The 115,343-nt window shown below is 48.8% G+C and carries 115 protein-coding genes, 3 pseudogenes and 1 riboswitch (2 of these 119 running past the window's edge); of the genes and pseudogenes, 27 read left to right on the forward strand and 91 right to left on the reverse strand.

Going from position 1 to position 115,343, the window contains the following annotated elements; genetic code table 11:
• A protein-coding gene (locus tag NST43_RS19500) for a collagen binding domain-containing protein (protein ID WP_339218816.1) crosses the window boundary here: on the reverse strand, positions 1 to 578 show its beginning. Its footprint begins 2,914 nt before the window's first position; only the first 578 of its 3,492 coding nucleotides appear in the window; its start codon is at positions 576 to 578; its stop codon lies beyond the left edge, outside the window.
• Positions 579 to 859: 281 nt separating this feature from the next.
• On the opposite strand from NST43_RS19500, the gene NST43_RS19505 reads away from it, so the two are divergent.
• Complete coding sequence (locus tag NST43_RS19505; RefSeq protein ID WP_339218818.1) at positions 860 to 1,621, forward strand: TIGR02206 family membrane protein; 762 nt, start codon at positions 860 to 862, stop codon at positions 1,619 to 1,621.
• Between the two features lie 254 nt (positions 1,622 to 1,875).
• Here NST43_RS19505 and NST43_RS19510 read toward each other — a convergent pair whose 3' ends face one another.
• The 5 genes and pseudogenes from NST43_RS19510 to NST43_RS19530 form a co-directional block, all read right to left on the reverse strand.
• Complete coding sequence (locus tag NST43_RS19510; protein ID WP_036698220.1) at positions 1,876 to 2,307, reverse strand: peptidylprolyl isomerase; 432 nt, start codon at positions 2,305 to 2,307, stop codon at positions 1,876 to 1,878.
• A gap of 127 nt (positions 2,308 to 2,434) precedes the next feature.
• Positions 2,435 to 3,769, reverse strand: coding sequence for a diaminopimelate decarboxylase (gene lysA, locus NST43_RS19515; protein ID WP_209984146.1), 1,335 nt, complete (start codon positions 3,767 to 3,769; stop codon positions 2,435 to 2,437).
• Positions 3,770 to 3,961: 192 nt separating this feature from the next.
• Positions 3,962 to 5,506: pseudogene (locus tag NST43_RS19520) on the reverse strand (spore germination protein); the annotation flags it as partial.
• A 1,063-nt stretch (positions 5,507 to 6,569) separates the two neighbouring features.
• The gene (locus NST43_RS19525) at positions 6,570 to 6,995 is read right to left on the reverse strand and encodes a stage V sporulation protein AB (RefSeq protein WP_209984149.1); all 426 of its coding nucleotides are present in this window, start codon (positions 6,993 to 6,995) and stop codon (positions 6,570 to 6,572) included.
• Positions 6,992 to 7,657 carry a stage V sporulation protein AA gene (locus tag NST43_RS19530; protein ID WP_339218819.1) on the reverse strand — a complete coding sequence of 222 codons (666 nt, stop codon included), beginning with the start codon at positions 7,655 to 7,657 and terminating at the stop codon, positions 6,992 to 6,994. Before NST43_RS19530 ends, NST43_RS19525 begins: the two co-directional genes overlap by 4 nt.
• 188 nt (positions 7,658 to 7,845) lie before the next feature.
• On the opposite strand from NST43_RS19530, the gene NST43_RS19535 reads away from it, so the two are divergent.
• On the forward strand, positions 7,846 to 9,018 hold the full coding sequence (locus NST43_RS19535; RefSeq protein WP_339218820.1) for a hypothetical protein: 1,173 nt from the start codon (positions 7,846 to 7,848) through the stop codon (positions 9,016 to 9,018).
• Between the two features lie 144 nt (positions 9,019 to 9,162).
• On the opposite strand, the gene NST43_RS19540 is transcribed toward NST43_RS19535, so the two are convergent.
• Positions 9,163 to 10,125, reverse strand: a complete 963-nt coding sequence (locus NST43_RS19540) for a DMT family transporter (RefSeq protein WP_339218822.1) — start codon at positions 10,123 to 10,125, stop codon at positions 9,163 to 9,165.
• Positions 10,126 to 10,254: 129 nt separating this feature from the next.
• Positions 10,255 to 10,402, reverse strand: a riboswitch (FMN riboswitch).
• Positions 10,403 to 10,634: 232 nt separating this feature from the next.
• Here NST43_RS19540 and NST43_RS19545 point away from each other — a divergent pair.
• The gene (locus tag NST43_RS19545; RefSeq protein ID WP_339218823.1) at positions 10,635 to 11,813 is read left to right on the forward strand and encodes a substrate-binding domain-containing protein; all 1,179 of its coding nucleotides are present in this window, start codon (positions 10,635 to 10,637) and stop codon (positions 11,811 to 11,813) included.
• A gap of 519 nt (positions 11,814 to 12,332) precedes the next feature.
• On the opposite strand, the gene NST43_RS19550 is transcribed toward NST43_RS19545, so the two are convergent.
• The 5 genes from NST43_RS19550 to NST43_RS19570 all read right to left on the reverse strand — a co-directional run bounded on the left by NST43_RS19550 (position 12,333) and on the right by NST43_RS19570 (position 17,151).
• Entirely contained in the window at positions 12,333 to 13,814 is a 1,482-nt protein-coding gene (locus tag NST43_RS19550; protein WP_339225474.1) for a carboxylesterase/lipase family protein, read from the reverse strand.
• 20 nt (positions 13,815 to 13,834) lie between these two features.
• Positions 13,835 to 14,992, reverse strand: coding sequence for an AI-2E family transporter (locus NST43_RS19555; protein ID WP_209984161.1), 1,158 nt, complete (start codon positions 14,990 to 14,992; stop codon positions 13,835 to 13,837).
• Between the two features lie 101 nt (positions 14,993 to 15,093).
• Positions 15,094 to 15,825, reverse strand: coding sequence for an SDR family oxidoreductase (locus tag NST43_RS19560; protein ID WP_339218826.1), 732 nt, complete (start codon positions 15,823 to 15,825; stop codon positions 15,094 to 15,096).
• Between the two features lie 44 nt (positions 15,826 to 15,869).
• The gene (locus NST43_RS19565; protein ID WP_339218828.1) at positions 15,870 to 16,679 is read right to left on the reverse strand and encodes a GNAT family N-acetyltransferase; all 810 of its coding nucleotides are present in this window, start codon (positions 16,677 to 16,679) and stop codon (positions 15,870 to 15,872) included.
• 112 nt (positions 16,680 to 16,791) lie between these two features.
• The gene (locus NST43_RS19570) at positions 16,792 to 17,151 is read right to left on the reverse strand and encodes a (2Fe-2S) ferredoxin domain-containing protein (RefSeq protein WP_036727434.1); all 360 of its coding nucleotides are present in this window, start codon (positions 17,149 to 17,151) and stop codon (positions 16,792 to 16,794) included.
• A gap of 126 nt (positions 17,152 to 17,277) precedes the next feature.
• Here NST43_RS19570 and NST43_RS19575 point away from each other — a divergent pair, with 126 nt between their 5' ends.
• The 3 genes from NST43_RS19575 to NST43_RS19585 all read left to right on the forward strand — a co-directional run bounded on the left by NST43_RS19575 (position 17,278) and on the right by NST43_RS19585 (position 20,390).
• The gene (locus tag NST43_RS19575; protein ID WP_339218829.1) at positions 17,278 to 18,888 is read left to right on the forward strand and encodes an AraC family transcriptional regulator; all 1,611 of its coding nucleotides are present in this window, start codon (positions 17,278 to 17,280) and stop codon (positions 18,886 to 18,888) included.
• A gap of 108 nt (positions 18,889 to 18,996) precedes the next feature.
• Positions 18,997 to 20,013, forward strand: a complete 1,017-nt coding sequence (locus NST43_RS19580; RefSeq protein WP_339225475.1) for an ABC transporter substrate-binding protein — start codon at positions 18,997 to 18,999, stop codon at positions 20,011 to 20,013.
• Positions 20,014 to 20,156: 143 nt separating this feature from the next.
• Positions 20,157 to 20,390 carry a hypothetical protein gene (locus tag NST43_RS19585; protein ID WP_339218830.1) on the forward strand — a complete coding sequence of 78 codons (234 nt, stop codon included), beginning with the start codon at positions 20,157 to 20,159 and terminating at the stop codon, positions 20,388 to 20,390.
• A 5-nt stretch (positions 20,391 to 20,395) separates the two neighbouring features.
• Here NST43_RS19585 and NST43_RS19590 read toward each other — a convergent pair whose 3' ends face one another.
• From NST43_RS19590 to NST43_RS19645, 12 genes are all read right to left on the reverse strand, one after another.
• On the reverse strand, positions 20,396 to 21,493 hold the full coding sequence (locus NST43_RS19590; protein ID WP_339218831.1) for a GerAB/ArcD/ProY family transporter: 1,098 nt from the start codon (positions 21,491 to 21,493) through the stop codon (positions 20,396 to 20,398).
• Positions 21,494 to 21,527: 34 nt separating this feature from the next.
• Positions 21,528 to 22,733 (reverse strand): Ger(x)C family spore germination protein, encoded by a 1,206-nt coding sequence (locus tag NST43_RS19595; protein WP_209985099.1) that lies wholly within the window; start codon positions 22,731 to 22,733, stop codon positions 21,528 to 21,530.
• Positions 22,723 to 24,255, reverse strand: a complete 1,533-nt coding sequence (locus NST43_RS19600) for a spore germination protein (RefSeq protein WP_209984178.1) — start codon at positions 24,253 to 24,255, stop codon at positions 22,723 to 22,725. The genes NST43_RS19595 and NST43_RS19600 overlap by 11 nt, the downstream gene beginning before the upstream one ends.
• A 177-nt stretch (positions 24,256 to 24,432) precedes the next feature.
• Positions 24,433 to 25,473: an NAD(P)/FAD-dependent oxidoreductase gene (locus NST43_RS19605; protein WP_339218832.1), complete on the reverse strand. Its 1,041-nt coding sequence runs from the start codon at positions 25,471 to 25,473 to the stop codon at positions 24,433 to 24,435.
• A gap of 27 nt (positions 25,474 to 25,500) precedes the next feature.
• Complete coding sequence (locus tag NST43_RS19610; protein WP_209984184.1) at positions 25,501 to 26,535, reverse strand: iron ABC transporter permease; 1,035 nt, start codon at positions 26,533 to 26,535, stop codon at positions 25,501 to 25,503.
• A 2-nt stretch (positions 26,536 to 26,537) separates the two neighbouring features.
• On the reverse strand, positions 26,538 to 27,596 hold the full coding sequence (locus tag NST43_RS19615) for an iron ABC transporter permease (RefSeq protein ID WP_209984187.1): 1,059 nt from the start codon (positions 27,594 to 27,596) through the stop codon (positions 26,538 to 26,540).
• A 172-nt stretch (positions 27,597 to 27,768) separates the two neighbouring features.
• Positions 27,769 to 28,080: a hypothetical protein gene (locus NST43_RS19620; protein ID WP_209984188.1), complete on the reverse strand. Its 312-nt coding sequence runs from the start codon at positions 28,078 to 28,080 to the stop codon at positions 27,769 to 27,771.
• A gap of 100 nt (positions 28,081 to 28,180) precedes the next feature.
• Complete coding sequence (locus NST43_RS19625) at positions 28,181 to 28,402, reverse strand: hypothetical protein (protein WP_209984191.1); 222 nt, start codon at positions 28,400 to 28,402, stop codon at positions 28,181 to 28,183.
• Positions 28,403 to 28,475: 73 nt separating this feature from the next.
• Positions 28,476 to 30,170: an oleate hydratase gene (locus NST43_RS19630; RefSeq protein WP_209984194.1), complete on the reverse strand. Its 1,695-nt coding sequence runs from the start codon at positions 30,168 to 30,170 to the stop codon at positions 28,476 to 28,478.
• A gap of 130 nt (positions 30,171 to 30,300) precedes the next feature.
• Entirely contained in the window at positions 30,301 to 30,909 is a 609-nt protein-coding gene (locus NST43_RS19635) for a TetR/AcrR family transcriptional regulator C-terminal domain-containing protein (protein ID WP_339218835.1), read from the reverse strand.
• Positions 30,910 to 30,994: 85 nt separating this feature from the next.
• On the reverse strand, positions 30,995 to 31,723 hold the full coding sequence (locus NST43_RS19640) for a metallophosphoesterase family protein (RefSeq protein ID WP_339218836.1): 729 nt from the start codon (positions 31,721 to 31,723) through the stop codon (positions 30,995 to 30,997).
• A gap of 165 nt (positions 31,724 to 31,888) precedes the next feature.
• Positions 31,889 to 33,484 (reverse strand): sigma-70 family RNA polymerase sigma factor, encoded by a 1,596-nt coding sequence (locus NST43_RS19645; RefSeq protein WP_339218837.1) that lies wholly within the window; start codon positions 33,482 to 33,484, stop codon positions 31,889 to 31,891.
• 255 nt (positions 33,485 to 33,739) lie between these two features.
• On the opposite strand from NST43_RS19645, the gene NST43_RS19650 reads away from it, so the two are divergent.
• Positions 33,740 to 35,911 carry a YDG domain-containing protein gene (locus NST43_RS19650; RefSeq protein WP_339218838.1) on the forward strand — a complete coding sequence of 724 codons (2,172 nt, stop codon included), beginning with the start codon at positions 33,740 to 33,742 and terminating at the stop codon, positions 35,909 to 35,911.
• 106 nt (positions 35,912 to 36,017) lie between these two features.
• Here the strand turns inward: NST43_RS19650 and NST43_RS19655 are convergent, their stop codons facing one another.
• From NST43_RS19655 to NST43_RS19685, 7 genes are all read right to left on the reverse strand, one after another.
• Positions 36,018 to 36,557: an RNA 2'-phosphotransferase gene (locus NST43_RS19655; protein ID WP_339218840.1), complete on the reverse strand. Its 540-nt coding sequence runs from the start codon at positions 36,555 to 36,557 to the stop codon at positions 36,018 to 36,020.
• A gap of 354 nt (positions 36,558 to 36,911) precedes the next feature.
• Positions 36,912 to 37,667, reverse strand: coding sequence for an RNA polymerase sporulation sigma factor SigF (sigF, locus tag NST43_RS19660; RefSeq protein WP_209984211.1), 756 nt, complete (start codon positions 37,665 to 37,667; stop codon positions 36,912 to 36,914).
• 11 nt (positions 37,668 to 37,678) lie between these two features.
• Positions 37,679 to 38,134 carry an anti-sigma F factor gene (gene spoIIAB, locus NST43_RS19665; RefSeq protein WP_339218841.1) on the reverse strand — a complete coding sequence of 152 codons (456 nt, stop codon included), beginning with the start codon at positions 38,132 to 38,134 and terminating at the stop codon, positions 37,679 to 37,681.
• Positions 38,131 to 38,484: an anti-sigma F factor antagonist gene (spoIIAA, locus tag NST43_RS19670; protein WP_036727462.1), complete on the reverse strand. Its 354-nt coding sequence runs from the start codon at positions 38,482 to 38,484 to the stop codon at positions 38,131 to 38,133. The genes spoIIAB and spoIIAA overlap by 4 nt, the downstream gene beginning before the upstream one ends.
• Before the next feature lie 171 nt (positions 38,485 to 38,655).
• Complete coding sequence (locus NST43_RS19675; RefSeq protein WP_339218844.1) at positions 38,656 to 39,864, reverse strand: D-alanyl-D-alanine carboxypeptidase family protein; 1,209 nt, start codon at positions 39,862 to 39,864, stop codon at positions 38,656 to 38,658.
• A 162-nt stretch (positions 39,865 to 40,026) separates the two neighbouring features.
• On the reverse strand, positions 40,027 to 40,452 hold the full coding sequence (locus NST43_RS19680; RefSeq protein ID WP_339218845.1) for a hypothetical protein: 426 nt from the start codon (positions 40,450 to 40,452) through the stop codon (positions 40,027 to 40,029).
• A gap of 89 nt (positions 40,453 to 40,541) precedes the next feature.
• The gene (locus NST43_RS19685; RefSeq protein WP_339218847.1) at positions 40,542 to 41,552 is read right to left on the reverse strand and encodes an acyltransferase family protein; all 1,011 of its coding nucleotides are present in this window, start codon (positions 41,550 to 41,552) and stop codon (positions 40,542 to 40,544) included.
• Between the two features lie 273 nt (positions 41,553 to 41,825).
• On the opposite strand from NST43_RS19685, the gene NST43_RS19690 reads away from it, so the two are divergent.
• Positions 41,826 to 42,059 carry a hypothetical protein gene (locus tag NST43_RS19690; protein ID WP_339218848.1) on the forward strand — a complete coding sequence of 78 codons (234 nt, stop codon included), beginning with the start codon at positions 41,826 to 41,828 and terminating at the stop codon, positions 42,057 to 42,059.
• Positions 42,060 to 42,224: 165 nt separating this feature from the next.
• Here NST43_RS19690 and NST43_RS19695 read toward each other — a convergent pair whose 3' ends face one another.
• The 11 genes from NST43_RS19695 to NST43_RS19745 all read right to left on the reverse strand — a co-directional run bounded on the left by NST43_RS19695 (position 42,225) and on the right by NST43_RS19745 (position 55,181).
• Positions 42,225 to 43,187 carry a dipeptide ABC transporter ATP-binding protein gene (locus tag NST43_RS19695; protein WP_339218850.1) on the reverse strand — a complete coding sequence of 321 codons (963 nt, stop codon included), beginning with the start codon at positions 43,185 to 43,187 and terminating at the stop codon, positions 42,225 to 42,227.
• A complete protein-coding gene (locus NST43_RS19700; protein WP_209984225.1) occupies positions 43,184 to 44,161 on the reverse strand; it encodes an ABC transporter ATP-binding protein in 978 nt (325 codons plus the stop codon). The genes NST43_RS19695 and NST43_RS19700 overlap by 4 nt, the downstream gene beginning before the upstream one ends.
• Before the next feature lie 88 nt (positions 44,162 to 44,249).
• A complete protein-coding gene (locus NST43_RS19705) occupies positions 44,250 to 45,533 on the reverse strand; it encodes an ArgE/DapE family deacylase (RefSeq protein WP_339218852.1) in 1,284 nt (427 codons plus the stop codon).
• A gap of 106 nt (positions 45,534 to 45,639) precedes the next feature.
• The gene (locus NST43_RS19710; RefSeq protein WP_339218854.1) at positions 45,640 to 47,241 is read right to left on the reverse strand and encodes an ABC transporter substrate-binding protein; all 1,602 of its coding nucleotides are present in this window, start codon (positions 47,239 to 47,241) and stop codon (positions 45,640 to 45,642) included.
• A 145-nt stretch (positions 47,242 to 47,386) separates the two neighbouring features.
• On the reverse strand, positions 47,387 to 48,208 hold the full coding sequence (locus tag NST43_RS19715; protein ID WP_339225476.1) for an ABC transporter permease: 822 nt from the start codon (positions 48,206 to 48,208) through the stop codon (positions 47,387 to 47,389).
• A gap of 105 nt (positions 48,209 to 48,313) precedes the next feature.
• The gene (locus tag NST43_RS19720) at positions 48,314 to 49,324 is read right to left on the reverse strand and encodes an ABC transporter permease (RefSeq protein ID WP_339218856.1); all 1,011 of its coding nucleotides are present in this window, start codon (positions 49,322 to 49,324) and stop codon (positions 48,314 to 48,316) included.
• Positions 49,325 to 49,565: 241 nt separating this feature from the next.
• Entirely contained in the window at positions 49,566 to 51,092 is a 1,527-nt protein-coding gene (locus NST43_RS19725) for a PucR family transcriptional regulator ligand-binding domain-containing protein (RefSeq protein ID WP_339218857.1), read from the reverse strand.
• Between the two features lie 693 nt (positions 51,093 to 51,785).
• On the reverse strand, positions 51,786 to 52,436 hold the full coding sequence (locus tag NST43_RS19730; protein ID WP_339218858.1) for an aspartate/glutamate racemase family protein: 651 nt from the start codon (positions 52,434 to 52,436) through the stop codon (positions 51,786 to 51,788).
• A 57-nt stretch (positions 52,437 to 52,493) separates the two neighbouring features.
• On the reverse strand, positions 52,494 to 53,438 hold the full coding sequence (locus NST43_RS19735; protein ID WP_339218859.1) for an aminopeptidase: 945 nt from the start codon (positions 53,436 to 53,438) through the stop codon (positions 52,494 to 52,496).
• 17 nt (positions 53,439 to 53,455) lie between these two features.
• Positions 53,456 to 54,124: an AroM family protein gene (locus tag NST43_RS19740; protein ID WP_209984249.1), complete on the reverse strand. Its 669-nt coding sequence runs from the start codon at positions 54,122 to 54,124 to the stop codon at positions 53,456 to 53,458.
• 106 nt (positions 54,125 to 54,230) lie between these two features.
• Complete coding sequence (locus NST43_RS19745; protein ID WP_339218861.1) at positions 54,231 to 55,181, reverse strand: DUF1177 domain-containing protein; 951 nt, start codon at positions 55,179 to 55,181, stop codon at positions 54,231 to 54,233.
• 264 nt (positions 55,182 to 55,445) lie between these two features.
• Between NST43_RS19745 and NST43_RS19750 the strand changes: the two genes are divergently transcribed.
• Positions 55,446 to 56,489, forward strand: coding sequence for a serine hydrolase domain-containing protein (locus NST43_RS19750; protein WP_339218862.1), 1,044 nt, complete (start codon positions 55,446 to 55,448; stop codon positions 56,487 to 56,489).
• A gap of 402 nt (positions 56,490 to 56,891) precedes the next feature.
• On the opposite strand, the gene NST43_RS19755 is transcribed toward NST43_RS19750, so the two are convergent.
• The 11 genes from NST43_RS19755 to NST43_RS19805 form a co-directional block, all read right to left on the reverse strand.
• Entirely contained in the window at positions 56,892 to 58,223 is a 1,332-nt protein-coding gene (locus NST43_RS19755) for a pyrimidine-nucleoside phosphorylase (RefSeq protein ID WP_339218863.1), read from the reverse strand.
• Positions 58,223 to 59,086, reverse strand: a complete 864-nt coding sequence (locus NST43_RS19760; RefSeq protein ID WP_339218864.1) for a purine-nucleoside phosphorylase — start codon at positions 59,084 to 59,086, stop codon at positions 58,223 to 58,225. Before NST43_RS19760 ends, NST43_RS19755 begins: the two co-directional genes overlap by 1 nt.
• 57 nt (positions 59,087 to 59,143) lie before the next feature.
• Positions 59,144 to 59,968 carry a purine-nucleoside phosphorylase gene (locus NST43_RS19765; protein WP_339218865.1) on the reverse strand — a complete coding sequence of 275 codons (825 nt, stop codon included), beginning with the start codon at positions 59,966 to 59,968 and terminating at the stop codon, positions 59,144 to 59,146.
• Between the two features lie 19 nt (positions 59,969 to 59,987).
• Positions 59,988 to 61,166 (reverse strand): phosphopentomutase, encoded by a 1,179-nt coding sequence (gene deoB, locus NST43_RS19770; RefSeq protein ID WP_339218866.1) that lies wholly within the window; start codon positions 61,164 to 61,166, stop codon positions 59,988 to 59,990.
• 198 nt (positions 61,167 to 61,364) lie between these two features.
• Positions 61,365 to 62,258: a site-specific tyrosine recombinase XerD gene (gene xerD, locus NST43_RS19775; protein ID WP_209984267.1), complete on the reverse strand. Its 894-nt coding sequence runs from the start codon at positions 62,256 to 62,258 to the stop codon at positions 61,365 to 61,367.
• A 139-nt stretch (positions 62,259 to 62,397) separates the two neighbouring features.
• Entirely contained in the window at positions 62,398 to 62,631 is a 234-nt protein-coding gene (locus tag NST43_RS19780) for a DUF4227 family protein (protein ID WP_209984270.1), read from the reverse strand.
• Between the two features lie 313 nt (positions 62,632 to 62,944).
• Positions 62,945 to 63,223, reverse strand: coding sequence for a hypothetical protein (locus NST43_RS19785; protein ID WP_339218870.1), 279 nt, complete (start codon positions 63,221 to 63,223; stop codon positions 62,945 to 62,947).
• A gap of 118 nt (positions 63,224 to 63,341) precedes the next feature.
• Positions 63,342 to 63,809, reverse strand: a complete 468-nt coding sequence (locus tag NST43_RS19790) for a Fur family transcriptional regulator (RefSeq protein WP_036732017.1) — start codon at positions 63,807 to 63,809, stop codon at positions 63,342 to 63,344.
• A gap of 150 nt (positions 63,810 to 63,959) precedes the next feature.
• Positions 63,960 to 64,595, reverse strand: coding sequence for a stage II sporulation protein M (gene spoIIM, locus NST43_RS19795; RefSeq protein ID WP_339218875.1), 636 nt, complete (start codon positions 64,593 to 64,595; stop codon positions 63,960 to 63,962).
• A gap of 67 nt (positions 64,596 to 64,662) precedes the next feature.
• A complete protein-coding gene (locus NST43_RS19800) occupies positions 64,663 to 65,856 on the reverse strand; it encodes an endonuclease Q family protein (RefSeq protein ID WP_339218877.1) in 1,194 nt (397 codons plus the stop codon).
• Positions 65,847 to 66,419, reverse strand: a complete 573-nt coding sequence (locus NST43_RS19805) for an NUDIX hydrolase (protein WP_339218879.1) — start codon at positions 66,417 to 66,419, stop codon at positions 65,847 to 65,849. The genes NST43_RS19800 and NST43_RS19805 overlap by 10 nt, the downstream gene beginning before the upstream one ends.
• 77 nt (positions 66,420 to 66,496) lie before the next feature.
• On the opposite strand from NST43_RS19805, the gene NST43_RS19810 reads away from it, so the two are divergent.
• Positions 66,497 to 66,670: a hypothetical protein gene (locus tag NST43_RS19810; RefSeq protein WP_209984276.1), complete on the forward strand. Its 174-nt coding sequence runs from the start codon at positions 66,497 to 66,499 to the stop codon at positions 66,668 to 66,670.
• A gap of 167 nt (positions 66,671 to 66,837) precedes the next feature.
• On the opposite strand, the gene NST43_RS19815 is transcribed toward NST43_RS19810, so the two are convergent.
• Positions 66,838 to 67,965, reverse strand: coding sequence for a M20/M25/M40 family metallo-hydrolase (locus NST43_RS19815; RefSeq protein ID WP_339218881.1), 1,128 nt, complete (start codon positions 67,963 to 67,965; stop codon positions 66,838 to 66,840).
• 99 nt (positions 67,966 to 68,064) lie between these two features.
• Here NST43_RS19815 and prli42 point away from each other — a divergent pair, with 99 nt between their 5' ends.
• Positions 68,065 to 68,166, forward strand: a complete 102-nt coding sequence (gene prli42 / locus NST43_RS19820; protein WP_143803916.1) for a stressosome-associated protein Prli42 — start codon at positions 68,065 to 68,067, stop codon at positions 68,164 to 68,166.
• On the opposite strand, the gene lipB is transcribed toward prli42, so the two are convergent.
• The 5 genes from lipB to lpdA all read right to left on the reverse strand — a co-directional run bounded on the left by lipB (position 68,163) and on the right by lpdA (position 74,535).
• Positions 68,163 to 68,894 (reverse strand): lipoyl(octanoyl) transferase LipB, encoded by a 732-nt coding sequence (lipB, locus tag NST43_RS19825; protein ID WP_209985111.1) that lies wholly within the window; start codon positions 68,892 to 68,894, stop codon positions 68,163 to 68,165. The two genes, prli42 and lipB, sit on opposite strands and share 4 nt — an antisense overlap.
• Before the next feature lie 60 nt (positions 68,895 to 68,954).
• The gene (locus NST43_RS19830; RefSeq protein ID WP_339218884.1) at positions 68,955 to 70,418 is read right to left on the reverse strand and encodes a dihydrolipoamide acetyltransferase family protein; all 1,464 of its coding nucleotides are present in this window, start codon (positions 70,416 to 70,418) and stop codon (positions 68,955 to 68,957) included.
• A gap of 352 nt (positions 70,419 to 70,770) precedes the next feature.
• Positions 70,771 to 71,757, reverse strand: coding sequence for an alpha-ketoacid dehydrogenase subunit beta (locus NST43_RS19835; protein WP_339218886.1), 987 nt, complete (start codon positions 71,755 to 71,757; stop codon positions 70,771 to 70,773).
• Between the two features lie 3 nt (positions 71,758 to 71,760).
• The gene (locus NST43_RS19840) at positions 71,761 to 72,792 is read right to left on the reverse strand and encodes a thiamine pyrophosphate-dependent dehydrogenase E1 component subunit alpha (protein WP_209984285.1); all 1,032 of its coding nucleotides are present in this window, start codon (positions 72,790 to 72,792) and stop codon (positions 71,761 to 71,763) included.
• A 321-nt stretch (positions 72,793 to 73,113) separates the two neighbouring features.
• On the reverse strand, positions 73,114 to 74,535 hold the full coding sequence (gene lpdA / locus NST43_RS19845) for a dihydrolipoyl dehydrogenase (RefSeq protein WP_339218887.1): 1,422 nt from the start codon (positions 74,533 to 74,535) through the stop codon (positions 73,114 to 73,116).
• 167 nt (positions 74,536 to 74,702) lie between these two features.
• On the opposite strand from lpdA, the gene NST43_RS19850 reads away from it, so the two are divergent.
• On the forward strand, positions 74,703 to 74,993 hold the full coding sequence (locus NST43_RS19850; RefSeq protein ID WP_209984302.1) for a DUF2627 domain-containing protein: 291 nt from the start codon (positions 74,703 to 74,705) through the stop codon (positions 74,991 to 74,993).
• 917 nt (positions 74,994 to 75,910) lie between these two features.
• Here the strand turns inward: NST43_RS19850 and NST43_RS19855 are convergent.
• From NST43_RS19855 to NST43_RS19865, 3 genes are read right to left on the reverse strand one after another with little or no spacing between them, the layout of a single operon-like run.
• A complete protein-coding gene (locus NST43_RS19855; RefSeq protein ID WP_339218889.1) occupies positions 75,911 to 77,758 on the reverse strand; it encodes an ABC transporter ATP-binding protein in 1,848 nt (615 codons plus the stop codon).
• Positions 77,739 to 79,481: an ABC transporter ATP-binding protein gene (locus NST43_RS19860; protein WP_339218890.1), complete on the reverse strand. Its 1,743-nt coding sequence runs from the start codon at positions 79,479 to 79,481 to the stop codon at positions 77,739 to 77,741. The genes NST43_RS19855 and NST43_RS19860 overlap by 20 nt, the downstream gene beginning before the upstream one ends.
• 18 nt (positions 79,482 to 79,499) lie before the next feature.
• Positions 79,500 to 79,709, reverse strand: coding sequence for a hypothetical protein (locus NST43_RS19865; RefSeq protein ID WP_339218891.1), 210 nt, complete (start codon positions 79,707 to 79,709; stop codon positions 79,500 to 79,502).
• A gap of 185 nt (positions 79,710 to 79,894) precedes the next feature.
• On the opposite strand from NST43_RS19865, the gene NST43_RS19870 reads away from it, so the two are divergent.
• Together NST43_RS19870 and NST43_RS19875 are read left to right on the forward strand one after the other, a co-directional pair.
• Complete coding sequence (locus tag NST43_RS19870; protein WP_209984314.1) at positions 79,895 to 80,464, forward strand: thymidine kinase; 570 nt, start codon at positions 79,895 to 79,897, stop codon at positions 80,462 to 80,464.
• 75 nt (positions 80,465 to 80,539) lie between these two features.
• Positions 80,540 to 80,689, forward strand: a complete 150-nt coding sequence (locus NST43_RS19875; RefSeq protein WP_339218892.1) for a hypothetical protein — start codon at positions 80,540 to 80,542, stop codon at positions 80,687 to 80,689.
• A gap of 11 nt (positions 80,690 to 80,700) precedes the next feature.
• Here the strand turns inward: NST43_RS19875 and NST43_RS19880 are convergent, their stop codons facing one another.
• Positions 80,701 to 81,219, reverse strand: coding sequence for a DinB family protein (locus NST43_RS19880; RefSeq protein ID WP_339218893.1), 519 nt, complete (start codon positions 81,217 to 81,219; stop codon positions 80,701 to 80,703).
• Between the two features lie 137 nt (positions 81,220 to 81,356).
• On the opposite strand from NST43_RS19880, the gene NST43_RS19885 reads away from it, so the two are divergent.
• Entirely contained in the window at positions 81,357 to 82,022 is a 666-nt protein-coding gene (locus tag NST43_RS19885; protein WP_339218894.1) for a hypothetical protein, read from the forward strand.
• Positions 82,023 to 82,223: 201 nt separating this feature from the next.
• Here the strand turns inward: NST43_RS19885 and NST43_RS19890 are convergent, their stop codons facing one another.
• Entirely contained in the window at positions 82,224 to 82,430 is a 207-nt protein-coding gene (locus tag NST43_RS19890; protein ID WP_339218896.1) for a hypothetical protein, read from the reverse strand.
• Positions 82,431 to 82,526: 96 nt separating this feature from the next.
• On the opposite strand from NST43_RS19890, the gene NST43_RS19895 reads away from it, so the two are divergent.
• The 3 genes from NST43_RS19895 (at position 82,527) to NST43_RS19905 (ending at position 83,406) form a co-directional block, all read left to right on the forward strand.
• Complete coding sequence (locus NST43_RS19895; protein ID WP_339218898.1) at positions 82,527 to 82,646, forward strand: cyclic lactone autoinducer peptide; 120 nt, start codon at positions 82,527 to 82,529, stop codon at positions 82,644 to 82,646.
• A gap of 21 nt (positions 82,647 to 82,667) precedes the next feature.
• Positions 82,668 to 83,003 carry a LytTR family DNA-binding domain-containing protein gene (locus NST43_RS19900; protein ID WP_339218899.1) on the forward strand — a complete coding sequence of 112 codons (336 nt, stop codon included), beginning with the start codon at positions 82,668 to 82,670 and terminating at the stop codon, positions 83,001 to 83,003.
• Between the two features lie 229 nt (positions 83,004 to 83,232).
• The gene (locus tag NST43_RS19905; protein WP_209984332.1) at positions 83,233 to 83,406 is read left to right on the forward strand and encodes a sporulation histidine kinase inhibitor Sda; all 174 of its coding nucleotides are present in this window, start codon (positions 83,233 to 83,235) and stop codon (positions 83,404 to 83,406) included.
• Between the two features lie 100 nt (positions 83,407 to 83,506).
• Here NST43_RS19905 and NST43_RS19910 read toward each other — a convergent pair whose 3' ends face one another.
• Both NST43_RS19910 and NST43_RS19915 read right to left on the reverse strand, forming a co-directional pair.
• The gene (locus tag NST43_RS19910) at positions 83,507 to 83,815 is read right to left on the reverse strand and encodes a hypothetical protein (RefSeq protein ID WP_036698353.1); all 309 of its coding nucleotides are present in this window, start codon (positions 83,813 to 83,815) and stop codon (positions 83,507 to 83,509) included.
• A gap of 119 nt (positions 83,816 to 83,934) precedes the next feature.
• The gene (locus tag NST43_RS19915; protein WP_036698355.1) at positions 83,935 to 84,594 is read right to left on the reverse strand and encodes a helix-turn-helix transcriptional regulator; all 660 of its coding nucleotides are present in this window, start codon (positions 84,592 to 84,594) and stop codon (positions 83,935 to 83,937) included.
• Positions 84,595 to 84,864: 270 nt separating this feature from the next.
• Here NST43_RS19915 and NST43_RS19920 point away from each other — a divergent pair, with 270 nt between their 5' ends.
• The gene (locus tag NST43_RS19920) at positions 84,865 to 85,236 is read left to right on the forward strand and encodes a hypothetical protein (protein WP_209984334.1); all 372 of its coding nucleotides are present in this window, start codon (positions 84,865 to 84,867) and stop codon (positions 85,234 to 85,236) included.
• A gap of 292 nt (positions 85,237 to 85,528) precedes the next feature.
• Here NST43_RS19920 and NST43_RS19925 read toward each other — a convergent pair whose 3' ends face one another.
• The 3 genes and pseudogenes from NST43_RS19925 to NST43_RS19935 all read right to left on the reverse strand — a co-directional run bounded on the left by NST43_RS19925 (position 85,529) and on the right by NST43_RS19935 (position 88,020).
• Positions 85,529 to 85,756, reverse strand: coding sequence for an NAD(P)-binding domain-containing protein (locus NST43_RS19925; protein ID WP_339218901.1), 228 nt, complete (start codon positions 85,754 to 85,756; stop codon positions 85,529 to 85,531).
• Between the two features lie 1,022 nt (positions 85,757 to 86,778).
• Positions 86,779 to 86,922: pseudogene (locus tag NST43_RS19930) on the reverse strand (sporulation initiation factor Spo0A C-terminal domain-containing protein); the annotation flags it as partial.
• 264 nt (positions 86,923 to 87,186) lie between these two features.
• Positions 87,187 to 88,020 carry an SHOCT domain-containing protein gene (locus tag NST43_RS19935; protein WP_339218903.1) on the reverse strand — a complete coding sequence of 278 codons (834 nt, stop codon included), beginning with the start codon at positions 88,018 to 88,020 and terminating at the stop codon, positions 87,187 to 87,189.
• Positions 88,021 to 88,352: 332 nt separating this feature from the next.
• Between NST43_RS19935 and NST43_RS19940 the strand changes: the two are divergent.
• Positions 88,353 to 88,508, forward strand: a pseudogene (locus NST43_RS19940) (recombinase family protein); the annotation flags it as partial.
• The gene (locus NST43_RS19945) at positions 88,485 to 89,474 is read left to right on the forward strand and encodes a zinc ribbon domain-containing protein (RefSeq protein WP_339225477.1); all 990 of its coding nucleotides are present in this window, start codon (positions 88,485 to 88,487) and stop codon (positions 89,472 to 89,474) included. The pseudogene NST43_RS19940 and the gene NST43_RS19945, both read left to right, overlap by 24 nt.
• Before the next feature lie 50 nt (positions 89,475 to 89,524).
• Here NST43_RS19945 and NST43_RS19950 read toward each other — a convergent pair whose 3' ends face one another.
• The 4 genes from NST43_RS19950 to NST43_RS19965 form a co-directional block, all read right to left on the reverse strand.
• Positions 89,525 to 89,905: a DUF3221 domain-containing protein gene (locus NST43_RS19950; RefSeq protein ID WP_339218905.1), complete on the reverse strand. Its 381-nt coding sequence runs from the start codon at positions 89,903 to 89,905 to the stop codon at positions 89,525 to 89,527.
• 82 nt (positions 89,906 to 89,987) lie between these two features.
• Positions 89,988 to 91,337, reverse strand: a complete 1,350-nt coding sequence (locus NST43_RS19955; protein WP_339218906.1) for a S1 family peptidase — start codon at positions 91,335 to 91,337, stop codon at positions 89,988 to 89,990.
• A 201-nt stretch (positions 91,338 to 91,538) separates the two neighbouring features.
• Positions 91,539 to 92,336 (reverse strand): stalk domain-containing protein, encoded by a 798-nt coding sequence (locus NST43_RS19960; RefSeq protein ID WP_339218907.1) that lies wholly within the window; start codon positions 92,334 to 92,336, stop codon positions 91,539 to 91,541.
• A gap of 60 nt (positions 92,337 to 92,396) precedes the next feature.
• Positions 92,397 to 93,230 (reverse strand): hypothetical protein, encoded by an 834-nt coding sequence (locus NST43_RS19965; RefSeq protein ID WP_339218909.1) that lies wholly within the window; start codon positions 93,228 to 93,230, stop codon positions 92,397 to 92,399.
• A gap of 153 nt (positions 93,231 to 93,383) precedes the next feature.
• Here NST43_RS19965 and NST43_RS19970 point away from each other — a divergent pair, with 153 nt between their 5' ends.
• A complete protein-coding gene (locus NST43_RS19970) occupies positions 93,384 to 93,626 on the forward strand; it encodes a helix-turn-helix transcriptional regulator (RefSeq protein ID WP_339218911.1) in 243 nt (80 codons plus the stop codon).
• Between the two features lie 64 nt (positions 93,627 to 93,690).
• Here NST43_RS19970 and NST43_RS19975 read toward each other — a convergent pair whose 3' ends face one another.
• The 3 genes from NST43_RS19975 to NST43_RS19985 form a co-directional block, all read right to left on the reverse strand.
• Positions 93,691 to 95,280, reverse strand: a complete 1,590-nt coding sequence (locus NST43_RS19975; RefSeq protein ID WP_339218912.1) for a hypothetical protein — start codon at positions 95,278 to 95,280, stop codon at positions 93,691 to 93,693.
• 87 nt (positions 95,281 to 95,367) lie between these two features.
• A complete protein-coding gene (locus NST43_RS19980; RefSeq protein WP_339218913.1) occupies positions 95,368 to 97,221 on the reverse strand; it encodes an AAA family ATPase in 1,854 nt (617 codons plus the stop codon).
• Between the two features lie 706 nt (positions 97,222 to 97,927).
• A complete protein-coding gene (locus NST43_RS19985) occupies positions 97,928 to 98,164 on the reverse strand; it encodes a helix-turn-helix transcriptional regulator (protein WP_339218914.1) in 237 nt (78 codons plus the stop codon).
• 154 nt (positions 98,165 to 98,318) lie between these two features.
• On the opposite strand from NST43_RS19985, the gene NST43_RS19990 reads away from it, so the two are divergent.
• Positions 98,319 to 98,630, forward strand: a complete 312-nt coding sequence (locus NST43_RS19990) for a hypothetical protein (protein WP_339218916.1) — start codon at positions 98,319 to 98,321, stop codon at positions 98,628 to 98,630.
• 42 nt (positions 98,631 to 98,672) lie between these two features.
• Here the strand turns inward: NST43_RS19990 and NST43_RS19995 are convergent, their stop codons facing one another.
• A complete protein-coding gene (locus NST43_RS19995; RefSeq protein WP_339218918.1) occupies positions 98,673 to 99,173 on the reverse strand; it encodes a Rha family transcriptional regulator in 501 nt (166 codons plus the stop codon).
• 13 nt (positions 99,174 to 99,186) lie between these two features.
• A complete protein-coding gene (locus NST43_RS20000) occupies positions 99,187 to 99,825 on the reverse strand; it encodes a DUF1643 domain-containing protein (protein ID WP_339218919.1) in 639 nt (212 codons plus the stop codon).
• A gap of 65 nt (positions 99,826 to 99,890) precedes the next feature.
• Between NST43_RS20000 and NST43_RS20005 the strand changes: the two genes are divergently transcribed.
• The gene (locus tag NST43_RS20005; RefSeq protein ID WP_339218920.1) at positions 99,891 to 100,157 is read left to right on the forward strand and encodes a Bro-N domain-containing protein; all 267 of its coding nucleotides are present in this window, start codon (positions 99,891 to 99,893) and stop codon (positions 100,155 to 100,157) included.
• Here the strand turns inward: NST43_RS20005 and NST43_RS20010 are convergent.
• From NST43_RS20010 to NST43_RS20025, 4 genes are all read right to left on the reverse strand, one after another.
• Entirely contained in the window at positions 100,154 to 100,876 is a 723-nt protein-coding gene (locus NST43_RS20010; RefSeq protein WP_339218922.1) for a hypothetical protein, read from the reverse strand. The two genes, NST43_RS20005 and NST43_RS20010, sit on opposite strands and share 4 nt — an antisense overlap.
• Before the next feature lie 61 nt (positions 100,877 to 100,937).
• On the reverse strand, positions 100,938 to 101,333 hold the full coding sequence (locus NST43_RS20015) for a hypothetical protein (protein WP_339218924.1): 396 nt from the start codon (positions 101,331 to 101,333) through the stop codon (positions 100,938 to 100,940).
• 35 nt (positions 101,334 to 101,368) lie between these two features.
• A complete protein-coding gene (locus NST43_RS20020) occupies positions 101,369 to 102,589 on the reverse strand; it encodes a restriction endonuclease (RefSeq protein ID WP_339218926.1) in 1,221 nt (406 codons plus the stop codon).
• Positions 102,590 to 102,967: 378 nt separating this feature from the next.
• Complete coding sequence (locus NST43_RS20025) at positions 102,968 to 104,314, reverse strand: serine/threonine-protein kinase (RefSeq protein WP_339218928.1); 1,347 nt, start codon at positions 104,312 to 104,314, stop codon at positions 102,968 to 102,970.
• 257 nt (positions 104,315 to 104,571) lie between these two features.
• Here NST43_RS20025 and NST43_RS20030 point away from each other — a divergent pair, with 257 nt between their 5' ends.
• The 3 genes from NST43_RS20030 to NST43_RS20040 all read left to right on the forward strand — a co-directional run bounded on the left by NST43_RS20030 (position 104,572) and on the right by NST43_RS20040 (position 107,851).
• Positions 104,572 to 105,471: a DUF4145 domain-containing protein gene (locus tag NST43_RS20030; RefSeq protein WP_339218930.1), complete on the forward strand. Its 900-nt coding sequence runs from the start codon at positions 104,572 to 104,574 to the stop codon at positions 105,469 to 105,471.
• A 637-nt stretch (positions 105,472 to 106,108) separates the two neighbouring features.
• Positions 106,109 to 107,035, forward strand: a complete 927-nt coding sequence (locus tag NST43_RS20035; RefSeq protein ID WP_339218932.1) for a hypothetical protein — start codon at positions 106,109 to 106,111, stop codon at positions 107,033 to 107,035.
• Between the two features lie 24 nt (positions 107,036 to 107,059).
• Entirely contained in the window at positions 107,060 to 107,851 is a 792-nt protein-coding gene (locus NST43_RS20040) for an abortive infection family protein (protein WP_339218933.1), read from the forward strand.
• Positions 107,852 to 108,236: 385 nt separating this feature from the next.
• Here NST43_RS20040 and NST43_RS20045 read toward each other — a convergent pair whose 3' ends face one another.
• The 9 genes from NST43_RS20045 to spo0A all read right to left on the reverse strand — a co-directional run.
• A complete protein-coding gene (locus NST43_RS20045) occupies positions 108,237 to 109,379 on the reverse strand; it encodes a hypothetical protein (protein ID WP_339218935.1) in 1,143 nt (380 codons plus the stop codon).
• 57 nt (positions 109,380 to 109,436) lie between these two features.
• The gene (locus tag NST43_RS20050) at positions 109,437 to 109,637 is read right to left on the reverse strand and encodes a hypothetical protein (RefSeq protein WP_339218937.1); all 201 of its coding nucleotides are present in this window, start codon (positions 109,635 to 109,637) and stop codon (positions 109,437 to 109,439) included.
• A gap of 95 nt (positions 109,638 to 109,732) precedes the next feature.
• Positions 109,733 to 110,044, reverse strand: a complete 312-nt coding sequence (locus NST43_RS20055) for a hypothetical protein (protein WP_339218938.1) — start codon at positions 110,042 to 110,044, stop codon at positions 109,733 to 109,735.
• 180 nt (positions 110,045 to 110,224) lie between these two features.
• Positions 110,225 to 110,839 carry a hypothetical protein gene (locus NST43_RS20060; RefSeq protein ID WP_339218939.1) on the reverse strand — a complete coding sequence of 205 codons (615 nt, stop codon included), beginning with the start codon at positions 110,837 to 110,839 and terminating at the stop codon, positions 110,225 to 110,227.
• A complete protein-coding gene (locus NST43_RS20065) occupies positions 110,836 to 111,036 on the reverse strand; it encodes a hypothetical protein (protein WP_339218941.1) in 201 nt (66 codons plus the stop codon). Before NST43_RS20065 ends, NST43_RS20060 begins: the two co-directional genes overlap by 4 nt.
• Before the next feature lie 775 nt (positions 111,037 to 111,811).
• Positions 111,812 to 112,234, reverse strand: a complete 423-nt coding sequence (locus tag NST43_RS20070) for a hypothetical protein (RefSeq protein ID WP_339218943.1) — start codon at positions 112,232 to 112,234, stop codon at positions 111,812 to 111,814.
• A gap of 247 nt (positions 112,235 to 112,481) precedes the next feature.
• The gene (locus NST43_RS20075; RefSeq protein WP_339218944.1) at positions 112,482 to 113,432 is read right to left on the reverse strand and encodes a hypothetical protein; all 951 of its coding nucleotides are present in this window, start codon (positions 113,430 to 113,432) and stop codon (positions 112,482 to 112,484) included.
• 448 nt (positions 113,433 to 113,880) lie between these two features.
• Complete coding sequence (locus NST43_RS20080) at positions 113,881 to 114,855, reverse strand: tyrosine-type recombinase/integrase (RefSeq protein WP_339218945.1); 975 nt, start codon at positions 114,853 to 114,855, stop codon at positions 113,881 to 113,883.
• Positions 114,856 to 115,036: 181 nt separating this feature from the next.
• Positions 115,037 to 115,343, reverse strand: the final stretch of a protein-coding gene (gene spo0A / locus NST43_RS20085) for a sporulation transcription factor Spo0A (RefSeq protein ID WP_209984338.1). Its footprint extends 512 nt past the window's final position; the window shows 307 of its 819 coding nt (coding positions 513-819); its start codon lies off the right edge, out of view; the stop codon is at positions 115,037 to 115,039.

Here is a 115,343-nt window from a genome sequence, read left to right on the forward strand (position 1 = left end):
AAGCCGCTGGAGATTCCCTTCTTGGTAATCGTCGAGCCTACAGTTGGCTTGAACGATACCGTAATCGTCTGGACCCCGCCGCCCACCGGGAACAAAATCTGCTGGACGGTGCTGCCGCTGATCACTTTTTTGTCAAATTGGGTATTAATACGTAAGGTCCCCTGCACATTGGCATGACTCTCGATGTAGTCGTTGAATGTCATTACTACCTGATGGGTAGCCTGGCTGACCGTGAATGTGCCTACCGTCCCTTCGTCCGATTCCAGTCCGCCCTGAATGTCATTGAAGAGCTGGAACTGCTCGGGAAGCTGGAAAGCAAAGGTGTCTCCCTGGCTATAGCCGTGGCCGTTAGGAAGCGACCAGGTATAGTCCAGCCTCACGGTGGAATCCACATCATACACACTTCCTGTCACCGTCTGTCCATCCGGACCATATACCGCCATGGATACGCTCGTAATAATGTCCCGGTCCTGTTCAATGGCCGCCGCTGTAGCCTGCTGGGTGAAGCCCAGCCCTGAGACCAATTGCACAAATAGCATGACTAGGACTACTGCCAGGCTTGTTCTTTTTTTCACCATTTCCCATAAGCCCCCGTTCTTTCGATTGAATGATTTGAAGCATCCCTGCTAAAAAGATGGCTGCTGAACGCACCGTTAAGGACACACTCCACCTGAAGTTTCGTTATGTATACGGGCTAAGAGTCCATCTTATGTAAATAAACCAGTAAACTTGACTTTTCTGTCCATTACATACGATATATACTTATATCACCTAAGAGTAGAACTTTAGAATCAGATATAATTAAATTTAAGCAAAAATATGTTTGGTAATTTATCTCAGGATTCAAGGAGAGATTCCAATGAACCGGAATTTATTTTGGGACCGTCCCCATGACAGCGATTTCGTCATGCTCTCAGCCTCACATCTCATTGCCCTGTCTGTCATCGCCCTATGCTGCCTGGCGCTCTTTGGGGCCCGCTTCGCCCTGCGCAGCCGGTCCGGTCTGCGATTAGGCACACGCCTGCTGCTGATTCTACTGTTGGCTGCTTCCGAGGGGGGCCTGCATGTCTGGTATCTCTCCCATGGCAGCTGGAGCCGCAGCTCCTCCCTGCCGCTGGAACTATGCGGAATTACCCTGCTTCTGTCGATCGTGATGCTGCTCACGCGCAGTAGGCTGCTGTACAGCTTTCTTTATTTTGCCGGGATCGGCGGTGCATTCATCGCTCTGCTTACGCCCAATCTGATCTACCCGTTCCCGCATTTCCGCTTCCTGCTGTTCTTCATCGCCCATGGTTCGATCATTCTCGCGTCCCTGTATATGACCTGGGTCGAAGGATATAAGCCGACCTGGCGCTCGCTGTTCTTCACCATGCTCTGCCTGAACCTTGTCGCTGCGTGCGTGTACGCCGCCAATATACTGCTGGACTCCAACTATATGTTCCTGATACGCAAGCCCAGCACGTTCTCGGTACTGGACTATTTCGGCCCTTATCCCTACTATCTGCTGGTTGAAGAAGCCTTCGCCTTCGTCATCTTCCTCCTGATGTTCCTGATCTTCTTCAAGCTGCCGGAGGTGTACACCGCCCGCCGCGCCGCCGCGCGCGTGAAACTCGGCAGGTAAACGGTGGGGGCTGAATTCAGGGGCACTTATGCCCCTCATTCCCGCCAAGCGCCGATGGCTACAAGTTCAGGAGCATCTTAGTTGGACAAACGTATCTTAATTCGGATGTTTTAGAGCTTTCGAGGAAATTAATTGGAGAATTTTGTACAATTCACCGAACGGCAAAAAGCACCCGGCTGGTTAACCCAGCCGGGTGCTTCGGCGATGCCTGAGGTGGAGAACAATCTCCCCCTCGGCTCCATGGAATACTTGTATTACGCTTCTACGATTTCAACGGTCGTCATCTTGTCGCGGCCTTTGAAAGCGTCAACCAGATCCATGCCTTCAACCACTTTACCGAATACAGTGTGTACTCCGTCCAGGTGCGGCTGTGGAGCGTAAGCGATATAGAACTGGCTTCCGCCTGTGTTCTTGCCGGCATGGGCCATAGCCAGGGAGCCGCGCTCGTGCTTATTCGGGTTGATCTCGCAGTTGATTGTGTAGCCAGGACCGCCAGTGCCTGTTCCGTTAGGGCAGCCGCCTTGTGCTACGAAGCCTGGAATCACGCGGTGGAACAACAATCCGTTGTAGAAGCCGTCTTTTGCCAGCTTCTCAAAGTTTGCTACTGTATTAGGCGCATCCTGATCGAACAAATCGATCAGCACAACGCCGCCGTTTTCGAGTGTAACTTTCGCTTGCTTAGTCATATGTAAATGACCCCTTTCGAAATGACAGATGTAGAACACTTTTATTAGTTTACTATGAAACGGAGCACAAAGCAAAGCAAGCGGGAAGTCTTCCCGCCTGCCGTTATAGCACAACCCTATAGTCTTCTTATTTTGTAACAGCCTGTTTGGCAATCCGTGCAGGCACGATATCATTGGCAACAATGTCCTGATGGGACTCACGGCGTACGACCAGATCGCTCTGCCCGTTCTGCACGAACACTACTGCCGGACGGCGGATACGGTTGTAGTTACTGGCCATGGAGTAATTGTAGGCGCCTGTGCAAGCCACAGCCAGCAAATCGCCGCTCTCCACCTTAGGCAGCTCAACATCCCAGATCAGCATATCGCCGCTCTCGCAGCATTTGCCGGCGATGGATACCTTCTCCACGTTAGGCTCAGTCGCACGGCTTGCCAGCAGCGCTTCGTACTTGGATTCATACAGGGCCGGACGCGGATTATCTGTCATGCCGCCGTCAACGGCTACATATTTGCGCACACCCGGAATTTCCTTGCTGGTTCCAACCGTGTACAGGGTCGTTCCGGCATCCCCTACGATACTGCGGCCCGGCTCCACCCAGATCTGCGGCAGCGAATCGTTAATGCCAGTGAAGTGGGTCTTCACTGCATCTGTGATGGCTGCGACATATTCGGATACCTGCAGCGGCGTGTCGCCGTCCACATAACGGATTCCAAAGCCTCCGCCCAGGTTGACTACAGGGAAGCTGATTCCCAGCTCTTCCTTGACGGTACGGGTGAATTCGGCGATACGTTCAACGGCAAGCTGGAAGCCTTCAGTCTCAAAAATCTGCGATCCGATATGCGAATGTACGCCAAGCAGGTTAAGATTGGCCAAGCTATCGGCCAGGCTGACCGCTTCACGGGCCGAGCCGTTGCCGATATCGAAGCCGAATTTGGAGTCAGTCTGTCCTGTGGAAGCATAGGCATGGTGGGCATGGGCTTCAACCCCAGGCGTAACGCGGAGCAGAATATTAACAGTCACTTCTCTGCGGGCCGCAATGGACTGAAGCAGCCGAAGCTCTACCAAATTATCGGCAACAAAGCAGCCAATGCCTGCATCGATCGCCATCTCAATCTCGTCCGGTGTCTTATTATTGCCGTGGAAATGAATACGTTCTGCCGGGAAACCGGCTTGCAGCGCAGTATACAGCTCTCCATCGGAGACAACATCCAGCGATAGCCCTTCCTCATCCGCAAGCCGGCACATCGCCATCGTCGAGAACGCCTTGCTGGCATAAGCCACCTGGAACCCGAGACCGGAAGCTCTAAAAGCGTCCATGTATTCGCGGCAGCGGCGGCGGACCAATTGCTCGTCCACTATATATAGCGGTGTCCCATACTCCGCTTTCAATTCGGTTACATCACATCCGCCGATCTCCAAATGCCCTGCATCATTGATTCGGCTCGTCCCGTGTAAAAACATTGCGCAGTCCTCCAATTTCTGTGGAATAATCCGTTCCACCCTGTCTAGTATATGATTTGTAGCCCCGATGCGTTCCTGAAACAGGTGCTCAGAATACAGATCCGGCTTATTGCGGGGCTGTTCAGTATATTCAGTATAACAGACAGAGGGAACACCATTGAATGGACTTTTTTGCAGTTGATTTGTATTTTCCTACGACTTGCGCGGGGCTTCCTTATTCTCAGGCATCCGGGTGTTATCTCTTGTTTTGTTGAAGGATGGCCTTGTTTTGGAGCTGAGCACCGGCTGGCGCAGGAGGATCTCCGCCATGGCTTTTGCATTAAATGGTATAAACGGCCACATGTATGGGGAGTTATACGAACGGTGTGTGGTCAGCAGCACCACCAGCAGTGTCGTCCCGATCATGAAGCCGGGGATGCCATAGGCAGCCACCGCCAGCAGCAGCGCAAGCCTGACAATCCGGTTGGCCAGCCCCAGCTCGTAGCTCGGCGTAGCAAACATCCCGATGGAGGCCACCGCCATATAGAGCACCACTTCATTGACAAACAGCCCAGTCTGTACGGCGATATCCCCGACCAGAATGGCAGCGATCAGCCCCATCGCGGAGCCGAGCGGCGTCGGTGTATGCACCGCAGCCATCCGCAGCAGGTCTACCCCGAGCTCAACGATCAGGAACTGGGCAATGAGCGGGAGATTGGCTGATTTTTGCGGACCGATGAAATCAAGCATGCCCGGCTTAAGCTCCGGATGAAGCACCATCAGCATCCACAGCGGAAGCAGGAACATCGATGCAAAGATCCCGATGAAGCGGACCCAGCGGAGATAAGTCCCCATAAAAGGCGTCTGGCGGTTCTCTTCCGCATGCTGGCAGAGATCAAAAAACGTCGTCGGCAGCACCATCACACTCGGGGAAGTATCGACAAACACAACCACCCGGCCCTCCAGCAGATGGGAAGCGACAATATCCGGCCGTTCCGAATAACGGACCAGCGGATAGGGGTTCCAGCCGCCGCCGACAATCGCTTCCTCCAGCTGCTTGTCCGCCAGGGGAATGCCGTCGAGATTGACGCTTTTCAGCTTATCGGTAACGGCCTGCACCTGGGTCTTGTCCACGATATCATCGATGTAGGCCAAACACACATCTGTCCGGGTCCGCCGTCCGATCTGGTGCATCTCCAGCTTCAGCCCCGGGTCGCGGATACGTCTTCTAACCAGAGCCACGTTGCTTAGCAGTGTCTCTGTGAAGCCGTCCCGCGATCCGCGGACCACCCGCTCAATCGACGGCTCATCCGGACTACGGGATGGGTACGAGCGGGTATCCATAATAATAACCTGGGATTCCCCTTCAATGAAGAACGCGCTCATGCCGGATAACACCTTGTTGATGCTCTCGCTGAACAGCTCACCTTTCTCTACCTGGACATGGGGAATATACTCGCTCATGAAGCTTGCGAACACATCACTTGATACATGATCAGGGGTCAGATACGTCAGGCGCTTCAGAATTTCATCGATAATCGTATCCTTCGCGAACCCGCTGATGCAGAGCAGAGCAGCGCGTTTTCCGCCAAAGGACATTTCCCTGAACACAATATCGAAGGATGAGCCCAGCCCAAGCACCTCGGTCAGTGTATTCTTAGCATCCGCAAGGGATTTCGGGATCTTGTCATTGCCTTGCCAATACGTAATCGACTGCTCCAGGGAATCAGAGCGTTCATTGTCCCGTTTCTGTTGCAGAGGGTCCTTGGGCTTGCTGGCAGAATCCGCTCCCTGCCCGGCTTTGGCCTTCTTAGGGGCGGACTGCTTGGGGGCAGACTGCTTCGGCTGCTGGGTTTGACCAGCTTCCTGATCGTCCTCCAGATCCTCAGACTCTTCATCATCTCCAAATAATCTGGCAAAAAAGCCTTTGTGACTCTTATCCTGCGTCTGCGCCCCCAGCTCGTCCGAGGTCTCCATCTCTTGTGACGAGCTTCCGCCGTTTTCATTGGTTCCCTGTCCCGCGCCGGACTCCGCAGCTGAATTATCCGTTCCCGAATTATCTGTCCCTGAATTATCTTCACCAGTCTGCGCTGCTCCGGTCTGCTCGGGTGTGCCGGCACCTTCGGAATCCGCTGATTCCGGGCCTGCAACACCGGCGGAGGCAGAATCTCCTGAAATATTCGCTTCTTGCTGCGAGTCGTCTGCTGCCTGGTCTCCGGTACCGGATTCCGCAGACTTCTCCTCCGGCTGGCCGGACTTGCCCAGTTCATCCGCAGCTTCCATCTCCTGATTCTTTGATCCGTCCATATTCGCGGAGCCATCCCCGGCTTGCTCCTCCGGCCCGGAATCATCGCCGAACAGACTGCTGAAGAACCCTTTGATGCCTCCGCCGGACGATTCCTGATCGTCTGTGCTATCGGCAGCGGCATCGTCCTCGGTGCTGGCCCCAGCATCTCCAGCCGCTGCGTTCTTACCGCCGCTATCCTCACTTTCTCCAGACGCAGCATCTTTCCCGCCACCAGCCCCGCCATCTCCAGATGCAGCGTTCTTACCGCTGCTATCCTCACCTTCTCCAGTTGCTGCGTTCTTACCGCCACTATCAGACGGAGCAACATCCAGGCCAGATGGGCTTTCCTGCCCCCCCTCAATCGGGCGCGTCACCGCACCCAGCTCCGCTGACGCCTCCAGTTCCTGACCCCGGCCACTCTGAGCCGCCGGTTGCTCTTCCTGCTCCGGCGACTTCTGCTGCGCAGAACGGTCTTGCTTGTTATCCGACTCTACCTGATCACCGCTATGAATATACCTCACTCTCTAGCCCCCTTTACTGTCGATATACAAACCAGTCGAACAACGAGCCTGCCACTTTGCCGCATACCATCGCCATTAAGAGACCAAGCAGCAGATGGGTCATATGCAGACGTTTGGCCAGGATCGGCAGGACATTGAGCACCTCCGTCAGAGCAGCAGCCAGCATGCCGATGAATATGCCGTTGAACAGGCCTACTCCCAGCTCAATCAGCGGGCCCGCCGCCATTTTCCAGTTCCAGAAGTCGCTAACTGTCCCCAGCAGGGAACCGCCGACCATCGCTCCCTCATACCAATGAACCTTGTCATAGGAGGAGGTGAGCTGTGCCAGCCGGGGGATGATATCCAGCACTACGAATAGCGCGATCACCCCGCCGCCCACCGCAATTCCCCCGGCAATCCCGAGCAGCAGATGAAGTCCGAGCGACAGCGGTGCCGTCATGCGCCCCCCTCCCGGCTGCCGGGTGCTTCGTCACTGCGGCGTTTCATTTTGCGGTACTCCTCGTTGATTACATATTGATCGATATTCTTCTGATACAGGAACATTTCCACCTCAAGGGGAGTCGGCTCCTCATTCCATTTCTTTTTGAACAAATGATTGAAAAAAATCACCATCCCAAACCCAATGCCCAGCGAATAGGCGATCTGAAACAGATAAGGATGCTCGTCCCTGCGGCCGGTCAGCATCTCTACAATCCGGATCTGTACCTCCAGCATGCTGACATCAGCATGGAAATTCATAATCGTCAGCGCCGAGCCGAAGAACAGCAGCAGCCAGACCAGAACGAACAGGGCAATAGAAGGTTTTGCAGCCGTTGCCGGACCTTCAATCTGTACAATGGTGCGGCCTTCGCCAATCGGCTGAATCTCCGCATCGGGGTACACCTCCTGAATCCGCGGAATGACGGTCAGCAGATCAATCAGGATCAGATTGCCGTCATTCTCCTGCGGCTGAAGCACAAGCAGTGAATACAGCGGCTCCCGCCAATGCGGCTCGGTGATCAGATAAGCAACATCGCGCAGCAACACCCCCTTGCCCTTGGGCACCGTCACCCGGTTCTTAAGCTGGATATACACGGCCGGAGCCGGGGGGTCAGTGTTCATCTGCGGGGCCTCCTTAAGCTCAGGTATGAAGCGGTAATGCAGCAAGAATAACGGTAGTATGGGAAAAAAGGCTTATTTTTACTCTTCCCCTGCGCAATTCATCGTGATTAAGCAGGATCACCGAAACTTTTCCTGCACCAGCGCCGTCTATAATTACAGTTATTTACACTGAGAGGATGGAAGTTCATATGAGAAAAGCACTGCATCAATCCTTACGGATGGTTCTATCTGCCTCTATGCTTCTGGCATTCGCCGCGCCGTTTACAGCACATGCTGCCGAGAAGATTGAAGTATACGATTCCTATGCCAATAAGAGCAGCAATGTTCAGCTGTATTCAGTGAGTCAAGTGGAAGGGAACCAGTTCATCAACGCCGTTATTGCGCAGCAGCCGGATGGGACATATAGTAAATGGCCGGAGGCTTTTCAACATTTCCGGAAGTATGACAGCGGGAACTTGCAGTTAACGGGGATGGATGATCCGGAGCAAGCCTATGTATACGATACGCAGAGCCAGTCCATTATGCGCAAAAGCGAATACGCCATCTCCCCTGACGGCCGCTGGGGTTATTTGGAGCGTTCCCGTTATGGTTGGCAGCCAGGGGATGTACCAGGCAGAGGGTATACCGCAAAATTCAATGATCAATATCTGAGAAATACGGCGACTGGAAAAGTATCCGTCTATTATTCTACTCAGCAGTACTACAATGCACGGTGGATGAACCAGCACATGCTGCTTGAGAACGGATATAATGAGGCCGCGAAGCAGAATGTGATTAGCACGTATGATCCGTCCACAGGAACGCGGCAGGAGCTGCTGAAGGGAACCTTGAACAACTTAAACTTGTCGAAGGGACTGCTGCAATATGTCAAAAACGAGCCCAAACGCCTCCCCTGGATCTACAATCTGAAGGACGGATCGTCACGGCTGGTCAAAGACACCCGCGAGCTTGAAGCCTTGTTCCCTGCCCCTCCATCTTCCAGACCAGAAGTCTCTTTCCCTAAGGATATGGCGCTGATGGACCTGCCGGTCACTGACATGCCCATCACCTTAACCTATGAACACAACCTGAACCTGGACGGGAAAAGTGTCGATGTATCCACCGTATTCACTAAGGGCGGACAAGAGTGGATACCAGTGAAGCCGCTTGCTGCGGCACTTGGCTGGAAGATCGAAGTGATGAACCTCAGCGCAACCGGCGATCCTTCTGCCGCTTATATCTATAAAATTACAAACGGCAGCAAGGATACTATCCTTACGCCTGTGAACAGCTTCAATTCAGCAAGCAGGCTGTATATCACACCGGCGCAGATCAAGGAGCTTGGGTATAAGAGCATCCAGGTCACTCCTTATCTGAAATAAAATCACTCCAGTGGCGGACCCTTGCCAGTCTGCTATACAACAAAGAGGATGTTCCCGGACGGCGCGGCCGTATAGGAACATCCTCTTTGATTGTGATGCGCTGGGTCCTGGGGCCTTAACCCCTCAGACTGTAGCGCTACGAAGTTAATTCTGTTTGGCCGGCTGGAGCTGATCCCTCTGTTGACTGGAGATAAAGAACAGGGCCATCCAGATCAAGGCGAAGCCGACAATCTGCGGCAGGGTCACAAGCTGCCGATATACCACCCAGTTAATCAGAATACCGGTCATCGGGAAGCTGAGTTCGGCCAGGGTTGCTACCGAAGCTTTGGTCGTGTTCAGTCCCTTGTAGTAGAGCAGCATGCTGAGCAGTCCGGGCAGCAGCGCCTGCAGCAGCAGGTTAATGGCAACTGCCGCCGAGCCGCTAACTCCGCCGCTCATCTGCCACGGGGCGCCTTCCATGCTTGTAATCACAAACAGTAACGGGAGCGCAAGAATGAAGCGCAAGGAGGTTACCGTCTCATATTTCATCGAGCCCAGCAGATAACGGCCCATGACTGTAGAGCCGCCCCACAAGGCGGCAGCGCCCAGCGCCATCAGGCTTCCTACGCCCATGAAGCTGTTCACATGACCGAAGGGAATCGTCCAGCCGAAGGTCAGCAGGTAGGTTCCGGCCAGTGCAACGATAAGCAGCGGTGCAAAATTGCGTGGCAGGCGTTCTTTTAGAATAACAGCGGCAAGACCAATGGCGAACAAGGGCTGAAGCTTTTGGAGCAGCAGCACAGCATTGAAGTCTCCGCTGGATAAGGCCTTGGTGAACAGAATGGTCGCTACGGCTGATCCGCCCCACGATACAACAAGCAGTGCTGCGGCCTGGCGCAAACGGATACCCTTCAGCTCCGCGCGGGTGCGCCACATTACCGGGGCAGCCACCAGGAAGAGCACAACATGCTCAAGCAGTACTATCTGGGACGAAGTCAGGGATTTCAGCAGGATAATGCGGAACAGCGGGTCAACTCCCCATAAGGCCGCCCCCAGAACCACCAGCCAGAATCCGCTGCGCACCGGTGCGGTACGCATGCCTTGGGATGAAGCAGATACATTACTCATCTTTCATTCTCCTTGTCGATACAAACCCTCGATAGAGACCAAAAACCCCCATGTCTCCTGTGAACAGGACAAACATCGGGGGTTGTTATCAATAAAGACATGCGGAATAGACCCCGCCCGCCTTTATCTTATGATCCTCTCCCATCCGGACTTTACCGTCGGCTCTGGATTGTCACCAGATCAGTCGCTTCCTCTTGTGATAGAGTAACGAGTCGCGGGCTTAGTTCTCACGAACATCACCGCCGGTCAGGAATTTCACCTTACCCCGAGAATCTTGTATTCTGTTATTATTTTCACAATCCCAGAATACCTCTGATTCTTGATTTCGTCCAGTATTTTATGAAAACATTCATTATATTTCATTGAGCAATCATTAAAAAAGTCATTCTGGCAACCAAATCCGTGTACTGCAGCCAGGTTCTGGATCGTTTGGCAGAAACGGCGGCGTGCGCTACACTATAGTATGAGCAATAATCATCCCTAATATAGAGAATTATTTGGAGGTTATCATGAAAAGAAGTTTTTCGACCAATCTGCTGTATTCCATCCTAGCTCTGGCCGGCATAGCCATCATCGGCTTTATTACTTACTTTTTTGTCTCTTTTACCGGAGGGATGCTGTTCTATGGCCCACTTGTCCTGGTCGTTGCTTCCGGGCTGGCTGTACTCTCCATATTCAGCATCTTCGGTTTGTTCAGCAGAAAGACACGCCGGATGATCCTGGCTGCTTTTGCCGGAATCTGTGTGCTGGCAGCCGCAGGCCATGAGATTAGACAAGCGTATGTGGACAGTTTGGCGGAAGTCAGGGAGCCGGAGGTGAACCTGTACCAATACGCACCCTTTGAGGCGAATACCAAAGCTGCTTCTCTGGAGCACAAGGCAGTCTATCAGCTTACGGAGCAATTGCCTCGTCTGGATGGTGCAACGGCGCTGTATCCGCTGTACTCCGCTTTTGTCCAGGCCGTGTATCCGCAAGATTCCTATAACTCCAGCATTGAGCTGACCGGAAATGATCTCGTCCTCTGCACCAGCACTTCTGAGGCTTACAAGCGTCTGATCGCCGGGAATGCTGATATTATCTTTGCCGCAGCCCCTTCGCTGGCCCAGTTGAAGCAGGCCAAGCTAGCGGGCCGGGAGCTGAAGCTCACTCCGATCGGGCGCGAAGCGTTCGTCTTCTTCGTCAACAAGCGCAATCCGGTGGACAGCTTAAGCATCGATCAGATTAAGGATATCTATTCCGGTACTATCACGAACTGGAAGGAGGTCGGCGGCAAAAAGGCGTCCATCCGTGCTTTTCAGCGGGAAGAGAACAGCGGCAGCCAGACGAAGCTGCAAAAAATCATGGAGGACCGCCAGCTGATGGCTCCCCCCAAGGAGAATGTGGCGGATGTGATGAGCGGGATTATCAGCCTCACCGCCAGCTACCGCAACTTCAATAACGCGCTCGGCTTCAGCTTCCTGTTCTACGCCTCACAGATGAATGCCAGCGATGAGATCAAGCTGCTGGCCATCGATCAGGTGCCGCCCTCCAAGGAGACTATCCGCAGCGGCGAATACCCGCTCGCCGTCGAATTCTACGCTGTAACGGCCGGCAGCACCAACCCGAACATCGAGCCGTTCCTGGACTGGATTCTGTCCGCCGAAGGCCAGGAGCTGGTTGAGAAGACAGGTTACACTCCGGTGAAATGACGGTTGCGAAAGGCAGAGATGGCAGGAAGGGCTCAGGAAGGGTGTGTGTGTAGACGGCACGGGACTGTGTGCAGACGGTGCGGATACAGTGCACTGGGAAATGAAATTCGTGCCTCATGCCACTTGATTGCCAACCGGAGGGAGAAGCAGCAGAGCCCCCCCACTTCAACAAACAAGTGGAAAAACGTATCTTAATTTCCCCATTTCTGACAATCGAACGGTAACAAGTGGAAAAACAGCATCAAATTGGGTGAGTTTCGATACTTTAGCTGAATTTTGTTTATTTAAGAGTAGTTTATCCAACTGTTACCCTCACAGCGTTCAACTACTCATTAGCAAGTGGAGGAATTCCAACTATTCCCGCCCCCGCTCTTCTCAACACTAAATACCAATCCAACAAAAATCATATTTTATTTTACATCAAAAAAGCAGCAGACCCTCCGGGAAATCTTCCCCGGCGATGGGTCTGCTGCTTTATTAGAAGTTGCTTCAATCGATATAGGTGTCAGGAATGATCAATCACCCCGCATAATGCTCAAAAATCCGTCTGCGCTTCTCCCCGTCCGGGTCATTCACCACACGCGAGGCTTGGTCAAAGATCATCGTTGCCCGCGTCTCTGGTGTGTACTGCGGCCAATCCAGTCCCGGCGCTGCCGGATCTCCCCCATGGGCGAAGGCGGTCCAGGCAGTCTGCATCGCCTCGGCCACTGCCTCCATCTCCGGTGTCACGCTCAGGCCATACTGCTTCAGCAGCGGGAGATTGTTGAAGACATATAGAATCTCCGCCCCGTGAATGGCTTTCTCCAGCAGCGGATGCCCAGACACCGTCCAGTCGAAGCGGTACATCCACACGGGGCCATGCGCCTGCTGCTTCTCCGCGAATGAAATGGAGCTGGCCCAGAAGAACAGGTCGGTCAGCACCTCTGCCTGTCCTTCCCAGGTATGGCTGTAATCCGAGGTCAGCTCGGAGAGGTCATCTACTCCCATCAGCTGCTCCAGCGCCTTGAGGGATTGCTCGAAGCTATCCGCCTTCTGCCCCTCGCGGAAGAACAGATTGCCTTCATGCAGATTCGTTCCAATCAGCACGGGAATGCCGCTGGCAGCTCCCGCCGCAATCGCCTGTACCGGTTCAACCGACAGGGTGCCCGGCTCAACAACCGGCTGGAAAAACATATTCATCGAGTCTCCGGACAGCTTGTACGCCATCCGGCCTGCGGCTTCCATGATCTCTCCGGCTGGGAGCGTATGCAGAAGCTGCGTATCCCCGCCAGACTGAAGGCCCAGCTCGGCTAGCAATGCGGCGGCAATCTGCCTGCCCTGCTCCCCATTCAGCGTCTGCGCCGCCCCGCTCTCCATAATGGCCCTGGCGAACAGTCCCTTCGCTGCTGGCATCGCCAACAGCGCGGCAATGCTCATGCTTCCTGCCGATTCACCGAAGACCGTGACTCGCGCCGGATCACCGCCGAATGCAGCGATATTCTGCTGCACCCATTCCAGGGCAGCAATCTGATCCAGGAGGCCCAAGTTGCTGCCCAGCCCTCCGCCCAGCGGAGACAGGTGCAGGAACCCGAGCGGACCCAGCCGGTAATTCACTGTAACCACCACGACATTCCCGGAGGCGGCCATATTGCTGCCCTCGAACATCGGCTGGCTGCCTGCGCCGGTAACGAAGGTGCCTCCGTGAATCCACACCATCACCGGCAGCGCCTCGGTCTCCGCCACTACCGCCGGGGACCAGACATTCAGATATAGACAGTCTTCATCGTAGACCGGGGTGGTACCACCGAAACGCGTCCCGCTGGTGCTTACCGGCTGCAGGCTGACCGGTCCGAACTTGATGGCCTCCCGTACGCCACTCCAGGACTCCGGCGGCTGCGGTGCCCGGAAGCGCAGCTCTCCGAGCGGCGGGGCAGCGAACGGGATACCGCGCCACACGTTCACGCCGTTTCCCGCTTCTCCCTTCAGTTGCCCATAAGCTGTATTCACCAGTTGTCCTGTCATTGCACTCATTCCTTTTCGCTTTATTCCTCAGTCTTTTCTTCAATGACTCTGTAGAGCCCGGAGCGGAAGCGGAACCACTGGAAGATATGGGTCATGACCACCTTAAGCACGGCGTAGCCCGGAACCGCAAGTATGATACCGAGTACACCGAACATTTTTCCGGCAAAAATAATCACAAAAATAATTGTAATCGGGTGAATCTTCAGCGATTTCCCCATGATCTGCGGCGAGATGAACTTTCCTTCGATCAATTGGACTGCGGTCCATACAATGACCATCTTCAGCAGCATAAACGGTGAGGTAACCATCGCCACAATCAGCGCAGGGGTAATCGCAATGACCGGCCCCAGATAAGGGACTACAGCCGTACAAGCGGCAACGATCGCCAGAACCAGCGAATACTCCAGCCCGATAATCAGATAGCCGATATAGAGCAGTGCTCCGATACAGCAGCTGACAATAATCTGGCCGCGGATATACGATGCGATCTGATTGTTCATTTCCTGCATCACCATCCGGGACTGCGGCCGCAGTGCGGTAGGGATGAGTCTCATGAGGTAGTCGGGCAATCTTTTGCCGTCGCGCAGGAGATAGAAAAGAATGAACGGTGTAGTCACTACAGCCAGCACAATTTCGGTAAGCGTTCCTACGAAGCTGCCTACGCCGCTGACGGCGTTATTCAGGAAGCTGGTGGCCCAAGTCGTCACCTTGCTCGTGATATCACTAAGGTCCGTGCCTACGCTCGACTGAATCTTGTTGAACAGTTCACTGCCGGTAAGCTGGACGAACTCCTCCTGAATCTGCTCACTGTAGACGGGGAAGTTGTCAATCAGGCCCATAAGCTGGGTGCGGATGATCGGGATGACCATAAGCAGAACCAGGGTAATGATCCCCATTATGATCAGATACAGAATGACAATGCCATACGCCCGCTTCACCCGGCTTCTCTTCTCCAGACGGTCCACCAGCGGATTCAGCAGATAATAGGCGATCCCTGAGAGCAGCAGCGGCGCTGCCACCGTATGCAGCAGCACAGACAGCGGCTTGAACACAAACGGAATCTTTGAGAATACGAGTATCGTTAAGCCTACCAGCAGCGCAATCAGCAGACCTACCACAAACTTGTTGTTCAGAAAAAACTTCTTGAATTTATCCGGCCATACCTGCCGTCTCTCCATATCCTGCCGCCCCCTAGCTGCAACTCTTACCTGTTAAGTGTGATTATTTGCACTATGTATAAGCATAGTAACCCCGTGGCTGCAAGTCAAATCAGGGACAATCAACGCAAATAGCAGCCATTGTTAATATCAAAGGTGGCTCCTGTATAAGCTCTGGCTCTGCTGCTCAGCATAAAAATCACCGTATCGGCAACATCCTCCGCCAGCAGCGGTTCAGGATTTAACTGGTGTTCCCGGTATTCCTGCTGCCTCCAGGCGGGGATATGTCCCATCATCGGGGTGTCCGCCATGGTCGGAGCCACTGTATTCACTCGGATCAAAGGGGAAAAATTCATTGCGCAGCTCTTGGTCAAGCCAAGAATAGCAGCCTTCGTTAGACCGTATACTGCATCGGAGCTGCCTTCCTGGCCGGAGACTGATGACATGTTGACGATGACGCCCTTTTGCTTCTGCCCCAGCAGCATGCGTCCGAAGGCCTGGGAGAAGTAGACATACCCTTTGATATTGATATCCATCACCCGGTTGATCTCCTCCGGCGTATACTCCAGCAGGCTGCGGCCCAGATAGATCCCTGCATTGTTAACCAGCCCGCTCACATCGGCATGCTCTTGCTGAAGAGCTGAGAAGAAATGCTCCACCTCGCTGTAATCGGCGACATCCATGCGGTAAGTATAGAGCTTATCCGAAGCAGCCTCTTGCTTCAGCTCCTCCAGACGGGGACCATCCAGGTCACAACCGATGACCTCAGCTCCCGTCTCCAGACTATGTCTGACAATGGCCTTACCAATACCTGAAGCAGCACCGGTCACTATTATTTTCATTCCTTGCAGCATCCTTTGACATTCCTCCCTTTGTAATAGACTTAATAATCACAGTCTTACTGAAAGCGCAAATCAACAATACTCCCGGTCCGCTTGAAGCCCACCGACTGATAGACCTTGTTCGAATCGGGGTTCGCCGCATCGGCATAGAGCATGGGCGTCACGCCCTTGCTGAGAAGTTCGGCACACAGGGCAGCTACAGCCGCACTCGCATACCCGTGCTTGCGGAACTCACGCGGAGTGTAGACCTCATTAATCCGTGCCTGTCTGGCAGACTGATGAGCTAGATTAACCATAGACACCGGCTGGTCCCGATCGATCCACAGACGGAGCTTGCCCGATGCCGTAACCGCTGCGGCATAGCCCAGATGATCCTCCGGCGCACTCTCCGTACCGAAGCAATCCTGCACGAATCCGGCTAAATACCCGGCGATGAGCGGAATATCGCCTGGCTCCGCCTGCTGCAGCTTCCCGCTGATACCATGCGGCATCTGTACCTGCGGGCAGTGATAGGCCTCCATCATCATCCGGACCTGATAAGACTTGCCGGTAAGCTTGCCGTACGCATCGGCGAACAGCTTCCCCGTCTCCGGCGTTCCGTTAACCCCCGGCAATCCGCGGTCCTCCAGCATTTCCGCCAGCTGCCGGACAAGGGAACGGCGTCTCTCTTCTGCCAGCTCCGGCGATAACCATAACCACGAGTTATGCCCGGCATTATGGGCGAAGATCAGATCATTCTCCTCTGTCCTGATCCGCAGCGCTTCCCCGTTCTGGGCAACCAAATGGATGAGATTATATTCCACCTCTTCCTGCATGAACAGCCTGCTGTGCAGCACAGCATCCCCCGGCCCAAAGCTTACGAACATCCCGCTTCCCCCTCCTTGAGACTTTTCTATCTATTGTAATGCTCCCCTTGGAAAAAATAAACAGCCCGGAGCCGGAGAATTCCAGCAGCGGGCTGCAATGATCACTATACTATCATTTCTTCTTCTTACCTTTGGCACCCTTGGGGGTAGCGGCCTTGAAGCCTTCTTCATACGTATAGAGCAGATTCTCTTCGAGCTGTTCTCCCTTCAGCACCTTGCGCACCAGGCTTTTGGCAGATTTAGGGGTGACATCCCTGTACCATACGCCTTCCGGGTAAGAGATCACGACACAGGCATCCGAGCATCTTCCGTTGCAGCGGGTTACTGTTGTATGTATCAGCGCATCTGCCCCTTGCTTCGTAATCTCATCCTCAATCGCTTCCGCTACCTCTTCACCCTTATGCTTCTTGCAGTCACTTCCGTTACAGATCAGCAAATGGCTGACCGTTCCTTGCAGATTCCAGGTTGTCATGGCCTTCTTCGCCCCCTCTAATACAACTATACCCTGCTTGTCTCTGACCCTAAACTTACCTTCCTTTTCGGGGATCGTCAATAGAAGGAAAGGCTGTTATACTAACAATGAGAATGATTATCATCTATGAAAAGAGTGACTCGAAACATGCAGACGCAAAATGCCGGCAGTTCACTGCCTAATTCTCACAGCTTTTATATCCCGGTACGTGTAATGGCACTGGATCAAGCCACCTTTAACCGGGAAAATGCCCTTCAGCCCTTCACTTCTCTCCTTGCAGTGGTCACCGGAGGCAGCGGAGCTATAACGTGGAATGGAGAACGTATCCGTCTATCCGGCGGCCATATCTTGTGCAGTGACAGCTCAGAGGATATCAGTCTGCCCCGCAGCCATAAGCTGGAGGGTGTGTGGATCGAATATGCCGTGATCTCCGGCAATAGCCGGCCGTTCAACCCACTGAACCATGGTCAGCCGGTCAGAAGCTGTCCTCCTCATATAAGTGCGCTTGCTATGCAGCTTCTAAGCGGCTGGAACCAGCCGGAGCAGCGCCCGCCGTTTGCCTTGCAAGCTCTGTTCACAGAGCTGCTCACGGAGCTGTATGACAGTGCTGCGGAGTACACAGAGCCGCCGGCTCAGTGGATTGACCGTGTATTTCGGCATATAGAGTCTCATTATAATGAAGATCTGACAAGAGGACAGGCTGCCGGACTTGCCGGAGTCACCCCGGAGCATTTCTCCCGCGCATTCCGCAAATCCACGGGCCAGACCTTTAATGAATATGTAACTCTGCTGCGCATCCGTAAGGCCCAGCAGCGTATCCTTACAGGAGCCCCTAATCTGAGTACGCTGGCGCTTGAGGTTGGTTATAGCGAAGGAACCTATTTGAGCCGCAAATTCAAGCAGGTTGTAGGAATTTCTCCTTCAGCCTATCACCGTAAGAGCAAATCCGTAGTCTCGCTGAACTTCAATCATACGGCCAGCCTCCAGGCGCTTGAAGTGGTCCCCCAGCTGGGAGTCTATTCGGCCTGGATGGAGAGAATGGAGCCCGTTCCCTCCAGGAAGAAGCTGCTGAATGAAGGGATCGGCTCCGCAGGTCTATACGAACGTCTCTCGTCGGCCCGGCCGGATGTCATTATCAGCTACTCGTTGCCTGACAAGAGCAAGCAGCTCCTGACCTTCGCCCCGGTGATTGAGATTCCCTTCATGCAAATGGACTGGCGGGAGCAATTCCGGCTGATTGCCGAGGTGACCGGGCGCAAGCCGCAGGCTGAGTCCTGGCTAAATATCTATGACTGGCATTGTCACCAGGCTAATCAGCTGCTAGACCAGCGGATCGGTGACCGGGGAACCGCCATGGTCCTGGAGCTTGGCGCAGAGACAGCCTACTGCTTCAGCAGCAGCTATGGCCGGGGGGCGCAGATTCTGTATCATGATCTTGGCTTTCGCCCGCCGCTTGGCCTCGTTGCCGAGGGACTGCTGGATAAGGGCTATCTGGAGATTGCCTTCCATAACATCGCCCGCTACCCCGCCGACCATCTCTTCATTACCTCAAGTATAGAGGCTGCTGAAGCGCTGGACCCGCCGCAGAGCTTTCTTCAATCCTTGAAGCAACATTATATTGATGACTCTTTAAGCGGAAGAATCTACTTCCTGAATCAGGCTGGCATGTTCTACGGCTTCGATCCGCTCTCCTCCGAGGCCCAATTGAAGGTCCTGGTGCAGGCGCTGACATCATAAATTTACATAGCCGAACATCACATTCAGCCATAGTCTAAATAGAGCAAACTCTGTAAAGTGTTATTGAGAATGATAATCGTTCTACATTAAGGAGGCTACATCTTGAAAATCACGTATTTACGCTCACGCCGCATTCACCGGAAAGCTTGGTTTGCCATTTCTCTGCTTCTGGCTTTGACGCTTATCGCCTCGGGTTGTGGAAACAACACTTCTACTAGCAGCAATGCTGCTTCAGCTAAGGCTACCGGAACACCCGCTTCCTCCCCTCAGCCCGAGAAGGCTGCTGCAACCACAGCTCCCGCCTTCCATACTGTGACGACTGTGAATGGAGATATTGAGGTGCCGGCAGCACCGCAGCGGATTGTTGCCGAGGAATATCTGGGCAGCTTAATTGCACTGGATACCATTCCGGTCGGTGCACCCGGGCTTACACTGGAGAATATGTACTTCAAAGAATTCCTTACAGGAGTCGCCGATACCGGCACATACGGTAAGATGTCACCGGAGAATATCATCGCGCTGAATCCCGACTTGATTATCTCCGGCAATGCAGACAGCTATACAGCGCTCAGCCAGATTGCTCCAACGGTCATTGTGCCATACGGCGATTTGAAGAATGCGCATGAAGAGCTGAACTATTTCGGCAAGCTGCTGGGCAAGGAGCAGGAAGCAGCTGCATGGCTGGCAGATTATGATAAGCGTATTGCTGACGCCAAGGCCCGCGTGGATGCAGCTATTCCAGCCGAGGCCACCTTCAGCATTCTCGAACATGCAGACAAGTCCACTTGGGTCTATGGGGACAACTTCGGACGCGGAGGACAGCCCATCTATCAGTCGCTGGGGCGCAAGCCGCCGGCAGGAGTGGCTGCTGAAATTATGGAGAAGCAGTGGGCAGAATTATCCGCTGAGACCCTGGGCAAGTATGCGGGCGATTATCTGGTCATCACTGACAACACCCGAACTGCCCAAGACTTCCAGGCAGACCCGATCTGGGGCAGCCTGCCGGCGGTCAAGAACGGGAAGATCTATGTATGGAAAGAAGAGCGCTCCTGGTATTATGATCCGATTGCCGTTCTGGCTCAAACGGAGGAGCTGGCCGATTGGTTGACCGGGGCACAACAATAATGGAGTAATAATAAAGCTGCCCGGAGCCTTCAATGGCTTACGGCAGCTTTTGGCGTTTACCCTATCGATTACTCGGAGATAATATCTGTAGCCCGCCGCGCCGGAACCGGCAAATTATTCTTGCGGCGCACAAGGAGACCTCCATGAAGATTATCAGTATCTATGCCCTGTTCGCTGTTCTGACGCTTACATTAATAGTCATCATTGATGTGATGGCCGGAATCAGCCTGCCTGCATCCCTTCATTCGCTCTCGACTATCTTTGCCACAACGACAATACAGGAAGCCATATGTATCACGATCTTCCTGCTTCTCCCATTCATCCAGGTAGCCGTTCATGCCTCTAAGAAGCGTCAATCCCGCCGGAAATCGTCTTAATTCTGCTAACGGTACAAGCCGAACTTGCGCCGGACACGATGAATCAGGAACAGCAGGATGGGAATCACCGCACAGAATACCGGCAGAATCGTCTCCAGAAAGGTCTTCCCGTCATTCATATGCTCCGGGTAATTCTGCGCGCTGACAAAAGAGCTGAACAGCATAATCACACCTGCCGGAATGACCAGCCTGCTTGTATCGTTAACCTTGAACAGATCGTTCGCTATCGCAACTGCAGCATAACAGTAGACAGTCAGCTTAAAGAACGCCCCGATAATCAGTGTGAGGACGACAAGGGCATCCATCCGCTGTACGAAATTGGCCATATTCACCAGGGTAATGGTCGTAAACATGGGAAAGGCGGTCCGGCTGTACAGGTCCTCTCCAAGCACAGACATTTCGATTGCATGCGTGAAGCTGAGCAGACAGGCGCTGACAATGATGGCTACGATTCCGGTTTTCTTAATTTTCCGGGATTTGTTGAAGTGGGGCAGAATGGTAGTGAAGCACATCAGTTCGCCGAACGGAAAGATCAGGATGTTGGGATAGGCTGATTTCAAGGCTTGGATGTAGTCATTCATATGTAGCGGGAATAGATTCTTATACTCCACCAGCCCGGCCGAAATTATAGCGATAATACAGATACACCCCATAAAGATCACGATCCACAGGACAATCTCGGCGGTCCTGGCGAACACTTCTATCCCCTTGCTCAGGATATACATCACGGCAATAATCATGATGGAATTAATGATCAGAATCGGGGTTTTGTCATAGAAGGCCGAGATCAGCAAATCGCCCGCTTCCCGCAAATTTCTCGAGCCGTTATAGAGAATCACCGGCAAAAACAGCAGACTTACGGGCCAGCCCAGCCACGGCCCGAGAATGGTGCGTGTATACCCGCTTATAATCTGGTCCGGGAACTGGAGATAGAGATGTGCGAACACCAGATACAGCAGGATGCCTCCGGGAAGGGCAAACAGAATAGCTAGCCAGACTGAATGGCCGCTCTCCAGACCGATGGGGACAAGCACGGCAGTCCCCAGCTCAAACAGAATGATCAACGCAAGCAGCTGGCTCGGGCCGACTATTTCTTTTTTCATAACACCAATCACCTGATTTCTGCCGTTAAGCCGATTATTTACCTTTGGGAATATAGGGTTTCAGACTCATGCCGGTACTGCGGATGTAAGCCTTGACTTTAAGGTCCAGCTTGCCCTGTGCGAAGATCCGGCCCCAGTCCCTGTCCATCGCCGCCCATTCCTGCGGATTCGTGCGCTTCAGCTCATTGCCGAAATTGAAGATATCACTCTCCAGCTGCTGTCCCTTCTGAAAAGCCTGCATGACTTCCAGCCTCGTCTGCTTCTCCAGCTCCTGTTCAAGCTTCATGATTTCTTCCCGCTTGCTGAGGTCCACGAAGCTCTCCGTTTCATTGATGCTCCCCTCCTCGGCAATCGTCACATGAAACACCGGAATTCCGTTCTCAATCGTGGTATTCAACTCCGTTCTCGAATAGATAATATTGACGGCTATAGCCTCTTTTTTATCATCCGAATCAATATTGAGCACGGTTTCTTCTATCTCGTTAAGCAGCCACTCGGTTCCCCGTGCTTCTGAGTCCTTCATCCAATAGAGCAGCTTCCCCTTTCTGAATACTCCAAGCCCGTTCATCATCGTTTCCGTCAGGGTCTCAGACCCCTCCAGATTGCTTTTCTTCTTCCCCTCCTCAGCATCTCCCTTGATCTTCACCGCATTGATCGTCAGATCACCTTCCCCAGTAATGCCTTGTATGACATTGAATACGCTGATGGGCCTGTTCTCTCCCCAGACGCTGGAGGTATTCTGCGCTTTTTTGACCAGCCCCAGAGCCGGGAGGCTCTCTACAGGGGTCAGGAGCTTCAGGACAGAGGCGGCATCGCTGCCACGGGCTACCAGTACTTCTGAATTGAGCCGAAGCTCATGGGACCGCTCGAAGATGTCGAAGATATCGTTAATACCGTCCCGCGCCAGGGGCTCCCCTAGTACAATTAGCTGGGTGTGGGCAAAAAAAAGCTGACGGGTCACATGCTTCGACGCCCGCCGCAACGCGCCGAACATCGTTTTGTCGGTGGCCGACACCACCACTATAGCAGGCTTACCGCTTCCGGGAGAGTTACTTGTCGATGTTGAAGACGGATTGACCAATTGAAAGGTGACCCGATATTCATCTGTCTCCGGAACGAGATCCATCCCTATACCGCTAACAATAGCCAGCTCATTCAATTCCCGGCTGTTCCAGCAGCCGCCAAGCGGCAGGACCAGCACCGCTATGGCGATCAGGCGCAGCAGGCCCTTACCGTTCATTGGATTCACCCGTGGAGGCCCCTTTGCCTGCGGAAGCGGATGCCGAGCTCCCACCGTTGTGGACCAGACGTTTTCTGAGCTTCATGAAGCTCTTAGGGGAACGGATGAAGGTATCCTTCAGATTCCCCGGAACAAAGGGACCGATGGGAGTCATGTAAGGAACACCGAGCGAGCGCAGGCTGCACAGATGGGCAATCAGCATAATGGTGAATATGGCGATGCCATACAGACCCATAAATGCAGCGATTGCCATCATGATAAACCGCAGCATGCGGATGGAGAGCGCCATGTTGAAGGCCGGTGTGGCAAAGCTTGATATCCCTGTGAGCGAGACCACGATAACCATGGCCGGAGAGACGATCCCCGCCTGAACAGCCGCCGTCCCCAGCACCAGACCGCCGATGATCGATACGGTCTGGCCGATGGGTGAAGGCATACGGACCCCAGCTTCGCGGATAATCTCGAAGGTAATCTCCATCATGACCGCTTCTACAAAGGCAGGGAACGGCACCCCCTCCCGCTGTGATGCCAGATTGATCAGCAGCGGAGTCGGAATCATCTCCTGATGGAAGTTCAGCGCAGCGACGAAGATCGCCGGACCATACATCGAAATGACCAGGCACACAAAGCGGAGCATCCGGATCAGCGAGGAGATATCATACCGCTGATAATAATCCTCTACGGTATGAAAGAACATGAAGAAGGTGGTTGGGGCAATCAGCACAAACGGGGTACCGTCCACGAAGATAGCAATCCGTCCATCCAGCAGATTGCCCGCCACACTATCCGGGCGCTCTGTATTGAATATCGTGGGGAACGGGGAATATTTATTGTCCTCCACAAGCTGTTCAATATATCCCGACTCCAGAATCATATCGACCTTAATCTCCTGAAGCTTATCCTTGAATGCCCGAATCGTCTCTTCGTCCGCAATGCCGCGGATATACATAATCGTAATATCAGTGTGGGTGACATCGCCCAGCTTCATCGTTTCGGTCCAGAGGTCCGGGTTCTTGATGATTTTGCGGACCAGGGCAATATTCGTGCTGATGGTCTCCGTGAAGCTTTCTTTGGAGCCGCGAATGGCGATCTGGGTACCCGCCTCAGTAACCGCCCGGGACTCCCCGCCGCAGGTGCTTCCACTGACGCCCCCCTTCACTCCGTTAACCAGAATAACCGTGTCTCCCGACAGCAGCGCTTCAAGCAGCCCGTTGATATCCTTAACCAGCTTCTCCTTGCCGATGCTAAGGGCATTCTCTTTAATATAGCTGTAGACTTCCTCCGGGGTTACCGCAAGCCGCGCACGGTCATTCAGAGCTTGAAAGGACATCACATGCGAGATGTAGTCATCGACCATCACTCTGTCGGTAATGCCGGCGATATAGATTGCAGCCACACGGGCTGTTCTATTAATTAATTCATAGGTGCGTATGACCAGATCGGGACTGTTCCCGAGTCTTGCTTGAATGGTACTGATGTTGTCTTCCAGCTTAGGGGAGACCGGTGAATTTATATTCTCCATATCCGCACCTCCTGGCTCTTACTATTCGCCCGCTATCCTTTTTTTATACAGCTTATGGAATGTATGAGAAAAGGAAAAAGCCGTCCCCTGTATGGTATCACCGTGTAAGGGACAGCTTGTGCAGATACAGCTTATGGTATAGCGCCGGTACACCGGGCGTTATCTCTTAGGGGGATGCTAGTGGTTATCTACTACGCCAAGCGCCTTGTTCTTCTCCTTGAACCGGTCATTATGCGAGGACACGTAGGCCACCTTCTCGGCCGTAGGGTCCATATACAGCTTCGCGCTGTTCAGGGCAAGCACCGCATCGGTGAACGTGCCGGCAATGAGTCTTACCTTACTCTCATAGTCCACGAAGTCTCCGGCCGCGAAGACGCCGGGCAGATTGGTCTCCAGCTTCCCGCTGACGTTCGCACACCATTCTCCCATGTCCAGCCCCCAGTCCTTGAGCGGACCGAAGTCGCTTCTCAGCCCGTGGTTGACAATGACGGCATCGACTGCAAGCTGCTCATGCTCCCCGGTCTGAATATGGCAGACGGTCACCTGATCGATCTGCTCGCCGTCACTGCTGTGCAGTTGGCTTACCGCACAAGGCACGCGCACATCCACGGAGGAAGCTTTCATCCGGGCAATATTCTTCTCATGCCCGCCGAACTGCTCCCGGCGGTGCACCACGGTTACACTCGCAGCAATTCCCTCCAGCTCATTCGCCCAGTCTACTGCGGAATCGCCGCCGCCCGAGATCAATACCCGCTTGCCGCGGAAGGGCTCCAGCTCCTGTACCGTGTAGTGCAGGTTCGTCACCTCGTAACGGTCCGCGCCTTCAATCTCCAGCTTCGCCATCTGCAGAATACCATATCCGATGGTGAGAATGACGGTACGGGTCCAGTGCTGCTCGCCTGTTGCCGAGGTCAGAATATACGTTCCGTCCTCCTGGCGGGCCTGATGAACAATCTGCTGTCCGAAAACGATGGTAGGATCGAAGGTACGCGCCTGCTCTGCCAGCTGATCAATTAACTGGCGGCAGAGAATAGGTGTTACTCCTCCGACATCCCAGATCATCTTCTCAGGATAGATTAGCATTCTGCCGCCCAGCTCATCCTTCGCTTCAATCAGCTTGGTCTTCAGATCCCTCATTCCGCTATAGAACGCTGTATACATGCCTGCGGGACCCCCGCCAATAATCGTCACATCGTATAATTCCATTGATTCGTTCATTGATATCCCTCCAAGGTCTGGTTGTATTTAAGATTTGGTACGGGCCAGAAGATACAGAAAGTATGGAGCGCCGATTACAGCTACCACAATGCCGGTAGGAATCTCGGACGGCTGCAGAATCCACCGCCCGATCGTATCTGCCGCAATGACAAGCAGCGCGCCGATCAGCGCCGAGGCGGGCAGCATCAGCTGATGCTTCGGTCCGACCAGCCGCCGTGCCAGATGCGGGCCGACCAGCCCGACGAAGCCGATGCCGCCGCTGACCGCTACGCTCGATGCCGCAAGGCCGACCGCCGCTGCCAGCAGGCGGAACTGCTCTTTGCTAACATGGGCGCCGAGTCCGGTCGCCGTCTGCTCGCCCAGATTAAGTACATTCATCACCCGTGCCTTGTAGAAGACATAAGGCAGGAGAATCACAATCCAGGGCAGCAGGGACAAGACAAACTTCCAGCTTGTGCCCCAGATGCTGCCGGCCAGCCACGTAGCGACGAATTGATACTTGTCCGGGTCAAGGCGAAGCGTCAGCACGATCATCGCCGCGCTCATGCCTGCCGCCACTGCGACCCCGGTAAGCAGCAGCCGGATCGGCGCAATGCCCTGATGCCGCTTGTAGGCGAGGCTATAGATCAGAGCGGCAGTGCAGGCCGCCCCGGCAAAAGCAACAACAGGCAGCAGATAGACCGGTGCCGCCGAGGTCGTCGGATAGAAAGAGATCAGCAGCATGACCATCAGCCCGGCCCCGGCATTAATGCCGAGAATGCCCGGATCGGCCAGATCATTGCGGAAGACCCCCTGCATCACCGCGCCGGATACGGCAAGTGCAGTCCCGATCAAGAGAGAGATGACAATTCGCGGCAGGCGGAACTGGAACAGAATCAGCTCCTGCTTCTCCGTCCCCTTGCCGACCAGCGTATTGAGCAGCTCAAGTGGAGTAAGCCTTATGTATCCTGTATTCACACTTATAATGAACATCATCACAATCAGAACGGCCAGCACGCCAATCACCTTCAGGCCGTGCTTACGCCTTGTATCTTCTGTAGAAATTATCTTATGGCTCTGCATCTTTACAGCTCCCTTCTTTCTTTTCGGGCCAGATACAGGAAGAACGGTACCCCAATCAACGCTATAATCGCACCCACCGGCGTTTCATGCGGCGGGTTGATCATCCGGGCCGTCAGATCGCCCCCGACTACCAGCAGCGCACCCAGCACCGCAGAACAGGGAATGATCCATCTGTAATCCACGCCGACCAGATAGCGCGTCAGATGGGGGATAATCAGGCCGACGAACCCTACGGCTCCCACTACAGCTACCGAGGCTCCGGCCAGAATCAGAACAACTAGAGTACCGGCCAATTTCACCAGCCCCGTACGTTGCCCAAGCCCCCGTGCAATATCCTCACCCAGGCTGAGCATCGTAATCGAACGGGACAGCACAATGGCTCCGAGGAGAGCCGCGATCACCCAAGGGGCCATAATCTGAAGCTGGAGCCACTTCGTTCCGGCCAAGCCGCCGGCATACCAGAAGGCAAGATCTTGTCCGATCCGGAAATACAGGGCGATGCCTTCACTTAAAGCCGATAGCAGCGCACTGAGGGCAGCACCTGCCAATACCAGCCTGGCCGGGGTTAGCCCGCCCTTCGCCAGCGAGCCTACACCGTAGACAATTCCCGCTCCGGCTCCGGCACCAACGAAGGAATAGAGAATGAGATACATGAACGGTAATCCCGGAAAAAAGGCAAAGCAGACGGCCAGCGCAAAGCCTGCTCCAGAGTTAATGCCCATCAGTCCCGAATCCGCGAGCGGATTACGGGTCATCCCCTGCATAACGGCTCCAGCCACAGCGAGGCTGGCCCCCACCATTACGCCGCCGAGCACACGCGGCAGCCTAAGCTCGCGGATGATCTGATGCTCGGTAATATCGGGATTGAAATGAAAGACTGCGGTCCAGACGACAGACAGCTTAATATCTGCTGCCCCAAACGATACGGATATAGCTATGCCAAGCGCCAGCGCAATCAGACCGCCGATAAGAATTAATGTTGCCGTCCAGGGACGGGACCGCAGCTTCAGTGGTTTTGCCTTTTGATCCAGCCCGCTCCCGGACACTGCCTGATGATTCATGAATGTCACCTGTTTCTTTGAAATTGATTCTCATTATCATTATCATATTGTAAAGGAACAGGCCAAGGTTTGGCAATGGACAAAAATAAATAACAACAGCCTATGCTCCCCATTCCATCCTGTTAGAGATGAATCTGGAGCATAGGCTGTTAAGTTGGCTGTTAGATGAGTGCTACACATTCTGAAGCGTACCGCCGAATATTTTGCGGATATACCCTTGCAGCTTGCCGATATGCGGCACGAAGAGGCTTTTGTCATACACATAATTGGATTGGGTTACCAGCTGTGAATAGAGCAGGAAGAGAATGGCTGCAAGCTCCCGGTCAATCTGCCGCTCATGCTCCAGCAGGGCATAGGTCTCATCCAGCGCCTCATACAGCTGAAGCAGAGCCGCTTCGTTAAGGGTCTTGCGGCGCAGCGGTACAAGGATATCTGTAGCAATAGCATCAATCCGCAGAGTAACAGCTGCCAGTCTCTCGTTCACACGATCGCCTCCTGCAGTGACTGAATGGTTAAGTGCTTGCTTACTACCATCCTATGTCTGCCGGACCCCTGGCATGCCTGGGCTGCGGGATCAGCTACCTCTACCTCGTGTAATCCTCGTATTCGTCTCTCCTGTTCAGCTTGGAGTACATATATTCATCATTCTTCAGCTTATAGAGCTGGCCCATGGCACCAAAGATCAACAGCAGTACTACAATTAGACCATAGGCATAGATAAACTGGTTGAAATAGAAGCACAATACAATGGCTGCAAAGGTCATAAGCAGCAGTGCAAGTGCGATCCGGCTCAAAATTCTCTTCATCAGGGTTCCTCCGCAGAAATTTTTAGTCTCAATCTATCATAATCTGCGGATGAATGTTGTCGAACGCTGTCATTTAGATTAATTTAGAGAGTACTGTTCCCGCCAGCAGCTCCCCGAGCGTCTTATCCAGCGGCAGCGGCTTGTTGCCCAGGCAGGTGCGGAGCGCGGTCAGCAGCACCCGTACATCATATTTGCTCGGATGGACGGGAATCACCTCTTTGTCCAGCGCCAGCAGATTGTAGACGGCCATCATTGCGGAGCGGACCGAATATTCCACGGTGAACACGCAGTCGTCCGGCACTTCGGCGAACTGGCCGAGGAAGGCCAGATTCACACTGCCCTGCGGCACGACCTGCGGACGGTCACCAAGAACGCGCGGCATGAACTGCGCAGTGATATAAGGCATCATACAAGGGATGACATTAGTGGTATGCTCCAGAATCTCGGGAATGCGGTCCGCAAGGCCCATATGGTAGCACAGTTCCTCCAGCAGCTCGCGTCCGGTGCAGTCGCTCATTTTTTTCTTGATATAGTCACCTTCGGCATCCGGGAACAGGCCATACGCCCACAGCACCTTCACGTTGTCCGGCTGGTTGATGAAATGAGGCTGCTTCGGTGCGGTCCAGGACATCATCCAGCTGGAGTCTTTGATCGTCACCACGCCGCCCATGCCGGGAGCATCTCCCGTCAGCTCCAGCAGATAAGGGAATACAATCTCATCATCGGTAAAAGTCATCGTGAACGACAACCATTTGGACTTGTCGATATCCCCGCAGAACACCTCGGGACGGCCGAAATCCGGGGATTTAGCAGCAAGCTTACCCCACAGGCTCCAGCAGCCGCGTTCTGTAACAGACCGGTTCAGCACAGCCGGATGGTTCAGATCGCCCACAGTAGAATTCTCTGTCATTGAGCCGTTCGTGACCATGATCAGATCCCCGCGTGTCACCGGAATTGTCTTCGGGGAGCCGTTCACCTGCACCTGAATCGCGGTTACAACTTTCTCCTCACCATTGATGCTAAGCTCCAGATCCGTGACCTGATGCCCTTTGTCAAAATGAACGCCCTCACGCTCCAGCCACTTCATCAGCGGCAGGATCAGCGAGTCGAACTGGTTGTATTCGGTGTGCAAAATTCCTTTCAGCTGGTTCATCCCGGAGATCAGGTGCATGAACCGCTCCATATAACGCTTCACCTCCACTACGCTATGCCAATTCTCGAAGGCGAACATGGAGCGCCAGAAATACCAGAAATTCGTCTCCAGGAAGCTCGGGTCAAAAAACTGCTCAATCGTCACCGCGCCCAGTCTCTCTTCGGTAGCCAGCGTCAGCTTGCCTAATTGCAGCGCATGTGCGGTTGAGAGTCCAAGCGAGGAGAAGTCGGCGGGGGTGCCTTGCTTTTCCACCAGACGGCAATGCGATTCAATCGGTTCAGCCAGATTCAGCTCCCGGAATTCATCCAGCACTGTCCGGTCCGGATTGGTCAGGGAAGGGATGAAGCCGAACAGCTCCATGAAGCACTCGAAGTGCTCTTCAATCTCGCGTCCGCCCCGGGCGCTGTAACCGTCCTTGGCATTGCCCGCCCCATCCATGGAACCGCCGTATACAGCCGATTGCTCCAGAATATGAATATTCCGGCCGGGCATATGCCCGTCGCGGATCAGGAATGCCGCCGCCGACAGGGAGCCGATTCCTCCTCCAACGAGATAAGCCTTGCGTGAAGCGATGCCTTCCTGTACCTGCGGATGAATTCTTTGATATATACCCATGTGTCCTCTTCCTTCCATGATCAGGGGATAAGTGCCTGCTAACTGCCTTCACTATACCCGCCGTGAATCAGGGATTCTATGGACAGCCGGGCGCTACTGTCTAGGGATTACACATCCGCCGGACATTGTGTCATGAATTCACCGGATGAACCGCAGTCTGATAATGCTCAAGCCCACGGGCAATGCATCCGTCCATAATCCGCGATACTTTGTCCACTACCCCGGCCGGATCTGTATTCGCCCCTGCTTTGAGCCAGTGGATCACCTGTTCAAGGATGCCCAGCGTGTAGAAATCGGCTATATCCAGTCTGGCCTGCATTCTCACAGGCTCTGGAATCTGCTCCTGTCCGGGCCACGCCTGCCCGTCCAGCTCCTCCACTACGCTGATCATGACGCGGTAAATCACCCCGTACAGGAACTCTTCCAGATGCTCGCGTCCCAGCGAATGGAAGGTATTCAGACAGATGGTTTTGTTATTTACGGTGTAGCGCAGGACGCTTAGGAACCCTTGCTTCCAGCCCGCCCAACAGCAGTATTGGTCCAGTCCTTCAATCACTTCTGACTTGTAGATCCAGCCGAGCAGCTCATAGATATCCTGAAAATGATTATAAAACGTATGGCGGGTCACCCCGCAATCCGCCGTGAGCTGTTGGATCGTTATTTTATTCAGCGGCCTTGTGAGCATAAGCTTCTTCAGGGACCGGGCTAACGCGTTCTTCGTTAAAAGGGAATTGGACATCTCTTCCTCCTGAACATTCGGATTTAATATTCCAATTATAACCAATTGCGAGTTTGTTTTCACCCTGCCTGCTCCGCAGCTCTCGTTACTCCCGCTCGCCGAGCCGGACCGCATAGGTCTTATATCCTGCTTCGCTAATCTCCAGGCAGTTCAGCTGCTCCCCGTACACGCAGCCGCCGTCGATGCCTATTTTATCGCCCAGCGGACTGAACCAGACTCCTGCGCCGTCCTGCATATCTACCGTAGAGGTATGGCCGAAGACGACCGTCTTCTCCGTAGAAGTAACAGGATGATTGTAGAAAGGCTCCCGAATCCAGATAAAATCATACTCCCGCTGGGTCCGCCAGTCGGCAAGGGAAGGATCAATGCCCGCATGAACGAACAGATGGGTCTCCGTCTCATAGTAGTAGGGCAGCGAACCCAGAAAATCCAGATGCTCCTTATACTCCGTACGCATGAACCGCTTCATCTCCGTATAATCCCTCCAGCCTGAATCCGGGTGCAGCAGCACCGAATCCCGGCCTCCGCAATAGCTCAGCAGGGTATGGAATCCCCCATTCGTAATCCAGTGGGTATCCCGCTTATCATCCTCTCCCGCCAGCGCATCGCAGGCCATCTGATCATGGTTCCCCCGCAGCACAATAACGCCATCTGATTCAGCAAGCCGCTTCACCTGTTCCACGACCGCCCTACTGTCCGGCCCTCTGTCCACATAATCGCCCAGCAGGATCAATTGATCCCCGGAGGGGTCATACTCCGCCCGGCGGAGCAGCAGGTTGAATTCCTCTATACAGCCGTGAATGTCACTGATCACTAATGTTCTGATGCCGCTCCCCTCCTTCTTCAGATGAAACTATTATACTATATAAGCATAAGGCGCACTTCATAAGGCATAAGACACACGATTTCCTAAAAACCAAAAAAGAGGTTCACCCGCTAAGCGTTCAGCTTAGCAGGGAACCTCCCTCCCGGTTACTTTCTATTCCTTCCGCGCGGATGACGGATGCTGTACTGGCTGTTCCGCAGCGCGGTCCCAGCGCCAGAGGGCATCATGCCCCACCAGATGCAGGCCGCCGTACCATTCATCGATACTTTGCAGCTGTAACCGGTCGGCTGCTCCGGCCAACACCTGCTCTCCCCATGCAGTCAGCGTAACGCTGCGGTGCAGGAATTCCGGTACTTCCCTGTAATCTGTTAGTTCTGACGCACCCTCAATCTCAAGCAGAGGCTGCTTCCCGGCCGTAATTGTGCGCAGGACCTTCCAGTATTCCGTATCGCCCATGCCAAGCCGGTGCAGCTCATCCGTAACCTGGCGGAACAGCTTAAGCGGCGTATCCATACCATTAGCCACAGCTTGGAGGGTGGTTTGTTCGACAATACCGAGTCCATTCTCTACGGAAGGCAGGCGGGAGAGATGGGCCTTGAAGGCATCATAGGCATAACTAAGCGCGCCCCCCGCAAGCTCCTCCCTCTTCGCCACAAGCAGATCCGCCAGCTCGCGGGGATCGGCAGCGGCGTAGGCCTCCCACAGCAGGCTCCCAAGCTGCAGCTCCTTGCGGCCAATATTCCGCCAGGTTCCCGCTAGGGTGCTAAGCTGAGCTTCCGTCAGCTGTCCCAGACCATGGAACAGCTCAATCCCGGGGAATTCTCCGATGCAGAGCAGGCTCAGCTTGGTGTTGCCCGGCTTTTGCCCATTGAACCAGTGTAATAGATAGGCCAGCATACTCTGGTCGAACAGATCATGCTCGAACCACAGCACCACCTCATCATACTGGCGGAATCCGCTAATCCTCCGCTCCTGCTCCGCACAGCCCGCCAGATATTCAGCTGCCGGAATGCCCATCGTGGCCTGTAGCACCTCAGCCCGCAGCAGCCGATTCTGCTGTGCCGCCGGATCTATGAATATCGGCCCCGCCGAATAGATTTCTCTCCACACCAGCACCTCCCCCTGGACAATTCCCTGCTTCAACTTATCTCCCACCGTGTCACCATTCACAATATGCAGCATACGTGCTCCCCCTTCATGTAATAGATGAAATGCAGCAGCCAGATCGGCAACAGGTAAAGCGCCCTTCAGCTTTCGTCTGCCGTCATACAGCCTTTTCTTCAGCGTAGCGACGGGAAGACCCAGATACACGGAAATCTCCTGAAGCGAATACCCGTAAAAGTAGAACAATTGCAGCGGTACCCGCAGCTTGGCGGACAATTCCGCCACTGACCTGTGCAGCACCTGTGTCCATTCCCGGTATTCAACAATCTCCGCTGCGCCGGGGGATGATCCGGCAACCTGCTCCGCTGCCTCCAGAGGCAGAATTGTCTCTGTCTTACGCCGCAGCAGCCGGTGGCATTGTCTGACCACGATCGTTTTGAACCATCCCGGGAACGCGGCCGGCTCCTGAAGGCTGCCAAGATTCATATACGCCTCCAGCAAGGCTTCCTGCACCGCGTCTTCCGCAAGCTGCACATCGCTGAGCATATCGTAGGCCACTACGTAAGCCATCCCCCGCACATGCCCGCTAAGCTCCCGGAAGGCTTCGGCGTCACCCTTCTGCGCTTGTTCAATCCACTGTTGCATCCGTCTACCGAACCTCATTTCTGTAAGTGTTTATCACGTTACATTACTAAGTGCCATGCAGGGCGAAAAAGGTTACAAATAAGGCTCCAGATCAGAACGAATCCACCCGTTTCACAGCCTAAATTAATTGACCAGTGTTAGGTTTATATTTTGAAAAATTAAATTTTCAAAAACTAAATTTATTTAAATTAATTTTTAATAATATGTGTTAATATTATTTCATTTAGCCAATACAAACTATCAGGAGGCGTTACATTGAACCATAGACCCGGCAAGCTTCTTCTTTCCACACTCATGATAGCAACCACACTATTCACTCCGCTGGGAACTGCTCTCGGTGCTTCGGCACCTTCGTTAACAGGCATCACAGGCCACTGGGCACAGGGCGAGGTTACAGATTGGGTTGAAAAAGGCTTCATTCAGGGATACGCCGACGGCAGCTTCAAACCGGACAACAGTCTGAAAAGATCAGAATTCATGGCGCTCATCAACCGTGCCTTCGGATTCACCGAGACGGCACCTGTGGCCTATAAGGATCTCTCTGCAAGCAACTGGGCGTACACCGAGGTTGCCAAAGCGGTAAAAGCCGGATATATCAGCGGATATTCAGATGGTACCATCGGTACCGGCAAGACGATCAGCAGACAGGAAGCCGCAGTAATCATCAACCGGTTGTTGAAGCTGGATGCCGCTAAGACCGGTGCTCTTTTCAGCGATTCCAAGGATATTGCCGCCTGGGCACTGGATTCTGTCAACGCCGTGGCTGCGGCAGGAGTCATGAAGGGTTACTCCGAAGATAACAGCTTCAGACCTGGCAGGGATATTACCCGCGCGGAAGCCGTAGTGTCCTTAACACGCACCAAAGTTATTGAGGAGGCTCCGGCTATTACTCCTGGGAATGGTGGAGGCACACCTTCAGCAACCACTTCACCGACAGTTAGACCAACCGTCACACCAACTGCTACACCTACCCCTGTTCGAAGCACCTTTGTCCCTGCCGATCCAACGTCTACGCCTACAGCTACACCAGTAACGACACCAACACCTGAAGTTACACCTACACCAGAACCTTCACCAGTTCCTACACCAGCACCTACTCCTGATCCGGGTGATACGTCAGCCCCTCTACTTACCAGTGTGACCCTTGGAGCGGTTACTGTAGGAGATAATGTATACGGAACAAGCAACGAAGCGGGTTATTTGTATCTGGTCCCTTCCACAGTTGTCGGAACTACAACGGATCTGGAAGCTTCCATTCATGCTGCTCTGGGTAAAAAGCTGGCGGTAACCGCCTCCGTCTATTCCCCGCTGAATACGCAGGGTCTGCCCGCCGGTCATTATGTTGTGTATGCTGTAGATGGCTCCGGCAATATCTCGGCCCCTTCCAGCACGATTGAGGTTAAAGCGATTGAGCTGACTATAGGGCTTCCCGCCTCCTTGACGGAGTCCAAAACCTATGACGGCACTGCCTCAGCAGCAGTAACCGCAAATTCGCTGACCGGTGTGCTTAGCGGTGACGATGTTGAAGTGCAGGCCTCTGCTTCCTACAGCAGCGCGGCGCTTGGGGTTAACAAGACGATAACCGTTACCTATTCAATAAGCGGAGCACAAGCAGCCAGCTATCTTGCACCCGCTCCCTATATCGTGAATACGGGCAGCATCGCACTCCATCCATTAACCATCGAAGCTCCGAATTTGACCTTGGCGAAGTTCAAGGACGGAACCACGGCAGCAGCGGTGACTCCAGGACAGCTTATTGGGGTAGTTCCCGGGGAAAATGTCACTGTGAGCGCCGTTGCCAACTATGACACATCATCCATTGGGACGAACAAGACCATAACTGTAGTCTATACACTTAGCGGAGCAGATGCAGGCAATTATATAGCACCTGCGAGCTACATTGTCACTAACGGGGAAATTGACCGGGATCAGATCACACGCTCCAGAGTCTATGACGGAACTACCGCAGCGGCAGTGATTGTCGGTGCTGTAACCGGTGATATCGACGGGGATGATGTAACCGTGCATGCCGCCGGGACCTACGACACTCCTAACGCGGGAGTGAACAAAATCATCACCATCTCCTACACCTTAACAGGAGCAGATGCAGGTAACTATTCTCCACCTGTCAGCTATACCATTAACACAGGTATTATTACTGCCTTGCAGCTCGACATTACAGCACCAGTAATCACAGAATCCAAGACCTACGATGGAAATACATCGGCCCAGATCACTCCAGGTACCCTGATCGGAGTCATTCCTGGCGATGATGTCACAGTCAGTGCAACAGCAGCTTACAACGATGCTGCTGTCGGCAGCGGCAAACTCATCACTGTGGTCTACACCTTATCCGGCGAAGATGCCGGCAACTACTTGGCACCCGGTAATTACATGATCTCAACAGGTGCGATTGTAGCGCCTTAGGCAGAGATCTGTGAACACATGGTAAAAGATAAAAGCGTCCCGCAAGCCGCGAACTGGCTGGTTGGGGCGCTTTTTGTTATGGTTGGCTGTCGCTGGTTAGCGTAGGCTACAAGTCAGTAATGAATTCGGGCGGAATATAGTCCGCGAGCCAAATATTATGATTTCCGTGGTAGAACATGATTCCTTCCTGTGCGGCCCGCCCGGCATCGATGGTTAAAATCACAGGGCTTGAGTCCTTGCGTCCTCCCACCAGCTTGGCTGTATCCGTATCCACCGAGAAATGAACATACTGCCTCTTCATCGGTTTCAGGCCTTCATGCAGAATCGTCTCCACCCATTGCCTGGCTGTACCGTGGTACAGAATGGGGGGCGGAGTTTCATTTTGCTTGATTATTTTTTGCGGGACAGAGTGACCATACAACGCCCTTATTCTGCCCTCCGCAAGCTCATGCCGCTCCTTATCCGATGCTGCGATCATCTTGTCCAGATCCTCTGCACCAACCGATTCCCACTTCTTGTCCTGATGCAGCGAGTGGAGCAGTTGTTCAATATCCACCCATCCTTGTTCATCCAACTCCAGTTCATATTCCCACGGTGCGTGACGCAGGGCGTAGGAGACCTCTTTGCTGAGCTTTGCATAATCCATTGGCTTTAGCCCTCCATATTCACTTGGCATTGTTGTTAGTTGTCCCAATCATCGATTGTTACGAGTTTAGCCTAGTTTAGCATATGGGGAGCTTCCGGCATAACCATGAGCAAGGGCAGCTTATAAGGCGGATATGGCGAAGCACGCTTACTCAGAAGCCGCTATGTAACCGGATTCCGCTTGATTAGGAGCCGAAAAGACGCAAAAAGCCGCCCCTCTAGGGGGCGGCCCGCCTTGCACCCGTCACTGTACATCACATACTTAACCTCGCTAAGCACTACAGTTAACCCGACTGCTGTATCGAACTTACTGAGCTGCGGCAGTATCAGCCGAGACGCGCTGTAACTTCCACCCTTACTGCGCAATCTGCTCGCGGATGTTCGCGAGGATCTTCTTCTCCAGCCGCGACACCTGCACCTGCGAGATGCCGAGGCGGCTGGCGACTTCGGACTGGGTCTGATCGCGGTAATAACGCAGATACACGATCAGACGCTCGCGCTCGGTTAGAGCACCGATGGCCTCGTTCAAGGCCAGCTTGTCGAACCAGCGCTCCTGCGACTCGTCGGCGATCTGGTCGATCAGCGTGATCGGATCGCCATCGTTCTCGAAGACGGTCTCGTGGATCGAAGTCGGCGGCTTGTTGGCCTCCTGGGCGAAGACGATTTCTTCGGGTGTGACGCCCAGCGCTTCGGCCACTTCACCGATGGTCGGGAGGCGGTCGAGCGTTTTGGACATCTCATCCTTCATCTTACGCACCTTGTTGGCCATTTCCTTCAGCGAGCGGCTGACCTTGAGCGTACCGTCATCGCGGAGGAACCGCTGAATCTCGCCGATAATCATCGGCACCGCATAGGTGGAGAACTTGACCTCATAGCTGAGGTCGAATTTATCAACGGACTTCAGCAGCCCGATACAGCCGATCTGGAACAAATCATCCGGTTCATACCCGCGGTTCATAAACCGCTGCACCACCGACCAGACGAGACGGATATTGCAGTTGACCAGCGTGTCGCGGGCCGTATGGTCCCCGGCTTGACTGAGCGCGATTAGACGTTTGACCTCCGCATCGTCCAAATAGGTCGGCGGAGCTTTTTTCGACTCTGCTTCCATGGCTCCAACCCCTAATTGTATAAAGCTTTTTTCGAGACGATGGTTTTCTTCATGGAGATTGAGGTTCCGCGTCCCGGTTCACTGGTTACCTCGAAATGATCCATGAAATTCTCCATAATGGTGAAGCCCATACCCGACCGCTCCAGCTCCGGCTTCGAGGTATATAGCGGCTGCTGGGCCAGCTCCAGATCCTCAATGCCCCGGCCCTTATCCTCAATCGTCAGATGCACGGTCTCATTGTCGAGCGAAGCGGATATGCTGACAATGCCTGTGGAATCGCTGTCGTACCCGTGGATAATACAGTTGGTGACGGCCTCCGAGACTACCGTCTTCAGGTCATTCAGCTCCTCCATCGTCGGGTCGAGCCGGGAGACAAAGGCGGCTACCACGACACGCGCAAACGATTCATTTTCCGACAGCGCGGCAAACTGGACACTCATGAAGTTACGAGCTTCGCTACTAGTCATAACGCAACCTCCAAATCCGAGAGTGCGGCGCTCTCGTCGTCATATAGGGGCATGATTTTGAACAGGCCTGACATTTCCAGCAGGCGCTTCACGGGCGCTGTGGCATCGCAGACTGCCATCTTGCCGCCTTTGCTGCGGATCAGCTTGTACCTTCCCAGAATGACTCCGAGGCCCGAGCTGTCCATGAACTGCAGCTCCTTCAGGCTGAGGATCAGATGCTCCACCTGACCCCGCATAATCGCTTCATCCATATCCATACGTACATAATCGGCTGCGTGATGATCCAGTTCCCCGGACAACCGGACAATCAGCACACCCCGGTGATGCTCCATCTCCACATGAGAATTCATACTTGCCACTCTCCTCTTCGTTGCTTGGACAACCGCCCTGTAACAATTTCTTTCCCCTACAAGGACAAGGTTTCTACACCGCAATTGAGGATTCCTGCCTCACGACAAAACTAGAAGAAAACCCCTAAGAACTTACACGAAGCACGCGATCAATCTACAAAATACAAGAAATTAATCATTCGTAAACATAGCACCCGTTGCCCGCTTGAACAGCTTCCACCAGCCTGCCTTGGCGATACTCTCTCCTGCCTTCAGCTCATATTCCTTCAGAATACCGGTTCCCTGGTAGACTACCAGCTTGCCGACCGTCTGGCCTTCGGCCACCGGAGCCTTCACCTGCTCATTCAGCACCACCTCATGGCGGATACCCTCCTGGGTCACGCCTTTGCGGAGCAGCACACTATAGTCTTCCTTCGCCACCAGCGGCAGCTGCGACTTCACGCCCTTCTCAATCCTTACCGTGCCGATGGTGTCGCCTTCCTTGTGAATCGTATGCAATTTATATTGGGAAAAGAGGTAATCGAACATCGCCGAGACCTCGCTGTTGCGGGTCTTGGTGTTCGGCTCGCCCAGCACCACCGCTACAGCGCGCAGGCCGTCTCTGGCCGCTGTCGCGGACAAGCAGAACTTCGCTTCGGACGTATATCCCGTCTTCAGCCCGTCAGCCCCCGTGTAGAACCGCACAAGCTTGTTGGTGTTGACCAGCCAGAACGGCTTGGTGGAATCCTTGCGCAGGTAATCCTGATAAGAGCCGGTGTATTTGATAATCTGCTCATGCTTCAGCAGCTCCCGGCTAATGACGGCAATGTCATGCGCAGAGGAATAATGATTCGCAGCCGGCAAGCCGTTACAGTTGGCGAAATGAGTATCCTTCAGGCCCAGGTCCTGCGCCTTCTGGTTCATCAGATCGACGAAGGCGCTCTCCGAGCCGGCGATTTTCTCCGCCATGGCTACGGAAGCATCATTGCCGGAGGCCATCGCGATGCCCTTCAGCATATCGTCCACCGTCATTTCCTCACCCGGCTCCAGAAAAATCTGCGAACCGCCCATCGATGCCGCATACTCGCTGGTCCGCACCTTGTCGGTCAGCTGCAGTTTGCCCTCGTCCAGCGCCTCCACCGTCAGCAGCATGGTCATAATCTTGGTAATACTGGCCGGCGGAAGTTTATCATGGCTGTTCTTCTCGTAGATGACCGTGCCCGTGCTGGCATCCATGAGAATGGCAGAACGCGCCCCCGGCGCCAGCTCCGCAGCCGCCCCTCCGGCATTGCCGGAATTTGCGGTACCTTTGGCTTTTTCCTCGGCCCAGGCTCCTGTAGCGCCTCCCAGAACCGATACAGCAATACACAGCATAAGCGTAACATAACGAATTTTCCTCACAATGGTTCCCCTCCTGAACTTAACCTTCATTTCACAGGTACTGTGTTCCAGTTTCGTCAGAATGGCAGGAAATTATTCCATTTCATGCACAAAAAAAAGGGCCTCCCCCGGTATCTTCACAGATACTTGAGAAAGCCCCTTTCCGGTACTGCTATGAAAAGCTTAGCCGCCGATAGCCAAAGCGCTGAAAATAACAGGTCCCACCACTGTGGCAACGGAGCCGACATCCTGGTTCTCTACAATCAGCTGATAGTTCTGGACACCGGACGGGACGTTGATATCTACCATATGCAGCGAAATAATACCATCGTCATTGAAATTCTCCTCCAGCTCTACCCGTGCATAGAAGATTTCGGTGCCTGCCCGCCAGATGCGGACCAGCACATTGGGCGTATCCAGAGTAACATCCACGCCGATCGTGGCTTTCAGTTCCACCTTATTGGGGAAATGTCCTGGAACTGCGGGATCAATATAAACCGATGTCCCTGCAATCTGTATACCTGCCGGAGAAATAGGGACGGGGATGGAGACCCCGTTAGTAATAGGTGTAACTACGGATGCGTTATAATCCAAAAGTGTTTTGGCCATGCGTTATCACTCCTTTTCATATTCTACTAAAGTATATGAAAGATATGAAAAAGAGCTTGTGCATTTCTATTACTAGTTTCACCTATTTATTAACGTGCGTTACTATAATTCACTGCGGGACGGCTCCCGCCCTTATGCCCGAGATAGAGTCTGGAGAGTACCGGAGAGCGTACAGCCCAAATGGCCACGAGCAGCGGCACGCCCACCCCGAGCAGCGTAAAAGGAATCAGCCCGTAATCCGCACCAAGCAGATATTTCAGGCTGTAATTCAGCGGCAGATGGAGGTACATGATCGCAATAGAGTTGCGCCCCAGGCTGCCCATCCAGTCCAGCGGAACAAGCTTCGAGAGACGGTAGACAGCGGCGCAGATAGTCAATGAGATGAGCAGCGGCACGGCCAGATCGAGCAGCAGCGAAGTATACTCCTTGTATTTCATATTCAGGCTGTATTGAATGATTCCCCTCCGCTCCAACAGCAGCACCAGTCCGCTTAACGGGAGCAGCACCGGGAGCGCCGAATAGCGGCGGATCAGCGCAGGGATCACCTGTTTGCCGTAGAATCCGATCGCATAATAAGTAATGGCGAGCAGGGACACATCTGCATTCCAGGGAAGATTGAAGTTCCTGAGCGCGGTCAGGGAGATGAGATGTGACAGGAGATAAGCAGAAGCGATCAGGAGAAATTGCGTGCGGCGGGAATAACGGACAATGTATCCGAAGAGCAGCTGGGTGAACAGCAGGCAGGTGATGAACCAGAACACCCCGTAAGGGCCCGTGAGCGACAATCCCCCGTAGAGCAATCTCGCTATATTCTCGGCGAACCCTCGCACACTGAAGTTGAACAGCAGCAGCACTGCCGCAATCAGGAGTCCGTAGGCAAAATAGGGAGTCATCAGCCCCTTGGTCCGTTTGGCCGCCCAGCCCAAATACCGCCCGGGTTCAACCGGCTTAAATACAAGTCCGCTAAGCATGAAGAACAAAGGCATCCGGAACCAGGACAGATAATGATTCGCTGCCGCATCGCCGGAGTGGCCCATTACTACAAATATAATACTGAATCCCTTGGCGGCATCAATCCATAATTGTCGTGGTTTGTTCACGTTCTCCTCCCATCTCCTCCCAAATCAGTTTTAATTTAAAGTAATTATAAAAGGAATTGCTTTTATTTTCAAATTTCGATGAAATATTTCAGCGTTATTTCTGAAAGGATATTCCCTTAACAACGGAGAAAACCCTGTAAAAATAAGTCATTCTGCCTAGACGGGGGACGCCGTCCCATCCGGGTAAAAAATAGGGCTAAAGTCCGGCGGTGTTGCCGGTGACGTAGCGGGCAGGAAAAGCATCTGGTATGGTGCGGGGAAGTAGGAGGCGGGATGCCGAATGTGGTCTGTTTTCCGATTACATTTGGACCACACGCCTCCGCAGCGCCGAATGTGATCGGTTTTTCGATTACATTGGACCCACGCTACCCCGCAGCTCCGAATGTGGTCGGTTTTCCGATTACATTTGGACCACGCGCTTTCACGCCGCCAATTGTTATCGGTTTTTCAATTTGGGCAGATTTAGTTGTACTGGAGGCGCTGATTAATGAGTACCAGGAGTGTTGATTGGAAGATGGGGAGCACTGAGTACTTAGTGCCGGAAGCGTTAGACTGGTGGAGTGTTGTTAGCACGGAATTGCGTGGTTAGTGCGTTAGAATGGCGTGGCATCAGTAGCCTGGCAGACAGCGCAAGGGCCACCCGCTGCCGGATGGCCCCTCCTCACTTATTACTTAATATAAATGACAGGCCGCCTGATGGCCTGAATCCAGCTCCCGCAGCACCGGCGCTTCCGACTTGCAGCGGTCCATCGCATGCGGACAACGGGGGTGAAAGGCACAACCCGTGGGCGGTGTCTCCGGGTTCGGAACATCCCCGGTCAGGACGATACGCTGCTTCTTCGCTCCCGGATTCGGCACTGGAACGGCAGACATCAGCGCCTGGGTATACGGATGCAGCGGCTTCGCGAAGAGCGCCTTCGTTGGCGCAAGCTCGACAATCCGCCCCAGGTACATGACGGCCACCCGGTCGCTGATGAACTTCACGACCGACAGGTCATGCGAAATGAACATATAAGTAAGGCCGTATTGCTCCTGCAGATCCTGCATCAGATTCAGCACCTGGGCCTGGATGGAGACATCCAGGGCTGATACCGGCTCATCGCAGACTATGAACTTCGGATTCAGCGCAAGCGCACGGGCAATCCCGATCCGCTGCCGCTGGCCGCCGGAGAATTCATGGGGAAAACGGTGGGCCTGATAGGGGGACAGACCCACCACCTCCATTAGCTGTTCGACCCTGCTTCGCAGCTCACCGGCGGGAGCCGATCCGTGGGTACGGAGCGGTTCCTCCAGGATGCGCTGGACGGTCCAGCGGGGGTCGAGCGAAGCGTAAGGGTCCTGGAACACCATTTGCATATCGGTACGGAACCTGCGGAGCTGCTCGGTATTCAGGCTGCGCACATCGGTGCCGCCGAATATAATCTCGCCTTCTGTCGGCTCAATCAGCCGCAGAATGGCCCGTCCGGTGGTCGATTTCCCGCAGCCGGATTCTCCGACCACAGCCAGCGTCTCTCCCTGCTCAACGGATAAGGTAATGCCGTCAACGGCTTTGACTGCGCCGACCTGCTTAGAGAAGAAACCTTTGCGGATCGGATAATGTTTCTTCAGATTACGGACTTCCAGTAATGTGGTCATAGAACCCCCTCCTGCTGCAGGATACAGCGGCATGTGTGGCCCGGCTGCACCTCAAGCAGCTCCGGGAGCTGCTCCCGGCAGCGGTCCACCGCTACCGGACAACGCGGCGCGAACCGGCAGCCGGGCGGCAGGTTCGCCGGATTCGGCACCTGGCCCGGGATCGAGCTGAGGCGGTCCTCATCCCCCGCCAGCTGGGGCAGCGAAGCCAGCAGCCCTTGAGTATACGGGTGCAGCGGCTGGTTATACAGGGTAGCCACATCCGTCTCCTCGACAATCTGACCCGCATACATGATGACGACCCGGTCGCACATCTCGGCAACGACGCCCAGATCATGCGTGATCATCAGAATCGACATGCCTTCATTCTTTTGCAGATCCCGCATCAGATCGAGGATCTGCGCCTGAATCGTCACATCCAGCGCTGTCGTCGGCTCATCGGCAATGAGCAATTGGGGACTACAGACCATCGCCATCGCAATCATCACCCGCTGCCGCATCCCGCCGGAGAGCTGATGGGCATACTGCTGGGCAATCTTTTCCGGGCGGGGAATCCCCACCTTGCGCAGCATTTCCACCGCCCGCTCAGCCGCTTCCTTCTTGCTCAGTTTCAGATGGTAACGGGCGGATTCAGAGATCTGGCGCCCGATCTTAAACACCGGATTTAGCGAGGTCATCGGCTCCTGAAAAATCATCGCAATCCGGTTCCCCCGGATGCTCCGTACCTCTTTTACCGACATCTCCAGCATATCCTTGCCCTCAAAGCGGATGTGGCCGGAAGCAATCCGGCTGATCCGTTTGGGCAGCAGCTGCATGATGGAGAGTGAGGTAATGCTTTTGCCGCAGCCGGATTCACCTACAATGCCCAGCGTCTCTCCCTTGCGCACTGACAGACTGATGCCGTCCACCGCACGGATCGTACCCGCCGCTGTCTGAAATTCGGTGCATAGCCCTGATACTTCCAGCAGTTCTGTCATGATTGCCCCTCCCCCAAAAAAACTCCCCACAAAGTGATGCTTAGCTCCGATGATTACTCAGATACTTTGCGGGGGCCCCAAACTAAAATCAACTCTCTCTATCTTCCACGCCCAGATATTTAAGTGCCGTCAAAGCATACACCTTCGCACATTGGATGATCTGCCAGACGGGCGCTTTCTCATTGAAATTATGAATGGTTGACAGCTCGGCCGGGCCGTATTGCAGCACCGGAATGTTATGCGTCCGGAAATGGCGCGCGTCGCTGGAGGCCCATTGCAGCACACCGTAGGCTTCTTCCCCGCTCACCTCACAGATACTCTCAACCAGGTCCTTGACCACCGGTTCCTCATTGGAGGTCCAGTTGGCATTCCCCTGGAAGCCGAAGCCCTTCACTTCCGATTCAATGCCTGCCTCAAGCAGCAGGGAGCGGGCACGGTCCAGCACATCGCGGTAATCTACCCCGAATGGTACGCGGGAATCGACCTGAATCGTGCAGCGATCAGCCACCACGTTCACCTTGGTTCCGCCCTGGATCGTTCCAATGTTGACCGTCACATGGTCGAATACCTGATAAGCGAGTGAATCTTCTTCTTCGCTTCCCTTCACATAATCCTGCGAGATGCGGATAATGTCCTGGACTTCCTCGGGAATATCCACTTTAATATCCCATAACCGCTGCAAGGCTTCAATGCCTTTGGCCGCCTTGACTATGGCGCTGTCTCCAACCACTGGAGACAGGCTGCCGTGCCCCGGCGTACCTTCCACGGTGAATTCAAACCAGCAGCTCCCCTTCTGCCCAATGGTCGGGTTCAGCGGGCCGGAAGGCTCGGCAATCACAGCGGCGGTTCCAGTGATGAGGCCGCGCTCCAGCACCCAGGGAACCCCGAGATGACCGCCGGTCTCTTCATCGGGCACGATCAGCAGGGAGAGATCCCCTTTTAGCGGAACGCCCAGCTTGGACAGCAGCGCAGTGACGTAGATTAATCCGGCCAGACCCGCTTTCATATCCGAAGCCCCTCTGCCCAGCAGATAGCCGTCCACGATATCGCCGCAGAACGGATCGAAATCCCAGCGCGAGCGGTCTCCCGCCGGAACGACATCGGTATGTCCGCAGTAAATCAGCTTTTTGCCGGTGCGCTCCTCCGCTCCTGCGCCCAGTGTGGACACCAGATTGAACATCGTTTCGGTGGCCGGATAGATCGCGGTATCGATACCGGCTTCCTTCAGATAACCAATAATATAAGCGCTGATCTCCCGTGAATCGCCCGGCGGATTCTCCGAAGGGTAACGGATCAGCTGAGAGCAGAGCGCAAGCAGTTCCTCCTGCCCGGCATCAATGGCCTCCAGCACCTTGCTTTTCCAGTCCGTCATGGTTACGAATTCTCCTTTGTGTTCCCCTCTCCGGGGACTGCTTGAATTTGTGACAAGAAGAGGGACAAAGCCTATGGCTTGTCCGCTCTCTTACCGCCAACCCTGCTTATTCTGTAATCGACAGCGGATAGAAACGGATCACTTCATCCGGGTAGAAGGCATAGCCGCTAATCTTGTTGCTCATCCCTACAATGCGGTTATATTCGTAGAGATACGCCCAAGGTGCTTCCGTCGTGATGATCTCCTGAGCCTGCTTGTAGAGCTCTGTGCGCTTCGCTGTATCTGTCTCCAGGTTCGCCTGCTCCCACAGCTTGTCTACTTCAGCATTCTGGTAGTTGATGTAGTTGGAAGATCCCTTGCCGTACAACAGGAAGCCGAGGTGGTAGCCGGGATCATTGACGAATGAAGTCCATTTGGAGATATAAGAGGTCAGATTATTGGTCTTCTGCTGCTCCAGGAACTGGGCGCGGGCCAGCTTGTTGATCTTCATGTTGACTCCGATTTTGGCCAGTTCGGCCTGGATCAGGACCGCATCATCCTCCCAGTCATCGAAGCCGGAGCCCAGTGTGAAGTCGAAGTTAAAGCCCTTCTCATAGCCTGCTTCCTTCAGCAGTGCCTTGGCCTTGTCCAGATTGTACTCATACACATAGCCTGCATCGGTGAAGCCCGGCGTGTTGCTGGCTACCGCACTCTTCATCTGCTTGGCCTGGCCGTACATCACCCCGCTCAGCAGCTGATCGTAAGGAATGGCATAGTTGATCGCCTGCCGGACTTTTACATTATCGAATGGCTTAACTTTGTTGTTCATGGCGAAGAACAGAATCCGGTTGCTCGCATTGGAAGCGACGGTCAGCGCAGAATTGCTCTCCAGCGTGGATACATCCTTCGGAGGAATCTCAATCGCCATGTCTACATCGCCCTTACCCAGCAGCAGCACGCGGTTCGAGGCTTCCTTCGTGAACTTCAGGGTTACCTTGCCGAGGCTTGGCGCACCCTGCCAGTAGCTGTCATTAGCTGTAAAAACAGCTTCGGTAGCCGGGTCCCACTTCTCTAGCTTGAACGGTCCGGAGCCGGCGGCATTCGTCTTGAGGTAGTCAGCACCCTGTGCTTCTACAGCCTTCTTGTCCACGATGGAGAAGGTGTACATTGCCAGAATCTGCAGGAAATTATGATTGGCACCCGTCAGAGTAACTTCAACCGTCGAGGCGTCTTTTACCGTAACAGTCTTGATCGAGGCCATTCCGTACAGGAAGCTGCCGGAGCTTGATTTCGCCACGCGGTCAAAAGAGTACGCCACCGCCTCGGCATCCACCGGATTGCCGCTCTGGAAGCTCACGCCGGATTTCAGCTTGAACGTATACACCGTGTTGTCAGCATTCACTTCCCAGCTCTCTGCAAGCATGGGCTTGATGTCTTCGGTATTGGCGATGCTGGCGCCATTCTCGGTCTTGATGCCGTAGGTGACCAGCTGATCATAGGCGGCCAGCACAAGCGTATCGGAGGTCAGATCATTAGCTTCCGCCGGGTCGAGCGTGGTGCCGCCCTCGGAATAGGCCACCGTCAGGTTCTTCTTGATTGGAGCAGCCGTTGCTGCGGTATCTGTTCCTGCCGAAGTGGCAGCAGGGGTCTGCGGATTGGCGCTGCTGGCGCATCCGGCAAGCATGATTGAAAAAGCGACGAGTGTGGACAACAGTTTAACTTTTTTCATCGATAATTCCTCCCTTTTCTATATCCTGCCTGCATAACAACTACTTGTGCTGCTGATGATTGTCTGCCGCATGCGTTCCAGCTGACGGTGATCTATCTATCTCTATCGGGGATGGGGCGGCCATGGGGGATTCCCCTGCTCCGCCTCATTTCCCCGAGCGTAACCGCGGGTCAAGCACATCCCGGAAGCCGTCTCCGAGTAAGTTGAAGCCTAAGATGGAGGTGGCAATGCCGAGGCCTGGAAAAGTAACCAGCCACCATTGCCCGGAAATGATATATTCCCGGCCTTCAGAGATCATCGCGCCCCATTCGGCAATCGGGGGTCTGACCCCCAGCCCCAGGAAGCTGAGACTGGATGCGGTCAGGATGGCGAAGCCCATCCCGAGCGTAGCCTGCACCATTAGCGGAGCCAGGGCATTCGGCAGAATGTGACGGTAGAGAATAACTCTATCCTTCACACCAATGGCCCGGCTGGCTTCGATATACTCCTTCTCCCGCAGCGAGACCGTCTGGCCGAACATCAGCCGGGCGAATTCGGGAATGCCGACAATGCCGACGGCGATCATCGCGCTGCTGAGTCCGGCGCCGATCGATGCGGCAATCGCCATCGACAGTACCAGCGACGGGAAGGACAACAATACATCCATGACCCGCATGATGATGGTTCCGGTCCGGCCGCCGTAGTAAGCGGCAATCCCGCCCAGCGGCATCCCGATCAGGAAGGAGATCGAGACCGCGATCAGGCCGGTCCAGATGCTGATCCGTGCGCCGTACAGCACCCGGCTAAGAATATCCCGGCCGAAGTTGTCGGTTCCGAACCAGTGGCTGCCGGAGGGCGGCTGCAGCTTGCTCGCCATATCCGTGACGAACGGATCATGTGGAGCCAGCCAGGGGGCGAAGATGGCTATCACGGTCCAGATCAGGATGAAGGTCAGCCCGATGGCCGCCAGGCGGTTGTGCAGCAGCAGGGATAATAGGGTCCGGGGCTTGACCGGTGCGGGCTTCGCCGGGCTGCCCTGTGCTGAATGTGCTGCAGTGCTCACAAGCAATCTCCTCCTCTCACACAAGCTGTTCTATTCATAACGGATTCTCGGGTCAATGAACCCGTAGATCAGGTCGACCGCCAGGTTAATTCCGCAGTAGAGCACGGCACTGACCAGTGTGAACGCCTGGATCGGCGCGTAATCCGCCGCCAGTATGGAGTCGGTGACATAGCCGCCGATTCCCGGCCAGGAGAAGATGGTCTCTGTGATGACCGCGCCGCCCATCAGGAAGCCGAACTGGAGTCCGAGCACCGTTAGCGTAGGAATCAGCGCATTGACCAGTGCGTGCTTGTAGATGACGGCCGATTCCCGCAGCCCCTTGGCCCGGGCGGTGCGGACGAAGTCCTGATCGACCACCTCCAGCATGCTGGAGCGGGTCATCCGGGCGATGATCGCCATCGTGCCGGTACTGAGGCAGATCGCCGGAAGCACGAGATGCGCGAGACTGCTTTTAAGTGCAGCGGTGTCGCCGGAGAGTATACTGTCCAGCACGTACAGCCCGGTGATATGCACCGGCGGGTTAAGATCCCCGCTGATCCGGCCCATCGGTGCCGGCGCCCAGCCCAGAATGGAGTAGAAAATATAGATGAACATCAGTCCGAGCCAGAAGATCGGCACACAAGCACCTATCAGGGAGAACACACGCGAGATGTGATCCAGCAGGGATTCCTTACGGGTAGCGGCCACAATGCCTACCGGAATGGCGATCAGAATTGCAATCAGGATGCTGGCCAGGGTCAGCTCAATCGTAGCCGGGAAGCGTGAGGCCAGATCGCTGGCGACCGAATGTCCGGTGTGATAGGCATAGCCGATATCGCCTTGCAGCAGCTGCCCGATGTAAGCGAAGAACTGGATATACAGCGGCTTGTCCAGCCCCATATCCTCGCGGATCTTGTTCACAATCTCCTCTGGAGCCTGCTCTCCGGCCAGCATAATCGCAGGATCGCCCGGCAGCACTCTCGACAGAATGAAGGTGATGACGATAATACCGAGCAAGGCAGGAATCATCTGCACGAGTCTTTTTAATGTATAAGCAAACAATGAATCAACCCCCTTACGACTTCGACTTCTGTGCCTCTGTGACGGAATTCCGCTCTCATGTCAGGTAATACGTGTATGCTTTGTCTTATTAAAGTGTTGAGCTAATTCTACATAGAATTTCACAGTCACTCTACGTCCCGTTCAGCTAAAAAAATGCACAACCGTTTGTCGGTTGTGCACTATCAACCCATATTAATGTTAGATTTACTCACATGGCATTCCTGAAATCTTCCAAAGCGCCCTATTTTTCCTGGAGGTAGTAGTAAATCAGGCACAAATGGCAGACAAACTGCTCACGCGGATCATTCAGATCGAAGCCGGTGATATCCCGAATCCGCTCCAGCCGGTATTTGACGGAGTTGCGGTGGATATAGAGGCTGTTCGCCGTCTCAATCAGACTGCCCCGGCACTCCAGATAATGATAGAAGGTCAGCAGCATATTGCTGTCATGCTCCTGGTCATATTGCAGCAGCTTGCCCAACTTGCGCTCGAACAGCTGCTCGAACCCCGGACCGCCAAGCCCCTCCAGCAGATGATAGACCTCCATCTCTTCATAGCGGGTAATCCCGCCGGGACCTTGTCCCAGCCTTCTGGAGATGGACAGCGCTTTACGCGCCTCGTTATAGCTGGTGTGGATGTCCCACAGGTATTCCGAGGTACCGATACCGCAGCGGTAGCTGCTTAAGCCTTCTCCCTTGTCCTGCAGCCAGCCGCTCAGCGTCTTCTCCCACGGCTCCTCTGTATCTCCTCCCGGCGTGAACCTGCGCCCCTCCTGCGTAGGCAGGAACAGCACCGCCCGGCTCGAACGGTATTCTACGTGCGGCGTGACTCCGCGCTTCTTCGCCTCCCGTTCCAGCAGCCGGTTCACCGTCTCCTCACTCGGCGCCGTCTCCCCTTCGATGACGGCCACCTCCCACTTGTGCTCCGGGTTCATCCCAAGCTGGCGGGCCCGCCGCTGCACCTCATGCCTCGACGGCAGCGGCGGGGTCAGCAGCTCATCGATGAAGTTGCCGCGCAGCCGGAATTCCGTATCCTCGGCTACTTTACGCCGCATCAGTTCAAGGGCAAAGACGAGCCTTGCCTGCTCGATGCCCACTTCCTCCATGTCATCGAGCTGCTCCTTGTCAACGAGCAGCCGGGCAACCGTCCGGCGGTCCACATGGATGTTCCAGTTCAGCGGCGCAGCGCTCTGCGCCCAGTCATAGTCTGCCGGGGAGGATACAATTATCTTCCGCTCCGTATCCACGAGTGCCACCGGGGCCTTAAGGAATTCGGCCACACTGTCACTGACCGCCTGAATACCGCTGTTCTCCAGCACCATGGTGGTTAGCGTGCGGTAGACCTCCTCCGCCCGGCGCAGCAGCATCGCCTGCCGCCCCAGCAGCAACTCCATCACCGGCTGGGTGATATCCGTGTACGGAATCTCGGGCGGGATCTCCACAATCGGCAGACCGCAGGCATTGCTGGCCTCAATAGCCCCTTGAGGGATCTCCTTCAGGAAGCGGGCCGGCTTGATCGCCAGCGCCGCCGCGCCCAGATTGTCGAGCGTATAGATCAGCTCGGTCAGCAGTGAAGGATCATGACGGATTGAATAGGCCGTAGTCAGTAGCATCACCCCTTCGCTGATCCAGCCCTTCAGATCCGGGACCTCCATAATATCCACGAACCGGACCACCCGGTCCAGCCCCTGCTCCCCGCTGATGACCTTCGCTTTCCCAAGAACCGAGAGCTCCATTAGCTCCCGCAGCGTAATTCCTCGTGTATTCACCCTTCCGCCTCCCTCTGCTGTCTTCAGTATTTCATGATTTTTCCTGAAATATGCCACATCTCTGCCACCAGCCACTTTTTGCGTTCCCGCTAGTTTATCAGAGATTCCCGCCAAGCCACAGGAAATAGATATCCAATTACGGCATATTTTCGGTTGTAAAAGCGCTTTAGGAATAATATGGAAGGTTATAGATGAACGAAACCGGTACTATAAATTTACTAGGTCCCTCCCTTATCTAACTTTTCAAATCCACAGGCTCACCACAGCTATTCAACTGACCTTTAACTAACTATATCTCTGATTTGTCTTCTACCCCATTCACTGAAAACAATAAAAATGCAATTTCACTCCTCCACCCCCACTTTCCTGCTCCACCAAAGCTATGCTCCTGCCACTACTCCCCTCCTGGTCCATCCGCTGAATTCAGGTGCACTAATGCTCTTCATTCGCCCAATGGTCTCCCGAGCAACAGATCAGCACCGGTATTCCAATGGTTGTTCCCTCGCCAATTGCTTATCATCAAAAAAAGCGTTCCCCGGCCTTAGCCAGGAAGAACGCTTAACAAAATACAACCTCAATGATTAGCCGCTGAACTGTGCGACAGCCTCTTAGCCCACCTACAGGCCAACGCCTACGACCGTCGCTCTGCTCTCGCAGCCAAGCCAGCCAGCACCTACACCCGAGCCAGTGTATCTACACCCGCCTCGCTGCTCCCGCAGCCGTGGCGGATGCTGCCGCTCCAAGGCAGAGTATAGGATCGAACGCTCGAATGCCGAGCCGTTCTTCCAGTTCAGCCGCCAGCCCGATCGTGGCGAAGCCGGTGCAGGCCAGCACAAGGACTTCGGCGCCGCGCTCCACCAGCCGGGCGGCTCCCGCCAGTGCGCCCGCCCGTCCGGCAGGTGTGCCCAGATCCAGAGTGGTCGTCACGCCATCGGGGCGGTCCATGCCGATGTACGCCTCACCGAGTATGCCGCGGATGAGCGGCGGCACCTCTTCCAGAATCGTCAGCACACCGATCCTGCTGCTATAGGCAAGGGCCATCAGGGCTGCGCAGGAGCCCGCCCCCAGAACAGGAACCCCCACCGCCGCCCTCGCCTCCGCCAGCGCCGGGTCAGCAGCACAGCTGATGCCGATTGCCGTACACCCCTGCTGCTCCAGTTCCCGGGCAAGCGTGATAATCTTTGGAATAGATTCCGCCTCTGTCTGCGCATCATACACACCCCGGGGCTGATCCGGGATGCAGCGGCTTATCACCTGCAGACCGTACCGCCGCTCAATTAAATCTCCATGTAACTGAATTGCAGAGCTCTCCTGCAATGTAATGACACGTATGATTCCAAGCATCCTGTCTCCCCCTGCTCCATTAAAGTGTGTGAATGTCTCTTGCAGCAGTAACAGCAGTTACAGCAATTCCCCAGCCTGCATAATCAGCTTGTCGTCGATGTACACATCCGGCTTCATGACCACAGCATCAATATGTACGCCAGCCGCAACGACCCCGCCGAAGGTATTATTGCTGCCAAAAGCCACATGGATCGTCCCGTATACCTTCTCATCCTCCAGCACCACACCTGTAATCCGGGCCTTGTTGTTGGTCCCGATGCCGAATTCGCCCAGCAGCCTGCCATCGCCATCGCCAAGCATGTCAAGCAGCTTGCCGCCATGCTCCCCGCCGGCATGGATCAGCCGCCCTTGCTCTACAGTCAGCACCATCGGACTATCCAGTGCGCCAATCCCCGCAACCGAGCCATCCACCTTAATCTGGCCGGTAGCAGTACCTTCCAGCGGCGCAATATAAGCTTCACCGGAGGGCAGGTTGCCCGATTCGCCCGGATTCAGATACAAGCCGGTACTAAGCACACCGTCCCGGCCGTCAATGGAGAAGCTTAAGGATAGACCATCCTTCTCCACACGCACCCGGTTGCCCGCAGACAACAGCGCAGCTACCTGCTCGGTCAGCGCCTTCACCTGCCCATAGTCCGCAGTGATCGCCCCGTGGCTGAACATATCATCGGTGATCCCCGGCATGGTCGCTACCCGGGTTCCCGCTGCGGCTGCCTGCTTGCGCGCCGCCGTATGTGTCATCGAATGGGTCGTGATACATACGGCCACATCTGCCTTAGCCATAGCTGCGGCAACCGGAGCCGGAGGCTCCTCCCCCGATCTGCTCCGCGGCTGCATAACCAGCAGCATCGATTCGGCTCCCAGCCGCTTACCCGCCTCATAGACCGACTCGGCCAGATCACGCTTATCATCGTCGGCTACTACAGCCAGCAGTTCTCCGCTGGCAAGCCCGAGACAATCCTTAAGAACATTCATGCTAATTCCGATTCTTGCTTCACTCATCTTCATTTCCTCCCGAATCACACCATTTCTGCTACTAGCTTGCCCATCAGGGCATTGGACAGGACGGCAGGCACTCCTGCGGAGGCCGCCCACTGTCTATGCTGCTCCACATATCCCATACAGTCAAGCACGATCACATCCGCGCGATCCTTCAGACGCTCTGCTGCGGCGCGAAAATCCGCTTCCGTACCCGTATAAGGTGAAGCTGCTGCGAACGGCAGCCGGGCTCCGGCACCTGCGAATTTCTCAATCATTGCGTCCTCCTGCTCAGGCAAAGGGCCAATCAGTCCCAGACGGCGCCCGTCCAGCATCGCCTGCACAACCGGAGGAATGATCCGGTCCGGCTCAATCAGATGGGCAACAGACGTATGCAGCCCCGGAAAAACTCCCGTGCAAGCCAGCAGGATCGTCCGAATCCCAGCGGCTTCCATAGCATCAATCTTCCCTTGCAGAACGGACTGTATCCGCTCCCGGGAGATCACCGCAGCAGACCCGTCTGTCATACGGGTGGTTAATACGTACTCCCCCGGGGCTGGACTGTAATACTCCTTAACCTGTTCAGCCGTGAATCCGTCCAGCACCCCGGACTGTACCAGTCCCGCCTTGCCCTCCAGATATTTCTCAAGGATAGGCGCAACATCCTGCCTGGGCGCTTGTCCAATCGTAATCAGCCCGATATTTTTCATCTTTGTTCCTCCAGACGCTATGGGTTACAGCCAAGCTGTGCTAACCTGTGCTAACAGAGCAGGCGCTGAAGGAAATTCAGCGCCTACCTGCAATACCAATATCCTGTTATTGAGATGTGACTGTCGGTTGGCCCAGCGTTTGCAGCACTCTCATTGAACCGTACAGCTCGGTAATCTTCGCAAACTCTGCTTCGTTGTAGAAAGAGCATGTTCCCTGCGTTACTTCCTTGGCCGTCTCGATAGCAAAACGCACCGCCTGGGCGATATCCACCTCATGGCTGGCGCCGGTGCCGCAGCCCGGAACCATAGACTGGGCAGTAATCGCCAGACCCACCACCGGCGCAGAGGTAGCTACCGCAGGCTGAAGAATGGAATTGATATGATAGAGCCCGTTGCCGTAAGGGGTAATATCCTGAGTCGTCACCGGAAAAGTAACCGGATACTGCCCTGTCGTCATCTCCTTGATCCGCAGCAAATCTTCACTCACCCGCAGAATGTATCCTTCTTTGACCGTCGGCGAGATGGCGATCCCTTTGTGATTAACCACGCGGTTGCCTTTGGTCGTATCAATCGATAGAACCGCTTCCATCTCCGGCAGCACTTCATGCTCATTCATCTGCAGAATATCCACAGGGGAATCCATGAAATCCACCGGCTCGTGCGGCAGGGTCGGAGCATCCGGGCAAATATGGGTGGTCACCAGAACATCCCCCAGCAGCACATCCCCTTTGGTCTGCATGTCTGCCAGCTTCAGCGCAGAAGCAATCGCCGCTACCGCACCGTCTGCATCAGAGACCAGGCCAATCCGGCTCGGGCGCGCCCCGATACCACCCAGTCTGCCGACAATGCCGAACGTTGGGGCAGAACCGCCGCCAAGCTTGCCTTCGCTGCCCGGGATCGTGATTTTGACGAATTCTGTGCTGCCCTTCTCCCCTTCCACCTTCTGAATCTCAACCTTAACCGCAGGATATTCTGCGAATAACTGCTTGACCTGCTTACCGTTAACATAAGCGCTGTCCAGTGCGTTCAAGACTGTAATTGTTTGATGAAGTGCCATTCTAATTCCTCCCCGGATGCATGCTCATGTTTGTCATGTTTGCATTTATACTATCTCATCCGGCAAAATGTCCACAATGTACCGCCCTGCCAAACTGGAACAGCATTTCTTGTCCTTTGCAGATAAACCTTACGTCCGAGGACACTCTTCTTCCAAATGCCTGAACTCTGCCTTAGTACAAAGCAACAAATAAAGGGAATGCTATCCAAATCCGCGAATATAAGAAAGGTTATACCATCAAAATCTAAGAAAAGAGGTCAGTACATGAAGCGGGAACAGATAGTAGAGCCAGAACGGCTCGATACATTCATCGGCGAAGAAGCCCGGCGCTCCGGGTTCTCGGGGGTGGTGCAGGTCTCGCACAAGGAACAGACTCTCGCAGAAGCGGCTTACGGCCAGGCCAATATCACGGAGGAACGGAGCAACCGGGTGGATACCCGCTTCGGGATTGCTTCCGGGAGCAAACTATTCACAGCGATAGCCGTCTGCCAGCTGGCGGAGCAGGGCAAGCTTTCTTTTGACAGCAAAGTACTGGAGATCTTGCACGAACTGGAGTTTCCTTTGTTTGACCCGGAGATCACGGTACATGAGCTGCTGACGCATAGCTCGGGAATTCCGGATTATTTTGATGAGGAGACGATGGAGGATTTCGCTACACTCTGGAACGATACCCCGATGTACACACTAAGGCGGCCCGTTGATTTCCTGCCCATGTTCGCGGCACTGCCGATGAAATTCAGTCCTGGCGAGCGGTTCCACTACAACAACGCGGGTTACATTATGCTTAGCCTGCTCATAGAAACGGTCAGCGGGATGAAGTTCACGGATTATGTGGAACAACATATTTTCCGGCCTTGCGAGATGCAGGATTCCGGTTACTTCGCCTTTGATGCCCTCCCGGCCAACACAGCTCTAGGTTATATAGACAACGGTAACGGTCAAAGTATCAGTAACATTTACTCTCTTCCGGTTGTGGGCGGCGGCGATGGAGGTGCTTTTGTCACAGCAGCGGATATGCAGAAGTTATGGACAGGCTTGCTCACGCACAAGCTGCTGCAGCCCGAGACGACAGCCCTGCTGCTCACACCGCATATTCATGTGGATGAGGACACCCGTTATGGCTATGGAGTATGGATCTCGATCCGTAACGGTGAGATATTGAAATATCATATCATGGGCTACGATCCCGGCATCTCCTTCCGCTCCGCAGTCTATCCGGCAAGTGGTGCCGCCTTCACTGCTCTCAGCAACCAAAGTGGAGATGTCTATCGGATGATGCTGGCCATTGAGGGAATTCTGCCGCTGTAAAAAGGTGTGTCCGCACGGAGCAGCACAGAGGATTATGAAATAAGTGGGATTTGTACACTTCCTTCCAGCATATGGACCGCAACCCCTACAATAAATGGATAAACGTCACTTAATTTTACTGATTCCTCCTCTTAGGCGGGTATATTGAATAATCAAATGTACTTTTTCCAACTAAAAACCAATTATCGTTCATTCAAGGAAAATTAAATGCCTTTTTTCCACTTGCGTCCTACGGGGTCTCCTGAATAACCCAACCAGCCCCCCCCCCCCCCCAATCCAGATCAAAACAAACCAACCAAACAAACCAAAACAAGCCGCACAACAGCAATTTGCTGATTGTACGGCTTGTTTGGTCATTTCTATGAAATTCAGCTATCCGGAACGACTAAACCGGAGTCCGCTCTAATACCGCGTTACCCCATCCTTGGTCACCAGCGCAAAAACCAGCGGCTGCGCCGGAACCGGCTGAGCGGAGATGCGGTAAGCCTCCAGCACTTTGGCTTCGGCCTCCTTCACCTTGCCTTCGCTGGCATCGTTCACATGCAGCACTGCCAGAATATCGCCTGCGGCCACGGCGTCGCCGACCTTCAGCGAGAGCTGAATGCCGACAGCCAGATCAATGACAGATTCCTTCGTCTCGCGTCCGGCACCGAGCAGCATCGCGGCTACACCGATCTCTTCGGCCTGGATGCTCTCCACATAACCTGCGGAAGCTGCCTTCACCTCGATCAACCGGCGGGCTGAAGGCAGGGTGTCCGGCGACTCGATCTGGGAGACATCGCCGCCCTGTGCGGATACCATCTGCTTGAATTTATCCAGCGCACTGCCATCTTCGATATGAGACAGCAGCATGGAGCGTGCTTCTTCTTCGTCCTTCGCCTTGCCGCCAAGTACGAGCATCTGGCTGCCCAGGATCAGGCAGACCTCCTGCAGATCCTTAGGCCCGTGGCCGTTCAAGGTCTCGATGCCCTCCTTGATCTCCAGAGCATTGCCGATGCCGAAGCCCAGCGGCTGGTCCATGTCGCTGATGACCGCAACTGTGTTGCGGCCAAGGTGAGTGCCAATATCCACCATCGCCTGGGCCAGCGCAATGGAATCCTCCAGCGTCTTCATGAACGCCCCGCTGCCGGTCTTCACATCCAGCACGATAGCGTCCGCGCCTGCGGCAATCTTCTTGCTCATGACGGAGCTGGCAATCAGAGGAATGGATTCCACGGTTGCCGTCACATCACGCAGCGCATACAGCTTCTTATCCGCAGGCGTGATGTTACCGGACTGGCCGATTACAGCCGCGCCGATCTCACCTACCTGGGCAAAAAAGCGTTCCCGGTCCATCTCCACAGAGAAGCCCGTGATCGACTCCAGCTTATCCAGCGTGCCTCCGGTGTGGCCGAGGCCGCGCCCGGACATCTTGGCTACCGGAACTCCGGCAGCCGCAACCAGCGGCGCCAGCACCACCGTAGTCTTGTCGCCCACTCCGCCGGTAGAATGCTTGTCCACCTTGATGCCCGCAATCGGGCTAAGGTCCACCTGGTCGCCGGACATCGCCATCTCCAGGGTCAGATCGCCGGTCTCCCGCGCGTTCATTCCGCGGAAATACACGGCCATCGCCCAGGCGGAAATCTGGTAATCCGGGATCTCCCCCTTGCTGTAGCCTTGAATCAGAAAAGCGATTTCTTCACGGCTGAGCTCCCCGCCGTCTCTTTTCTTTTGAATGAGATCAACGGCACGCATCAGATCTGTACCTCACGGACGAAGGCACGCACCAGTCCGATGAATTTAGGCTTGGTCAGGTTCGCCACTTTTACCACCTGCTCATGGGTCAACGGCTCCAGCTCATCGCCAATCGCCATGTCGGTGATACAGGTAATGCCTAGCACACGGAGCTTGCTGTGGCTGGCTACGATAACCTCCGGCACGGTGGACATTCCTACGGCATCGCCGCCGAGATAAGCCAGCATTTTTAGCTCAGCCGGAGTCTCATAAGTAGGGCCGCTGATGCCGGCATATACGCCTTCCTGCAGAACAAGTGCTTCGCCGTCCACACCTGTAACTCCGCCTGCAAGGTTTTTCGCAAGTTCGATATATTCAGGGTCATAGGCACTGGACATATCAGGGAATCTTACGCCGAGCTCCGGATCATTCGGTCCGATCAGCGGGTTGTCGCCGGTCATATTGAGGTGGTCGGTAATCAGCATCAGGTCGCCCGCCTTGAACGCTCTGTTCATCCCGCCGCCAGCGTTGGTAATGACAAGGGTGCCGATGCCCAGCTTAGCCATTACATAGACCGGAAGAACTACCTTGCGCATCTCATAACCTTCATAATAGTGAAAACGGCCCTGCATGATCATAACATCCTTGCCTTCCAGCTTACCGATCACGAACCGTCCGGCATGGCCTTCTACCGTTGAACGCGGGAAATGCGGAATTTCTTCATAAGGCAGATATACCGCATCTTCGATCTGATCGCCCAGGTCTCCAAGACCTGAACCCAGAATAAGGCCGATAGCCGGTGTATAACCGCCGAATTTGGATTGAATATAAGCAGCGGCTTCCTGAACCTGAGTGCCGTATGGGACTGTTGTTGGTGTTGTCATAGGTTGATCCTCCCGGATATGAATTGTGTATAGAATAACGCGTATATGAAGCAGTACCTACATTTTTGGAATAAAAGCGAGCACCAGCTTCAGGAACTGCTCGCGCACACGCTCAGCGGTCTCCATCACCTCTGCGTGATTCAGCGGCTGCGGAAGAATACCGGCTGCCATGTTGGTGATGCAGGAAATACCCAGCACTTCAATCCCGGCGTGACGGGCAACGATGGTCTCGGATACGGTGGACATACCTACGGCATCTGCTCCCTGGCGGCGCAGCATGACGATCTCAGCCGGTGTCTCATAGTTGGGCCCGAGCAGCCCGGCGTATACGCCTTCTTTGAACTCAAAGCCCATACCTGCGGCCGCTTCCTTGGCGGCTGCAATCAGACGCGGGCTATACGCCGAAGACATATCCGGAAACCGTACACCCAGCGCATTGTCATTCGGTCCGCTCAGCGGATTGCGTCCGGTCAGGTTCAGATGGTCCGTGATCAGCATGAGATCGCCCGGTGTGTATTCGGTGTTGACGCCACCGGCAGCGTTGGTGACCAGCAGGCTGGTTACGCCCAGCTCCTTCATCACCCGTACCGGGAAGGCTGTAACCTCAGGGCCGTAGCCTTCATACATGTGGAATCGGCCCTTCATCATGACCACGCGGCGGCCTTCGATCATGCCGATCAGCAGCTCGCCTTCATGTCCTTCTACCGTGGACACCGGGAAATGAGGAATCTCATGATACGGAATAACAACTTCATCTGTAATCAGATCCGCCAGAACGCCGAGGCCGGAGCCCAGGATCAGCCCGATTTCGGGGGCGACGGTGCATTTATCTTTGATATATACGGCTGCTTCTTGAATATTATTTGAGGTTATGGTGGTCATGGTTTGGTTTCCTCCAGAATTAGATTAGTTGAGCCAAAAAGCTTGTCCCGTACTGCGGAGCCTTCGCCCCGAAGTTATCGGAAATTGTGGCGGCCACATCCGAGAAGGTATGGCGGATGCCCAGGCTGCCGGGAGTCTTAAATCTCGGGCTGTAGACCAGAAGCGGCACATATTCCCGCGTGTGGTCCGTTCCGGCATGGATCGGGTCATTGCCATGGTCTGCGGAGATGATCAGCAGATCATCCTCACCAAGCGTAGCGAGCAGCTCAGGCAGCGCCTGATCGAATACCTCCAGCGCACGGCCGTAGCCTTCCGGATCACGGCGGTGGCCGTAGAGGGAATCGAAGTCCACCAGATTAGTGAACAGGAATCCGTTAAACGGCTTGCGCAGCTCGTCGATGGTAATCTGGATGCCGTGTTCATTGCTTTTGGTCGGATAGGTTGCGGTTACCCCTTCACCGGTAAAAATATCATTGATCTTGCCGACAGCAATCACATCCTTGCCGATATCCTCCAGTGCATTCATCACCGTTGGCTCCGGCGGCTTCACTGCATAATCATGGCGGTTCGGTGTACGCACGAAATTCCCCGGCTCTCCGACATAAGGGCGGGCAATTACGCGGCCTACGGAGAACTCGGGAGCCATCGTCAGCTCACGGGCGATCCGGCAGGCGCTGTACAGCTCCTCCAGAGGGATGATATCTTCATGCGCTGCAAGCTGGAACACGCTGTCCGCCGAAGTATAGACAATCCATGCGCCCGTCTTCATCTGCTCCTCGCCGTATTCCACGAGAATCTCGGTGCCGGAAGCCGGCTTGTTGCCGATGACCTTGCGTCCGGTAGCCGCTTCGAACTTCTCAATCAGCTCCGCCGGGAAGCCGTCGAAGTAGGTGTTAAAAGGAACCTCGATCTTCAGCCCCATCAGCTCCCAGTGGCCGGTCATCGTGTCCTTGCCTACGGATACCTCCTGCATTTTACCGTAGTAGCCTGTAGGGGCCGTTACTGGTTCAAGCGGCGGCAGCGGGGCAATATTCGCCAGCCCGAGCTGCTGCAGATTCGGAAGCTTAAGACCCGGAACCCGCTCCAGAATATGTCCCAGCGTATGGGAGCCTGTATCTCCGAAATCAGCGGCATCCGGCGCTTCACCGATACCTACACTATCCAGAACAATAAATCCGATGCGTTTAAATGAGGACATAGCCGTCTTCACTCCTTTTATAGTTTGCATAATTCTGTCGTCTGTTCTAAGCATGAAGAAACTCCGGGAGAACCTCTCCCGGGAGCGATTTCTTCAGTATGATTCCATCATAACTTTCTTACTCACAAAAAGCATCTTTTCGGCTTAATCCAATCCGCCCGCCCGTCTTACTAAGGTCCCTCACCCCTGTACAGCCGGCTATTTCGCCCGGGGATGATGATTCTCGTAGACCTCCTTCATATTCTTGCGGGCAATTCCGCTGTAAATCTGAGTGGTCGAACTATCGGAATGGCCCAGCATCTGCTGCACAGAGCGCAGGTCGGCTCCGCCTTCCAGCAAATGCGCAGCGAAGGAGTGACGCAGGGTATGCGGTGTGATGTCCTGCTCGATCTGAGCTTCACGCGCGTATTTTTTGATGATTTTCCAAAAGCCCTGACGGGTCAGCCGTCCGCCCAGACTGTTCAGGAACAGCGCAGGCTCCTCCCGGCTCGCACGCAGCAGCTTGTCCCGCATCTCCGAGATATAACGGGCTACGCAATCCGCAGCAATCACGCCAATCGGGACCACACGCTCCTTGCCGGAGGCGCCGCTGCAGCGCGCGAACCGCAAGGATGTATTCACATCCTCCACATTCAGCGAGATCAGCTCCGTCACACGGATACCTGTCGCATACAGCAGCTCCAGCATAGCCTTATCGCGCATCCCCTGGGGAGCAGCTTCATCCGGAGCCGCCAGCAGACGCTCAATCTCCTCAATACTAAGAATGATCGGCGGCTTGTGACTCGGCTTGATGGCTTCCATATCCAGCGTAGGATCTTGGACAATCAGCCGTTCCTTCAGCAAAAAATGAAAATAGGCGCGCAGCGATACCGTATTCCGGTTCACCGTGGCTGCTGCCTTCCCTGCTCCGCGCAGGGCACCCAGATAGAGCATAATATGTGTTCTTCTAATCTCTTCGGCCGCGTCCAGGCCTCGCTCTTCCGTAAACTCCAGAAACTGCGAAATATCCCGTCCATAGGATTCTAACGTACTGGGAGACAATCCTTTGTCCCCGGACAAATACTGCATAAACGGCTGTAAGTATGACTTCATCAATTCACGCTCCTGTCAGACTCAGGCTGCTTCATGCGGCTTCGCAGCGGGTTTAGGTCCAGCAGCCGGAACAGCGTTGTTCCATGACATGCTATAGATTGATTCGACATACTTCTCCCTTAATCCTGCATCCGTCCCGTTACTCCCCGTACCAGTAAAAAAGGCGCAGGCGCTCCGCCGCGCTTTGCCCCTGTTCACCGTACTGGACATCCTGAAACGCCCGGACGGCGGTGCCTTCCGGAATCTCAACATTGCGGGTCGGACTGATCCATGCACTGACCCAGCTCAAAACATAATACAGCACACAGCTTACCGCCACAAGCATCGTCATGAAATACAGCCGGCGCACCGTGCGGGGCAGAGAAATAATCATCCAGGCAGCCTCCTCAAAATGATATAAGCGTTTGCGTCTGCATCCTGAAGTAACGTATACAGTGCACATGCCCCCTTCTGCTGCGCCTGGGTAAGCGCATGGCAGGGCGGCGAGTAGAACTCGTCCTTCACTTTATGCGCCGGAGGGCCATGTTATGTATGTTAAGTAATATTTGGCTCCTGGCCGCTCTCACTGAGACGGCTCTGTCGAAATCAGGTGCACTAATGCTCTTCATTTGCCCGTTTAGCCGACTTTGGCTGGATTCAGGTGCACTTGTGCTCTTCATTTACTCTACTTCAACTACCCGTCCAGCTCAATTTTCAGCGAATTTAATGGGATTTATCCCTCTCATTTCCCCGTCCAACCCATTTTCAGCGAATTTAATGGGATTTATCCCTTTCATTCCCTCATTCAGCCCATTTTCAGCGAATTTAATGGGATTTATCCCTTTCATTCCCTCATTCAGCCCATTTTCAGCGGATTTAATGGGATTTATCCCTTTCATTCCCTCATCCAGCCCATTTTCAGCGAATTTAATGGGATTTATCCCTTTCGTCCCCCCGCCGCAGCCCGCTAACCACTCTCCGGGCAATCAAAAAGCTCCCCTCCAGCCATTCAGCCGGGGGAGAGCTTGCGCGGTCATTCCTCATCTGAAGATGAGCTTAGGAATCTCGCAATGAAGCATTCTTAAGTCCAAGTTCTATATACGCTTATTCGGGAGTATTGTCCTCTGCCGGGTTCTTATCCTTGCAGCGGTGGCATATTCCGTGAAAATCAAGTCTATGATCAACCACCGTGAAGTTGTATTCCTGCTCCAGCCGCTCTTCCAGCGGTCCCAGCCAATCCTCACGAATCTCATCCATACTTCCGCACTGCACACAAATCAAATGATGGTGATGATGCTTCGCCGTATCCGTACGCAGGTCATAGCGGGCCACACCGTCTCCGAAATTGATCTTCTCCACGACATGAAGCTCGCTAAGCAGTTCCAGGGTACGATACACGGTGGCAAGACCGATCTCGGGCGCCTTCTCTTTCACAAGCATGAATACATCTTCCGCACTTAAATGATCATCCTCGTTCTCCAGGAGAACTCTTAAGGTCGCTTCCCGTTGAGGTGTAAGCTTGTATCCTTGGGATTGTAGTTGTTGCTTAATCTTGTCTATTCGGGCTTCCATTGTCTGCCTCCCCCTTGGAAAATTACCACACCGGGCTTCAAGCCACTTCTTCCATTATAGGGGGATTTCCTTTGAGAAGTCAAACGGTTTTAGCATCTCAATAGGACTAGCCCGCGCGTTCACAGATCCTCCATATTTGAAAATTCTTCCTCATGCGGCCGACACCAGCATCGGCGTAACCCAGCGCATCATTACCGGTGTCACCCAGGCCTCGAAGCCGGAGATTCCCATCACCAGCAGCGCCATCCCCAGCGAGAGCAGCGTATACATCATGAACGGATGAGTCACCTGCGTGCGGCGCTGCTGTCCCAGCACACGGCTGCGGATCATCAGCAGGGAGAACCCTAGGGCAGCCGCGCTGCATACCAGCAACACCGGAATCAGCACCAGATTATGCGGAGCGACGGAGACCAGGGCGAACAGCATGCCGTGCCAGGAATATTGGCTGACCAGAGTGCCGACGGTGAAGCCGATCAGCACACCTTTGAGGAAATCCAGAATCAGTATTCCCGGGAGTCCGATCACGGACAAGCCGAGCACCCAGATCAGGCCGACCCACTTCAGATGAAAAGCGGCGATGCTCCAGTATGAATCCTGCGCGGCAGGCAGCCCCTGCTGATCGACCGTCACGAAGAAATTGCTTAAGTAATCGCCCAGCTCCTGCTGCTGATCCAGCGTAAGCGCAGTGACGATAAGCGCTCCGAAGACCACCCCGACCAGAAATAATACCGCGACAAAAATATAAAGAGGCGTCTGTTCCTTCACCATCAGCTTTAAACTGCGCACCCTGACATTCCCCTTTCCGGTCACATGTTACACCATATGAGGGAATGTCCTGATCTATGACTTGTCCTTAGCTTTTGAGTACCTTGCCGTAGGTGCCTCCGCCTCCTGAAGAGAGAACGAGCCGCCCGCTGCGGGCCAGCACGATCAGCCCCGCCAGCTCTGCCCCCGCTACAGCGGCAAGCTCGGCTTCCGCAGCCCGGTGCAGAATGTTCATCTCTGTGCCAAAAGCCTCCAGCAGCAGGTTCAGCTTACGCTTGCCAAGGCCTGGAATGAACTCCAGCGGCACCTGGTATTGGTACGGAGGCCGGTAATCCGGTACCTGCGGCAGCGAACGGTCGGCAATCTGCAGAATACGGTCCAGCACACCCTGGACCAGCTTCGGACTGCCGCAATACGGGCAGCGCTCCGAGGTGCTGTAGGCTTCATCGATGATGCTGCCGCAGCCGCCGCAGTAGGTCCGGTGATATTTGCCCAGCCGGGGATTCAGCCCGAAGTTGGCGCTGACCCTGCGTCCTTCCGAGCGCTGGAGCGCCAGCTTCAGCTCCTCGAAGGAGGGCTCTCGCATCTCGATGACATTGTACTCGCGGCCGATTTTGCCGAGGGAATGGGCATCGGAATTGGTCAGGAAGCTGTAACGGTCAAGCTCCGAGATATACCCTGCCATCTCTGAATCCGCACTGAGGCCCAGTTCCACAGCAGCGATACGTTCCAGATCGAATAACTCAGCCATCCGCTCGGCCGCACAGCCATAGAGCCCCTTATGAGGCGTGAAAATATGTGCCGGGATCAGCAGCCCGCCCCGCCCGGTAATCTCGTCCTGAAGCACCCTGGAAGGGGCGTACAGGCGCTGGGAGCTGAGGTTCACATTGCGCATATGGGCGCTCATCCAGGTGCTGAAATCCTCCATCGTCCCGACGTCCGGCATGAAGGCCAGGACATGGCACTCCCGCCGCCCAGGCTCACGGATCTCGATCTCGGTCCCCAGGAGGATCGTTGTCCCCCTGTAGGCAATTCCGCCGCCTTCTGCTATCGTCATCTCCCCGGAATCAAGCGCAGCATGAATATCCCGCAGCACCCCCGGGGAATGGCTGTCGATGATGCCGATCAGGCCAATCCCCTTGCGCTCCGCCGCTTCCTTGGCAATGCCGGCGAAGGTGAGGTCACGGCTGCCGCTGATTTTGACCGCCTGGCCCTCCGAAGTCCGTCCGATATGCACATGCAGATCGCAGTAGACGCTGCTGAGTTCCGCCGCTAGTGCCATTGGCCTGTCAGCGTGTACAGATGCCAGGCATAGACCGCCATCATCGTCTTGGCATCGGCGATACGTCCGTCCGCAATGTACTGGTAGGCTTCCTCAAGCGTAAGCTCGGAGACCTCCAGGAATTCATCCTCATCCAGCGCCATCTCTCCCGGCTGGGCATCCTCGGTCACATAGAGGTGAATGATCTCGTCGGCGAAGCCGGGAGAGGTGTAGAACGACTTCAGAAGCTTCAGCCTCCCGCTGTGAAATCCGGTCTCCTCCTGAAGCTCACGGCCCGCAGCCGCCAGCGGATCTTCGCCCGGGTCCAGCTTGCCTGCGGGAATCTCCACCTCGGTACGGTGCATCGGCTGACGGTACTGCTCCACGACCAGCATTTTACCCTGATTCAAGGCCAGCACGGCTACAGCTCCAGGGTGCTTCACGACTTCCCGGGTTGCGGTGTTGCCGTCCGGCAGTCTCACAGTATCCACCTGAAGCGAAATAATGTGGCCTGCAAAAATCGGCTTTGTTGACAATGTTTCTTCATCCAATGCGGGGTTGCGGTTTATTTCATCTTTTTTCATAGATTTGTGGTCTCCTTTGGCATCGTTATGCATAGGGTGTATTATAGCAAACTTAAGAAGAAAGAAGGAATGCAGGCATGAATGACATCCTTGTCCAAGCAAGCTCATCCGCAGTTACAATGGTAGGTAAACCGGAACAGATTATGGCCGTAATGGCCGGGTGGATGAAGCAATACGGGCGCGATATGCCCCTGGCTTACATCCTGCTGCTCCAGGCAGATTCGCGGATCAAAGCTTCCAAGGCTGGATAATGCCGCTTCATTCTTCCGGTGGGCGTCCATTATATTCGAGGGTATAAGAAGGAGCTGTCTCCCGGTTCATCCCGGAAGCAGCTCCTTTAATGTTATTCATAAGCGGCAGCAGACCGCCTTAGCAAAAGCCTTGGCCTGGCCGGATTCCTGCAAAGCCTCTTATCGGCTTAGCCCTTCTGGCTCTCGGCCACAATGGCAACGACCAGGCTGGCCACCTTGACGATGTCTGCGGCCTTGATCCGCTCCTGCGTGGTGTGGATATCCTCGTAGCCAACCGCCAGATTCACAACCGGAACGTTCAGGCCGTTGAACACATTGGCATCACTGCCGCCGCCGGAGGCGAACAGCCGGGTAGTCAGACCCAGCGAAGTGATCGCCCGGTCAGCCAATTGAACAACCGGATCATTCCCATTAAAGCTGAACGCCGGATAGATAATCTCGCTGCGGAATTCACTCTGCGCGCCGTGGTCGCGCGCGGTAGTCTCCAGCGCCTCCCGCATGGAGGCAATCTGCTTCTCTACCTTCTCCTGCACAATACTGCGGGCCTCCGCATCCAGCTGCACATGATCGCAGACCACATTCGTCGGTCCGCCGCCGGCAAACTTGCCGATATTCGCTGTGGTCTCCTTGTCGATCCGTCCAAGCTTCATGGCCGAAATCGCTTTGCTCGCTACCTGAATGGCGCTGATGCCATCCTCCGGGTTCACGCCTGCATGGGCGGATTTGCCGAAGATCTGCATCGTTACCTTTGCCTGTGCGGGTGCTGCAATAGCGATGGCTCCCACTTCACCGTTGGAATCCAGCGCGAAGCCCATGTCTGCATCCAGATGTGCCGGGTCCATCGCGCGTGCGCCCATCAGCCCGGACTCTTCGCCTGCCGTAATCACGAACTGAATCTGCCCGTGCGGCAGCTTCTGCTCCTGAATAACCCGGATTGCTTCGAATAAGGCAGCCAGTCCCGCTTTATCATCCGCTCCAAGAATCGTGCTGCCATCGCTTCGAATCCAGCCGTCTTCCCCCAGGGTAGGCTTGATCTTCTGGCCGGGCACTACGGTATCCATATGGCAGGTGAACAGCAGCTTCGGCGCGCTCACTCCGCTGTCCGCAGGCCAGGTCACGAACAGGTTGCCAGCTCCGTGTCCCGTTCTCTCCTGAGAGTCATCTTCTGTCGCGGTAAGGCCCAGGCTGCCGAACTTCTCCTTAAGCACATCGGCAATCTGCCGTTCATTCCGGGTCTCACTGTCAATCTGGACAAGTTCCATGAACTCATGGATCAATCGGTCTTGTGATATCATATGGACTTCCCTCTCTTTCTCAGATACGTTACAATGGTTGTACTGCGTTCAATTGTGGGCTTATGCTCATAACTTAAACTAATCTCAAAGGAGTCACTCATGCAACGACAAAAATGGTTTCGCATTATCATCTACATCATGCTGTTCGCTATGATCGCCTCTACGGTGCTGTTCGTCATCGAACCTTTTTTGGCCGGTTAATCACGCTTAGCACTTAAGTAACAGCGTCCGGATTCCCCGGGCGCTGTTTGGCTATACGGAAACTGCTCCAGGAAATGCGGCACCAGCTCTTCAGCAACCGTCCCGATGTCAAAAGCGCGTCCCGTGCATTCCTCAAGCGAGGTCACTCCGTATTCCGCAATACCGCAGGGGATAATCCCTGTGAAGCCGCTTTGCCCGATTCCGGCCGATACGTTGAAGGCGAAACCATGGCTGGTGACAAACCCCCTGCGGAATTTACACTTGTTGAATTTTACACCGATTGCACAGATTTTCTCATCACCGACCCACACCCCGGTATACCCCTGCTTGCGGGTTCCCGTAATTCCATAGGCCTCCAGGTACGCAATAATAACCGACTCCAGCCTGCGCAGATAGCCGTGCAGATCAACCTTGCCGTTCTCGCCCAGCTTCAAAAGCGGGTACCCGACCAGCTGGCCGGGCCCATGATATGTAATATCTCCCCCGCGGTCAATCTCAAACAGCGCAATTCCCTGCTGCCTGAGTTGTTCCCCGCTGAGGAGCAGATGCTCCGGATGATTCTGCGAACCGATGGTGTACGTGGGCGGATGCTGCAAAAGAATCAGCTGCTCGGAAGCAGTGCCCGCGTCAATCGCATGCACCGCTTCCTTTTGCAGCTCCCAGGCCGCCCCGTACTCCATCAGCGGAAGAATGGTAACTGTAAGTTTGCTTAGGTTCAAATTCTCCATGATCGTAAGTTCCCCTTTGCTTCTCATTCTCCCTGTCCTAGGGGTCCGCAGCCGCCTTACTTAGTAGAGCTTCGTCTCCGGGGTGTAGCCTTCCACATTATCCTTCACGCGCTGCAGGAACCGTCCGCTGATGACTCCGTCCAGAATCCGGTGATCCAGCGACAGGCAGATATTCGCCATCGAACGTACGGCAATCATATCATTGATGACGACAGGCTTTTTGACAATGGATTCAAAAGTCAGAATCGCCGCCTGCGGATAGTTGATGATCGGATAAGACAGAATCGAGCCGAACGAGCCGGTGTTGTTCACCGTGAACGTGCCGCCCTGCATATCGTCCAGGCGCAGCTTGCCCTCACGTGTCTTGAGTGCCAGTTCGTCGATCTCGCGGGCCAGCCCGGCGACATTCTTCTGATCGGCTTTTTTGATGACTGGCGTCATGACCGAATCCTCTGTGCCTACGGCCAGCGAGATGTTGATGTCGCGTTTGACAATGATTTTGTCAACGGCCCAGACGGAGTTCATGATCGGGTAATCCTTGATCGCACTGACCACAGCCTTCATCAGAAAAGCGAGATAGGTCAGGTTAATCCCTTCCTTGCGCTTGAACTCATCCTTCAGCTTGTTGCGCAGCACCACCAGATTGGTCACATCGACCTCGATCATCGTCCAGGCATGCGGAATCTCCGAGACGCTCTGGCGCATCCGGGTTGCAATCGTGTTGCGAATCGGCGTCACATCGATCAGATATTCCGAGCTGCTGCCCCGTCCGCCTTCGATCTCAATCGTCGGAATCTTCGGCGATTCGCTTAAGTGCAGGCCGGAGTTGCGGACCGGCTGAAATTCATCCTGAACCGGCTGGAATACAGGCGTCTGCACGGCGGGGGCCTGCGCAGCAGCAGGGACAGCGGCGGAGACCGGAGGCTGAACGGCTGGGGCCTGCGCAGCAGCAGTGGCTGCGGCGGAGGCCGGAGGCTGAACGGCTGCGGCGCCGCTCTCCAGGAACGTGAGCACATCCTTGCGTGTGATACGTCCGCCCAGGCCGGTGCCCGGCACGGCCGCCAGGTTGATGCCGTGCTCGGCGGCCAGCGACTGCACAGCCGGAGAGTAACGGGCCCGCATTGGAGCTGCGGCGTCATAAGCCGCAGCGGGCACTGGCGGCCGCGCGGCGGCGTGAGCCGCCTGCGGGGCGGTGCCGGATGACGCAGGCGGGGCAGCGGCAGGTGTAGGGGCGTCACCGGAAGCTGCCGGTGACGGGGCCGCAGCGGAGCCGGCCACAGCGATGCGGGCGATGATTTCGCCGACGCTGACCGTCTGGCCCTCTTCCGCCAGTAACTCGACCAGTGTACCGTCTACCGTTGCAGGCAGCTCTGCGTTCACCTTATCCGTGATCAGCTCGCAGATCGGCTCGTATTGCTCTATCGAATCTCCCGGCTGCTTCAGCCATTTCCCGATGGTCGCCGATACCAGCGATTCGGCCAGCTGCGGCATGATTACATCCGTCAGCGTTGTATTGTCAGACATAATGTCACTCCTTAATGTTTTGTAAGCACAAGCACCCTGAAGAACTTTGTACACAACTGTCTTCGGAAGCATACACCTAAAGTTTGTAAGCGGATTTTACCGATTTTATGGCCCAATTGGAGATCCAGCCATGAAATCCTGCACTTAATGCAACATTCGCTCATAAAAATCTGCCCAAAATTAAAAATGTTGCACGAAATGCAGCATTCCTCTTCATACAGGCGGCAAAGCGGATATTTTGTTGTATTTCCTGCAGCATTCTGCCTAGCCCACTATTTATTTCGTATCTTAAGTTGCACATTATGCAACATTCCTGCCGGGTCGCGGTGTCCAGGGAGGATGAACTAATGACTTAATACTGCGCCAGACGCAGCATCTCAGCCTTGACCTTATCCTTGCTGAGCAGGAAGAATTTCTCCATCGGCGGTGAGATTGGCATCGCCGGGACATCGGGTCCGCAAAGGCGGAAGATTGGGGCATCGAGGTCGAACAGACAGTGCTCGGCGATGATCGCCGCCACTTCAGCGCCGATGCCTCCGGTCTTGTTGTCCTCATGGACAATCAGCACCTTGCCGGTCTGCCGGACAGCGGCAATAATCGCCTCGCGGTCCAGCGGCTGGAGTGTGCGCAGATCCAGGATATGCGCGGTAACGCCATGCTCCTTCTCCAGCTCCTCCGCTGCCTGCATCGCAAAATGCAGCGGCAAACTATACCCGATCACCGTAATATCGCTGCCCTCACGCAGTAGATTCGCTTCACCAATCGGCACGGTGTAGTCGCCTTCCGGCACATCGCCTTTGATCAGCTTGTAGCATTTCTTGTTCTCGAAGAACAGCACCGGGTCTGGATCACGGACAGCGGCTTTGAGCAGTCCCTTCGCATCAGCCGCCGAATAAGGGGCCACAATCTTAAGTCCCGGTGTACCGAAGAAGATGGATTCAGGACACTGGGAATGATACAGTCCGCCGAAGATTCCGCCGCCGATCGGCGCGCGGATGACAATCGGACAGCTCCAGTCATTATTGGAACGGTAGCGGATTTTGGCTGCTTCGCTGATAATTTGGTTGGTTGCGGGCAGCATGAAATCCGAGTACTGCATCTCGGCAATCGGCTTCATGCCGTACATCGCAGCGCCGATGGCCACCCCTGCAATGGCAGATTCCGCAAGCGGCGTATCCAGCACCCGCTCTGCTCCGAACTGCTCCTGCAAGCCTTTGGTGGTTGTGAACACACCGCCCTTCACGCCGACATCCTCACCCAGCACGAATACCGACTCATCGCGCTCCATCTCTTCCTTCATTGCCAGCCGGATTGCATCAATATATTCCATCATCGCCATGGCTTAAGCTCCTCCCTTAAGGCCGGATTCATCGTACACATGCAGCAGCGTATCTTCCGGTTTCGGGAACGGTGCATTCTCCGCGTAGGTTATGGCCTCTTTCAATTCAAGATTATATTCGGCAGCCAGATCACGCTCCTGCTCGTCACTCCACAGACCGAGTCCGGTGAGATACGTGCGGAACGCGGCGATGCCGTCTTTTTTCCAGTTCGCATCGACTTCTTCCTGGGTCCGGTAAGCCAGATCATTATCCGAAGTGGAATGCGGCGAGAGACGGTACATCATCGCTTCAATCAAGGTCGGCCCCTCTCCGGCAACCGCACGCTCCCGGGCTTCCTTCACTACACGGTAGACCTCAAGCGGATCATTGCCGTCCACCCGGATACCGGGGAAGCCATACCCCAGCGCACGGTCGCTGACCTTGCCGCCAAGCTGTTTATGAGCCGGGATGGAGATCGCATACTGGTTATTCTGGCAAAATATAATGACAGGCAGCTTATTCACACCCGCAAAGTTACAGGCTTCATGGAAATCTCCCTGGTTACTGGAGCCTTCCCCAAAGGTGACAAAGGAGACGAACTTCTTCTTCTGCATCTTCGCCGCAAGCGCGAAGCCTGCTGCATGAGGGACCTGGGTCGTGACCGGGCTTGAGCCCGTTACAATCCGCAGGCGCTTGCTGCCGAAGTGGCCTGGCATTTGCCGGCCGCCGCTGTTGGGGTCCTCCGCCTTGGCGAATACGGACAGCATCAGCTCTCGCGTGGTCATTCCTACCGAGAGAACAAACGCATAGTCCCGGTAATACGGAAGGAAAAAGTCGTTCTCCCGGTCCAGCGCAAATGCAGCCGCGACCTGCGCCGCTTCCTGCCCGATGCCGGATACATGGAAATTGATCTTCCCCGCACGCTGCAACAGCAGACTGCGCTCATCATATTTCCGTCCGAGCTGCATGAATCTGTACATATCAATAACCTGGCCGTCTGTGAGTCCAAGCTGCTTATGTCTGTTAACGGTGTCTACAGTACCTTGGGATTCCATATAAGAGGTACCTCCTAAAAGTTTGGTTGGCGTTCATGCGTTCCGGGTCCGCAACTGTCTGCCGGCTCGGAAGTGTTCACCTGGTGTGTTAAGCTATGACTCAGCCTTGCTTTGCCCTGATCCTATAACCAGGTACTAAATTCATTATAATCCCTTTCCCTCCAAAAAGAAAAGCCAAAATCACCCCACCACGCGGAGTCTTTAGGGTGAAGGCCGGCTCAACTGCTTGGCAGGGACCTAATATAGCCGGTATAGAGTCATTTAGGCGCTTCACGCGCCTTCAGCTCCTTCCGGCTAACTGTATAACCTCTTTATCACATCCTAGTATCCGATAGCTCTTCCATCCACCGCCAGCATCGCTTCCCCGATAATTTCAGACAAGGTAGGATGGGCATGAACAGCCTCTCCGACTTCCCAAGGTGTAGCATCCAGGATCTGCGCCAGTGCCGCTTCGCCGATCAGATCGGTCACATGCGGACCGATCATCTGCACACCGAGGATATCCCCGTTCTTCGCATCAGCTACCACCTTCACGAAGCCGTCCTTCATGCCGTAGACAATGGCTTTGCCGATGGCGGAGAACGGGAACTTGCCGGTTACCGTCTCGCGGCCGAGCTCCTTCGCTTCCTTCTCCGTGTAACCGACACTGGCGACTTCCGGCCGTGTATAGACACAGCGGGGAATCAAATGGGCTTCATATGGATGGAGTGCTTCACCGGCCAGATGGTTAACGGCACGGATGCCTTCATGGCTGGCAGCATGAGCCAGCTGCAGTCCGCCGATACAATCGCCAATCGCGTAGATATGCGGTTCACCCGTCTGCATATTAGCATTTACCGCAATGACACCTGTGTCGAAGCGGATATCTGTATTTTCAAGTCCGAGATTCTCAATATTCGCTACGCGCCCCACGGATACGAGCAGTTTGTCAGCCGACAGACTCTGGCTCTGTTCCCCCTTGCGGGCTTCAATCGTAATCCCAGTCTCTGACACCGTGCAGGTCTCTGCATCTACCGTTGTTCCGGTGAGCACCCGGACTCCACGTTTCTTCAGCAGGAGCAGCAGCTCGCGGGCCACCTCTTCATCCTCCTGCGGCAAAAGCTGTCCGGCAGCCTCAACGACAGTCACCTGTACTCCGAAATCAGCCAGCATAGACGCCCACTCCACTCCGATTACCCCGCCGCCCACAATAATTATTGAGGCCGGCAGCTCCTCAAGCGTCAGCGCTTCTTCACTGCTCAGAATCACCTTGCCGTCCGGCGTAAGACCCGGCAGAACGCGGGGACGCGAACCGGTAGCGATGATGAGATTCGTAGAGACCACGGTCTCCATCTCACCATTTTCCAGTTCCACCGCCACTGCGCCGCTTCGCGGGGAGAAAATCGAAGGCCCGATGATCCGGCCTTTGCCCTTCAGCACCTGAATCTTGTGCTTGCGCATCAGATACTGCACCCCCTGATGAAGCTGCTCCACTACCGCTTCCTTGCGCTGCTGCACTTTGGGGAACACTAGCTTGGTGCCCGTAGTCTCTATACCGTAGCTTTCGCTCTCGTTGATTTCAGCCAATACCTCTGCACTGCGCAGCAGTGATTTGCTGGGAATACAGCCGCGGTGCAGACAGGTTCCGCCCAGCTTGTCCATTTCAATAACGATAACAGATTTGCCCAGCTGCGCAGCGCGGATCGCTGCCACATAACCGCCGGTGCCACCGCCAAGTATCGCTACATCACAGGTCATTGTCATGATATGTATCCTCCAGTCATTCCTCTTGAATTCAGTCCAATCTCTTATATTGTACTCTCTTTCGGGAGTAATTCAAAACATACAAACGTCATGTATTCATGGACTTTTGCAGGCTAAAGCGTTATCATATGGGTGAATTCAAACGGCTGCGAAGAGGAGCGACTGTGATGAAACTGCTGATTTCACGCTTCATTGCCATCCTTATTCTGGTGATCCCCGGCCTCCTGGCGATGACGGGCTTCCTGATGATGAAAGATGATCTGTTCAACTATATCTCCATGCATGGCGACGATACTGCCGTGCCGGATTTCGCCTGGCTGCATTTCGGCGGCGGACTGCTCTTATTCCTGGCAGGAATGTCCTTCCTCGGCGGCTGGATTCTGACCCGTGACCGCAAAAAGAACTATGTGGGCCCCCGCTTCAGAGAGAAACAGAAAGCCGAGCAGCCCCCGTCCTAAGCCTATTTTTGTTCATAACATATAGAAGCAGGGGATGCCTCCAGCCATCATTGAAACGGCTGCGAGGCATCCCCTTGTTGTTAGCTATCGAACATTTAACTGGAGGACTCCCGATTCACACCAGACGCCGCGTGAACTAAACGATGTACTCTGTGAGAGTGCGCTATGAGTCTGCCGCTCAAAGGCTAAGAGTCTAGGGTTACGAGTCCATCACTCAGGCACTACGAATCTATCGCTCATGCGCTGTGAGTCTAACACTCATTGCGTTACGAGCCTGTGACCCAAGCGCTAAGTGTAGTTTGTACAACTATAATGCTCGATTTCGGCCCATGGAGAGGTATAGCTGCACTTCGTACACTTATAAATCACTACTTTGCGTATAAAGACTAATGTGCCCGATCTTAGTTGTACGGAATACATCTATCCGTGAGATTACGAGATACGATTCACAGTATGCGGTACTATATTAGAGCTTACCAACAGCACAATTGCACAATGTACAACAGAAATGAGTAATATCAGGCAAAATTCAGAGGCTATTGCACTTCGTACAGCAGAATTCAGGCAAAACCCACTTTTCACCCTAAATCATCAAAATCTAATGTACCAAATACAATAGAATGCAATTTCCCGCTGAAAAATCAGATGTCTATTGCACAAAATACAGTTACCTTATAAATCATGCGCCGCAGCTTCTGCATCCCATTCACCGTATGCACCAGTGTGAGCACTACCCCGCTTCTTCTCACTTACAACAACACTTACCGTACTTGCCACACTTGCCACACTTACCTCACTTGCCGCCTTACGCACTTACCCTTACCCTCACTTATGCCTCAGCTATGACTCACCCATGTCTCACCCATGCCTCAGCCATGACTCACTTATGTCTCACTTATTTCTCACTTATTTCTCACTCATGCCTCAGCCGCTTCTTTACTCCCCCGCACCAGATCGCTGTAGAGGCCGCCCTGCCGGAGCAGCTCCTCATGCGAGCCCTGCTGAAGCAGGCGTCCGCCCTCAAGCACCAGAATGCGGTCGGCTGCGCGGATCGTGCCCAGCCGGTGGGCGATCACGAAGCTGGTCCGGCCGCGCATCAGCGCCTGGAGCCCTTCCTGAATCTTGATCTCGGTCACCGTATCGATGCTGCTCGTCGCCTCATCCAACACAAGCATGGACGGATTCGCGAGAATTGCCCGGGCAATAGCCAGCAATTGCTTCTGTCCCTGACTGATACCGCTGCCGTCCACAGACAGCATCCGGTCGTAGCCGTCCTGGAGTCTCATGATGAAGGCATGGGCATTGGCCAGCTTCGCGGCGGCCTCCACCTCTTCATCGGTTGCATCCAGCCGGCCGTAGCGGATATTATCGCGGATCGTACCTTTGAACAGGAAGGAGTCCTGCAGGACAAAGGCCATATGGCTGCGCAGACTCTCGCGTGTGACCGTTGACAGCTCCCGCCCGTCCAGCGTAATGCTGCCCCGGCTTGGATCGTAGAAGCGGGACAGCAGGCCGATTAGCGTCGTTTTTCCAGCACCAGTAGGTCCGACCAGCGCAATCATCTCCCCAGGCTTCGCTTCAAACGAAATATCCTGCAGCGTATCCGCACCCCCGTCATAGGAGAAGGAAACCTCCGAGAACTTCACAGCGCCCTCAACATGCGCAAGCTTCACCGCCGCGCCTTCATCCCGGGCCTCCGTCTCCTCATCCAGCACCTCGAAGACACGCTCTGCACCAGCGATGGCCGACAGCAGGGTGTTCCACTGGTTCGCCAGATCATTCAGCGGGCGGGTGAACTGGCGGGCATATTCGGCAAAAGCGATAATAATCCCCACCGTCACCAGTCCGCGGATCGCAAGCAGCCCCCCGACTCCGGCCACGATGGCAAAGCTCAGGTTGTTCAGACCATTCATCAGCTTGGGAATGAAGCCCGAAATCGCTTGAGCCCAATACCCCGACAGCATAATCCGTGTATTGCGCTCTCTGAAGCCGGTAATCACCCGTTCCTCCTGCGAGAAGGCTTTGATAATCCGCTGCCCGGACAAGGTCTCTTCGATGAACCCGTTCAGCTCCCCCATGTTGCGCTGCCGCTCCTTGAACAGCGGGCCGGTCCGGCGGGTAATCCAGCGCATGCCCAGCATCATCAGCGGCACCACAATGAAGGTCAGCAGCGTCAGCAGCGGACTGAGCCACAGCATCACACCAACCGTTCCCACCAGCGTCAGGATACTGGAAAAGATCTGAATCGCCGAGCTGTTCAGCGTAGAGCTGATATTCTCGATATCATTGGTCAGACGGCTCATAATCTCTCCCTGCTGCCTGCGGTTGAAGAAAGAGATCGGCAGGCGGTGCAGGTGCGAGAACAGATCTGTCCGCATCCGGTAGACCGTCTCCTGGGCCACTTCGATCATCCAGATATTTTGCAGCCAGGAGACCAGTGAGTTGAGCAGATAGACCAGAGCCAGTATCAGCAGGAAAATGCCCCAGGTTCTGCCGCCCTCCCCGCCCAGATAATCGTCCACCGCCCGGCTGATCAGGTAGGGTCCAAGGAGCGACAAGGCTGAGCTTAGCAGAACCATGAACAGTACTAAGATCAGCTTTGTCCGGCGCTCTGCGAGATAAGTCCATATGCGTCCTAATGTGCCCGACCAGTTCTTGGCCTTCGTCTTCGGCTTCCGGCTGCCCATCGCCCCGAAGATCTTGGCTTCGCCGTGCCCAACATCCAGCTTAGGATAGCGGAACGGCTCAATAAGTGCTTTGAACATGCTGCCCCTCCCCTGTCTGCGACTCATAGATTTTGCGGTACAGCGCGGATTGGTCCATTAATTCAGAATGGGTCCCCTGCGCAATCAGCCGGCCTTCGTCCAGCAGCAGAATCAGATCCGCCGAGGCGGTTGAGCTGATTTTCTGTGTGATCAGGAAGGTCGTGCAGGATAACTTCTTCAGCTCCGCCAGTAAAAGCCCCTCCGTCACCGCATCAAGCGCACTGGTGCTGTCATCCAGAATCAGAATCGCCGGTCTGCGCACCAGCGCCCGTGCAATGCTCAGACGCTGCTTCTGCCCGCCCGACAGATTGACTCCGCGTTGCCCGAGGGCAGTATCGTAGCCCTTCGGCAGCGCTGCAACCGTCTCATGAATCTGTGCTGCCGCCGCTGCCTGCTCAATCTCTGCCTGACTCGCCGCTGCATTTCCCCAGGCTATATTCTCCCGGATCGAGCCGGTGAATAGCAGTACCTCCTGAGGTACATAGCCAATCGAGCCCCGTAAGGTCTGCATATCCATCTCCGTATGCTTCTGTCCGTCCACCAGGATACTCCCGCTGCCGCATTCATAGAGCCGGGGAATCAGCGTCACCAGAGAAGATTTACCTGAGCCGGTCGCGCCCATAATCGCCACACGTTCCCCCGGCTGCACCGTGAAGGAGACGTCCTCCAGCACCTTAATATCACTGCCCGGATAATTGAAGCTGACCTGCTGGAATTCAACCTTGCCTTGAACAGCCGGCGCAAGACCTTTTCCAGAAGCCATGCCCAGCTCGCCCGTGCCCTCACTTGCCGCCATCACTTCAGCAATCCGTCCGGATGAAGCCCGTGCGCGGGAGAAGCTTACCATGATCCAGGACAGAGCTGATAGCGCTCCCATCGTGCGCAACGAGTAATTAATGACGGCAACCGTCTGCCCCAGCGTTGCATCGCCTGTGGAAATCTCAATCCGTCCGAACCATAGCACGGCCAGAATCCCCGCATTGACAATGATCATAATGAACGGTGTCGAGGTCTCGGTGAGCCGCAGCGCCGCAATAGTCGATCTCATCAGCTCTCCGCTGAACGTTGCGAACCGGCCGATCTCATGGCCCATCCGCACAAATACACGGATCAGCCGGATTCCGGTCAGATTCTCTTGAATAACACCATTCACACCGTCAAGCCTCGTCTGCACATTACGGAACAGATCGGACGCTCTGCGCATCAGCCAGATCATGAAAATCACCAAAAACGGCAGGGTCACCGTCAACAACAGCCCCAGCTTGATATGTACAACAAGCGCCATAATCACGCTCCCTACCACAACCAGCGGAATACGGGTCATGAACCGCAGCCCCATGAATATCGTATCCTGAATTTGTGTTACATCGCCCGTAAGGCGGGTGATCAGGGATGAGGTAGGGAAGCGGCTGAATATATCGTAAGAGAACGACTGTACCTTTTCATACAGCTTGTCACGCAGGTCGAACGCGAACCCCTGACTTGCATGCGACGCAAAAAAGGAGCTGAGTATTCCCGCCAGAAACGCCACAGCGGCACTCCCCACCAGCACACCGCCCCACAGCCAGACGACCGCCGTGTCCTGTTGCCGGATACCGTCATCAATGATTTTGGAGATCAGCAGCGGTTGCGACAGCTCTACGGCCAGCTCAATCAGCATCATGACCAGCGCGGCAATGGCGGCGACACGGTATTTTTTAAGAAAAGTCAACATTAGCTTCATCGAAGATACCCCATTTGCTTATTCGTAGAGCGCATCCCGCAGGCGGGTAGACATTGCAGAGCCTTGTCCCGACTTCAAAATGACCCGGCGCAGTGCCTTGTTGCTGCGGTTCAGCTCGGTGAGCTCGGCCAGCATTTCTTCCAGTAAAATCTCCGCATCAGGGGTAAGCTCCCCCTTCTCCTTCAGCACATTGACCCGTTCCTTGTATTGCTCCAATTTCTCTGTCACCTGACTTACTTCCCTTCTGTTCCCTATATTCTCCTGCTGAAGACACAATTGCGTTTATTATAGCACATCCCGGGTGGAAGCAATGTTTGCACTGGCTACCCCGGCCCCGAGTATGATACTCTAGTAAGGTCGCATTTTTCGGATGAATACTCAGCTAAACTGAACAGCGAAAGGATAGATGGACGATGGCACAGTTATTTTTCAGGTATGGAGCTATGAATAGCGGCAAATCCATTGAGATTCTCAAGGTTGCACATAATTATGAAGAGCAAGGCAAGTCGGTGCTCCTGTTCACTCCATCCCTTGACGACCGGGACGAAATCGGGTACATCTCCTCCCGGATCGGACTGCGCAAGCAGGCCATTCCTATCGATGAGCAGACCGATATCTACAGCATTGTCAGCAGCAGTCTGCCGAAGCCGCATTGTGTACTGATCGACGAGTGCCAGTTCCTGAGCAAGGAGTGCATCCTGCAACTGGTGCGCATTGTGGATGAGCTTGACATTCCCGTGATGGCCTTCGGCCTCAAAAATGATTTCCAGAACAACCTGTTCGAAGGCAGCAAATATATGCTAATCTACGCCGACAAGATTGAAGAAATGAAGACCATCTGCTGGTTCTGCGCACGGAAAGCCACCATGGCACTGCGGGTCGAGAACGGCAAGCCGGTATACAGCGGCAAACAGATCCAGATCGGCGGCAACGAAGCCTATTACCCGGTCTGCCGTAAATGCCACAAGAATCCCCCATTGTAAAATACCCTAAAATAGAACATTAAAACGCACTCCAGCCCTGATCAGGCCAGAATGCGTTTTTTGTTTGCCAGTCTATTGAACCGCTTGAAGCGCCCGATGCTCATCCTCCATGCGGACGAACAAATCATGCTGCATCGCAGTCTTCCCGCCAAAGTTAGCACGCTGAGTGACCGCCCTCATCCCGCCGTTAATCCGGGAGCGGTGCGGGATGCCTGCTGCCGCTAGGCGGCTTTTGACTAGTTCAGATAACGTTCATGAAGAACCCGCAGATGATGCAACTCATGTCCAATGATCAGAGCAATCTGCGCTCTAACCGACATCGCATTGCCATTGGCGCTGCCCGTGCGGATATAATCATCATCCGCCAGACTGTCTACCAGCGCCAAGGTGGACTCGCGGACGATCCGGTAGTGCGCAATCATCGCCTGCAGCGTGAAGCGGTCGAACGCCCCTGCAGCCGCATAATCATTCTCCTCATAGCCCGGCAGCGGCGCCTGCTCCCCCCTCGCAAAACACAGCAAGCGGTAAGACATAATGCGGTCATTATCTATCAGATGCCCCAGCATTTCCTTGATACTCCACTTCCCGGGGGCATAGCGGTAGGCCCCTTGCTCCTCCGTCAGCCCGCCGAGCAGAGCCAGCACCTGCTGAGTCTGCTCTCTTAGAATGACACTCAGTTCTCCTTCAGGCGGCACCAGTGTAATATATCTGGACTGAAAATCGGTATACTCTCCTTGCGCAGGACGCTGATTCATGGTAAAAACCCCTCTCCAATCCAATTTTTAAGAAATATTTGCCGGATTGTGTCAAAACCTGTTGTTGTATCTTAGCCTATTATGTATAATATCACCAGGATTACAGATTAGTTAACCTATTTCCCGGGAGTGTACGCATGCTGGATTTTGTGCTTTATATGGTATTTTCTATCTTAGAAACATCTGCAATGTTTTATTTGGCTTTCAAGGTTTTTAAGATCGATATTTATCTAATTGAAATAGTATTTGCTGGTTCCCTTATGGCATTTGTATCTTTCGTTCTCCGTCATGATTATGAAATGGTATTGACTGATGTATTCTTCCAATATCTGTTGACCTTCTGCTTTTTATGGCTTTTGTTTAAAATTCATGTCTTTTACGCTGCCATAATGACAGGATTGGCTTATTTAGCATATATGCTTGTTCAATCCACAAGTTATTTCATATTAAAATTATCAGGTGTATACTTTATAGTTATCCCTTTTATACCCGATAATGTATATCTCCTTCAACTGATTTCTGCAGGACTTACAATAATAATAGCTTATAGTGTCGGCAAACGGCGAAAAGGCTTTGACTTCGTTCCAGACAAGCAAAACTATAAGGTAAACATAGATTTCCGTGAAATCAAGCTTTTTATCCTTAGTGCACCTGCATTATTAATAGTCATAGTTATGTTAATCTTAGCCCAAAGATACTCCCAGTACTTCTTCCTGATCCCTATGATATATGCCGTTCTGCTCTATGCTTATCTATATCTTTCATACAAAAAGGATCGAACGCACAATGAATTCAATAGCTAATAGAATTGCCGTCAGCATTAAAAATGCAAATCCTGAGGAGACCCATTCCGTTGAGGTTATGGAATACTCATTGGGCATTATATTGAATACATTATTAATTGTAGTAAGTTCAGCCATCATTGGTCTTTTTCTAGGTCGTTTTGCAGAATGTATGACCTTTCTATTATGCTTCTGCATCCTACGCCTCAGTTCTGGCGGTTTTCATCTAAAAACAGCCTTGGCATGTAATATTGTCACAACTTTATTGAGTACTACTTTGCCGTCATTCGTTACCCTGTCGAATTCAGCACTGTGGATTGCTAATGTATTTAGTTTAATCATAATCATTACTTTCGCTCCGAACCCGGACAAGAATGCGAGAATCTCCACTTCGATATACCCTTTATTGAAGTTGGTTTCTATAGTCATAGTGTTAACTAATTTTTTTCTGCAATCAACTGTCGTCGGGTTGGGGTTCCTGGTTCAATCCCTAACAGTCATCCCTTGGACAAGGAGGAGAACACAGTGAAAAAAGCAATCGCAAAGCAAGCTTCAGCCGTTCTTGCCGGTTCTGCACGTTTCTTTATATCTATAATGAAGCCAGCTTTCCACAGCCCGGAAGTACCAAAAGAATTACGTAAGTAATTACACAAGGATGGGGAGTACATGCGTGTCTTACTAAACGACGGCTCTTCCCGCAGTATCCGGGAGGAGGAGATATTGTATTTCTCTAACCATAAGAATACGATATTCGTCCATACGAAAGAAGGCGAATTTGTTCTCCCTACCACTCTTTCCGATTTGTATGCAGCTTACGGAGGCCTGGGCTTTGAACGTCTTGACCGCAGCAATGTAGTCAACATTGGCAATATTGACGGTTATGATCCGGAACGGAAGATTGTTCTGTTCAATCAAGGGGAACAATTTGCTACTGTATCAGAATCCAATGAAACACGTATCCGCAGATTTCTGGCTTCGCAGAAGAAAGAATCACAGTCATAGAATGTAAAGAGAGCAGCGATCCTTTTATAAGAGGATCGCTGCTTTTTTAGTTGTTATACAGCTTCAAATTCAATCATTATCACATAATATCCATCTTATGTAAAGAGGAATTCAGAGGGCGAATGACAGCAGACGGATTTTCTTCCATATGGTACCATTTACATAGAGATATTTTATTTCAATCTTAATTATCTGTCCCACCTACTCTCAACTATGATGGAGGAATACAATGGAAACTTACTTTCATCCTTCTCCGCGCCCCTCATCACTTGAGCTATTGTCTGACGAACAATTAATGAACATCTACGAATTGGCGCTGGAAGCCAAGGCTTCACCGGATTTTATCCAGATTATCAGGAATGTTCTCACCACGCGGAATCTTTCAGGTACCCAACATCATTAGAATGCGAAGCTCTGATCCATAAGATATACCTGCACAGATGCCAAAAAACCATCCTCCACATTGTGCGGGGATGGTTTTTTGGTGAGCAACGGACTTCTATCTACTCGATAATTTCGGTCTTGAATACGTTCTCCAGCTTACCACCAAGCCGCTTCTTCAGAGGAACCTTGATATCGCGTCCCAGCTCTTTGAAGAAGGTCTCCGCATCACATTTGACGTTCTGAGCCATGGCAATGACTGTTCCATCAGCAACGATATTCTGATTCACTTCAAGCGGCACATCTACTTCGATATCGTATTTTTTGGTAAGTGTCTTGATGTATCTTGCAAAAATCTCCAGCAGCTCTTCGTTATTGAAATTCTCGATGGCCGCTTTCCCTTTGCTGGTGAACTTCATATTGATTCTCATGTTTCTTATCCCCTTTTCTGTCTAACCATTTGTAGTTTGTTTATGGATCAAGATGAATAGATGGCTGCAAGAAAGGGCAACATTATTCATTTTGGAAGCACGCTATGCCGGGCCCTTCTTTACTTGTACACGCCCTTGATCTGTTGTACTTTGAACTGGGTGAATTCCTTCAAGGCCTGAATAACCTGGTCCTGTTCCTCTTCCTTCAGCTCATAGATGCCTTCACGCAGCCATTCTCCGAACAAGTACGCCTGGCGCCCCTGGCGCGGCTGCCTGCGGAGGCTATCCAGACTCCCCTCGAATATATCGTTCAGCACATCGGTCAGGTTGTACTTCTCGATCTTCTCTATAACCATTCCTGCCCCATATTCCGTCTCATAAACGATTACCTCTTCAGAATCAAAGGAAACATATGACGTTTCTTTGTCTTCCTTCGCCCGGAATTCCTTCAGCTTGTTGAACGCCGTCTCGTAAATGTAGTCTTGGGACTGATTATGCTTAGGCAGCTTGTAGCCCTGCTTCAGCGTCTTGATGTACTCAATATCAGGCATATAGTCGGCCAAATGATACATTCGGTTCTTGAGATCCCCTCCGAGTGCTTCAATGATCTTGTCCAGGTTATCCTTCAGCGGGATACTCTCTCCCCGTTCAATCTTGCTGAGCTGTGAATAGCTGATGCCGCTCTTCTCTTCCAGCCCCCTGAGGGTTAACCCGCGGGCCTTCCTGAAGTGCCGGATGAAATTCCCCAGCTCATCGGGGTAATTATCGAAATCGTTCATAAGAGCCACCTCTACCTATATCATAACACAAGACAACAATTTGTGTTTCATAATAACAATTGTTTATGTAAATTCTTTAGATGAGAAGCGTAAAACTCTTCAGATAGCCGCCCCCTGACAGGATGAATTTTCCATTTAATTCTTGAAACATGGTTTTAATTCCCATAAATGAGAGCCATAATGTTTCGATTTCCTTATTCTCTCAAATACACTCCGATTTTATCCGATATAACCTAATGTAAACTTAATACCACAACTGGAGGAATGTTCATGTCTTACACAATGGAAGTCAATATTGCAAAAAACCAGGTGATTGTCAGAGCCTACGGCCTGACTGAGAGTGACGTACCCGCCTACATAGCAGATTTCGAGAATGCCCTGAAGCAGCTGAAGCCGGGCTTTACCGGAGTAACCGATGTGACAGGTTCCCCAACCGTGCTATCCCCTGAAGTAGCCGGAATGCTCGCCCCAACCGGTGACCGCGCGATAGAAGCAGGGGTAGGCGGCTGGGTATACGTTGCAGATTCCCCGGTCTGGAAAATGCAAATGAAAAGACTGTTCGGCAAATTCGCCGTGCATTACCCTACATATCAAGAAGCCGATGCTTACCTGAGCAGTCTGGGCAACCAGTCCGTTAACTAAGATATATGAAATACAAGCATATATTTATAACAAAACCGACCAAGCAATTGCTTGGTCGGTTTCCTTTACAGAATTATTTTTAGCGTAATACCTTAACCAAAGCTGCGACTTCCTCGCTCCCATAGCCAGCATGAAGGGTCTTTTAGAACAGATTTTCAGCGAACCGGGGGAATTCGTTATTGATGCCAGATTCACGTGCTTGCAGCGTCAGCAGCTCAATGCTTGTCATGGACATTTGAAGCGAGCCCACGCCTCAAGGTCACGGGCTTGCTGCGGACTCCCCGTAACTGAGCTAAATGAGCACACGGGCGGCCAGAGCGGACTTCACGGACTCCTGGTCCAAGATGCTTGTGGACACGTTGTAATCAGCTACACAGATGATCGTGATCGGACTGGCAGCTATGGCTGAAGCTGCACTGGATGCGTGAAGGGCCCCTCGACGGATAAGTGCATCTGCTCTTGCAGGGGTGCGGTTCCATACCGTAACCTGGTAACTCTGCTCTACCAGATTGAAGTGCATGAGGATGGTTCAGGCGTTATACATACGCACATTAGTGAGTCTTACCTGAATTGGGCCGCCCATTTTTTTCTGGGATTAGGCTTGGAAGCCATGTACGCCAGCCCGTGGCTCTACGAGGACAAATAGGAAGACTGCTGTTCACCACATGTAATGACCCAAGTGTTTTTTGTTATTCCTCAATATCCCGGCCAAGGACGCCGCACACAATATAATATAGAGTCCCAGGAAAAGCGGCATGGACAGGAAACCCTTATACTCAACAATCCCCATTCCAATAAAAGTCATCCCTAATATGAGATAGGGCAGGACCATCCCTCTTTGGAAAGAGGCCCGCTCATTCTTACTCAAGCTATCCCTAACGGATTGCCGAAGAAACACATGAAGTCTAAAAAAATGACATGCCGCTTGTGTGAGCATCCAGATCCCTAGAAAAATCTGCGCTATGATTTCTCCCACCTCCTTTGCTTATCCCTTCATTATAAACTAAAAAAAGCCACTCCATGAAGGAGTGACTTGAAGACATGGAATCGACACAACACCGGCCCTCTTTTCCCCTTAAAGTTTACATCATTAACGTTGCATATTTCAGCATCGGTCGCTTCTATCGGGCAGTTATTGCTGAACTTCTTCTTGCAGGATTCCTCTACAATAGTTACGGGCTGTGAAGGCATTAGGCCCATTCATCATCGCAGTAGTACACATTATATTCGCTTTTTCGCATACATCAGCCCGCCCACCTCCAAACCTGCCCATTGTATTCGGTTTTTCGCATACATCCTGCTTGCTCACCTCTATACCTGCACAATGTATTCGCTTTTTCGCATACATCTGGCTCGCACACCCCATTCCTGCCCATTGTATTCGTTTTTTCGCATACAAACGGCATGGGTTCAGTGAAACAAAATACCGCTTGCTATTGGAGAATACGATTTCCCATTAGCAAGCGGTATTTATTGTTATGGAATTCCGGTATTTACAGACTCTAGACTACTTAACCCTCACGTATCCAGCCCCTAACCCTTTCAAGACACCTTATGCTCAATGCGCAGCTTGTCGGCTACTATGGCAATAAATTCTGAGTTAGTTGGCTTGGATTTGGAGATATTAATGGTATAGCCGAACAGGTGGGAGATGCTGTCGATATTGCCACGGGTCCAGGCGACTTTACAACCGATTTAATTTATGAGCTATTATCACTATTTATCGGGTTTCATTTGTAACATTTATTGCCTTTTGTACTTCACAACCAGGTTATCATATCTCATATTTTTAATCCAGTATTCCACTAAATATTTTAAATTGAAAAGCAGACAACCATAAAGGCTCCAGCGTTCACATTCATTCAGACTGGGGCATCATATCCATATAATATGACCAACTCACCTCAAAATAAAAGAGCCATAGGATGTAATCCTTGGCTCTTTTAGATACTAATTAATCATAATTTTTTTCTTTTGAATTTCGAACTCTTCCTTAGTAATCACCCCTTCTTTTTGTAATACGAATAACTTTTCCAATTCACCTGCCATTAATATGGGAATACTAACTTGGGGGGGAGTTTTATGCGTATCAGCTTGATCCGCATTTTTAATTAACACACTAATTAATCCGTGAAATTCATTAACTTGTTTATTCACTTTTTTGTACAACTCAGAACTCTTTAAAATCCCTTCCTTATTCTTTAATGAATTAAAAAAATTAATATTAACTACAGGATGTTTTAAATCGTTAACGATAATTTTTAAATCAATTAAAGTAACCGTATCTTTTTGTATGTTTTTCCCTGACAATCCACCTATCACAGCTCCAACGCCGCCAGCCAAAAGTCCCCCTATTAAAACTCCTCCAGCTTGACTACTTCTAGATGTTTTTGATATGGAATTCCCATTCTCAATAATTTCAACTTCTATAATGTCATTTGCGTTATATGTACGCCCAGATGTCAGATCCGAATTCATTAAACATATCGATTGGTTCTCAATGTCAATAATTACTCCACTATCATTATTGCTTGAAATAAAATATTTATCAGGTGATTCTAATTTTGATTTATGCATATAAAATTTTTCGAAAAGCTTTTCTTTCTTTTCTTTTAACACAATATTTTCAGTCGGCAACGAGACAAAGAATAACACTATGGCTATAATTAATATGGTCCATCCCCAAAAAGTAGTTTGAAAAAATAAAAAAGCAGATAAAATAAATCCCACCAACAAAATCACAGTACTTTTGGTCTTACTTTGTGGTTCTTTCCCTTCTAACATCTTCCCTATATTTCCACAGGAACAGTAGACGTAAGTGTTCAGGTTTTTTTTATTGCAATATTTAGATGGGATAATGTGCATTTTTCCACACGAATTACAATATGTATCAAGATCTTTACCCGTTTCCCTTACGAAATTCATGACATTAATAACATTCACAACCCTTCTAAAACTAGAATAAAGCAATTATATTCCATTATAACCCTTTTTGTCGAGTACACCAGACTATGGATCAATTAATCTTTTCGGATAATAAAGGTAAAAGGAGACTATTCCTTTGCCACTAGAAATTATATTCGGAAAAGTCGTAAAAAGTATTCGTATTAAAAAATGCAGTATATACAGGTGAATTACGCTTACATAGAACTAAAAAGATTGATATTAATCGTAATATTGTTGAAAAAGTTCCGTTGGAAGAGCAAATAGTATTACAAGATGAATCCATAAGAATTGTTAGTGATGAGATATTTCAACTTACTCAGGTTGAAAAAGCAAAGCGTATAAAACAGTTTGGTGACTTTAAGTATAAAAATGTAATCGTAGAAGATGATGATGGAAATACTATACAATCTTCTCAAAAGACTTTAATTAGGGGAAACAGCAGGCATTCCAACAAACATCTATTTTCCAACTTACTGAAATGTGGAAATTGCGGTGGCAGCCTTAGAAGAAGAGTAATAAATAACAAACTGAAGAACAATAGAATAAACACATATACTTATTGGTTTTGTAGAAATAGCGAGCTTCATGGAAAAACAAAATGCTATTTTAGAAATGTCCAACACGAAAAAAATCTTATCGAGTTTGTAAAGAATGAGATAATAAATTATCGTAATTCACCTAGGAAGAGAAAATATTATCTCGATACTATTTTAAGAACAAAGTATAATACTAAGGATATTAAAAAGAAGAAGTTAAAACTCCAAGAAGAAATAGAAGAAATAAATATAGATAAACATGGACTAATAAAATCAGTTGGGAGAGAATTAATAACTGAACATGAATTTTTAATTGAAAAAAAGAAATTAGATGCTCAATTATTCAAAGCAGAATCTAAGCTTAAACAACTTATATATATTGATAATGAAATTAAGGCTTTACAAGCAAACTTTAATAGGTTTACTAAATTCTTAGAACAAGTTGATGTTGAGAATCTTACAAATAGTATTCTAAGAAAAATCGTTCATAGTATCACTGTCGAAACCCATGGAGAACCTATTTTTCCTGGAGCAATTCATGACAAACACACTCTTAATATTGAATGGAATTTCCTTGATACAACTGAAAAGGAGATACTAAGTGAGAGTTTAAAAAAGTTAGGAAAATCTAGTGGAAGTGGTAAAAGCCTTGAATTAACTGAAAATATAATTGAAGAACTTGCAAACATTGCAAGCAGAAAACCGACAGATGATGAACTTCTATGGAACTTAGAGAAATTCCACAAAACACTTTAGACTTAGTACAGTTAAAAACCAAACTGATGGTGATCAGTTTGGTTTTTTTATTATTGATCAATTTCGATCCTTGTCGCTTTACCACTTGATGGAAAAGATGAATCCACTTGATCTACCCAAACAAAGACCTTATCTCCTATTTTTAATGAAGTAGAATTAGAAAGATCTTTTGTAGAAACCCACATTGCGTTTGGATCAGCTTTTTTTATAATCTCCTCTACATTTGATTTTTCTATTTCCTCCTTTTCAACTCCCCACACAATAAGTTTTTTTGAATTTTCTTTTGTATCTACAATGTAACCATTAATATCCCATCCAGAATTATTCATTGAATCTGCATCCCCAGCACTGTTTGATACATCATTAATTTTTACATCGTTACAACCAACAAGTATAATCAATATTAATAACAAAAAATATTTAAGTTTCATAAAATCCCTCATTTCTATATATTTGTGATACAAATATATAGACATTCATTTACAAAAAGATGTTGCATTAAATTTAAATTTCTCACCAAGTAACTGGAGTTAATCCAAGTCGATTAGTAATATGAGTCACATGAGAATAAGCAGAATAACCATTTGAGGTTCCTTTATGAAGTCCCATAAGTTTTCCTCCACTAAAAACTGTTCCTCCACTATCACCTCCTGATTCTGCGAAAGTTGCTAATCTCAATGAATCAAACCAAACGTCCACACCATTAGGATCATTCCAATAACCGTAGTGCGCTTTACTTTGTAAGGTCCCACATGAGCTTGATTCTCCTCTGTTTCTACCAGACATACAAACTACTTGACCTAATACATCATTGCCTGCTACTTCCACACTCGTTAAATTAGAGTCCTTATATACCTTATTACTTAGCATAGAATTTGAAGTTACTCTAATACCATTCGCATCCACTTCGTTACCATAGTGGCTTAGGCTACTTGTATAACCTATATAATTACCTCCTTGATATATTCCCACACCAGAATTTTTATACCAACAATGCGCGGCTGTAATAACATATGGATTAGAATTCGCATCAATCGCTGAATAGCCCATTGAACATACGCCTGATGTTGAGGGTGAAGAATCAATTGCTAAACCACCTTGTAACGGACTTGTAGTGGTTGTTCTGCTAGAATCTACTGTTGAATAATTATCGTCTAACTCTTCAATTTCAAACAAAGATTGATCTTGTTGTGTTAAAGAACTTATCATACTTAATGCGTACTCTTTATCTATATTACTTTTAATTATACCAAGTTTAACCTTCTGACCAATAAAATCTGCTGTAACATAACGTAAATCTATATCCTGAGAAATCAATTCTATGTTTTCAGAAACTAACATTGTTACATCCTCTATTTGTTTTTCTGAGTAAACCCCCTCTTCAAATGATATTGGTAATTCAATATTGAACTTATCTTCTAATTGTTCTCCTAAGTATGTCACATCACTTACAGTACCTTTTTGCAAACTATCTTCTTGAGATTTTATAATTATTCGAACTTCCCCACCATCAGCTTGATCAATATATAATCCTAAATACTTTTCATTAAGTTCTGGCATTGAATTAAAATATTCTTTAATTTGGGGTATTAATTTATCTTGCTGTTCGAACCTTTTTGTCAGAGCCTCTTCTTCTGATGATGATAAATAAATTCCATATTTCTTTGATATATATTTATTATCATTAAAAGTTTTAGCGTTTTCATTATTAGCAAGTCCAAATTCAACTCTCTTTTCAAGAGCGTTTTCTAATTTATTAGAGTCTTCTAATGAGTTCACACCTTCCTCAGCGTTTAAACTACTTACTGAAAACGTCCCGAAAAATAAGAAAAAAATAAAAATCATTGAAGCTACTTTCTTCATTTAATCTCCTCCAATATTTATTTGATATTCTTTTGGAATAAAAAGAATATCTACCATCATATTTAAACACGATCCACATTTTCCAAACATTGTATTTACCTATTTTATAAACATCGCCTGTAGCACGTCTATAAAATAGGTAATTAAAATTCCAAAATAAAAAGAACCGTGGATATGTTCCACAGCTCTAAAAAGTAAATATTATTTTTGAAATGAAAATATGAATAGTTTGTTTGTCACATCCTTCTCCATCTTCAAATCGACACCTAATGTCAAAAACACTGAAGCTAATGGAACTAATTTTTTACCCTCAATTGTTACTATCCCTTGAAGATCATTAGGATTATCCGATATTACATATTGCTTAGTCTTGTCTGAGTTATACAACGTGTAAATCCTATAGTTGGTGTTAATACTCACATAATTTGATTCCATTTTGAAATAATTATCTACACTTCGCATGTCAGCTTCTATCTCACCTTTAACGAACGGATTATCACTGGTTTTTAAAGCATAATTATCATACGTTATAGCTAATAGCCTTACTATAGTACCAACAGCACTCACAGAATCAACATATAATAAACCGTTATTATCTTCATATATTATAAAAGCATTCGAGCCAAGCTTGTATACCTCATTGTCAATTTTGAATACCTGCGTCAATTCTTTCAATGATTTCACCGTCACTTTTATTTCATCTTTGGGTGGTGAAACAGTAACTTGTGCAGTTTTTTTATCCAAAATTTCTACTGATTGATTGGTTGGTCGCCACAATACATCTTTATTCATAATATTCGAAACGTCTCTCACAGATAAATAAATACTTCCGTTATAAGATAATACAGGTTTATTCAAGGCAACTTTCGCTCCATTAGAGTAAACCTTCACATCATTTCTGAGCAAACTTTGAACCTTTTGATACGCTTCTGCTCCATATGCAGAAGTTACCCCAAAGAGTACAGCACCACATAAAAATCCGCTAATAAACTTCTTCATGCTTTCACCTCTAATAATTATTTTCAATGTATTAGTGCATTTACTTGTTGATGCATTAAATTATTTAAATTCAACCTCTCGAACTTGAGCCATGTTACCTTGACCTTTTACATACTTATAACTTGGAATTTCCGATGTTGCAGACACGTAGACACTTCCAGACTTTAAAACTTCGAATAAGTCCTTGAAGCTCCTTCTCTCAAAATATAAGTACCAGCTATCTGATCCATCATCTGGGGTCACCCTTGCACAAAAGTAGTTATCTTCAATTTCATTACCAAAACCATAATTATAATAGTCATCAAGAGTCGCTGTTCCCTCAACAACAAAGTTTTTGTCCAAATTGTTCTCCATGTCAAATTGTACGTCTCTTGCCTTGAGCCTATTCTCTTTCATGTAATCATCTATGTATGAAATCTTCTTAGGGTCCTTTAATTCTTTTCCTAAATCATTAATAAAGTCTTTCCTAATGTTGCCTGGATTCAAAGCATCTTCTCCAATAATACTGACAACAATTTCTCTGCCAACTTCAAAATCCTTCACACCATTATTTTGAATCTCTTTGCCACTGCCCATAATTGACTGATACTTACCATTGACCATTTGATCTACAGCGTTGATAAGTTTTTGCTCTGCATCAGTTTGTTTAACAAATCCCTTAAGAGATGCCGCAGTAGTTTTCAACCCAATTATGTTTATTTCGCTTATTCCCCCCTTGTATTCGTTAGCACTTATAGCCAATTGTATAGATGCGTCCCATGTTACCTGCTCTATCTCCATTGGTCTTTCTACACTCTTGCTTTTTATAACAATTTCATCAACATTATTGTTGCTGCAAGCGAGTAGTAATAATTGCATGGTTAACAAAATTAAAGGTACAAATATTTTCTTCATAGTTATCCCCCATTAATATTTATATTGGAGCCTTTTAAAGTTCTCATATTCAATCATATCATTTATATATGTAATTTTAAACCATTATGTGGAGTATAGCCGACCATTCGATATTCTACATTACAGATAATAAGTGTAAAAGGAGTCTTTCCTTTGACACTTGAATCCATTTTCGGAAAAGTAGTTAAAAGTATTCGTATTAATAAAAATATTACCCAAGCACAATTAGGTGCTGAAAGCACATTAGAACGCACTTACATATCTGAGCTAGAGAATGGGAAGTATCAACCTACTTTGACCAGCTTATTTGATATTTCTAGAGGGTTAGGCATAAAGCCCTCTGATTTAATACGACTTGTTGAAATTGAATTCGAACTACAAAATCATCGCCAATAAAAAAGTGGCGCTCAAAATTTAATTTGAGTGCCACTTTTACTTTAATGTTATGATAAACACATTCTCAGAATACACTTTCAAGTTTTTCAAGATTTTTCTCAAAAGATTCTTTTACAAATGACATCTGGTGAATTGGAATCTTGTTAAGGTAAAGATAATTATTAAATGAAGTTCTAGGTTTCATTTTTTGATATTTATCAAGGAAACGAAATATTGGTCTTCTCCTACATAATAAAGAACATAACTGTTCGAATTCTGAAATATCAATTTGAGCAAACATTACAAAAGGAACTTCTGCCGCGTTTCTGATTTCCTGTTCCAGTTCAAGGTCCATTGAATTGATCTTAGGTATATTACCATATGTTACAGCTAACATATATATTTCTTGAACCCCATTCATCATTTCATGATTAATCGATTTAAGATCAAATAGTCGTTTATTTATTTGCATTGCTGAGTCAACAATAATTTTTTTGTAATCCTCTTTAATTGATTTTTCATATGCATTAATATAAGATTTCTTTCTTAAGACATATTTTTTCGCATCAATTACCAAAAGCTTATTTCCAAGCTTCAGATGAATATCAGGTGAAGCTCTCTTATTACCGTCAATTTTATATTTAAATTCGTGAAATAATTCATACTTTACTTTTGATAATTCTACAGATTTTTCAAAAAACTGAATTACATATTGTTCGAATATTCTTCCAAAAAAACTGAAAAACTTTTCCCCTGAATATATTTTACTAATTTTATTGATTAATTCCACTTCTAAGTTTTCCAACAAAAACTTATTTGAGAGGGGGATTAGGTGATTATCATTTATTTTTATTAATGGATTTTCTTGAAATTTAATATAATTCCAAGGTTCCTCTATAGTACCCTTTGCCCATTCTTTAGCCTCTAAAAGTGTTGATGTTAATAATTCAAGTATCTTATATTTTTTTGTATCTTTTATTTCAACAAGTGTCCGCCTCAAATCAATTACTAAAAACCCTCCCTCTTTCTTAATATCTTTGTTATATGTTCCGATTAAACCCAAAAGAAAAGATAAAAACTCTCTAATACTAAACCCATAGTAACTTTCAAAATCAACATGAATCTCCATGTACTCTTTATGTTTATATAGTCGCTTATCTTCTGCTAAATCGAGAAAAAGATATGCGGACCGTGCTGCTGATGATCTAACATTAATTGATGAATTAAAGTTAAAGTTAGGGATAGTATCGTACTCAGTAAATATATCCGTATCATTTGTTAAGTAATCTGCTACCGTCAATCCAAAAGTAATAATTCGAACCATCTCAGTATTATAATCAATGTTTTGTAGGTTTTCTTCGTTATTATCGCTGTTTCCATAAACAAGTAACCATTTCCATAGCGAGAACAATACCTGTTTCGACATTAAATCTTTATCATCTAATTTAGCTTTGATCCAGCTTATCTCACGACCATTTGCAAACAGATAATTATAGTAGTTATTTCTTATTGAAATATCGTTCTCAGGTAGGCAGCATAAAAGTGATAATGTTTTTAATGCTACGTTTAAGTTCAACCTTTTTATTTCTGATATTATTTCTTTTTTATCTATTTTTCCATTCCCATACAAAAAACTATGAGTTGCATAAACGCTAACAATATTTTTTATTTTCATAAAATCATTCCTCCTTCATAGTTATATTAAAAAGCCTTCAAAAGGAAGGCTCTAGCATGATTATATAACTGCTATCAATTGAAACGTTTATTCATTATTACTCTTTATAAACTCAAATACTCTTTTAGCAAGCTCAATAGCTTCATCAGACATATCCTCAAGACTATTTATATGGTTCAATGCTTTCTCGCAAAAGTTAACTTTGTTACTAATTGTTCCAGATTTACTACCGTAATTCCCCCTCCTTTTTTTGTTCGTTAAATGATCATCTATATATTTTCCGATGTATTTATTTTTATAATCAGCCTCACTAATCTTCCGATTAAATTCTGCTGTTTCACCCTCATAATCACTTACAACTTTCTTCAAAACATCAACATTAAGAATATTTTCTATTTCTTTACATTCTAAACAGTAGAATCTATCTCCAAGTTTCTCTTTAAGTCTATCCTGTCTATCTTTTTTTAGATCACTATCCTTATCAGATATCAAGAATAGCTTTCCACATATCCTTTCAGCATTCATGGATTTAGATACTTCATCCACTTCCATTTCCTCATTATCAAGAAACGACCAATGAGTTATATTGTTACCACTATATTCGATAAATGCATAATGATAATCTTCCCTATACCGTGCCTCTTCAGGTATTTGAAGTGATTCTTGATATATTTGAAGATATCTCCTTATGTAGAAACGATCAGTAATACCTTCTACCCATATCGTGCAATTTGAAAGATATACCGAAGAGTTCTTAACTCCCAATATCTCCAATAAACTATTATCTTCGTTACTTAAATTCTCAACAATAAAGTTAGCATTTTTTTCATTTGAGCTAGACTCATCTAATTGCTTTTTGAATGAAAACACAGATATTTGATTGATATCAAGCGTAATATCAAGAAGATGGTTAGAATGTGTTGTAAGGAAAAATTGAAATCCTTTAAACTCTTCTTTCATAAACGTTTCCATCAACTTCCTTTGTAACCCAGGGTGTAAAAAAAGTTCAGGCTCTTCAATAAAAACGAGTGATTTTTCACCCATATTAGCAAATAGAGGGAATGTTTGGATGATAATCGACTGAATGCCGTCCCCCAATTTATAGATAGGCATTTCAATCTCTTCACCTATCTTAACAATCACTACATCAGATTTGACTGAAGGAATCAACGCAACTTTTGAACCATTGAAAAAGGTATCGCCCAGAAATTCTTGATATTTAACTACCTTTTGCCTGTCATTCAAACTTCCCAAAAGTAGATTTTTAAGTTCTTCATACAGATTAAGACCACTAAAAACAAGATTATCTTTGAGATTTGGAAAATAATCTTTAATGGTTCTTAATGCATATAGATCATCCTTATTATCCGACAATGGACGTAAACCTCTTAAAGTGGGTACATATATTTTTTTAAACTTGTATACCTCTGGTTTTCCCTTCATTATTTCAGATAATTGTCCCTTATACTGAACTGAGATTGTTAATAGTTTTTCGGATAATTCCCCAAAATTGAAGCCATTCAAAAATGTATAATTAGAGGTAACGCTTCTATTATTATCTCCCCTTGCAATTTCTCTTAAATATCCTCTTATTTCCTTCGTAAAATCCAACTCTTCTTGGATAATTTCAATTATTTTAATTTCTTTTAATTTTTCTAGTAAACCACCATAATCAAAAATCCTACTTTCTGAAAATAGACTTGAAATTTCCCCTACTAAATCGTTATATAAGCGAAGTAGTTTCTCTACACTAAAACCTGAAGGAAAAAATTCAAGATTTTCCTTTTGAAATAGTCTTCTCATAAATTGGCTTTTCCCAGCATTGTTTGAGCCAACAAAAATGTTGATTTTAGAAAGGTTCTTTATACTGTTATCTTCTTCAATAAAACTATAGTGTGAGAACTCTTCTTTTAGTTTTATTTCTTTTATATAGTAATCCATATTTCCCCTCCCATTTCATATTAACAGTTTTACATAGATAAAACTCGACTTTTATCTATGGCTACGCACCTCCTAATCCCTTATTTTTAGCTGGGATTGCTTCATGGGAAATTGTATCAAATTATTTATTCAAACCTATACAATAGTTGGAGGATGCTCTCTTTGTTAATTTAACGGAAACACATTGTATTACTTGGATCAACACGCTGAAACTCCCTCAAACTTCGACATTATCAGGAGTAGCGCTACTTTCATGCCTCAATAAATACAACATATCTACCGTTAACACGTTTGAGCAAAAACGTTAAAGCATAATGTGAATGATTATATTGTTGTGAATCTTGAGTGTTAAATCCGAGGAAAAGATATGCGAAGTTAATGTATCAATAGCTTGAAATTCCGAAGCCGAGCGGGTTTGCAGTGCCCACCTTATGCTGAGAAGAAAAGACTTTTTTCCGTGTTATAACCTACCCCCCGGTATGTCGTGGAATTAGCGTTCCGCGACATGCCGAGGTGACTACATAAAACATAACTTATTTACGGCATTTTCATACTTTTATTCGGAACAATCATTTTTTACATATTATGTATTTTTTTAAAAAAAATCATTGTTCTCCGAAGTATTATGCCTCTACTCTCTTTAACGGTTCTAATATAACACCGTCCGGTTCTTGAACACACCTTGTACTTATCCAACTTCCCCACCTTACTTGCGCAGCTCCTTCTCCTCTTCAACATTCTCTAACTGCATCAACACCGAGATATCGTCTATTTCTAACGCAGTAGCTAATCGTTCAATGATTCCAATATTCAATTCCTTTAAATTATTGTTACATAGATTTGATATCTTTGCCTGTGCAACGTTCGAAAGCCTAGACAGTTGCATCTGAGTCATATTTCTCTCTTTCAGTATTGATCTAAGCTTAATATGTACTTTTTTCACTGAAACCCCTCCGAAAAATTGTTATTGACTTTATAACGACGTCGTTATAAGCTGCAGCCCAGCCCCCAGTATACATGCATCTCTACTACTACGCAAAACATCATTAATTTGTTTATACCGGGGGAAATTTCAATAAATTTACTTGGAGGTAATTATGCTAAAAACCGAAGAAGTTTTTGATCTCTCTTACATTCCATCCTGTGCCATAGTCTACGCTTACGAAGGACAAATTAAGACAAAGCTTCACAATGGTAAATGGATAAAGACTAAGAACCTGACTCTCATATTTGATCAAAACGGCGAGTTTGAAAATGAAGGATACAAATTGGCTAGTAGTGACGAGGTATTGTGGTATGCAGGGGCAAGTGGTTGTGAAATACCGGAGTTTATTGTATGCGATGACGGCGTATTTAATTGGATCGAGCCTGGATATGACATTGTGGAAAGCGGATTGTTTAGAATTTAGCATAAACGACAAATAGCCCACTCCCTACGTGTGTGAAGTGGGCTATCCCTTTTCCTTAATCACCTTTGCCATATCTCTAACCAATATCGTATCCTCTGACTTTAAAACTGTTTCAGCAAATGTAACCAATGGTTTGTTTTGTTCTGCTAATAGCAGCAATTCCTTCTCAGCCTTCAACTTCATAAAATAAGCAATCGCTCTATCCTCATCCGACATATTCAAGTAGTCATTCGCTGGATTCTTAAGTGCAAGCTGATCACGCATATGATTGAACTCTCGGATATATGATTCTTTATACATGGCAGCATCTTTGCCATTGTATCCCATAACAAGGAAGGTAAATCCATCATGCGTGATAAAGTATTTCGTGTAAGTTCTTCCTCTTTCGCTAACATAATTTGACTCGCCAAAATTGGCGGTTGAGAATTCTTCGCTACAATCAAGATTTCTTATATCACGAATAACTTTGTCATGATCTTTCCCAAACACTTCCGCTATCTTCAAGCTATCTGTCACTGCTTTACCGTTTTGTTCGATTACCAATTGTAAACTATTACTATTCATGAGTGATTTTAAGAAGATTTCGTTTCATCGATAAAGTACATGGAACATATGCATTAAAATTCAAGCGATTTGGGTGTCTTGGACGTTTAGAGTTGGTCAATATTGTTTTATGATTTTTGTTTAATGTATTTAGTATAAATATTGAATTACCTTTATTATGATTCATGATGCAATCATAAACATAGTTTACTTCCACAGCATGGAATTTCGCTTTCATTCCTGGTGGTACATTCCCCCATGCCAAAACAATATAATCTGATGCTAAAATCCCCTCCTGAATACTATTACGATTTTTATTAAGATAATCTACATAACCTGGTGTAGGAGAAAGTTGATCAATAATTGATTGTAAAGAAGGGGATTTGGTTTCATATAAGCCAAATAAATTGACAATGTTCACCTTCCCTATCTCTTTTAGTCTATTAGCTTCACTAGCTGCAAATGTTATTACACGATTTACAGTCTGATCTGATTGGAGTAAATCCGCAATACTTGGATTCATCATTATGTAGGTTAGCGTTTTATCATGGAAATTATCAAGGGTCACCTTCAAACTATATCTTGCCTCCACTTTCCCTATTAGCACTTCCGAAATACAATCAACGCTTTTAACTGATCCATGATATTGCATCCCTATCCACATCCTTATATTATTTCGTATTCTCTTACAATGACAATCATACCGTAAGAACTTTAATGATCGACAATCAACCCTGGTTTAATACAAAAGATGTATGTGATATCTTAGAGCATAGTGACACAAGTATGGCAGTTAAGCGGTTGGATGATGATGAAAAGATGACCCAAACAATGTTTGTATCAGGTCAAAATCGTTTGACTTGGCTTGTTAATGAATATGGGTTATACTCCTTGATCATGAAGAGTCGAAAACCGGAAGCTAAGGTATTTAAAAAATGGATTACACATGAGGTTATACCTTCTATTCGTAAGAGTGGTATTTAATCTGTCGCAATTGATGATTCTGCAGCATGTTCACCAATACGACGAATTAGTAATTTCACAAAATTTTCAACCCATAACGTATCATCATCCGTTAGAGGCACGAAATCATTCCTGACTCCTTTTCTAGCAGTTAACTTATCGCCTCTCGCTGAAGTCAATTCTCCTAAACTATCTAGATCATCTCTGTTTATTCCGAATTTATTTGAGGCATGTCCTCTCCCCCCCGCCAGTCCCTCAATGTAACTCAAACAAAAGTATGCCATACTAAGCAACTGGTCCCTACCTTGAATATACATTTTATATCTATTCCAAAGTATTTCAGCATCAGGAGATGCAATAAAATTAGAGGGGATTGTAGGATAAGCTCCTCTCACAACAGTCATGTCAGCAGATAGTTTACCATTTGTACTAAAAGCAATACTCCCCATATTATTTTTATCACTATAGAAAACATCAGCAGACAAAAACAAAAAATCTAGTTCACCCAGTCCATTTCTCAAGGCTACATCTATTTCCCAAGTCCTTAAAAGAACTTCAACAATATTCTTAGCATCTTGAACTTGAGAATAATGTTTTTTCATTTCACAAATTAACAGTCCATTATTCATCGACAGATAAAATTCTTCCGTATCGAATTCTACAAACGCTTCTTTTGTATACTCAATATGACTATCTGTAATCAATTTATAAGTGAGACTATTTACATGAGATTCATCCACAAAAACACCCTCCGGAATTTTTTTAGAATCTATATATTATTTGAAGAGAACAGTCGATATTTCACTCCACCATAATCAACTTACTTTCCCACAGCGCAATTACAACATGCATTTGTTCGTTATGCTTCTTATCACCTTTAATCACTTCTTTCCACAATACATTTCTATCACTTGCTAACTCTGGATTAACTTTCAGCAGCTTTACAGCTTCAACAGCGTATGCCTTGTTCTTATTGTTCGGTTTAGTAAGATACTTTCCGCCAGGAACACCTCTGACTAGCCCCTCTTCGCATAATCCCAAAAAAGCATTCCTAGGACAATCTTTACGCTGTGAAGAGCTGTTCGGTCTAAACACTTCAATTGTAGCTTGATTCCATGCATCTAGAGGAGTCCGAGCAGCCTTATCGTTGAAATATTGTGTAGCGTTTATTGCTGCAATTCCGTACTTGTTCATCATCTTCTCACTCCTATCTATTTTCTTATAAGTTCAGTTCATGAAGTCGCAGCAGTACTTGAAGCTTCCCCTAACATTTTAATCAATTCTGCTCTATCAATTAGCCTTACCTCTGCCTTGTCTGCAAGCTCAATAGCTGATTTTGTAAAGGTTGATGTTGTAATAACCCAAGCTTCATTACAATCATACATAATTCTTCCTGCTATTGCTTCTTGGATTGCTTTATTCCCAACGCTTTGTTTACCGTATCTTTTAGCTTGAACTGCAATTCTTCTTCTACCCATTTCAATTATCAAATCAGCTCCATGATCGCCACTTGTCGCGGTTGTTTTTACCTTAAATCCTTTATGAATAAAATATGCTGCCAATCTTTGTTCAAATTGTATACCTGACATCTTATCAATTTCATTAATTCCACTTGCATTACGAACTCTTATTCTTTCACGAGCCTCTTCTGCTTCTTTATCCATTCGATCAATTAACGCTAATGTTCTAATGATGTCATTACTTTCACGATTAAACTCATCCATAGCTTTCGCAGCTTGAGTACTAGCCGTTGTAGTCTCCCTGTCATATATGTATCTAATGTATAACGTAACACCAAAATAGCTTACAACGATCCAGGAGATTGTATCCGGGTTCAGTTGTAATAAATCAAAAACCCAAATAATTAGCACTATCCAAAAAAACAAAACAAGACTCTTACCAAGGCTACCCAGCCATGAACCATATTCAACTTCTTTTTCATATCCCATAGCCAATTTTTTATAGCAATCGTCACACAAATCAAGATAATACTTCTGTGGAGGGTAGTTGCTTAAATGGCATACTTTCTTATATTCATCCTTCCACCCTTTGATTTCTTCGGGATCGTATTTAAGTTTTGTTCCTTCCGGTATGGTTATATGTTGATATCGTATTTTCACTGGAGATGAACAGCAACGGCATCTTCCAGGGACTACTTTTATTTGTGCTGGAATATTATTAGCAAGCTCAGCGCTTCGCTTTGATACTTTTTTGACAGTAGATTTATCTGAGCATCTAGTACAAATCCCCTCAGTAACTCCATAACGAATACCATGTTTGCATTTTTTATAAGCAAATTTATCGACAAAAAACTTTATCCATCCAAAAAGCAATATACCAAAGAATAAAAAGAATAAGGGGAGCAATACAAAATCAACAACGTAATCCGGCAAAGTTTTGCCCATAATTTGAATAACCATTTGCCTTATAGCTTCCCTAATTATTTCAATCATCTTCTACCCTCCAGTAATTTCAATTTACTGTGTTGTAATTCGCTAATATGAGACAATATCCCTTTAAATTCTCTATTTGAGGCACCTTGCCGCACCAATTGTTCATTCCAATCTTTATGTAATATTTAGGATATAACACTATGGGAAGAGGATAGTTTAAAAAATAGCTTAAACGACAAATAGCCCTCTTACGCACTTAGCTACTGTGGAGGGCTACGGCTTTTTTATACTTCTACTGACTACAATAACATCAATACACTCTATCCAAACCTAGAACTCATTTATCATCAATCCAAAACTTATCATAAATGCTCGAAGTCACACTTTATTTTCCTCTTATTAAATTATATGTAATTCCCACTAACATGCTATTGCTGTCTACCGTTGATCACATAACTCCCAAATAACTTTAATAGCTGGATGAATCAATCCTTTGGGAACTCTACCATAAATACTTTTATACAATTCCATATTCTCACTGAGAACTTCAGACATTACAATCGCTTCCTCAGGTAGTTTTATATTTTTTATAAAATCATCAAAAACCTCCATTGCAGCATATCTATTTAATTTCACAGCTGCACACAAGACACTCAGATAAACATGCCTTTTTATTTCAGGAGACGAAGTATGATTTAAAACAATGTGCATTTTACGAGCAACTGTTTCCGCATATGAATACCCATATTCGGAAATAGTTCTTTTAATCTTATCACTGTAGAGTTCGATAAGTTGTAAGAAATCCCCTATAAAATTCACTTCTGCAAGTATCATTAATAGTCTTTCAGGAATCTTATCGAATAGCTTAATAAAAAGATCATCATCTTCATTTACAGAATATACGATTTCCATCATCTTTGTCACATTGTCTTGATCATATGTATTGGCTTTAAGCTTTTCATTTGCTATTTCAACGAGACTATCCATTGTATCAATAGGATTTTGATAAGGGGTTAACGATAATCGATATACATTTATTGCGTCAATTAGATGCCCAACTGATTGATATCGATCAGCTGGATTATTTTTAGTTGATTTCTGAATGATATATGACAATCCCGCAGGTAATTTATTGGGATCAATTAAACTTGGTAAGTCACCTGTCAACATATGATATAAAGTTTTTCCCAATTGGAATATATCTGTTCTCACATCTGCATTCTGACTTCCAGAATTTTGTGACTGCTCTGGCGCCGCATAATAATCTGTTCCTAAAATAGTTGATTTGTGTGTCAAAACTGTACTATCACGATAAATAAACTTAGCCAAACCCAAATCAGAAACTACTACAAGTTCATTTTCTAATATCAGTGCATTTTTGGGATTGATATCCCTATGCGTACACATAGATAAATGTATTGCTTGGACACCGTTACATATCTGTTCAAAAAAATCCAGAGCTCTTTCATGATTATGTATTAATTGAGGGATTTCTTCAAAGATAGATTTTTCGGCAATAGGCATTGTGAAATACGGAGGGTCATATTCAAGATTTGAATTCTCTACTGAAACAACGTGATAATGATCAATATCAGACATAATTCGCACTTCTCTTTTAAACCTCTTAAGAGAATCCTCATCTGAAGTTTTACAGTACTTCAATGCAACTTCTTCATTATTTTGATTATCAAGAACTTTTAAAACCGCTCCCATACCTCCTGCACCTATAATACTTAGTACTTCATAACGATTGTCTATTAAATCCCCTAAATTAAACAATTGCAAATTCACTCCCTCCTTGGTCACTCAATTAATTACAATTCCCCACCATTATATGCTAACATATGTATATCCATAGATCTACAAAGATAGCTATAATGACCTATATAATCTAAAGTTAACAGGAGCATCGAAATTTGGCTAGAAGATGTAAAAAAGAACCATTTATTATAGAAATATGTCAGTTCACATCTTAATTGTCACACTGATATTTAAAGCTCTACTTATATTTAATTTAAATCTAGAGAAATGGGGAATTACACATGAATTACTGTAATCAATGTGGACATCTGGCTAACTACACAATCTTGTTACAAGAAGATAAAGAGGGGGATTTTAGCAATGATCCTGATTATCGTTGCAAATATATTTATATGATTGTGAAGTGTAGTGGTTGTGGTAATATCTCATATCGTTCAGAATATCATGATATTGAGAGAGCAGATTATGATGAAGAACTCTATAGTCGTTATGGTGTAGAAGAATTAGCAGTTCCTGTTACGGTGACAACTTACCCAACAAAGAGCATCAAAATAAATAAAATTATTTCTGAAGTATCATATTCAATTCCTGAGTCTATTTATCTTACATATCAACAAACATTAATAGCATTTCAAAATGAAGCCAAAATATTAGTTGGTATTGGATTCCGAGCAATTATTGAAGCAATTTGTGCAGATCAATTAGTAGAAGGAAGTAATTTACAACAATCCATAGAAAATCTCCATATCAAAGGAGTATTAGCTAAAAGAGAAAAAGACTTCTTACATGCAATAAGATTTTTAGGTAATGATGCAGCACATAAGATTAAAGAACCTACAGATAAACAATTATCAATAACCTTAACAGTTATTGAGCAATTGTTAATTAATCTATATGTCCTTCCACATAATATGAAGGAGGAAATGGAGACTGTAGTTGATAACTATGAAGAGTTCGAGAGGATTTTAAATGATCAACTTCTAAATTTCAGCCAAGCAGAGGAGTTACCCCTTAAAGAGTATCTAGGAATTAATACACGGAGACTATTTCATAATTTCGCTCAAAAAGAGATGGAGCTGAAAAATAAAATTCATTCAGGGAACTATACAAAACTTAAGATAGGTAAGATGGATTTTTATAATAATTCAAAAGCGGAAGTTCAACATTACATTCTTGACTAACGTTAAAATAAAATTCGAATTTCTTATACTACACAGCCTACATTAAATGAGTTTTCTATTAACGAAAGTTAATACTAAATACATTCTAAAACTGGAATAATTTTATTTCTCTTAAATTTTGCTTTAACTTCTTCTTATGATATTATTAAATTTATCGGATGGCATAGTGGTTGTTCCCCCTTAAAAATCAGGAGGACATCCTATGACGATTCAAGTTTTGTTTGATTTCACAATGCCATTGTACTTCCTTAAAAGTATTAATGCCATGAAAATTAAACTGACTTTGACAGTGCGACTTAAGTCTAAGAAATAACTAAATACCCAACCACTATTCTTTAACTCTATCCGAAATCATCTCTTTAAGGGGGATGAGGATTTAAAGAGTAAAGATATAGTGGTAGAATAAAAAAGCCATAACCTTATTAACAAAGGTCATGGCTTTTCTTGATCCCCTCAACTCACCACTTCTCAGGCTCTCTTAGAATAATCACCAACATTCATACTTATCTTAACTATTAAAACAAAACCATTCATTAATATCCAATCAAGCTAATAAAAAATATAATATATGTTTATTTATTATTTTCTTTTATACTAAAACTACAGCTGGAATAAAATGAATAAGTTGGTGAGGTAAATGTTTGAACTTTACTCAAATAGACAAAATAGGATTCTTAACAAACCTATTGACCCATATGAATACGATAATCTTAGTGAGAAAATCCGTATCCAAATCTATCACATTCTTAAATCTTCTACTGGTCAGTTAGATGCTGAGCAAGTTGGACCAACAGCAATTTTCTGGAAATATATACATAGTACTTTATGTAGAGAGTTCGGATTAATCACATTAGGGGAAAATAACAAAAATCCTTATCTTAACTGTTTGACTTACATATTGAATGCTGACTCAAATAATGTTTTGGATTGTATAGACTTTATTTTTCACTCTATTGAAGAAACATTTGGGAGATTAAAGCCTGGTGAAGCTAATTATAATGGTATTACCCAAAATCCAAAAAGTGCTATAAAAGAGCTTAACACTAGGTTTAAAGAAAATAGTATAGGTTATCAATTTGAAAACGGTCAGTTAGTACGTATTGATTCGCAATATATTCACCAAGAGGCTGTTAAACCTGCTATATCTTTGTTAGGAAACAATAATTTCACAGGTGCTCAAGATGAATTTTTAAAAGCACATGAACATTATAGAAATGGAATGTTCAAAGAATCCATTACCGAAGCATTAAAATCATTCGAAAGTACTATGAAAACTATTTGTATCCGTCTCAATTGGGAAATGAATACTGGACAAACAGCGAGTAAGTTAATTGAAACGTTAGTTAAAAACGAGTTTATTCCTACTTATATCATGGCACATATGAATGGACTCCGATCAGTCTTAGAGTCTGGTCTACCATCACTAAGAAATCGAACAAGCGGTCATGGTCAAGGTGAGATACCTATCTCTTTACCAGAACATTACGTATCGTTTGCCCTACACTTAACGGCAAGTAACATTGTGTTTCTAGTAGAGTGTTATTCAGCTAAAAAACAAGATTAAAATTACGTATGGAGGTGCCCCCTATTGGTCGAAAATCCAATCGATATCTTGAAGCGAGTTAAAAATGATTTAAAAAAGTGTGCTGAAACATGGGACTTTTTGAAGAACATAGACAATACAGATTATGAAAAGGCACGCTTGATCATTCTTAATATATGTAAAGAAGATGATATGGAAGTTCCAGCAGTAATTAAAATTTCCTTGGAAATGGAAGAGTTTTTGACATATATATATGATGGAAATACTAATCAGAATGAAGCATTTTTAATTATTCAAGAAACGTTCAACCCCTTTATAGATATTGTGAGACAAAAATCAATAACAGTTCAATTTATTCCTGTTGAGTTCAATCCACCTATTTATTTGTCGTATAGTCACATTCGAGACGAACTCAAGAAATGCGATATAAAGATACTAGAGAATGACTATGCAGGTGCTATTACTAATGCAAGAAGTCTATTAGAGGGTGTTTTCAAAGAGATTATATTTACAATTACTGGTGAGCATCCGAATTTGAAAAATGACTTGGTTAAATTATCAAACGATGCAAGAAAAGCATTAAATCTTGATCCTTCAAAACAAGAAATAGTTGAACCTTTAAAACAAGTAATAACAGGTCTAGCAAGTACAGTTCAAGGATTAGGTACGATACGTAATGTAATAAGTGACTCTCACTCAAGGAAATACGAACCTGATGCACATCATGCAATTCTAGTGGTAAATGCATCTAAAACGGTAGCTTCTTTTATGTTCGGAACATTTCAATATCAACAAGTAAAGGGCATTTTAAAAAAGGAAGTGAAACAACCTAATTGATTCTGTTATTGAATTATAGTGCGTTCATTAGTTAATGTTACAGGAATGCCGCTTGCGGCATGACAGGAGCGAAGCGACAGGGTTTAAGGTCTTGACCTTCAGGGAGCGTAAGCGAGAATAAACCAGACCCTTGTTTAATAGGTTTTTCTGTTTCCCTGTTCTTTTGTTTCTACTCCCCATTTCCAAGTCAGATTTGACTAGATTTTGAGAACAGTTTTTCAAAATTGAATCAAATCTGACTCTTTTTTTGATAAAGCAAACTCAAAATCGAGTCACATTTGACTTGATTTTGAGTTTGCTTCAGTTTTTATTCAGATAACTTACACCTCATGAATTGAAAAACAATATTCACGGTCAAGTGTAATTAATTACCCCACCCACTTTTCTAGTCTAAGATACTAGACATATCAAATTCTTTCCCTTTCGGAATGTACTTATATTCTCGCTCCATCCAAGCAACTTCTTCAGGTGATTGCTTCATATTACTCATTTCTTCAACAAACTTCTTCGATTCATGTTCTCCCTTTTGCTTGTCTATTTCTGCTTTGTATTTCTTCATAAGTTCCTCCTGCTTATTTTCCGGTATTTTTGCCCAGCGTTTTTCTGCATGTGCTATTGCAATTGGGCATTTACTCTCCTTCCAGATGACAATATCTTTACCATCTAAGTACACATTGCGGTCAGGATTAGTCCAATTTGATTTACGGAATTGTTCATCCGAAGTCTTTTCAGCTACTTCAGCCGCCGAAAGATATCGATTCACTTCTTTAGTTAACGTCTCGCTTTTCTCTATACCCTCAGACTGTTCCTGTCGTTTTTCACGCGTCTCAACACTTACAGCAGTGTACTTATTTGGTTTACGTCTTACTTCACCTGCATCGTTCGTGTAAAACTCCCCTGAAATCTTATCAACTATGTTTAATATATTGACCTCACATGTGAACTTGTCAGCTGTGTTTTCTGAAACTCCAAGAACTTTCGCCCATTCTTCCATTGAAATAAGATAATTGTCAAGATTCATGCGCCAATTAGTATAGATAAGAATTCGAAGATGCCAAGGATTTCTGTTACATGCATTAAACATTTCCTCTGTAACCCCTACCCATCCTACATGCTTCAAGAGTTTGTCCTTCTTAGGCAAATAACTCTCCTCAACCCTTTTAGAGTCCAACTCAGATGCATCAGGAACATTAATAGTGATTAATGTATCGTACTCCAGTGATTCCTCTTCATAAGAAATAGTTATATACTCTTTATCATGAAGTGAAAGCAACAAGCGTCTGATCTCTCTTTTGTTGTCGCTCTCTTTTAAATTCCCATTTTTTGATGGCATAGGAAGCTGTTTGCTAAGTGTAACTATTGTTGTTTCTACACTTCCCCACCATATGTTATGCATAGATTGTCTACCAATGAGATATAGTAAGTTGTAAGCGTAAACATCATTTTTCGTTAAAAATAAACCTTTGTGATCGAAGGCGCTCATTAGCATTGGAAATGCTACAAAATTTTCTTTGCTTTTTTTAATCATACATTCCACTTCTCCTTATAATTTAACACTAATTAATTAAACACAAAACAAGAGCCATTATTCATCCTTAGAACCATAATGGTGCTGACTAAAATCCATCAAAGCTTTCTTCAGTTCTTCAGTTCGCTTGAACTGCCAAAACTTTTGCATCGACTTTTCATGAAGCCCTGAACAAATAAAACTTATATTTCTATCCATACGCAAAAACTTGAATAGCTTCATACTGTAGCAATAATAAAACTCATTTTCTGAAAACATAACTTATCTCCTTTCAAATATATTCACGCAAAATAAGCTTCCGTACGATTAGCGGAAACATGTTGAATATTTCTATTGAATTATTTCGAGATACATTAAATAACTCGTTTTGAATATCCTTTAGAAACATTTATCCATTGTGGAAGCATCCTTATGTTACCTTTTTCATAACCATGTTCAGGATCAATTCTGTCCAATGTGGGGCGATACTTATAAATATAATTATTTGCAACATACACATTCGTTTGAGCAATCCACTCATGTCTAAAAACCTCATCATCCCATAATGCTTCAAAGAAACTTTTCACATTATCAAAGCTACATCCAACATTCTCATAGCCATCTCGAATATATGTTGCCCTACCTCTTTCAAATGCCGCATAACATGATTTATTTAATAAATACATAGCTAGATCATCCCGCTTAAGTCTCTCAACCCTCTCTTTAGCATGATCTTTTTTGCATTTCTTGCAGTAATTCGCTTTTCTATCCTTGGTATTACACTGGTTGTAAAAGTTATCATACGACAGACATCTATTGCATTTGCCACACACTTTCATTAATATTCTCCTCATTTATTTGATAAATCATCCAAACTTAGCCACAATACCTGTAACTGTTGCATATGTGAAATCCACTTTCCCTCTGAACATGGTGCTACTTGCTTGAGCTGCTTCAATAATAATTGGTCCCATTGTAGTAGTTAGCGCTAAATTACCCGCTGTCTGAGCAAGCCCACCTCTATATTCATTGCGATAATAGAAATCAATTGACGAAAAATTTCCGCTGTCTATAGCTACTCCGTTTTTCTCGTTAATGTTATTCTTTGAAACTAACCCATTACCAGAGAGTTCAAGATAGCCCTCATTCGAAGCTGCAGTTTTAATGGTTGAACCAGTAATAGTAGAACCTATAATTGAACCAGTGAATGTCCCATCTAGCGCTGTTAGCTTTCCATCCATGCTTACTTTGAAAGGTGCATTAGCAAATGTGCCATTACCCAAGTAAACACCGTTAGAGTCCGCTTTGAACACGTTATTGTAACTACCAATTGCTACTGTTCCACCATAAATATTAGGTGATTGTATGGAAACTGAGTCAATGTATGTTGCTTTAATAAAACTTGGAACAGTCGGGATACTTGGTTGATCTGTGATTTGATCCCATGACATTCGTGCGTTAGCGCCCATTTTTACATTCATGTATTATCCCTCACCTCATATGCTTTTGTTCCAGTTTTAGAGATTACATTCACATTTATTATCCCACCTACACCTTTCTCTCCTTTACTCACAACCTTATACGTGCCCAGAACGCTCTCAATTGCCTTGTAAGGGTCGAAATGCTTAGGTAGGTAGTCTAGAGCGATATCCTGTGCAATGCCTCTTGCAGTCATCATAGGAGCGATTGTAATATGTGGTTCAAAATTGTCCGTATGACAATACTCAACCATTCCGCTTTCATTCTTTGATACATCGTAAAACGCAATAACCGTAGCCAGACATGCCCCGTTTGGATTAACCTCGTAGTAAGTTGGATAGGTGGATGTACCTCTCTCGACTCTCTCATTACGATGCTTGCAATTTGATCAATAGAAGTTAATTCGCTCACTTGCTTAGATACGATTGATCGCAACTCCTCACAGTAATCTTGCACACCTGAACAGAACATGGAGACATGGTCATTAAGTGTAGTTAACTTCTTATGACTATCACTGACCACCTTATCCCCTCTGGTGATGCGCCCATCTCCAAATATCATTACGTAGTTACCTGGGTAATTTACTGCAATGCATAAACTCATTTTCTTCACCTCATTTCTCTAGGATATATTTCTTGTATTTTTCTTTGTTTTTGTGGTTCATACCAACCCGTCCATTCTCGTAATTCCCTACATGTCCTCTTGAACATTTGAGATACGCAGCTAACTCTGTTAACGTAATTCGCTTCTTGAACCTAAGAAGTCTAAGCTCTTCATTTTCTGTCATTTACAATCTCCTTTCATTTTTTGGTAATACAAAATAAGGAGACCATCTCTCGTCTCCTTAGATCGCTACATAATTAGATTTAATTATCTGATTTATATTTCTATTATACTATAAAATCAGTTGATTGTCAATATATGTCAATTATCAATAAATTATTAAGAATTTACTACTTCATCTTTTTAATTTATCATACTTCCTTTTCAATTAAATTATACGCTGACTTTACTTGTTCAAGTGTCATCGGGGATGTCTCAAATTCCATGCATTCCTCTATGGTATTAAGCATGTCTAAAAACTCACTTTTATCTAAACCCAAAATGTTTTTTGAATCTATTCCCCTCAATAAGTGATAGGTAATAATTTCGGAATCTAAAGTACTTATTCGTTTTCTATATTTCTTCATAGTTTTCTCTATTGTTTCAAGTTCAGAGGGATCGAACATTTCTATAAACATTTGTTGGTATTCGATTAATAATTCTAATTTATGCATAATCTTTGCTTTTTCCATTTGCAGATGTACTTCTCCAACAGCATTTTTAATAAATTCGTATAGTGTTTCATTAATAACGTTTGATACGTACTGATCACCATCAAGAGTAATATTGTTCATATAGAATACCTCCGTAATTTATTTTAATTTGCGCTTGATAATTAAGAGTCATTTTTTTATACCTTATTAGTGTTTTATTCATTCTACTTCTTCACTATCTGTAGCTATCCCGTGAATCTTTTTTTCTTTTTCTTGGTTAATATATTCCTCTTTTTCCTCAGTATTCATACATCAACAAAGCTCATAACAACAACTCCTTTATTTTAATTTACGCTTGTTATATGTTAAATGAGGATTAATTCCTCATCTACACTCCATATAAATCATAAACATTATCTTCAGTCACGAATTCCTTTATAGAATTATAAGATTTCACATTATAAATATTACATATATCTAGTAGCAAAGATAAATTTATAGGTACTCTCTTTTGTTTCATTTTGTCATTTGCAAAGCTCAGCATCCCGGAACGCGATATATTCTTAATGGTAAAATTATCTAATCCTAACGCCTTTTCTATAGTACTAATCCTACGATAAATTACAAATTTATCTGCTGGACCTAGATTTTTTATTTTACCAGTATTTGAACTCCGAATAATATATAGACCACCAACTAGTTCTGTATAGTTTCTTACATTACTGCTTTCATCCATTAGACCATTACTTTTATAATAATAAGGTTCTTCATATGCTGCCATAATCAAATCTAGACTTAATTGAGTAACATAAGTTTTTCTTGTAGAGCCGTCTTCGTCAATTAAAGCTACCTGACCAGTTAAATCATCCACGTCAGTTTCCTTAAGATTACGAAGTTCACTAACAGCTTTACCCTGAACACCATCAAATATTAAACTGATGATTACAGCATCCTGAGGGTTTTTACATTTATCAATAATATTAATAATTTCTTGCTTAGTATAGAATATCTTTGCATCTTTATTCACAAAATTTCGAAACCATCTTGTATCAACTCTATTAAGAATATTATCACTATTACTCTTTATTTTTTTTTTAATAGCCCAATCCACATAAGCAGTCACTATCCTACCGCTACTTTGAGCACTAGAGTTATAATTCATGTCTAATATTTTAAAAAAGTCGATAAATTCAGATAAATCAAATTCACATAAATCTTTTTGCTTTTGTACTTCTAAATCTTTGCTCTTTTGAAAAATGTAACTATAGGTGGTCTGAGTCCTTTTGGGATATCCACTTAAAAAACCAAGTTTATATTCTGGATTAAAGTAACTCTCCATTTTCACAACACCTAACATCATTTTAATTTGCGGTTGATAATTAAATCAATACATGTATTATATCATTTTAATTTTCACCTGTCAATAGAAAGACAGAATACACTAACAGCTTTAATCGAAACCATGTACCTAATACTCAATAAATAATCTACACAAAAAATAAAAAGGCTCGATTATAGAGCCTCTATTGATACACTTAAAATTGAGAATAGCAAACTGAATTTTCATCTTGGATTTAATTTGCTCAATTACTAAGGCTATAAGCCACTTTAGTGCTTTGTATCACGGTATTGTAATACTAAGGCGTTGTTTCGGAATCCAATTTTTTTAATTACTTCGGACTCATTGAGTTTCTGATAATTACTAAACACCGTGTATACCATTTAAATCCTCCGAGGACAAACTAGCCACTCCATTTATTGAAACTTTTCTACGTCATTCTGAGAAGCTATATATCCATAAAGGTCAGTGGGCTATGCTTTTGATACTTCTTACCGATTTCTTCATCTGAGAAATCAAGATAAGCCCGTTGAGTAACTTCTACAGACGAATGTCCAAGAATTCTGCATAGACTGAACCAATCTCCACCGTTCAATATGTAATACTTAGCGAAATTATTTCTCAATTGATGTGGATGAATCATAATACCAACTTTTTGACCAGCATCACGTAAAGCCTTCTCATAATTTCTGATCTCTAACTGGGTTCCCCTTATCGTTGGAAAGAGAAACGGGGAGTCCGAATACCTATCTCTATAGCTCATCCATTTTTTTAACTCGTTCGCTGTTTTATAGGAGAAATAAACAAACCGCTCTTGCTTGTTCTTCGCATTGGTTACATGAATGCTCTTATGCTTGAAGTCGGCACTTTCCGGAAAGAGTGATAGGCATTCACCTATTCTCATACCAGTATCCAGCAATAGTCGCGTCACCACATAATTTCTATATCCATGAAAGGTTGAACAATCAAATTGAGTTAAAACCTTTTTTATCTGCTCTGGAGTTAGGGTTTTTTTCATTTTTCTTTCTACCTTGGGATTTTCAATCTTTGCTGTTGGATTCTTGGGTATTTCTTTCTCGACATCATAGAGGAAATTAAAGAATACTTTGATGTTCCGAACATAGTTTGCGATTGTAGCTGTAGATATTTCTTTTTTATAATCTGTTCGACTTTCTGGATGATTGACTTGTTTCGATGCTTCTACGTTTACAACAGTATATTTACCCCTATCCCGAAGAAACTTGATGTATTGGCGTATATGAGCTGTTTGTACCTTAGCTACCTCTTCAATCTGAAATTCATCTTTTAAATACAAGCAAAATAATTTTAATGCTTGCTCATAACCTGCCATTGTTTTACGGGATAGATTTTTTGAAGAACAATACAGCATGAAGTTTTCAATTTGAAATTCAAAATCAGTCATAAAAAATACCGCCTTTTATTGGATTTTTGGAAACCCAATAAATAGCGGTATATATAGCTCATGGTAAAAAACATTTATCGGTTTAGATTGACCTTTTTCCGATATTTATCGGTATCCTTGCATTACCTAAAATATCGAAATATCCCTCAACAATCCCTTACCACACACTGCCCTAGCCCTTTCAAGACACCTTATGCTCAATGCGCAGCTTGTCGGCGACCATGGCAATAAATTCCGAGTTAGTTGGCTTGGATTTGGAGATATTAATGGTATAGCCGAACAGGTGGGAGATGCTGTCGATATTGCCACGGGTCCAGGCGACTTCAATTGCATGGCGGATGGCGCGTTCAACGCGGGACGGCGTGGTCTTGAACTTTTCGGCTATAGCCGGATACAGCGTCTTGGTGATGGCACCCAGAATCTCAATGTTGTTATAGACCATGGTGATGGCTTCACGCAGGTACTGATAGCCTTTGATATGCGCAGGG

Origin of the sequence: Paenibacillus sp. FSL H8-0332 (assembly GCF_037963835.1) — a bacterium.
In the GTDB taxonomy this organism is placed as follows: domain Bacteria; phylum Bacillota; class Bacilli; order Paenibacillales; family Paenibacillaceae; genus Paenibacillus_AQ; species Paenibacillus_AQ rhizoplanae.

Bases quoted from the DNA above. Each gene is read 5' to 3' on its own strand.
- NST43_RS19505 (WP_339218818.1), top strand. From the start codon at position 860: ATGAACCGGAATTTATTTTGGGACCGTCCCCATGACAGCGATTTCGTC.
- NST43_RS19510 (WP_036698220.1), bottom strand. From the start codon at position 2,307: ATGACTAAGCAAGCGAAAGTTACACTCGAAAACGGCGGCGTTGTGCTG.
- lysA (WP_209984146.1), bottom strand. From the start codon at position 3,769: ATGTTTTTACACGGGACGAGCCGAATCAATGATGCAGGGCATTTGGAG.
- NST43_RS19525 (WP_209984149.1), bottom strand. From the start codon at position 6,995: ATGACGGCACCGCTGTCGCTCGGACTTCATCTGCTGCTCGGGATTGCC.
- NST43_RS19530 (WP_339218819.1), bottom strand. From the start codon at position 7,657: ATGAACACTGACCCCCCGGCTCCGGCCGTGTATATCCAGCTTAAGAAC.
- NST43_RS19535 (WP_339218820.1), top strand. From the start codon at position 7,846: ATGAGAAAAGCACTGCATCAATCCTTACGGATGGTTCTATCTGCCTCT.
- NST43_RS19540 (WP_339218822.1), bottom strand. From the start codon at position 10,125: ATGAGTAATGTATCTGCTTCATCCCAAGGCATGCGTACCGCACCGGTG.
- NST43_RS19545 (WP_339218823.1), top strand. From the start codon at position 10,635: ATGAAAAGAAGTTTTTCGACCAATCTGCTGTATTCCATCCTAGCTCTG.
- NST43_RS19550 (WP_339225474.1), bottom strand. From the start codon at position 13,814: ATGACAGGACAACTGGTGAATACAGCTTATGGGCAACTGAAGGGAGAA.
- NST43_RS19555 (WP_209984161.1), bottom strand. From the start codon at position 14,992: ATGGAGAGACGGCAGGTATGGCCGGATAAATTCAAGAAGTTTTTTCTG.
- NST43_RS19560 (WP_339218826.1), bottom strand. From the start codon at position 15,825: ATGCTGCAAGGAATGAAAATAATAGTGACCGGTGCTGCTTCAGGTATT.
- NST43_RS19565 (WP_339218828.1), bottom strand. From the start codon at position 16,679: ATGTTCGTAAGCTTTGGGCCGGGGGATGCTGTGCTGCACAGCAGGCTG.
- NST43_RS19570 (WP_036727434.1), bottom strand. From the start codon at position 17,151: ATGACAACCTGGAATCTGCAAGGAACGGTCAGCCATTTGCTGATCTGT.
- NST43_RS19575 (WP_339218829.1), top strand. From the start codon at position 17,278: ATGAAAAGAGTGACTCGAAACATGCAGACGCAAAATGCCGGCAGTTCA.
- NST43_RS19585 (WP_339218830.1), top strand. From the start codon at position 20,157: ATGAAGATTATCAGTATCTATGCCCTGTTCGCTGTTCTGACGCTTACA.
- NST43_RS19590 (WP_339218831.1), bottom strand. From the start codon at position 21,493: ATGAAAAAAGAAATAGTCGGCCCGAGCCAGCTGCTTGCGTTGATCATT.
- NST43_RS19595 (WP_209985099.1), bottom strand. From the start codon at position 22,733: ATGAACGGTAAGGGCCTGCTGCGCCTGATCGCCATAGCGGTGCTGGTC.
- NST43_RS19600 (WP_209984178.1), bottom strand. From the start codon at position 24,255: ATGGAGAATATAAATTCACCGGTCTCCCCTAAGCTGGAAGACAACATC.
- NST43_RS19605 (WP_339218832.1), bottom strand. From the start codon at position 25,473: ATGAACGAATCAATGGAATTATACGATGTGACGATTATTGGCGGGGGT.
- NST43_RS19610 (WP_209984184.1), bottom strand. From the start codon at position 26,535: ATGCAGAGCCATAAGATAATTTCTACAGAAGATACAAGGCGTAAGCAC.
- NST43_RS19615 (WP_209984187.1), bottom strand. From the start codon at position 27,596: ATGAATCATCAGGCAGTGTCCGGGAGCGGGCTGGATCAAAAGGCAAAA.
- NST43_RS19625 (WP_209984191.1), bottom strand. From the start codon at position 28,402: ATGAAGAGAATTTTGAGCCGGATCGCACTTGCACTGCTGCTTATGACC.
- NST43_RS19630 (WP_209984194.1), bottom strand. From the start codon at position 30,170: ATGGGTATATATCAAAGAATTCATCCGCAGGTACAGGAAGGCATCGCT.
- NST43_RS19635 (WP_339218835.1), bottom strand. From the start codon at position 30,909: ATGTCCAATTCCCTTTTAACGAAGAACGCGTTAGCCCGGTCCCTGAAG.
- NST43_RS19645 (WP_339218837.1), bottom strand. From the start codon at position 33,484: ATGCAACAGTGGATTGAACAAGCGCAGAAGGGTGACGCCGAAGCCTTC.
- NST43_RS19655 (WP_339218840.1), bottom strand. From the start codon at position 36,557: ATGGATTATGCAAAGCTCAGCAAAGAGGTCTCCTACGCCCTGCGTCAC.
- sigF (WP_209984211.1), bottom strand. From the start codon at position 37,667: ATGGAAGCAGAGTCGAAAAAAGCTCCGCCGACCTATTTGGACGATGCG.
- spoIIAB (WP_339218841.1), bottom strand. From the start codon at position 38,134: ATGACTAGTAGCGAAGCTCGTAACTTCATGAGTGTCCAGTTTGCCGCG.
- spoIIAA (WP_036727462.1), bottom strand. From the start codon at position 38,484: ATGAATTCTCATGTGGAGATGGAGCATCACCGGGGTGTGCTGATTGTC.
- NST43_RS19680 (WP_339218845.1), bottom strand. From the start codon at position 40,452: ATGGCCAAAACACTTTTGGATTATAACGCATCCGTAGTTACACCTATT.
- NST43_RS19690 (WP_339218848.1), top strand. From the start codon at position 41,826: ATGCCGAATGTGGTCTGTTTTCCGATTACATTTGGACCACACGCCTCC.
- NST43_RS19695 (WP_339218850.1), bottom strand. From the start codon at position 43,187: ATGACCACATTACTGGAAGTCCGTAATCTGAAGAAACATTATCCGATC.
- NST43_RS19700 (WP_209984225.1), bottom strand. From the start codon at position 44,161: ATGACAGAACTGCTGGAAGTATCAGGGCTATGCACCGAATTTCAGACA.
- NST43_RS19705 (WP_339218852.1), bottom strand. From the start codon at position 45,533: ATGACGGACTGGAAAAGCAAGGTGCTGGAGGCCATTGATGCCGGGCAG.
- NST43_RS19710 (WP_339218854.1), bottom strand. From the start codon at position 47,241: ATGAAAAAAGTTAAACTGTTGTCCACACTCGTCGCTTTTTCAATCATG.
- NST43_RS19730 (WP_339218858.1), bottom strand. From the start codon at position 52,436: ATGCTTGGAATCATACGTGTCATTACATTGCAGGAGAGCTCTGCAATT.
- NST43_RS19735 (WP_339218859.1), bottom strand. From the start codon at position 53,438: ATGAGTGAAGCAAGAATCGGAATTAGCATGAATGTTCTTAAGGATTGT.
- NST43_RS19740 (WP_209984249.1), bottom strand. From the start codon at position 54,124: ATGAAAAATATCGGGCTGATTACGATTGGACAAGCGCCCAGGCAGGAT.
- NST43_RS19745 (WP_339218861.1), bottom strand. From the start codon at position 55,181: ATGGCACTTCATCAAACAATTACAGTCTTGAACGCACTGGACAGCGCT.
- NST43_RS19750 (WP_339218862.1), top strand. From the start codon at position 55,446: ATGAAGCGGGAACAGATAGTAGAGCCAGAACGGCTCGATACATTCATC.
- NST43_RS19755 (WP_339218863.1), bottom strand. From the start codon at position 58,223: ATGCGTGCCGTTGATCTCATTCAAAAGAAAAGAGACGGCGGGGAGCTC.
- NST43_RS19760 (WP_339218864.1), bottom strand. From the start codon at position 59,086: ATGACAACACCAACAACAGTCCCATACGGCACTCAGGTTCAGGAAGCC.
- NST43_RS19765 (WP_339218865.1), bottom strand. From the start codon at position 59,968: ATGACCACCATAACCTCAAATAATATTCAAGAAGCAGCCGTATATATC.
- deoB (WP_339218866.1), bottom strand. From the start codon at position 61,166: ATGTCCTCATTTAAACGCATCGGATTTATTGTTCTGGATAGTGTAGGT.
- xerD (WP_209984267.1), bottom strand. From the start codon at position 62,258: ATGAAGTCATACTTACAGCCGTTTATGCAGTATTTGTCCGGGGACAAA.
- NST43_RS19780 (WP_209984270.1), bottom strand. From the start codon at position 62,631: ATGATTATTTCTCTGCCCCGCACGGTGCGCCGGCTGTATTTCATGACG.
- NST43_RS19790 (WP_036732017.1), bottom strand. From the start codon at position 63,809: ATGGAAGCCCGAATAGACAAGATTAAGCAACAACTACAATCCCAAGGA.
- NST43_RS19800 (WP_339218877.1), bottom strand. From the start codon at position 65,856: ATGGCACTAGCGGCGGAACTCAGCAGCGTCTACTGCGATCTGCATGTG.
- NST43_RS19805 (WP_339218879.1), bottom strand. From the start codon at position 66,419: ATGAAAAAAGATGAAATAAACCGCAACCCCGCATTGGATGAAGAAACA.
- NST43_RS19810 (WP_209984276.1), top strand. From the start codon at position 66,497: ATGAATGACATCCTTGTCCAAGCAAGCTCATCCGCAGTTACAATGGTA.
- NST43_RS19815 (WP_339218881.1), bottom strand. From the start codon at position 67,965: ATGATATCACAAGACCGATTGATCCATGAGTTCATGGAACTTGTCCAG.
- prli42 (WP_143803916.1), top strand. From the start codon at position 68,065: ATGCAACGACAAAAATGGTTTCGCATTATCATCTACATCATGCTGTTC.
- lipB (WP_209985111.1), bottom strand. From the start codon at position 68,894: ATGGAGAATTTGAACCTAAGCAAACTTACAGTTACCATTCTTCCGCTG.
- NST43_RS19830 (WP_339218884.1), bottom strand. From the start codon at position 70,418: ATGTCTGACAATACAACGCTGACGGATGTAATCATGCCGCAGCTGGCC.
- NST43_RS19835 (WP_339218886.1), bottom strand. From the start codon at position 71,757: ATGGCGATGATGGAATATATTGATGCAATCCGGCTGGCAATGAAGGAA.
- NST43_RS19840 (WP_209984285.1), bottom strand. From the start codon at position 72,792: ATGGAATCCCAAGGTACTGTAGACACCGTTAACAGACATAAGCAGCTT.
- lpdA (WP_339218887.1), bottom strand. From the start codon at position 74,535: ATGACAATGACCTGTGATGTAGCGATACTTGGCGGTGGCACCGGCGGT.
- NST43_RS19850 (WP_209984302.1), top strand. From the start codon at position 74,703: ATGAAACTGCTGATTTCACGCTTCATTGCCATCCTTATTCTGGTGATC.
- NST43_RS19855 (WP_339218889.1), bottom strand. From the start codon at position 77,758: ATGTTCAAAGCACTTATTGAGCCGTTCCGCTATCCTAAGCTGGATGTT.
- NST43_RS19860 (WP_339218890.1), bottom strand. From the start codon at position 79,481: ATGAAGCTAATGTTGACTTTTCTTAAAAAATACCGTGTCGCCGCCATT.
- NST43_RS19870 (WP_209984314.1), top strand. From the start codon at position 79,895: ATGGCACAGTTATTTTTCAGGTATGGAGCTATGAATAGCGGCAAATCC.
- NST43_RS19880 (WP_339218893.1), bottom strand. From the start codon at position 81,219: ATGAATCAGCGTCCTGCGCAAGGAGAGTATACCGATTTTCAGTCCAGA.
- NST43_RS19885 (WP_339218894.1), top strand. From the start codon at position 81,357: ATGCTGGATTTTGTGCTTTATATGGTATTTTCTATCTTAGAAACATCT.
- NST43_RS19890 (WP_339218896.1), bottom strand. From the start codon at position 82,430: ATGACTATAGAAACCAACTTCAATAAAGGGTATATCGAAGTGGAGATT.
- NST43_RS19900 (WP_339218899.1), top strand. From the start codon at position 82,668: ATGCGTGTCTTACTAAACGACGGCTCTTCCCGCAGTATCCGGGAGGAG.
- NST43_RS19905 (WP_209984332.1), top strand. From the start codon at position 83,233: ATGGAAACTTACTTTCATCCTTCTCCGCGCCCCTCATCACTTGAGCTA.
- NST43_RS19910 (WP_036698353.1), bottom strand. From the start codon at position 83,815: ATGAGAATCAATATGAAGTTCACCAGCAAAGGGAAAGCGGCCATCGAG.
- NST43_RS19915 (WP_036698355.1), bottom strand. From the start codon at position 84,594: ATGAACGATTTCGATAATTACCCCGATGAGCTGGGGAATTTCATCCGG.
- NST43_RS19920 (WP_209984334.1), top strand. From the start codon at position 84,865: ATGTCTTACACAATGGAAGTCAATATTGCAAAAAACCAGGTGATTGTC.
- NST43_RS19925 (WP_339218901.1), bottom strand. From the start codon at position 85,756: ATGCACTTCAATCTGGTAGAGCAGAGTTACCAGGTTACGGTATGGAAC.
- NST43_RS19935 (WP_339218903.1), bottom strand. From the start codon at position 88,020: ATGTTAGAAGGGAAAGAACCACAAAGTAAGACCAAAAGTACTGTGATT.
- NST43_RS19950 (WP_339218905.1), bottom strand. From the start codon at position 89,905: ATGAAACTTAAATATTTTTTGTTATTAATATTGATTATACTTGTTGGT.
- NST43_RS19955 (WP_339218906.1), bottom strand. From the start codon at position 91,337: ATGAAGAAAGTAGCTTCAATGATTTTTATTTTTTTCTTATTTTTCGGG.
- NST43_RS19960 (WP_339218907.1), bottom strand. From the start codon at position 92,336: ATGAAGAAGTTTATTAGCGGATTTTTATGTGGTGCTGTACTCTTTGGG.
- NST43_RS19965 (WP_339218909.1), bottom strand. From the start codon at position 93,230: ATGAAGAAAATATTTGTACCTTTAATTTTGTTAACCATGCAATTATTA.
- NST43_RS19975 (WP_339218912.1), bottom strand. From the start codon at position 95,280: ATGAAAATAAAAAATATTGTTAGCGTTTATGCAACTCATAGTTTTTTG.
- NST43_RS19980 (WP_339218913.1), bottom strand. From the start codon at position 97,221: ATGGATTACTATATAAAAGAAATAAAACTAAAAGAAGAGTTCTCACAC.
- NST43_RS19990 (WP_339218916.1), top strand. From the start codon at position 98,319: ATGCTAAAAACCGAAGAAGTTTTTGATCTCTCTTACATTCCATCCTGT.
- NST43_RS20000 (WP_339218919.1), bottom strand. From the start codon at position 99,825: ATGCAATATCATGGATCAGTTAAAAGCGTTGATTGTATTTCGGAAGTG.
- NST43_RS20005 (WP_339218920.1), top strand. From the start codon at position 99,891: ATGATCGACAATCAACCCTGGTTTAATACAAAAGATGTATGTGATATC.
- NST43_RS20015 (WP_339218924.1), bottom strand. From the start codon at position 101,333: ATGATGAACAAGTACGGAATTGCAGCAATAAACGCTACACAATATTTC.
- NST43_RS20020 (WP_339218926.1), bottom strand. From the start codon at position 102,589: ATGATTGAAATAATTAGGGAAGCTATAAGGCAAATGGTTATTCAAATT.
- NST43_RS20030 (WP_339218930.1), top strand. From the start codon at position 104,572: ATGAATTACTGTAATCAATGTGGACATCTGGCTAACTACACAATCTTG.
- NST43_RS20035 (WP_339218932.1), top strand. From the start codon at position 106,109: ATGTTTGAACTTTACTCAAATAGACAAAATAGGATTCTTAACAAACCT.
- NST43_RS20045 (WP_339218935.1), bottom strand. From the start codon at position 109,379: ATGATTAAAAAAAGCAAAGAAAATTTTGTAGCATTTCCAATGCTAATG.
- NST43_RS20050 (WP_339218937.1), bottom strand. From the start codon at position 109,637: ATGTTTTCAGAAAATGAGTTTTATTATTGCTACAGTATGAAGCTATTC.
- NST43_RS20055 (WP_339218938.1), bottom strand. From the start codon at position 110,044: ATGTATTTATTAAATAAATCATGTTATGCGGCATTTGAAAGAGGTAGG.
- NST43_RS20060 (WP_339218939.1), bottom strand. From the start codon at position 110,839: ATGAATGTAAAAATGGGCGCTAACGCACGAATGTCATGGGATCAAATC.
- NST43_RS20065 (WP_339218941.1), bottom strand. From the start codon at position 111,036: ATGATGACTGCAAGAGGCATTGCACAGGATATCGCTCTAGACTACCTA.
- NST43_RS20070 (WP_339218943.1), bottom strand. From the start codon at position 112,234: ATGAACAATATTACTCTTGATGGTGATCAGTACGTATCAAACGTTATT.
- NST43_RS20075 (WP_339218944.1), bottom strand. From the start codon at position 113,432: ATGGAGAGTTACTTTAATCCAGAATATAAACTTGGTTTTTTAAGTGGA.
- NST43_RS20080 (WP_339218945.1), bottom strand. From the start codon at position 114,855: ATGACTGATTTTGAATTTCAAATTGAAAACTTCATGCTGTATTGTTCT.